The sequence below is a fragment of the Sorangium sp. So ce367 genome (genome assembly GCF_051520455.1).
Classification (GTDB): Bacteria; Myxococcota_A; Polyangia; order Polyangiales; family Polyangiaceae; genus Sorangium; species Sorangium cellulosum_B.
Map to the genome: position 1 here is coordinate 288,358 of NZ_CP150334.1, position 115,343 is coordinate 403,700.

The window sequence follows — 115,343 nt, forward strand, 5'->3', positions numbered from 1 at the left end:
ACCAGGATGACGACGTGGCCGGGCTTGTCGGGCGAGGGGACGATTCCCGTGATGAGCGGCATGCGCGAGGGACGATGGCGCACCTGGCGCGGGCCGCAAGCTCCCGCTCACCCCGCCTGCTTCCGGCCGCGGCGGGGCGCCCGCGGGCTCACCTCACGGATCGAGCACGAGCACGCCAAACGCCTCCGGGACATGGAAGTTCGGCTTGCTCGTGCGGGGCGGGCTCCACGCGAGGTAATGCCGTGGGTCCTTGCCCTCCATCCGGTACAGGTTCATGGGCAGCCGCGCGCTCGGGGCGAGCGCGCCCACGATCCCCGGCGCCGCCAGCAGCGCCTCGATGACGGCCGTGCGCGCCTGCGCGTCCTGGCTCGTCGCGATCGTCGCGCCGCTCGACCACGCCGTGTCTTCCAGGCGCGCGTCGCGGTCGATCGCGATATCGAAGAAATGGCCGAACGGCCCGATCTCCACCTCGAAATACCGCCTCGGCGAGCCCGGGGCCGGCGTCAGGAAGAGCTCGATGCAATCCTCTTTGTAAAGCCCCTTTCGCTCCGTGCCGACGGGCTTCGAGCGATCCGTGTTGAGCCCCGCGTTCGAGAGCTCGAAGAGCGCGTGGAGCCCTTGCTTCGACCAGAGGAAGCGCGCCCGCGTGGGGAACCCGGCGGGCTTGCCGGCATAGTCGGTGTCCCACTGCACGGCCTTCGCGCGGCCCCACGCCGCGTCGTCGGCCTTCCCGTCGAGCACGATCTTCTCTCCGGGCGGCAGCGGCGACGCGTGCGCCTCCGGCTTCGCGGGGCCTCCGCCCGGCCCTTCGCCCTGCTTCCCGTCGGGCGCCTTCTGCGAGGCCGGCGGCGCGGGATCGAGCCCCTTCGCGGGCCCGCCGGGCAAGGGCGCCTGTCCGGGCTCCCAGTCGAGCCGGAAGGGCGCCATCGCCTTGTAATGCACGGGCCTCGGGCTCTTCAGGAGATCTGCCCCGTCTCCCGTGATCGCCGTCGCCTTGAGATCCAGCCCGAAGCGCTTCGCCGCGGCGTCGATGAGCGGCGAGGTCCGGTGGCCGCCGAGCTCGCGCGCGAGCGCGGGGCTGTTCCACACGCCGAGGAGCTCCGCCGCCACGCGGTCGACCCGCACCGGGTTCGTGCCGCCGATGGCCACCATCTCCGCCGTGGGGTGCAGCACCTGGAAGCCGTCTCCGCCCATCGCCGGCGCGCCGTCGCCGAGCACCGCGTCCGGCGCGGATATCTCGAGCACGTCGACCATGCGCTCGGCGAAGACGCGGAGCGACGATAAGTAAAGAGCTCTATCCTCCTGGCCGGCGGACTTCGTGTCCAGGTACGCCTTGAGCTCCCTGTGCATCCTCCACTTCTGCTTGTAGGCAGGCGCGCTGTCCGACAGCATGACCGTGCCCTGCATGCCCTTGATACCGACGGAGATGACCGAGTACCGGTGCATCTTGAGCCGGGGGAGCGACAGGAAGAGCCCGTGGTCGAGGTGCTCGGCCAGCACCTTCGGCATGAGCAGCGTCGGGACGTGGGTCGCCTGGATGCCGCGGATGGCGAGGGGCTTTCCCGGCCTGTCGCCGGCGACGTCGTAGACCCCGTCGTCGTCCATCGCGACGAGCGCGGCGCCCTCCTCGGCGGCCATCGCCTCATAGCCGGTGCGCTGCGCGATGTCCTTCCAGAACTTGTGCGAGTGGCCGCAGCCCTCGGCGATCGTGATCTTCGTGTGTCCGCGCGCCTTGAGGCACTGGACGACGCCTCGAACGAACTCCGGCTGGGTGATCCGGCCGGTCACGCCGTCGTCGCCCTTCGACTTCGCCGGGTCCTTCACGCTGTCGAACCCGCAGATGTTGGGCTTGAGGAGCACGGGAGTCGCCGCGGGGCGCCTCGGCACCACCGCCTCGCAGATGCGCTTGCCGAGCTCCAGGGGACCCTGGCCGCGGAGCACGGTGACGGGCGAGTCGTCGGCCTTGATGCGCTCGACGTGCCGCTTCCTGAGGGCGGCGCCGTCGATGCTGTCCGACGCGATCACCGAGGGGCCGGACTCGTACCGCTGCGACGCCCCCGCGACCACGTCGCTCGACGCGCTCGGGACGGCGGTCGGGACGGCCGGGTGCGCGGACGCGGCGGCGAAGGAGGAGGCGGTCGGCGCCGGCGAGGGCGCCGACGAGGACGCCGCCGCGTCGGGCGGCGGCTGCGGGGCGGCGGGGCCGCCGTCGCCGGGACCGCCGCCCGGCTGGGGTTGCCGGTCCCCGCAGCCCGAGAGGACGGCGAGCAGCGCCGGGAGCGCCGCGATCGCGCGGGGAGCCCGCCGCGCCAGGCCGCCGTGGATCGTTCGTGCCCTGTTCATCCCGCGAGCACGATGGCCCGAAACGGCGGCGAGGAGAAGGCGCCACGAGACATCGTCGAAGCCAGGGCCTGCGCGGGTGCCGGGTGGTGAGGGCGACGCGGCCCCCACCTCGCCCCCGCCGTCGGCGCCCGAATGGGCGCCTCGATGCGCGCTCGTCGAGGCGGCTCACGCCTTGCAGTGCGGGCGCGGAATGAGCGTTTGGCTTGTTCCTGTCAAAGTGAAAATTGCTGTCCGTGCTGAGGTTCTCAGGGCTGCGGGGATGTTGTTCGCAGCGGCTCTTGTCGCCTGTGGCGGGGGTTCGAGCGGCGGGGGAGCTGGAGAGGGCGGGGGCGTCGAAGGGTACTCGGAGGCTCGGTCGACAGCCGTGTGCGAGGCCGCGTGCGACGTGTTCAGCGCGGGCTGCGCGCCGGAGAGCTGCTCGATCGCGTGCTTCGTGGCGGTGGATCAGTACCCGACGGAGGCGTGTTTTGCCGAGTTCGACGCCTACCACGCCTGCCTGGCGGCCCAGGAGCCCGCGCAGCTCGCCTGCGGAGCAGACGAGAACTTCTTCGCTCCGTGGGCGCCGGCGTGCAGGCCCGAGTGGACGGCGTATTCGCAGTGCCGGAGGACCGGAGGCGCGGACTGCGCGGTGGTGGCCAAGGACGTCGAGTCCTGCACCTACTTCGGCGACCCTCCGGACTGGGCGACGTGCAAGATAGGAAAAGAGCCGCCCCCCGGGTGCGTACCGCTGACGAGCCTCGACTACTGTTGCCCGGAAGGCACGCTGCCGTGACAGCGTGATCAGGGGCTCCGCTTCCCCGCAAGCCATGACGCCTGCCGTGCCGTGCACGGTACTGTCGTGGAGGGGTCTGTCTCGTTGCCATGGAGGATGCGATGAAATGGGTTTCTCGTGCGCGCTCGGCCGTAATCATGACGTCCCTGCTGGCGCTGTCCGCGTGCGGCGGCAGCGTCGACGACGAGCGAAACAGCAAGGAAGAAGGCCCCTCCTGCGGGCTGGTCGCGGCGTGCGGCGGCGATCCGACAGGAACGTGGACGATGGATGAGGCGTGCCTGGATCCCTCGATGTTCGAGGACCTCGACGAGGGGTGTGACGCGGAGATCGACATCAGCGGCCTGGTGGTGAGCGGACGCGCCGAATTCCGGGCCGATCACACCTATGCCACGACCATCACGCAGCAAGGGCCGATCAAGGTGGTGTACCCTGCGGCGTGCCTGGCGGCCGAGGACATGCCGATCTCGTGCGCGCAGCTCAGCGTGGAAATGCAGCGGGCCGCCTCTGGGAAGGAGTCGCCCTTCACCTCGGCGGAGTGCGCTCAGGCGGGCGCCGACTGCGCGTGTACGTTTGTCCTGGGGCGGCTCACGACGCCGTCGATGGGCACCTGGTCGGTCTCCGGATCCATCTTGACCATCGAGCCCGAGCGCCGGGAGCCCGAGGAGAGCCCGTTCTGCGCGCAGGGATCCTCGCTCACGAGAGGCTTCCCGGTACCGGCGGGAGCGGGCGCCTCGGGGCCCATCAAGCACTACATGAGGTTCACGAAGGAGTGAGCCGCGGCGAGCCCGGTCGTCGGGGCGCCGCTCAGCGCCGGTCGAGCCCCACGATGCGGTCGAGCAGCGCCCGGTCGAGGCTCGCCTCCACCGCATTCGCGAGCCGGTCGTACTCCTCGTGCCGGCTCGGTATCGCCGGCTCGCCCGAGGCCCTGGGGAGCCCCCGTCGCTCGCGCAGCGCCGCGAGGAGCGACCGCCTGAGCCCGTCGTTGTCGAGGATCCCGTGGATCATCGTGCCCACCACGGCGCCGTCCGCCGACACGGCCCCGTCGAGCGCCGGCTCGGCCTTGCCGCCCCGCGACCCGATCGCGAACGCCGCGGCCGCGCCGCCCACCCGCTCCACGCGGCCCATGTGGATCTCGTAGCCGGTCAGCTCTCCCGCGCCCTCGCTCTCGGCCTCTCCAGCGCCCGCCGCCCCCAGGAACGAGCGGCCCGCGAGCCGCGCCCGCACCTGCGCCACCGTCTTGGTCCGCTCGAACCGCGTCCACACATCGAGCAGCCCGAGGCCCCGCGCCGCCGGCTCGGCCGACTCGACGCCTTCCGGATCCTCGATCGCCCCGCCGAGCATCTGGCAGCCGCCGCAGATCCCGAGCGTCCAGCCGCCCTGCCGGGCGCGCGCCGCGACCGCCTCCGCGAGGCCGCTCGCGCGCAGCCAAGCGAGATCGGCCATCGTGCTCTTCGTCCCGGGGAGCAGCACGAGGTCTGCATTGCCGATCTCGTCCGGCCGCTCGATGAACCGCACCACCACGCCGGGCTCGTGCTCCAGCGGCTCCACGTCGTCGTAATTCGATATCCGCGGCAGCCGGACCACCGCGATGTCGAGCTGCCCCGGGCCCGCCGGCGGCCGGCGCCGACGGCCCTCCAGCGACACCGAGTCCTCGTCCGCGATGCGCAGCTGCTTCAGGTAAGGCACCACGCCGAGCACCGGGACGCCCGTCCGCGCCGTCAGCATGTCGAGCCCCGGCTCCAGCAGCTTGAGGTCGCCGCGGAACTTGTTGATCACGAACGCGGCCACGCGCGCGCGCTCGTCGGGCTCGAGCAGCGCCATCGTCCCGACCAGCGCCGCGAACACGCCGCCTCGGTCGATGTCGCCGGCGAGCAGCACCGGCGCGTCGGCGACGCGCGCGACGTGCATGTTCACGATGTCGCGGTCCTTCAGGTTGATCTCCGCGGGGCTGCCCGCCCCCTCGATCACCACGACGTCGTGCGCCTCGCGCAGCCGCCCGAGCGCGCGGGCGATGATGTCCTTCAGCTCTCCCCGGTACGCGAAGTAGTCGCGCGCGTGCAGGCTGCCGATCGGCTTGCCGAGCACGATCACCTGGGAGCGGGAGTCGCCCTCGGGCTTGAGCAGCACCGGGTTCATGTCGACCGTCGGCGCGACGCGCGCCGCCTCGGCCTGCACCGCCTGCGCCCTCCCGATCTCGCCGCCGTCCAGGGTCGCGAACGAGTTCAGCGCCATGTTCTGCGACTTGAACGGCGCGACGCGGAGGCCCCGCCGCTGGAAGATGCGGCAGAGCGCCGCGCAGAGCAGGCTCTTGCCGACCGAGGACGCCGTGCCCTGGACCATCACCGTGAGCGCCGTCATCGGAAGAGCTCCTGTCCAAAGGAAGCCGCCGCCAGGAGGGCCGCCGCGAGCCCGGCGAAGAGCAGCGCCGCGAGCTGCACGATCCGGCAGGCCTCGTCGATGAGCCCCCGCCGGAGCGGCTCCACGGGGTCGCCGAGGCGGTAGTGGCCGCGCTTCTCGAGCTCGACCCGGAGCAGCCCGGCCATCGCCGCCATGGGCCGGCCGGCGTTCGGGCTCTCGGTGAGGCCGCCGTCGCGCAGGAGCACGGCGAGGCCGCGGCGCGCGTCGGCGCCGCGGAGCCAGCCGGCGGCGAGCAGGAGGAGCGCGGTGAGCCGCGCCGGCACGAAGTTCAGCGCGTCGTCGAGCCGCGCCGACGCCTTGCCGAGGTACTCGTAGCGGCCGTGGTAGCCGATCATCGCGTCGAGCGTGTTCACCGCGCGGTAGAAGAGCGCGCCCGGGAGCCCGAAGAGGGCGAAATAGAAGAGCGGCGCGACGAAGCTGTCCGACGCGTTCTCCGCGACCGACTCGACCGACGCGGCGACCAGCGCGGGCTCGTCGAGCTCCGACGGGTCGCGGCTGCAGAGGCTCCGCAGCGCGCCGCGGGCCCCGGTGACGTCGCCCGCCGCGAGGGCGTCGCGCACGCCGAAGGCCGCGTCGCGGAGCGCGCGGAGCGCGAAGGTAGGCTTCAGCAAGAGACCTGACAAAGCGAGCGCGAGCACGGGGTGCGGGGCGAGCAGCGCCGCGACGCCGGCGCCGAGCGCGGCGAAGAGGCAGGGGACGGCGAGGGCCATGAGCGCGCCGAAGAGGAGCTCCGCAACGCGGCCGCCCGTGGGCGCGGCGCGCTTCAGGGCCTGGATCGCCGAGCCCATCCACACGACGGGGTGGACGGCGGAAGGGGGCTCGCCGCAGGCGAGGTCGAACGCGACCGCGACGAGCAGCGCGGCGGCGGCCGTCATCGCGCGTCCTCGCCGCCGCCGACGAGCGCGACCGGGCCGGGGCGCAGGCGCAGGATCGCGCCCATCACGGCCACGTAGAGCTCGCTGGCCGAGCGGCCGAGCCGCTGGTGCGCGCGCCCCGCGAGGTCGCGGAACGCCCGGCCGAGCCGGCTCTCCGGGACCACGCCCATGCCGACCTCGTTCGAGACGAGGACGACGTGGGGCGCCGCCGACTCGACCGCGGCGGCGAGCGCCTCGATGCGCTCCTCGATGGGCCCGAGCGCGCGGCCCTCGGTCTCGTCGCGGAGCAGCAGGTTCGAGAGCCAGAGCGTGAGGCAGTCGACGACGACGACGTCGACGCCGGAGAGCGAGGCGATGCGCTCGGGGAGCGCGATCGGCTCCTCGACGGTGAGGAACGCGCCGCCTCGCTCGCGGACGTGCGCGTCGATGCGCGCCCTCATCTCGTCGTCGAACGGCTCGGCGGTCGCGATGAAGGCGCGGCGCTCGCCGAGCGAGCGCGCGAGGGAGAGCGCGAACGCGCTCTTGCCGGAGCGCACGCCGCCGCCGATGAGCGCGACCCGGCGCGGCGCGGTGCCCGGGCCGCTCATCGCGCGCGCTCCTTCCGGTGCGCGGCGGCGCTCGCGACGAGCCCCTCGGGGACGAGCGGGTTCGAGGCCCAGTGCGCGTGCACGTACGAGGCGAGGACGCTCGCTGTCCGGTACCCCTCGCGGCTGACCTGCCCGCCGCGCCGGCGCCGCACGGAGTAGGCGTGCTCGATCGGCAAGGGCGCCTGTGCGGACGGCGACGGCGGCTGCTCGGCCGGCGCTGGCGCTGCGGACGGCTCGACCTGCACAGCGCGCTGCGACGGGCGGAGCTCGGAGTAGCGGAACTGGTGCCCGCGGAAGCGGAGCCCCGCGCCGCCCAGGATCGTGCGCGCCTGCGTCTCGACCTCCACGTACCCGAGCGCCTGCAGCTTCTCGCACATCGCGGCCTCGGCGGGCACGAGCCCGACCATGGGGTGCGCGCGCCCGTCCAGCGTGCGGATCGCCTCGGTCAGGTACATGAGCCCGCCGCACTCGGCGTAGATCGGGCCCCCACGGCCGGCGAACGCGCGGATCTCGCCGCGGAGCGCGGCGTTCGCGGCCAGGCGCTCCGCGTGCACCTCGGGGTAGCCGCCCCCGAGGTAGAGCGCGTCGACGTCGGGCAAGCGCGCGTCGCCGATCGGCGAGAACCGCACGAGCTCGGCCCCGGCGGCCTCGAGGCGGCGCAGGTTGTCCGCGTAGTAGAAGTGGAAGGCCTCGTCGAACGCCAGGCCGATCCGCGCCCGGCCGCGCTGCGCGCCGGCGGTTGCAGCGCCGGGCGTCGCGGCCGCGCCGGCCGCCGGCAAGGGCGGCGCGGCGCGCGCGATCTCGAGCAGCGCGTCGAGCCCGATCCACGCCTCGGCCTGCGCGCCCCAGTGGTCGAGGCGCTCCTCGGGGAGCGCGGCCTCGTCGGCCGTGCGCAGGCCGAGGTGGCGCTCCGGGAAGCGCTGCGCCTCGTCCCGCGGCAGGCCGCCGAGGACCGGCAGCGACCGGTTCACCTGCGCCTGCGCCTGTCGAAGGATGTCGAGGTGGCCGCGGCTGCCGACCTGGTTGCACACGACCGCGGCGATGCGCAGCGCCGGATCGAAGCCCGCGAAGCCCTGGACGAGCGCCGCGACGCTGCGGGCCATCCCGGACGCGTCGATCACGAGCGCGACCGGCGCCTCGAGCCATTTCGCGATCTCGGCGGTCGAGCCCTCCTCCCCGGTCGGGCTCGCCCCGTCGAACAGCCCCATCACCCCCTCGATCAGCGCGACGTCGGCGCTGGCGGTCTCCGCCGCGAACGTCGACAGGACCGCTTCCCGGCCCATCATCCAGCCGTCGAGGTTGTGCGATGTGCCGGCCACGGCGCGGGCGTGGTACGTCGGATCCAGGTAGTCGGGGCCGCACTTGAACAGCGCGACCTGGAGGCCGCGGGCGCGGAGCGCGCGCGCGATCGCCACCGTGGCGGTCGTCTTGCCGACGCCGCTCGCCGTGCCGGCGACGACGAGCCGGGGGATGGCCCGGGACATCAGAAATCGACTCCGATCTGGGCCTTTTGCCCCTGCTCGAACGGGTGCTTCACCGACTTCATCTCCGTCACCAGATCGGCGAGCGCGAGGAGCGCGTCGGGCGCGTTCCTGCCGGTGATCACGACGTGCACGTGCGCGGGCCTCGCGCGCAGCGCCGCGAGCAGCTCGTCCTCGGCGATGAAGCCGTAATGGAGCGCATACGTGATCTCGTCGAGCACCACGATGTCCTGCTCGCCGCCCGCGATGAGCGCCGCGGCCTCCTGGAAGGCCGCGCGCGCCGCCGCCTTGTCGCGCGAGAGATCGTCGCTCTCCCAGGTGAAGCCGCGCCCCATGACGAGGAACGTCAGGTTGGGGAGCGTCTCGGCGAACAGCCGCTCTCCCGTCATCCACTTCCCCTTGATGAACTGCACGACAGCGACGCGCATGCCCCGGCCGAGCGCGCGGAACACCATGCCGAGCGCGGCCGTCGTCTTGCCCTTGCCGTGGCCCGTATAGACGATGACGAGCCCCTTTCGACCTGCGGCCGCCGCGCCCGTGCCGGCGCTCTCCTCCGCGCTCACGAGCCCTCCTCGGTCTTGCCAGGGACGAGGAGCTTTTTCTCGGCCTTGCGGAAGCGGTGGCTGAAATCCGGATCATAGAGCCGCGAGTCGGCGAAATCCGTGGACGTGAGCACCCGGCCGACCAGGATCATCGACTGGCTCTTGATGCCCTCGGCCCGCACCTTGTCCCGGATGTCGGCGAGCGTGCCTCTCACGATCTTCTGATCGGGGCAGCTCGCCTTGTGCACCACCGCGACCGGGCAATCCGCGCCGTAGGCCGGGATGAGCGCCGCGGTCACGTCCTTGAGCAGGGTGATGCTCAGGAACAGGCACAGGGTCGCCTGGTGGCGGGCGAGCTCCTCGAGCCGCTCGGCGGGCGGCACCGGCGTGCGCCCCTCGGCGCGCGTCAGGATGACGGTCTGCGAGAGCTCGGGCAGCGTGAGCTCGCGCCCGAGCGCCGCGGCGGCCGCGGTGAAGGACGAGACGCCGGGGATGATCTCGTACGGGATCCCGAGCGCATCCATCCGGCGCATCTGCTCGGCCGTCGACCCGAAGAGGACGGGATCGCCCGTGTGGACGCGCGCCACGTCGTGCCCTGCGTCCCTGGCCTCGACGAAGACCTCCACGATCTGGTCGAGGGTCATGCCGGAGGAGTCGATGACCCGGGCGTCCGGCCGCGCGGACGCCACGATCTCCCGGGGGACGAGCGAGCCCGTGTACATGACGACAGGGCAGCGAGCGACGAGCTCGGCGCCGCGCACCGTGATGAGCCCGGGGTCGCCCGGGCCCGCGCCGATGATGTAGACGCGCATGGTGTTATTCCTCGGTTCGTGCGCCGGCGATCCCGGAGCGGACCGGCGGCGCGCGAAGCTAGAGCGGTCGCGGAACAAACGCCAGCGTTCATGGCGGACGCCTCGGGGCGGAGATGCCCGAGGAGACGGACGCTGCGGCGTCGAGGGAGAGAGCGCGCCTGTCGCTCTGCTCAGGCGAGCCGCGTCCCGAGGAAGACCGCCATCGTGGCTACCCGAGGCGGGAGCGGTGGGCGTCGTGCTCCGCCGCGCGGTCTGTCAAGCGGCAGAGCCGACGCCACCCTGCTCCGTGGGGGCGGCGCCATCGCGGTGGCTGCGGGCGTCTCGCCGCTCCCCCGGGAATTCACCGCTCACCAAGCGATGACGTCGTACCCAGTTGCCACGAATTCGTTCTGGACGGCTGTTTCTAGCGCAGCAGTCCCGACGCCGGCGGCGTTGGTGACGTACGTCGCTTCGGTAAGCCCTTGATTGTAGTTGAGGGTCACGCCCCAGGTAGGATTGAGCCCATTGATCGAATCGAGCGCAGCCTGCGCAGTGAGCTGGCCAGGGCCCGTCCCAGGTTTGGTGCCGTATACTTTGCAGCTTGGCATGGTATTTCCTCAGTGTTTTCGGTGAGTTGAAGGATGCCGTGGGCATCTGCCCAACCTCGAACGGACGGCTGGCCAGCCACTAGAACCCACAGCTCTCACCCCGTCAAGCGCTCGCGCCGGGCGGAATCGTGTCCGGCATCCCTGATCACCGGAGGAAGCGCTTCGCGCGGAACCCCACCTCGCGCGGAACCCCGGCTGGCTGCATGGTGATTCTTCTGCTGAACCGGGGCGACCTCTCGCAGCAGTGCCGAAGAGCGCCCCGCAAAGCCACCACCGCGATCCGATCGAGCGGGCAAGGCAACGGATGGCTGGATGGCTGAATGGCTGGATGGCTGGATGGCTGGATGGCTGGATGGCTGGATGGCTGGATGGCTGGATGGCAATCGCCGCCGCGACCCTTGGCGGCGGCGCGGCGCCTACCTTGCATGACACCCGGCTCCCCTGGAATCCGCTGACCTTGCTCAGGCCATGCGCTTGTGATGCGATGGGAGATCGCTCCCCTTCACGAGGAAAGGCAATGGACCAGAAGAACACCGGGTCTCAGCCCGCGGCGCCCATCCTGTCCGCGGCAGCCCTCTTCGAGCCGACGCTCCCGGCCGCGTGGGGACCCACGCTCGATCTGCTCGCCGACATCGAGGAGCTGCAAGACGCGGCGAAGGGCAGCCGCGAGGAGCGGGAGGCGAGGGGGCGAGATCTTCGCGAGCGGCTGATGCGCGGCATCGACGCCCTGAGCGAGCCGACCCCGGACGAGTTCCACGCGGCGAGCGCGTCGTTCCGGGCCTGGTTCACCGAGGCGGTGCTGCTCTGGCTCCGGTTCGCCGGCAGCAGCTCCGCGCCGCTCATCGATACGGTCGCGTCGCGCCCGCTCCTCGATTTCCCGCTCGATCTGCCGGCGGGCAGCGAGGGGATCCCGCGCGTCCGGCGGGCGCTGCGAGAGGCGCTCGGGTGGGACGAGGCGGAGCTCGCGCAGGTCGAGGCCGCGATGGATCATATGACCTCCAACCTCGCGGTGAAGCACGCGATCACGAAGGCGATCGCCTCGCAGCTCGCCGCGAAGGGGGGCGCGTCGCCCGCCGCGTGCGCCGAGCTCATGAGCGCGATCTACGGCCCGTTGCCGTGGCGCCCGGGCGACGTGGATCTGCTCATGACGTCGACCGCGATCTTCCTGTGCATCCGCGCGTCGGCGCCGGCGACCGGCTCGCCCGGGGCGGCGGGCTCGGGCGAGGCGCCGCGGCTCGAGGTGCCTGGCTGGGACGAGCGCCCCGAGGACGAGCGGCGCGCCATCTCCGCCTTCATCGCCCGATGCGACGACACGAACACCGCGGCGACGGCGCGGTTTCCCGCGTTCGGCTACTTCGACCGCGCGGCCATCGATCCGGCGCTCGCGCGCTCCCTCGCGGACGCGGCCTCGGTCCCGACGGAGGTCGTCACACAGACCCTCGCCACCATGGTGATGGTCCTCCGGACGCCGGAGGTCGAGGACTACGTGGTTCATGACGCCTGGGGCCATGCGTGGCAGGAGGCGCTGGCCGAGTTCGAGTGGGAGTACGCCGTGCTGCCGCGGATCGAGGAGCCCCTCGCGCTCGACACCGTGTTTCCCGGCGCGGTCGGCCCCGGCATCGCCTCGGCCTTCATCGAGCGCGGGGGCCGCACCGAGCTCGACGAGGCGGCGCTGCTCCGCTTCGCCGAGGCCGACATCAGGGCGCGACTCCAGGTGGCCGCGAGCAACGGTATCGCCGAGATGCTCGCCGATTTCATGGAGAGCAAGTACGCGTGGCACAGGCCCTCCCTGAAGCTGCCGGATGCGTCGCTCCTCCCCATCACGGGGCTCAAGCTCGATCTGACGGTGGGTGACGTTCGCCGCCAGGTCGCCCGCTGGTCGAAGCCGTACCGCGCGCTGGCCGAGGACGAGGGGGCGCGCGCCCGCCTCGTCGACGCGCTCTCGCCGCGCGTTCCGGCTGCGGGGCTCAAGGAGGCGGTGGATCAGGCGGGCGCGCTGCTGTGGCGCGAGTTCGCGACGGCGTTCGACGACACGCTGCGGCCGGTGGCTGCCAGGGGCGGAGGGATCCGCGCGAGCGCGTGCCGCCGGATGGTGCTCCAGCTCGCGCAGGTCGCCGCGGTGCTCGAGCGGACGCTCGCCGCGTCGTGCGCGGGCGGGCCACGGAGCGGGTCGCGGAGCGGGCCGCGGACGGAGCTCGCCTGGCGCGACCCGGCGCTGTGCGTCGACCTGCTCCTGGTGACGATCGCCCGGTTCTACGAGCACGAGCGGCAGAGGAACTTCTGGCACCTCGACCAGATCCTCGCGACCGGGTTCGTCGAGGCCTGCGGCCGGCTCCGGGCCGCCATGGCGAACGCCGAGTCGCCCTGAGTCTGTCCTCCGGAGATGGCGTATACTTCCGCCGATGTCCGGCGCCCAGCGCGACGTATTTCGGCTCTGCGGGACCACGATCGACGGCAAATACCGTGTCCTCTCCGCCGTCGGCGCAGGCGGGTTCGGCGTCGTCTATCGCGGCGTGCACGAGGGGTTCGACGCGCCCGTCGCGATCAAGTGCCTCAAGCTGCCCGACGAGCTCTCGCCCGAGGCGCAGCAGGATTTCGTTCGACGGCTGCGCGACGAGGGGCGGCTTTTGCTCCAGCTCTCGCGCCTCTCGCCCGGCATCGTCCAGGCGCTCGACATCGGCGCCTTCACGACCCAGGAGGGCGCTCGCGTGCCCTATCTCGTGCTCGAGTGGCTCGACGGCGAGACGCTCGCCAGCCACCTCGAGCGCCTGCGCGCCGGAGGCGGCGGCGCCCTGTCCCGCCGCGAGGCGATCCTCCTGCTCGACCCCGCGGTGCGCGCCCTCGCGGTGGCGCACGAGCAGAACATCGCCCACCGCGACGTCAAGCCGGAGAACCTCTTCCTCGCCGAGGCGGGGGGCGCGAGGACGCTCAAGGTCCTCGATTTCGGCATCGCCAAGATCATCGGCGATCAGCGCTCGCGCACCGCGGCGCTCGCGAGCACCGCGCAGGGGCCGTCGGTGTTCACGCCCCGCTACGGCGCTCCGGAGCAGTTCGACAAGCAGCGGGGCGCGACGGGGCCATGGACCGATGTCTTCGCGCTCGCGCTCGTCTTCGTGGAGCTCGTGACGGGCGCTCGGGCGCTGGAGGGGGAGGGGATCGTCGAGCTGTATTCGGTGGTCGTCGATCCCGCGCTGCGCCCCACGCTGCGGGCGCGCGGCGTCTCGGCGCCGGACGCGGTCGAGCGCGTGCTCTCGCGGGCGCTCAGCGTCGCTCCGCGTGACCGGTACGCCGACGCCGGCGCGTTCTGGCGCGCGCTGATCGCCGCCGAGGGGCTCGAGGCCGAGCTGCCGAGCCTCCCGCCGCGCTCGCCGCCCGCGGCGCGAGAGGCCGAGACGCGGGTCGAGAGCGGGAACGCGCGGGGCGGCCCTGCGCCAGGCGCCGAGCACGCGGGCACGCCCGCGGGGATCGGCTTCGAGCCGACCGTGCCGTACCGGACCGACCCGGCGTCGCCGCGCCCCGATGGCGCGCCGTCCGCGGCAGCCGGTGCGGAGCCTGCGCCGCGGCCGGACCATGGGGCTGGGGCCGCGTCGGGCGAGGCCGTCGTTGTGCGGACCGCACGCGACGAGCGCGCGCGGCCGGGCCGGCGCGGGCTCGTCGCGCTCGCGCTCGCGGCCTCGGCGGTCGCCGGCGCCACGGTCGCGGTGCTCCGGCGTCCCCCGGAGCCGCCGCCCCGGCCGAGCGGCGCGGCAGTCGCCGCCCCGGAGCCGCCGCGCCCCGCCTCGAGCAACCCGGAGGCCGCGGCGCTCTACCAGGAGGCGCTGCAGGCCTACCGTGACGGCGCGCCGGACGTGGCCGCGCGCACGATGGAGCGCGCTGTGGCGCTGGATCGTGGCCTCGGCGCCGGCCACCTGCGCGTGGCGATCTGGACGTTTCGACAGAGGCCGGCCGTGGCGCGCGAGCACTTCCAGCTGGCGCTCCGGCACCGGGCCGCCCTCGGCGAGCGCGACATGGCGCTGCTCGACGCGGCCGAGCCGTACGTGCGCCAGCCCTCCGACGCCGTCGCATGGGAGCGGCGGCTCGAGGCCGCGGTCGCGAGGTTCCCGGCCGATCCGGAGCTCCTCGTGTACCTCGGCGCGGCGAGGTTCGCTCAGCTCCGGTTCGACGCCGCCATCGAGGCCTACGATCGGGCGCTCGCCCTGGACCGGGGCCACGTGCTCGCGTGGGGGTCCAAGGGAGAGTCGCTCGGGATGAAGGGGGATGTCGCGGCGGAGCTCGCCGCCTACCAGGCGTGCGCCGAGACGGCTCCCGGCGCGACGCTCTGCCTCGCGAACCGGGTTCGCCTCCTCCATCGCCAGGGCGATTGCCAGCAAGTCGAGGAGCACGCGCGCCGCTGGCTCTCGATCGATCCGAAGGCGGCGCCGGCGCACCGGCACCTGGCGCTGGCGCTCCACGCGCGGGGCGCGCCGCGCGAGAGCGTGCTCGTGGCGCTGGAGCAGGGGTGGGCGGCGGTCCCCGAGGGCGAGCGGAGGGCGAAGGAGCTGCTCGATCGGATCTCGCTCGCGGTCCTGGACGGCGATTTCGAGCTGGCGGTGGAGCATGCCCGCGCGTGGCAGCGGGAAGTCGCCGGCAGGAACGATCAGGACGCGCACGCGAGCCCGGCCCTCAGGCTGGCGGAGCTCTACCGTGAGATGGGTTTGCCGCGGGAGGCCGGGCGTGTGGCGGACGATTTCCTCCGCCGGATGAGCGCCTGGTCCGAGCCGGCGACCACGGCCGACTGGACCATCGCGTTCTTGCCGTACAGCCGCCGGGCAGCGTCGATGACGCAGGAGGCGTACGACGCGGCGCGCTCGGCGTGGCTGGAGCGGGTCCAGGCGAAGTGGCGCGCCGCGGCGCAGGAGATCAAGCCGGAGCACCGCTGGCTGCTCTGGACCGAGGCGTACGCCGCCGGCGTGGAGACCGCGGCCGACGCGGCGGCGGCCTTCAAGACGATGCCGCTCGACCAGCCGCTCCCGTTGGAGAGCGGCCGGTGGCTCCTGCTCGATCTGCACATCGGCAAGGTGTACGCGCTCGTGGGGCAGGGGCAGGAGGCGATCGGGCCGCTGACGCGCGTGGCGCGCTCGTGCGCGGCACTGGCCGACCCGTTCTCGACAACGGAGGCGCGGCTCTACCTCGGCATGGCCCTGGAGGCGACAGGCGATCTGCGCGGCGCCGCTGCGGCGTACGAGGCTGTCCTCGAGCGCTGGGGCAAGGCGCGCCCGCGATCCATCTCCGCAGAGCAGGCGCGAGCGCGGCTCGGCGCGCTGCGGGCGCGGCGTTAGCTAGGGAGGGAGATCTCTCGCGCAACGCGCGCTGGTCCAGGGGCCGCGCACCGTCGGAGGGTCGGTGCCACGGTGCGCGTTGCTCACCGTGTATTCATCCGAGGCGTAGTAGCCGCCTCGACGGGTGCGTTGATTGTCGCCGGCCACGTCCGAGAGCTGGGCCTGGTCGTTCCAGGGAACGGTGTAGTTGACGGCCCAGTCCAGCGCCCATTCCGAGACGTTGCCGCTGAGATCGAACTGGCCCCACCGTCCCCGCCCCTGCGGCAGCGAGCCGACCTCAAGGAGGCTGCTCAAGGCGCACGGCATCGTGCAGGCGTACGCCGCGTGGTCATGGGTGATCACGTCGCCCCAGGGGAACTTCCGCTGCATGTTCCCTCCGACAGCTGCGTAGTTCCATTCGGCATCGGTGGGCAGCCGCCCGCGGTCCCAGATGCAGAACGCGAACGCCTCGTACCAGGTGATGCAGTTGATCGGCAGCGCCTCGTTATGCTCAGCCGTTGGGGTCCACGTCGCGGTCATGCTGGTGCAGCGCAGCGCTGCCGAGAGCGAGGTGGCGTCCGGGCGGAGCGCCTCGTTCCATGCGGACTGCCATCCGCTCCCCGGGATCTTCGGGTGCTCTCCCGCTGCGGCGGCGGGCGGCGAGGTCCGCACGCCGTGTCCGCTCTCCATGAAGGCTCTGAATCGCCCCACGGTGATCTCGAACGTATCCAGATGGAAGCTGCTGACCGACGCGGCGAATGCAGGGTTGTTGTTCCGGTTGAACGTGCCGCCCGGGACCTCGCGGCTATCACAGCAGCTGATGCCGGGAGGAGGCCCGCAGAGGGGGCCTGTCTCAGGCGGGCTGGTCGCACAGCTCGGGGCGGTCACGCCGCCTCCAGAGCCGCCGCTGCCGTCGCTGCCGCCGGCGCCACCGCCGGAGCTGGTGCTGGTGCTATTGCCACCGCCGGAGCTGCTGCTGGTGCTATTGCCACCGCCGGAGCCGCTGCTGCTGATGCTGGTGCTGGTGCTATTGCCACCGCCGGAGCCGCCGCTGCCGCCGGCGCCACCGCCGGAGATGCTGCTGCTGGTGCCACCGCCGGATCCGCCTGTGCCGTCGTCACCGGCTGTGCCGCTTCCGCCGCTGCTGGCGCCGCTGCCGCCGCCACCGGACGCGTCGCCTCCGGCCACTCCTCCGCCGCCCCCCTGCTCGGGGCCGCCACTCTGGCCACCGTGGCCAGATGCGGAGCCGCCGCCCGTGCCACCTCCCCCGTGCGCTCCGGGAGGCGTGTAGCTATCCCAGTCCACGCCCAGGATCTGGGCACAGCCAGCAGCGAGCACCGCCGCGAGCCACCCCGCGGTCCACCGTGCTGCGCCGCGCGCCTGAGGCATCGACACCAAACTCCGATCTTCGCCCGGCATTTGTCAAGTCACCTTCCGAACCGGGCGGATGACCCGGTTCGGGGTAGTGCGCCTTGCGCCCGCATTGGACAATCGACCCGCCACTCCGGATCGCGCCGATCTCGTTTACCACCCTCGTCAGACATCGTTGATCGTGATGCGCGCGCCCGAGGCGACGTCGTTGCGTGTCACCACCGAGCCGTCGGGGAACGTCACGCGGATATCGACCGACGCCGCGGCCCCCATCCCGATGACCAGCGGGAGCTGGCTCTGCTGCCGGTTGCCCCACTGGCCGGCGCCCACCAGGTAGGTCGCCACGCGATCGGCCCCTGTATAGCCGCCCGCGCGGAAGTCGCCGTCTCCGTCGAGGTCCACGTCGACGCGCGCGCCGATCGCGTCGCGGTCTTCCCTCACGTTCGCGTCGGTCGCATTGCCGTCGCGATCGGTGAGCACGCGGACGACCGCGTAGCCGGGCGCGCGGCAAGGCATTCCGGTCACGTCGCGGCGGTAGAGCGCCGTTTCTCCGAAGCTCGTGGTGAGCAGGTCGAGGTCGCCGTCGCCGTCGACGTCCGCGAACGAGCCGACCTGCCGCGCGGTGATCCCGAGCGAGGCGCCGGCGGCCGCGAACGTGCCCGCGTCGTTGCGGTAGAGCGTGCCGCCTGCGTACGCGTCGAGGTCGCCGTCCTGGTCCCAGTCGGCCCATACGCTCGCGCTCATGAACGCTCCGTCTCCGAGCCCCACGCTCGCCGCCATGGCGCCGGAGAACGGCGCGCCCGCGCCGGCATTGTAATAGAGCAGATCGTCCGCGTCCCCGTCGCGCACCGAGAGGAGATCGAGGTCGCCGTCGGCGTCGATATCGATCCAGGTCGCGCCGCCCCAGCGGGAGCTGGCCGCCGGCGTGTCCTCGAGCCCCGCCGATGTCGCGACGTCCGTCCAGCTCGGCGATGTAAATCGGAAGAAGCGGTTACCGTCTCCGGTCGAGCCGGTGGCCATGTAGAGGTCGAGATCGCCGTCGCCGTCGGGATCGGCCCACGCCGCGCTGTCGCCCTGGAGAAAGGTGCTGAAGCGCGCCCTGTCATCCGCGAACGGCAGCGCACCGTCGTTCCGGAACATGCCGGACGCGCCGAACTCCGAGCCGAAGAACAGATCGAGGTCGTTGTCGCGATCGTGATCGACCCACACCGCCGGGCCGGGCGTCGTCGCCGTGAGCTCGAGGTTGGCCGAGAGCGCGACGTTCATGAACGTGCCGCTGCCGTCGTTGCGATAGAGCCGGTTCGGGATCGTGCCGTAGCGGGTGTCGTTGGCGACGAAGATATCCATGTCGCCGTCGTTGTCGAAGTCGGCGGCGATCACCGGGTAATGCTCGGAGGTGGTGCCAAGGTCCCTGATGCCGCGCGCGGCGGCCCCCTCCGTGAACACGCCCGCGCCGTTGTTGATGTACAGGCCGCTGCCGCGCAGGAACACGTCGAGGTCGCCGTCGTTCTCGACGTCGAGCCACGCGACGACCGAGCTGCCTGTCGTCGCCGGCAGGCCCGAGGCGGCGGTCACGTCGGCGAAGCGGAGGCCGCAGGTGACCGCGGGCCCATCGGCGCACACCCCCATCGCGCAGCCGCCGCACGCCCCGCTCGGGCACCCCGTGCACGCCGTGCCCTCCGGCGCCCGGTTTGCGACGCACTCGCCCGCGCCGTCGCACGTGTCGGCCGCGTCGCACTCGCCGGCCGCGGCCGCGCACTCGGTCCCCGCTCGCCGCGGCTGGGCGAAGCACTCGCCCTCGATGCACACGCCGCGCATGCAGCCGCCGTCGAGGTGGCTGCAGTCCACGCCGACGCACAGCGGCCCGCCGCCGTCGTTCCCGCCGCCGCCGTCGCTCCCGCCGCCGGTGCCCGCGCCGCCGCCGCCGTCGTTTCTGCCCCCGCCGTCGTTCCCGCCCGCGCCCTGGGGCTCTTCGCCGGAGAACGTCCTCGACTTCGCCGAGCAGCCCACCGCGAGCAACGCCGCCGCGAGGGCGAGGAAAGACCGTTTCACGTTCGACCTCCGATCGTCAGGCCCGCGGTCGCCGCGGGAAAAGCGATCCGGTCGAGACTACAGGCAGCGCAGGACGTTGTCGCGCACGAGCTGGCAGCCTCACTCGACGGGGAGCGCGACATCACGGCAGCGGCAAGCCGAACATCGCCTCGCAGACGGCGACGTGCGCGCCGCAATTACCGGCGGCTCCGTGGTCGCCGTCCTTGAGCGCGAGCCGGTGCGACCCGCCGTACGGCGGCGCCGCGCCCGGGACGTCCACCTCGACGAGCTCGCCGGGCAGGCCGATGAGGTCGAATGCTTCGAGGTGATCCGGGTGCTGCTCATCGCGCTCGCCGGTCAATCCGAACATGCGATCCACGGGCGTCGCCGACGGCTCCGAGAGCCAGGTGGCGCTCACCGGGTTCGTGTCGCGCGGCCCGGCCAGCGACACCACCCGATCGAGCCTGACGACCTTGCCGATGCGGGCGGCCGAGCTCGCGCCGTGCGAGTGGCCGCTGAAGATGATGACCGACCAGCGCGGGCTCCCGTCGTCTTCGAGGAAGTAGCCCCAGTCGCCTCGCGGGTGGACCTCTTTCAGGTGCGCGAGCGCCTTCGCCAGCCGCGCTTCGATGCTGTCGGCCCTTGTCACCTCGATGAGCGCGGTGTGGTCCTGACCGTCGAACGCCTCAAGCCGCGCGTCGCCGAACGTGTCCGGATCATTCTGAACGATGTTGTAGTCGTTCTTGTAGGCGACCGCGAACGCGTGAAAGCCGCGCGCGGCGACGAAGCGGGTGAGGTCGAGCGGGCCAGGAGGCTGGCTGCTCCCCGACAGCGTGACGACGAGCTTGCCCGCGAACCGCGCGACCCGGGTGTCGAGGAGGGCCACCTGCTCCAGGTCGCGGTCGGAGACCTCTGGATCGAGCTCGCTGGGCTTGAACCGGATCTCGCTGAGCTCGGGTGAGCTCGTGTCCACGTGCAGCTCGCGCGGCGCGCCGGCCGCGCCGCCCGCGCCGTTCGCGCCGCCTGCGCCGCCCGCGCCGTTCGCGCCGCCTGCGCCGTTCGCGCCGTTCGCAGAGCTACCGACTCCGGAGGTCGCGGCGGCGCCGCCGGTCCCGGTCGTCGCGGTGCCCGTGGCTGCTCCGCCGCCAGCGCCCGGGGGGCCGCCGTCGCTCGACGAGCCGCCGCACGCCACGCACCCGAGCGTCCACCAGGCGCAACCGATCCACGCCGCGATCCGCATGCTCGAAACGTTACCAGATCACCTCCGGCGCCCCGCGGTGGACGAGCCGGATCACCCGATTTTCTCGGTCACGCAGCGCGGCGCGGGCGCGCACGGCGGCGCTTCACCGGCCTCGCCGTGGCGTGGCGCCGATCCGTGGCGGCGGCTCCGTGACGGGGCCTCTCCGCGCCAGCGCCGCCACGCGCGCGTGAAGGAGGCCTGCTCGGCGAACCCCAGACGGGCGGCGATCTCGCCGAGCGTCAGCGCCCCTTCGTCCAGCAGCTGCTCCGCGCGATCGCGGCGCACCTCGTCCAGCACCTCCACGAACGAGGTGCGGCTCAGCGAGAGCTTGCGCTGCAGCGAGCGCACGCTGAGCCCCAGCGCCGAGGCCACCTCGCCGAGGGTCGGCGTGCCGGGGAGGCGCTGCAGCGCAAGGGCGCGCACGGCCACGAGCAGCGCGTCGCTGGTGCGCTGCTCGGCCCCCACCGTGGCCTCGAGGGTCGCCAGCAGCCGCGGGTCGGCGCTGCGCAGCGGCGTCGTCCAGTCGCCCGAGGAGAAGCGCAGCGCGGTGCGCCGCGCGCCGAACCGCAAACGGGCCACGCCGAGCAGCTCGATCCACCGCGCGCGCGGCTCGGGGCTGGGTTCGGCCAGCTCGAGCGACGGCATCTCGAGCGACCGGCTCGCCAGCGCCCGCATCCGCGCCAGCACGATGCCGAGCACCAGCAGGTCGCTCTCGAGCTCCCCCGGGAAGGGCGGCTGGTTGACGATGACCACGCGCCGCACGCCGCTCCGCAGCCGCTCGATGAGCAACTGGACGCCGGGCGCGACGAGCGGGAAGAGCCGCTGGGCCACCGTGAGCGCCGCCCCCACCGTCGCCGAGGACGCCGCGAGGTAGTCCACCACGCCCATCGTGCCCAGCGGCATCGTCAGCCCCACCTCGAGCGGGAGGGTCCGCCGGCCCGTGCGCGCGATCGCCCGGGCCCACAACGTCGCGAGCGCCAGGTCGTCGTGGATGGGGCCAATCTTCAGCCGCGGAACATCGACCCCGAAGCGACCCAGCGCCTCGGAGATGGCCTGTGCGGTCGCGGCGACGACGGGCATGCCGCGACGGTACCACGTGGCGCGCGAAGACAAGCAACTGGCGCACGCGGACAAACGCCTGAATGCATGGTGGGCGCATGACTGCTGCGCAGATACTGGCCAGGGCGTTTCACGAAGATCCCTTCATCTCCTGGGCGGAGCCCGACCCCGCCCGGCGACAGCAAACGATGACCACGGTGTTCGGAGCGATGCTGGCGCACGCGGAGCGGCACGGCGGGCGGCTGTTCGAGCCCGGGGTCGGCTCGGTGGACTGGAAGCCTCCCGCGCACGCGGGCATGGGCCTCGGAGACGTCGTCCGCAGCGGCCTGTGGCAGGTGATGCTCGTCGCCCCACCGGCGGTGTGGTGGCGGCTTTCGGCGCACGAGGACGCCGCGATGGCCCGCGTTCGCCTCTTTCTCGGGCAAGGCAGCGTCTACCTCGGCACGCTGGGCGTCGAGCCGTCGCTGGCCGGGCGCGGACACGGGGGCCGGCTGCTCCAGCGCACCCTCGCGGTGCTCTCGGAGCGGTGGACGACCTGCGTCCTGCGTACCGAGCAGCCGCGCAACGCCGCGTTCTACCGCAAGCACGGCTTCACGCTGGTGGACGAGAGCGTGGTGCCGGTGAGCGGGCTGCCGGTGCTCATCTTCTCACGCCCGCTCGAGAAAACGAGGTGACGCCTGCAGGAGCTGGCGTCTTCCGGCTCCAGCACCGACGCCGAGCAGCAGCGCCGGCGCTGCCACGGCCTCCGAGGCAAGAAGGGGCTCGCGTCCCGCCCGGACGCACTGCGTCCGCGGGAGACGCGAGCCTGTTCGTTCCACCTGGACCCGCCCCCGTTCTCCTGCTCTTCTGCTCCCCACCGTGACCGCGTCCCGTGACGAGAGCTTCATCTCCCTCGTCCCCCGCCTGGTGTCGGCCACGTACTTCGACGAGGCTGCCACGGCGGTCCTCCAGGCCATGTTCACCTGCGTCGAGGAGGCGCTCGCCGGCAGCCCGTTCGCCAGCCGCGCCCGGATCCTGCGTGGCGTCGTCCACCTCCGTCCCGAGGACAGCTACCAGCGCCTCTTCGGCATCGACCGCCCGAGCGGCGCGCGCATCGAAGGCACCGGCTATCTCACCTCCGGCAGCGTCTGGAGCTGGATCGAGAAGCACCGCTGTTCCGTTTCGATCGACGTCCAGCGCGCTTCGCTCCGCTCGTGGATGCCGGACGGGGCCATCGCGCTCCGCCACGCGCCAGAGGCGGCCGGTATGCCCGGCGACGCGACGCGCGAGCGGATGCTCGGTCGCGACGCGACCCACGTCCATGTCGTCCCGCTGCGCGCGCCGGGCGGCAGCGTCGACGGCATGATCGCGATCGAGGTGAGCTGCAGGGGGGCCGCCGGACTCGAGCTCCCCTGGGCGGAGTGCCACGAGGAGCTGGCGATCCTCGCCAGCATCGCCGGAGCCTTCATCGCCGCCCGCGCGCTGCCCGTTCGCTCGGACGAGCCGGCGAGCCCGGACGAGTTCTTGCCGGTCGTCGGTCAGAGCACCGCGCACCTCGTCGAGCTGCTCCGCGCCTTCGCCCCGCGGGACGACACCATCCTGATCACCGGCCCGACCGGCGCCGGAAAATCCAGGCTGGCGCGCTGGTGCCACGAGCACTCGCAGCGCCGGGGCCAGCCCTTCGAATCGCTGGATCTCCTCGGCGTGCCCGAGGACCTGCAGATGGCCGAGCTGTTCGGCTGGAAGCGGGGCGCCTTCACCGGAGCGGTCAAGGACAACCCGGGCGCGGTCGCCCGCGCCGCGAAGGGCACGCTGTTCCTCGACGAGATCGACAAGCTCTCGCTCAAGGCCCAGGCGGGCCTCCTGCGCTTCATCGAGGAGCGCGCTTACCGGATGCTGGGCGATGACGGGGCGGGGGAGCGCCGCGCCGACGCGCGCCTCCTCGTCGGCACCAACGCCGATCTGCGGGCCGCCGTGCGCGCCGGCCGCTTCCGCGAGGACCTGTACTACCGCATCAACGTGCTGCCGGTGCGGCTGCTCCCGCTCGCCGAGCGGCTCGACGAGCTCCCGCGCTGGGCCGACTACATGCTGAACCGGCGCCATCAGGAGGCCGACGGCAAGGGGGCGGCGCGCTTCGAGCCCGACGCCATGAAGCTCCTCGTGTCCGCGCCCTGGCCGGGCAACCTGCGGCAGCTCGACAACATCGTCCGGCGCGCTTACGCGCTCCATCTCGCGGGGCAGAGCGGCCTCGGCGGCGATCTGGTGATCCAGCGGCGCCACGTCGAGCGCGCGCTCACCTTCGACGGCGACGCCGAGCCGAGCGCGCTGACCAAGCTGCTCTGGCGGGCGGCCCTCAGCTTCGTGAACGAGGCCGAGCGACGCCGCGGCGGCGGCGCCCCGCTCCCGCTCGAGCTGACCGACGCATTCCGGGGCATGGTCCTCGGCGCGGCGGTGCAGCGGACGGGCAACCGTGACGACGCCTTCACGCTGCTCGGCCAGGAGATGCTGCTCAAGAACCGCAACCATCATCGGACGCTGCGGCGCGAGCTCTCGCGGGTGCGCGAGGTCCTGGACCTGCTGGGAGGTGAGGTCGACCCGGAGCTCCTGGCGGTGCTCGACGCCGACAAGGAGCCCTGAGGGCGCGGTGCCAGCGCTCTCCGAGCGCCTCCAGCGACCACGAGATCGAGCATGCAGTGCTATGCCGCAGACGGTGCCGCGCTCGCGCCAGGCGCCACGTTCGACGGGCGTTACGAGATCCTCGCCAAGCTCGGCGAGGGCGGCTTCGGCGTGGTGCACAAGGCCCGCCAGCTCACCACCGGGCAGCCGATCGCCCTGAAGATCCTGCGCCTCGCCGAGCAGGGAGGCGCCGCGCAGGCCGACCGGCGGACCGCGCGCTTCCTGCGCGAGACGCGGCTCTGCGCCCAGCTCCACCACCCCAACATCGTCCAGCTCGTCGACGCGGGGCAGGCAGGAGACGGGACCCTCTACGCCGCGTTCGCCTTCGCGCCTGGCGACAACCTCGCCGCCCTGCTCCAGCGAGAGGGCGCGCTCGCGCCGTCCGAGGCGCGGCACCTGATGCTCCAGGCGCTCGACGCCCTCGCCTGCGCCCACGCAGCGGGCGTCGTCCACCGCGACCTCAAGCCGAGCAACATCATGGTGATCCCCACGGGCGCCCGCCGCAACGCGCTGGTGCTCGACTTCGGGATCGGCGCCACGCTCGACGACGGGCGATCCACGCGCCTGACCGGCAGCCACGACGCGCTGGGCACGCCCGGCTACGGCGCGCCGGAGCAGTGGCGCGGCGCCGAGGCCTCGCCGCGCGCGGATCTGTTCTCGTGGGGCCTCGTCTTCCTCGAGTGCCTCACGGGCAAGCCGGCGTACGGCGGCACGGAGGCCGAGATCTTCTACCGGCTGCTCGGCCCCGATCCCGTCCCGATCCCCGCCGCGCTCGAGCACCACCCCCTGGGCGACCTGCTCGCCCGTGCTCTCCGCAAGGACGAAGGCGCGCGCGACGTCACCGCCCGCGGGCTCTTCGAGGCGCTCGAGGCCTGCAACCTGCGCGGGCTCTCGCGCGAGGCGATGCTCGCCGCCAGCGGCCGCCCGGCCGGCGGGGACACGCGGTCTCTGTCCTCGATCGCGAGTGTCGCCACATCGCTCGACCGGCGGAGGGAGCCCGCTCCGCCCGCGCTCGACGGCGAGCGCCGGCAGCTGACGGCCCTCTGCTGTCACGTGAGGGCGCGCGCGGCCGTCGCGCAGGCCCTCGACGCCGTCGATGTCGAGCGGCTGGACGACCCCCTGCGCGCGGCGCTCGCCCGCTGCGCGGACCTCGGGCGCCGCCACGGCGGGTACGTGGCCGCGGCGTTCGGCGACGATCTGCTCGTCTACTTCGGCTACCCCAGCGCGGCGGAGGACGACGCCAGGCGCGCTGCCCGCGCGGCGCTGGCGATGGCAGGCGCCGAGGACGCCGAGGACCCGCGCAGCGCCGCGCCGGGCGCGCGGATCGACGTGAGCGTCGGCCTCCACACCGGCCTCGTCGTCGACGGGAACCTGGGGGACCTCGACGGCGCGTGCCTCGTCACCGGCGCCACCCCGCGGCTCGCCGCGCGGCTCGCCGCGCTGGCGCCGCCGGGATCCGTGGCGGTCAGCGCCGCGTCGCAAGCGTTGCTGCGCGCCTCGTTCGACCTCGAGAGCGAAGGGGGCCGCGCCATCGAGGGGATCGCGGCGCCGGTGGAGACCTACCGCCTCCGGCAGGAGCACGGCGCCGCGGCGAGCTGGCCGACCCCCGACGGCTCGAAGGCGCCGCTCTCCGGCCGAGATCAGGAGACCGGGCTCCTCGCGGAGCGGTGGCGCCGCGCGTGCGAGGGGGCGGGCCAGTCGATCCTCATCACGGGCGAGCCCGGCATCGGCAAGAGCCGGCTGGCGCGCGCGCTGCGCGATCGGCTGGCGCGCGAGGCCCACACCTTTCTCGAGGCGCGGTGCTCGCCCGACACGCAAACCAGCCCCCTCCGTCCGGTGGTCGATCTGCTCGAGCGCACGCTCGGGCTCGATCAGGAGCCCGACGCGGGCGGCAAGATCGCGCGGATCGAGCGGGAGCTCGCCGGTCACGGCTTCACGCTGGCCGAGGCCATGCCGCTCTTCGTGCCGCTCTTCTCCCTGCCCCTCGGCGAACCGTACGCCCCGCTCGACGTCTCGCCGCAGCGGCACAAGGCGCTGACGCTCCAGGCCGTGGCGTCGCTGCTCCTCGCGATCGCCGACGAGCGGCCCGTCCTCCTGGTGGCCGAAGACTTGCACTGGGCCGACCCCACCACGATGGAGTTCCTCGCCCAGCTCGTTCGCGAGGCGCCCGCGGTCCCCCTGTGCGTCATCATGACGGCTCGCCCGGAGTTCTCACCGTCGTTCTCGACGGCCGACATGCTGCTGCTCCCGCTGAGCCGCCTGGAGCGCCCGCACATGGAGGAGATGCTCACCGGGCTCTCGGGCCACAAGGCGCTGCCTCCCGCCGTGATAGAGCAGGTCGCAGACCGCGCGGACGGGGTGCCGCTCTTCGCCGAGGAGCTGCTCCGGATGATGATCGATGCGCGGCTCCTGGTGGAGCGGGAGGATCGCTACGAGCTGACCCGGCCGCTCTCGGGCGCGGCGATCCCGGGGACGCTGCGGGCGCTGCTCACGGCGCGGCTGGATCGTCTTTCGCGCGCCAAGCAGACGGCCCAGCTCGCGGCGGCGATGGGCCGGGAGTTCAGCGTCAAGGTGCTCTCGGCCGCGAGCCCGCTCGGCCCGGCGGCGGTGGCAGAGGATCTGGAGCGCCTGATGAGCGCGGGGATCGTGCTGCGCAGGCGGCGCGGCAAGGACGCGGTGGGGAGCTTCAAGCACGCGCTGGTGCGGGACGCGGCGTACGAGTCGCTGTCCACCGGCGCGCGGCAGCGGAGCCACGCGCGCATCGCGAAGACGCTGGAGGAGGGGTTTCCGGAGGTGGTCCGAACGCGGCCGGATCTGCTCGCGCACCACCACGCGGCGGCGGAGCAGATGCGGGAGGCCGTGGGCTACGCGCAGAAGGCGGCGCAAGCGGCGCTGGCTCGGTCGGCGTACGTGGAGGCGATCACCGGGGCCAAGCAGGCCATCGCGTGGCTGCCGGCCATAGCGCAGGAGCACGAGCGAGCCGAGATGGAGCTCGGGCTGAACGGTATCATCATGCCGGCGCTGATCACGACCAAGGGCTGGTCGGCGCCCGAGGTCAAGAGCATTTACGATCGAGCCATCGAGCTCGCCACGCAGACCGGCGAGCGGGAGCGGGGGAGCCAGGCGCTGCACGGCATGGCCATGTTCACGCTGTTCCGCGGCGATCTCACGGCGGCCCGGGACATCGCGACCCAGTGCGCGAAGCTGGCGGAGGACACGAATGACGTCGTCGCCCTGACGCAGGCGTCGCTCATCCTGGCGAACGTGACCACGTGGCTGGGGGACCACACCGAGGGCGAGCATCACCACCGGCGTGTCATCGAACTCTACCAGCCGGCAGAGCTGCCCGCCTACATGGCGCGTTATGGCTGGAATCCGAATATCGTCGTGCGCGTGACCCACGCCATGAGCGCGTGTATTTGCGGCGAGCCGGATGGCGCGGTGCGGATCTACGAGGATGCGATCGCCGCGGCGGAAGCGACGGAGCACCCCTTCACCATCGCCATTGCCTATCAGATCGGCGCGTGGATCCACCACCTCAGGCGCGAGGTGGCCGACACGCAGAGGTACGCCGACGCGCTTGGGAAGGTCGCCGCCGACCATGGATTCCCCGCGTTCATGGTGCTCGCCGATGCGCTGGGGGGTTGGGCCATGGTCCATTCGGGACAGGCGGAGCAGGGACTGGAGCGCGTCCGAGGCGCCATCGCGCGCTGGCGGCGAATGGGCTCGGGCATGGTCACCACCTTCTACGCCACGCATCTCGCCGACGCCTGCCTGGCCGCCGGCGCCGTCGAGGGCGCCCGCGAGGCGATCGACGAGGCGCTCGGCGAGACGTTCACGACACAGGAGCGCTGCTACCATCCGGAGCTCCACCGGCTGCTCGGGGAGGTGTGGCGGGCCAGAGGAGACCCAGGGCAGGCGGCGGCCGCGTTCGCGAGCGCGAGGGACATGGCCGAGGCGCAGAGGGCCCGGCTCTTCGCGCTGCGCGCGCAGGTGGCTCTCGTTCGCCTGCGCAGGGCTGAAGGGCGCGTGGAGCTCGACGATGTCGAGCGGCTCCGCCGGCTCCGGTCGGGCATCACCGACATTCCGGATGCTCGCGAGGCCGACTCGCTGCTGTTTGCGGGCGCCGGCCAGCCGAGCACGGGCGAGAGCTCGAGGGGTTCAGGACAGTAACCAACGTGACAAAGGAGGAGACGATGAAGGATGAGAATGCAACCAGCGCGGCACAGAAGGGGACGACGGACGACAGGAGCACGACCGGCGCGGCAAAGGAGGACACGAGGGGTGATAAAGAGGCGCCGGATGACCAATGCTGGGGTTTTACGATGATCCTGGCCGTGCCGAACAAAGAGGGTACCGAGACCCTGTACTACGAGGTGCCCTCGGACGTGTTGACGAAGAAGCGCTATCGCAGGCCAGCAGATTCAGTACAATCGTGGTGCAACGATCTGGTGGATATGGGCGCGCAGATAGGACATGTGGCGGACGAGCCGGATCCCCAGCAGCTGGTGGACATGGACGCGCGGGCAGGACACGAGAAAGCACCGAAAGTACCGGTGAGCTCGGATTTCTGCGGCACCTACCTGGTCAACCTCACCAGCTTCAGGCGCCGGTAGCCGAGGGCGCCTGAGCCCGCGCCGCTCGCTGCGAGATCCTGACGACATGACCCCGCCCTCCACGCACAAGACCTTTCTCCGAGGCACGCACCGCCTGGTCAGCCCGGCGGAGACCGTCGAGCGGGTGCTCCCGATGACGCGCGCCATGGGGATCACCCGGGTCGCCGACGTCACCGGGCTGGACGTCGTCGGGATCCCGGTGGTGATGGTGTGCCGACCCAACTCCCGATCCGTGTCGGTCTCGCAGGGAAAAGGGCTCGATATCGACGCCGCGCGCGCGTCCGGGCTGATGGAGGCCATCGAGCAGTGGCACGCCGAGCACATCCTGCAGCCGCTCCTCTTCTGCACCGCTGCGGAGCTCTCGGCGCGGCACCGCCTCGTCGATCTCGCCGGGCTGCCGCGGCTCTCGATCGGCTCCTTCCACCCTCATCATAAGATGCTCTGGATCGAGGGTGAAGACGTCATGAGCGGCGGTCCGCTGTGGGTGCCGCTCGAGGTGGTCCACTCCGACTACACCGTGCCGCTGCCGCCCGGCAGCGGGTGCTTCTTGACCACGTCGACGGGGCTCGCATCGGGCAACCACCGGCTCGAGGCCGTGCTCCACGGGCTCTACGAGGTCGTCGAGCGCGACGCCGTGGCGCTTTGGCGCGCGGCCGGGCCGGCGGGCCGCGCGCGGACGCGCCTGGATCTCGATACGGTGGATGATCCGACCTGCCGCGACGTGCTGGCCCGCTTCGATCGGGCCGAACTCGCGGTGGGCGTGTGGGACGCGAGCAGCGAGCTCGGGCTGCCGGTCTTCGTGGCGGAGATCGTCGACCGCGTGCCTCACCCGGGCCGCGTCCTTTACGTGAGCGGCGGTCAGGGGTGCCACCGCTCCCGCGCCGTCGCCCTGGCGCGCGCCCTGACCGAGGCCGCCCAGAGCCGTCTGACCGCCATCGCGGGGGCGCGCGACGACGTCGACCGGGCCTCGTACGAGCTGTTTCGGTCGCCGCCGCGGATCGCCGCGGCGCGCTCGGAGATCGAGCGGTTCGAGGGGCGGCGGCGCTCCTTCGGCGCCGCGAGCGACGGGTTCAGCGAGCGCTTCGACGAGGATCTCGCCGCCGTGCTCGCTGCGCTGCGCAGCGCAGGGCTCCGCCAGGTCGCGGTCGTGGATCTCACGCGGCCAGAGCTCGGACTGCCCGTCGTCCGCGTCGTCGTGCCCGGGCTGGAAAGCATGTGGGATGCCCCTGGGTACACGCCTGGACCGCGCGCGCAGGCGGTGTCGTCGTGATCGTCCTGTTCACCGGGCCCAGCCTTCCGCCCGCGGAGGTGCCCGGGCTCCCGGAGCTGCGGGTCTTGCCGCCCGTCGCCCAAGGAGACGTCTACCGGGCCGCGCGCGAGCGACCGTGGGGGATTGGCATCGTGGACGGCTTCTTCGAGCGCGTCCCGGCGGTCTGGCACAAGGAGATCCTCTGGGCGATGTCCCAGGGCGTCCATGTGTTCGGGGCGTCGAGCATGGGCGCGCTCCGAGCCGCCGAGCTGGCCGACTTCGGCATGGTCGGCGTGGGCCGGATCTTCGAGCATTATCGTTCGGGCGCGCTCGGCGCCGACGACGAAGTCGCGGTCGCGCACGCATCCGCCGAGCACGGCTATCGGTGCACGTCGGAGGCCCTCGTCAATATCCGTGCGACGCTCGGCGCCGCCGTCGAGGCGAATATCTGCGATCCGGCGCTCGCCGAGCGACTCGTCGCCATCTCCAGAGCCCTGTTCTACCCCGATCGCACCTGGCCAGCGGTGCTCCAGGCGGCCCGAGCCGCGCAGGAGGCCCCGCACATGCTCGACGCGCTGAAGCGGTGGCTCCCCGCCGGGCGCGTGGACCAGAAGCGCCTCGACGCGCTCGCCATGATCGAGGCCATGCAGGCCGCGTGCGCCATGCATCGAGGACCGCTGGAGCCCGGCTTCATCTTCCAACGTACCGACGTCTGGGAGCGGGCCCTCGATCGCATGCGCGCGACTCGGCTCGACCTTGACCCCAGCGCGGACGTCGAAGCCCTGCTCGACGAGCTGCGCCTGCTCGGGGACGAGCCGCTCTACACCCTCGCGATCCGGGGCGCGCTGCTGCGCGGCCTCGCCGAAGAGGCGGCGGAGCGCAACGGGGTGAAGGTCGGCCCTGGACACCTCGAACGCACGGCGATGGAGTTCCGGCGTGAGCGAGGGCTGTACACCGGGCCCTCGACCCGCGCGTGGCTCGGCGAGCAGGGGCTCGACGCCAAGTCCTTCGCCGACTTGATGGCACGAGAAGCGAAGCTCCGCTGGACGGCCGCCGTGTGCGAGCCGGAGGTCCGCCGTCACCTCGTCGACCAGCTACGCGCCATGGGCTGCTACGGGCGTCTCGAGAAGCAGGCTCGCGCCAAGCAGGCCGTGATGGCGGGTGAGCGGCTGGACGCTCTGGATCTGGCGGGCAGCGGCGTGAGCGACACGGACGCGTTGTGGCGGTGGTATTTCAACGAGCGGCTCGGCAAGCCGGTTCCCGAGGATCTGGAGACCTACGCCGCGCTCTTCGGCTTTGCGAGCGCAGGAGCGCTGCTCCGATCGGTGCTGATCGACCGCTGGTGCACGAGGCTCCGTCGAACACCTGACATGCGCTCTTCCGATGCCGATGCCGACAACGAGCCTTGAGGGCGGCGGCGGGGGCAGCGCCGCTCCCTTTACCCACCTGCGCGCCGCCTATCTGCGAGCCATCGCTTCGTCGAGTCGGGCTGCGGGTGGTTGCCCTACTGGCTCTGGCGCCTCGACGAGATCGAGTATATGCAGCTGAGCAACGAGGTCAGCGGTCGCGTGAACCAGCGCCCATTAAGCTACTCCGCGCACACTTCATCGCGAACGACGGTCAAGCAAAGAGGGGCTCATGAGCACGAACCAATTGACGGAGTTTCGCTCGACGTACCTGCGCGCGATCGCAGAGGCATGGGCCGATCCGGACGGTTTTGGCAAGGAGTTGACCGGGGGCAACCCCGCTTCCGCGCTCAAGGATCGATTTGGCTATATCTGGCCATGGCCAAGGACGTGCGAGCTTCAGATCGCACGAGCGGACGAGGACTTCAGGTGGATCCACGATGAGTGGGTCTGGCCCAGCGACCTGCTCGACTGCTTGACGCTGCGCCTGCCGCTCGCGCCCAAGCGTTCCGCAGCTCGTCCAGGGTACGATGATCTGCGGGAAGACCTCCGTCCGGAGGACTACGCGAGGGCGCTCGGGGATTATTACAAGCAGCGCCCGTCGCTGTTCAGCGATCAATCGAGCCGGGAGCACGATCCGCACGGGGTTCATGCGCGCCCTCAGGACAGAGGGGGCGGGCTCAACATGCGGGCGGACCACGGGGTGCAGCTCGTCCGTCGCCCCGAACGAGGGCGGGAGCACGCGGGGTGCTGTCATGAGGGCGAAGAGGCGGGTCAAGAGCGTGTCGGCCTCCACAGCGGCCCTCCTGCGGGGGGCTTCGTTCCCGACGACAGCTTGTTCGCCGAGTTCAACGTCGTGCTGCTCGCGGCGATGGCCAAAGCCTGGAGCGACCAGGAATTTCGACGAGCGCTCACGATCGACCTTGCCTCGGCGCTGCGAACCATCCGAGGTTACAGGCTACCCTGGACGATGAGCCTGCGCGTCGAGGAGGACGGCGCAGCCCGGTGGCATCCGCCGGGATCTCCGCTCGACAAGGACCATCCGTCGTACTGGGGTTCGCTCCAGCCTCATACGCTCAAGCTCTATCTGCCCACGAAGCCGAGCAACGTGGACTCCGAGCCCATCGCGCTCGCCGTATACAACGCGAGGGGAGCAGCGTACCCGTTCACTTGCTGCTGCTGATCGGGGGACGAGACCAGGACCGACGATGGATCCGCTGGAGCTGGGCCGGGCGCTGAGAGCCGTTCGCGCCCTTCAGGCCGCCCGAGTCGCTGGCCAGGCGGATGAACCGCCTGGGCGAGCACGCGCTCCTGCCCACGCCCCGATGGTCGACGAGGTGATGGCGTTGCGGGGCGCGCTCGGGGATGATGCGCTGCGGGCGATCCTCTGGGAGAGCCCTTGCGGCCTCATGGGGATGTAGTGGAACGCCCGCGTGCGACGCCGCTCGGCCAGGATTCTGGCGGGTCTTGGGAGCGAGGCGATCCCCGGCCATCCAGCGGTCGCTCTCCTCGAGCGCGCCACTTGCACTTGCTCATCGGCGGGTGAAACCAGGAACGACGATGGATCCTCTGGAGCTGAGCCAGGTTCTGGCGTTCAAGCCCACGCTGCGCGTCGAGCGCATGGATGCGGGCGTGGTCTTCCTGATCGGCGAGCGCGAGCGCTTCGTCGTCTCCGGCGCCTGCGCCGCCGAGGTGGCCGCGCTCGTCAACGGCCGGCGCACGGTCGACGAGATCCTGCGCGCCGCGCGCGATCGGTTCTCCGAGCCTGAGACCCTGTATGCCCTGAGCCGGCTCGCGGCGCGTGGCTACCTGGTCCCCGCAACGCCGGAGCTGCCCTCCGAGCACGCGGCGTTCTGGCATGGGGTGGGTCTCGACGGCAAGGCGGCCGCCGAGGCCCTGAGCCGGACTCCGGTGTCGGTCCTGGCCGTCGGCGAAGCCGCTCCCGCCGGGTGGATGACCGAGGCGCTCGAACAGGCAGGCGTGCGGATCGACGGCGATGCGGCGGTGCAGGTGGTCGTGGCCGACGACTACTTGCAGCCCGAGCTGGCCTCGATCAACCGCCGCGCGCTGCGCGAAGGAGCGCGCTGGTTCCTGATCAAGCCTGCCGGCGTCCAGCCGCTCATCGGGCCCGTCTTCGAGCCCGGCGCCGGCCCCTGCTGGGGTTGCCTGGCGTTCTGGATGCGCCAGAACCGCCCGGTCGAGGAGCTCGTTCGCCGGCGCCGGGGGCACGAAGGCCACGTCCCTCCCCCGAGGGCGGCCACCGAGGCGAGCGTACGGACCGCTTGCGGGCTCGGCGCCTCGGCCATCGCCCGCGCGCTCGCCAGGGAGGACACCAGCGCTCCCCAGGCGCTCGGTTCCCGGGTGCTCGCCCTTGACCTGGCCACGTTCGAGATCACCGCGCATGCGGTCGTCCGGAGGCCGCAGTGCCCGGCGTGCGGCGATCCGGCGCGGATGGCGGCCGTCGGCGAGCGCCCGGTCGAATTGCAGCCGGTGGAGAAGGCGCATTACGAGGACGGTGGATATCGCCGGCAGACCCCGCGGCGGACCTACGAGCGCTATCAGCACCTCGTCAGCCCGATCACCGGAGCCGTGACATACCTCGTGCCGATGCCGGGGCGGGACACCGAGCTCCGCGCCGTGTACGCGTCCGGCTACCTGGCCTGCCCTCGGGAGGACGTCCCGCGCACCAACGTCTTCGACAAGAGCTGCGCCGGCAAGGGGCGCAGCGCGGACCAGGCCAGGGTGAGCGCGCTCTGCGAGGCGCTCGAGCGCTACAGCGGCGTCTACCAGGGGGACGAGGCGCGCGTCCGCGCAAGCGAGGCCGAGCTCGGCCCGGCGGCGCTCTCGCTCGGCGATCTGCTGAACTTCAGCGAGGCGCAGTACCGCGAGCGCGCTCACCTCAACGCGCGGGCAGCGGATCGTCGCCAGTGGATACCCGAGCCGCTCGATGCCGGCACCAGGATCGACTGGACCCCGGCCTGGTCGCTGAGCAAGCGCGAGCGGCGCTATGTGCCGCTGGCCTACTGCTACGCCGAGGCCCCGGCCGAGAGCGGCACCGCGTTCTGCGGCCCCTGCAGCAACGGCGTGGCGGCCGGCACTTGCCTCGAAGAGGCCGTGCTGCAGGGCCTGCTCGAGCTCGTGGAGCGCGATGCCGCCGCGGTCTGGTGGTACAACCGGGTCGCGCGCCCGGCCATCGCGCTCGACAGCTTCCGGGACCCGTACTTCGAAGCCCTCCAGGCGGACTATGATCGCCTCGGCTGGGCCGTCTGGGTGCTCGATCTGACGCACGATCTCGGTATCCCCACCTGCGTCGCGCTCGCCCACGACGCCCGTGAGGATCGATTCAGCATCGGGTTCGGCTGCCACCTCGACCCGCGCCTCGCTGTGCAGCGATCGCTCACCGAGCTGAACCAGCTCTTCGATCCCGGCGGCACGCGCCGGGCGCCGTGGGACCTCGAGCGGCTGCCTGACCGAGCGCATCTCTTCCCCCACCCGGAATTCCCGCGGATCGCGGCGGGGAGCTTGTCCCGGATCTGCGGCCCCGATCTGCGCGCTGACATCGAGGAATGCATGAGGCGCCTCGACGAGGCGGGCCTGGAGCTCATCGCTGTGGACAAGACCCGCCCCGACATCGGCTTGCCCGTGGCCCAGGTGATCGTCCCAGGGCTACGCCATTTCTGGCCCCGGTTCGGCCCGGGGAGGCTCTATCAGGTGCCCTGCGCGCTGGGGTGGCGCGATCGCCCGCTCTCCGAGGGCGAGCTGAACCCGGTCCCGCTGTTCGTCTAGCCGCGATAACCGCCTCGGCGTTCAGCGGAGCCGCCGGGCCTGCGTCCGTGGGACGCGCTGTGTCCTGCCGAGACGCGAGCGCCCAGTGCCTGAGGGGCTCAGTTCTCGCCAGCTGAGCCGGCGTCCGGGGGGGACGCGCCGTGTCCTGCCCAGACGCAGGCCCCCGGGCGGTACGGTGCCCATTGAACGGATTCGGGCGCTTGCCCGCGCTGCCTCGGCCGACGCCGCCCAGCCCGCCCGGCGGCACGGGCGTTGCAATCTGCAATGCACGAGCGTCGCGGCGCGACCGCTCACCATGGGCTCGCCGCGCACGAGATGGAGCGCATCCCCTGGTCTGGCTCAGGCTGAGGGACCTGGCGACGCTCACCTGTCCTGATCGTGAGAGAATGAGGTAAGAACATGTCCATACTCGTAAATGCCCCGTCGTTCGATAAGCTGGGCCTGCAAGCGACCCCCCCGCCCATCGGGTATGCCGTACCCGTCGAGATTCCTGTGTCCGTGTGGCCCACGGACGGCAGCACGAGCATCAGCAAGCTCAAGCTGACCGTGGCAGGGAAGACCACGGGCCTCGTGCAGCTCAATGGTTGGAGGATGGCCTTCGCTAAAAACAAGGATATGACGGATGCGACGCTCGACTCCATCACCATCACATTCGATACGTTCAGCAATACCACCACGCAGAGCGTGTGGGTCCAGCTGGTTCAGGGCTCCTCCAGGACACAAGGTAGTTATACCCTGACGGTGACTCCCGCGTCCTATACGGCATCGACGGAAGATGAGTACAACGTCGGGATCCCCGGTACGGGTCAAGTTACCAATTGAACCCATGAGCCTCGGCGAGTGCCGACGCCTGGTGTATCAGGTAGCACTCGCCGAGCGGGTGGTTTGCTGAAGGCCACCCGGCGGGCCTCGGTTCCCCCATGGCCCAGCCAGCGCGCGTCGCGCTCGGCCGGCGCCTTGGCGTCGTGGAGCGGGTCATCGGGGTCGTGGCTGTCGACGAGCCGCCCCAGCCGCTCGCTCATGAGCCGGCTCGCATGGGGGAGCACGCCGCCTCAGCGTATCTTCTTTACTTCCTTCACGGGATTCAAGCTGGGCGGCTTGCCGCGCAAGCAACTCCAGATAGCGAGCACCCCGATGAGGCGCATCTCCGGCTCAACGGCGTAATACACATAGTACTGCGTCCGCGAGAGCAAGACACGGCGCACTCCATCCTTCGCCTTGGGGCCGTAGGGGGCTCCCATCTCCGGCGTACGTAGAAGCGTGCGGAGCGCTGCGGCGAGTTCATCGGCGAACAGCGACGGCGCTGCGGGACGGTTTTCGCGCCACCATGCATCCGCCGCGCGCGCCTGCTCGGCCGATCTCCCCAGGAATCGGACCTTCACCCGCGCGCCTGCAGCTCGGCGAGCAGCACGTCGGCCTCGACACCTGCCCCTGTTCGCATCTCGGCGAGCCCCTCTTCGAGGGCCGCGTGCAGCTCTGCGCGCTCCTCGTCGTCGAGCTCGTCGCCCGGATCGGCGATGACGAGATCGAGCACCATGCCCTCCGGCAGATCCGTGGGCTCGTCCACGACGATGCGGCCGTTCTGGACGCGGGCCTTGAGCGCTTGCACGTCGCGAAGCGTAGCGCCGTCATCACCTTGTTGCACCAAGGAGCAGCGGCATCCCGCCGTCGTGGCCACGGTGCGCCATGGAACAGCGGCATCCTCGACGTCACAGGAGCCCGGGCGTGGGACGCACATCTTCCCGGGTATCTCCGCGCGGCCAGCGTGCGGGTCGCCCTGAGCACCCCGACGTCCGGGCGAGCGGCCGGAGCGTCCTCCCCGTGCCCGATCGCACTACAGGCAGCGCAGCACGTTGTCGCGCACGAGCTGCCAGATCGGCTCGGGGATGTCGCCCAGCCAGCGCGCGTCCCGCTCGACAGGCGCCTCGGCGTCGTCGAGCGGGTCGTCGTGGCTGTAGACGAGCCGCCACAGCCGCTCGCTCACCGAGCCATTCCGGTCGATCACGAAGCGATGGACGAGCTTCTTCGCGAGCTCCTCGCCCTCGACGTCGAGCAGCAGCACCGGCGGCGCCACCTTCACCTCGCGCAGCGGCTTGAGCCGGACATAAGCCCCCTTCACGAGATCGACCTCGTCCGGGGGCTCGAACCCCGCCGCGCGGAAGTCGCACGGCGCCTTGGTGTTGCCGATGAGGTAATACGCCCCCTGGGTCTCGGCGAGGATCGCGCCGCCCAGCCTCCCTACGCGTGCCATCTAGACCTCCTCCGCAGTGCCGCTCTCGTCCGAGAGCACGAGCGAGCGCCCCGGCGTCTGGCCGGGGAGCGCGGCTCCATCCCATGTGTACTTGTTGGTATACCCGCGCGGGGTGACCATGTACCCCTCGAACATGAAGGTGTTGGTCGACCCGACGAGCACCGTGGTCAGCATCCCGATCTCGTACTCGAGGAAATGGTCGAGATCGGTGAGCACCGCGCTCTCCAGCTTGCGGTAGGCGCTCTTCACCAGCGCGACCGGCGTCGTGCCCGCGCGGTGCTGGCGGATGATCTCCTGCGCCCGCACGATCTGGCGCGTGCGCCGCCCGCTCGCCGGATTGTAAAGGCCGATGACGAAGTCGGCCCCGGCGGCGGCCTCGAGCCGCCGCTCGATCGCGGGCCATGGGGTCAAGAGGTCGGACAGGGAGATGGCGCAGAAGTCGTGTCCGAGCGGCGCGCCGACGAGCGACGCGCACGCGTTGAGCGCGGTCATGCCGGGCACGATGCGGAGCTCCGGCGACTCGCCCCGCTTCCAGCCGATCTCCTCCAGCACCTGGAAGACGAGCCCGGCCATGCCGTAAACGCCCGCGTCGCCCGACGAGATGATCGCCACGCGCGCCCCGTCCCGCGCCCGCTCCACCGCGGCGCGCGCCCGGCCGATCTCCTCGGTCATGCCGGTCTTGATGATCTCCTTGCCCTCGATCAGGTGCTTCACCAGCCGGATGTAGGTCGTGTACCCGACGATGAGGTCCGAGGCCGCGATCGCCTCGAGGGCGGCGCGGGACGCGTGCTCCTCGGCGCCAGGGCCGATCCCGACGATCGACAGGACTCCTTTGCTGTCACCCATGGCTCTCCTCCACGTTGCGCTTCGAGAAGGGGACGCGCGCCACGGCGAGCGTCATGGACCGCCCCACGCCCTCCTCGGTGTACGCCCGCTTCGGCACGAGCAGCTTGGCGGCCCCCGCCGCCCGCAGCGCGGCCGGCTCGGCGACGCCCCGGGCGCCGACGTGCTTCTTCACCGTCTCCGACGGGTTCTCGATGCCCTCGGTCGCGTCGAGCTCCTCGGGCGTGAACGTGACGAGCGGCCACCCCCGCCGCGCCGACAGCGCGAGCAGCGCCTCCTCGTCGGCCTTCTTGTCGATCGTCGCCAGCGCCTTCACCGATCTCGCCGATAGCCCGTGCTCCTCGAGCAGCCGGTCGACGCCGCGCTCCACCATGTCGAGCGGCGCGCCGCGATCGCAGCCGACGCCGAGGACCAGGCTCTTCGGCCGGTAGACGACGGCGCGCTCGACGATCTCGGGGTGCGAGCGGGAGAGATCGCGGTCGCTCGCGACGAGCAGGATCTCCCACGCGCCGGGGTCCACGCCGTCGAGCGACGTCGCGTAACGCACGCCGGGCGGCAGGGGCGTCGCCTCGGGCCAGAACGAGGGCTCGCCGGTCTCCTGGACGAACAGCACCGGCGCGGCGTTCACGACGGCGGCGCAGCCGCGCGTCACGTTGCGATCGGGATCGTCAAGGGTCCATCCGAGGTCCCGGCCGAGGATGTCGACAGTCAGCGTCCCGAGCGCGTCGGACGCCGTGGTCACCACCGGCTGCGCGCCGAGTAGCCCTGCCACCTTCTCGGTGAACGCGTTGCCCCGCCCGACGTGCCCGGAGAGCACGCAGATCGAGAAGCGCGCCGTGTCGTCGACGCACACGACCGCAGGATCGACCTTCTTGTTCTTGAGCAGCGGCGCGATCATGCGCACGACCGCGCCGACGCTGATAACGAAGACGTGGCAGTCGTAGGCCGTGAACGCCTCGGTCAAGAGCGGCCCCATCGGCAGCGGCAGCGGCTTCGCACCCGCCGGCGCCCCGTCGAACAGCTTCTGCGACACGTAGAGATCCGCGCCCGGCAGCCCCTCGATGAGCTTGCGCGCGATGGAGATCCCGTGCCGGGTGATCGCGTAGATGGCGTAGGGCTTGCGCTCGGCGATCATGGGGCCTCCGGTTCGGTAACAGCCTTGTCGAAGCCGCCCGGCGGCGAGGCCGGGGCCTCGCCGACGAGCAGCCCGCTCCGCTCGCCGCGCGTGACAACGACCATGGCGAAGCAGTCGCCCCGCTCGCCCTGGGCGGCGCGGAGGTCCCGGACGATCCGCTGCTCGGGCATCGTCGCCTTGGACACGAACACGGCCCGATCGAGGAGGCCAGCGCGCGTGAGCGCCTCGGTCACCTTCGGCATCTCCGAGCCTATCTTCATGAGGACCACGGTGTCGAAGCGCTGGAGGACGTCGGTCAGGTCGTCGACGCCGTACGTGGCGGGCAGGATGGCGATGCGCTCCTGCCCGTCGGCGAGCGCGAGCCCGCTCACGGCAGGGACCGCCGTGACCGAGGTGACGCCGGGGACGACCTCGACCTCGAGCCCGGGGAAGCGGCGGAGCGCCTCGCGGCGCACATAGACGAAGGTGCTGAAGAGCGACGGATCCCCCTCGGTGGCGAACGCCACGGTGAGGCCGCGCGAGAGCCGGTCGCCGATCTGCTCGACGGCCGCGTCCACGTAGGGGCGGACGCGATCCGGATCCTTGCTCATGGGGAAGGTGAGGAGCAGCCGCTCCTTGTCCCGCTGCTTGCCGACGACGGGCTCGAGGATCCGGTAGGCCATCGAGGCGCCGAAGTCCGAGCTGCGGGGGAGCGCGAGCACGTCGGCCTCCTGCAGCACGCGCACGGCGCGCAGCGTGAGCAGGTCCGGCGCGCCGGGGCCGACGCCGACGCCGTAGAGCTTGCCGAGGCCGCTCATGACGCCTCCGAGGTGGACCGCCGCGCGCCGCCGGCCGCAGGCTGGGTCGGCGCTGCGCCCTCCACGGCCTCCTCGGCGTTCGCCGGCTTGGTCGCGGCGAAGATGTGGATCGGGTTCAGCGCCTCGTACCGCACGTAGCGCGCGAGCGGGACGCCGCGCGAGACCGAGAGCAGCGTGACCTCGGGGTCGAGCCCCCGCGCCCGCAGCGCGCGGTACGTCTCGGCGACGTTCTCCATCGTGATGGCGTTGACCACGAGCCGGCCGCCTGGCCGCAGCCGATCGAGCGCCACCGTGACGATCTCCTCCATGCTCCCCTTGCTCCCTCCGACGAACACCGCGTCCGGGTCCTCGAGCGCCGCGAGCGCCTCGGGCGCGCGGCCCGCGACGACGCGCACGTTGTCGACCCCGTGCGTGCGGACGTTGTCGCGGCAGATCTCCACGCCCTCCGGGTCGACCTCGATCGCATAGACCCGCCCGAGGGGGCAGAGCATCGCCGCCTCGATCGAGACCGACCCCGAGCCGGCGCCGACGTCCCAGACGACCGCGTCGGGGCGGATCGCCATCGAGGCGATCGAGAGCATGCGCACCTCGCGCTTCGTGATCAGCCCGTTCTTCGGCATGCGCTTCGCGAACGCGTCCTCGTGCAGGTAGGGGACGGCCGGCGGCGGGCGCCACGCGGGATCGCTCCGCAGGAGCAGGAGCACGTTCAGCGGGCCGATGTCCTCGCAGGCGGCGAGCGCGGCGAGATCGAACGCGCGCACGCGCTCGCCGGCGCCCGCGAGGCTCTCGCAGACCCACGCCTTCCAGCCGGCGTCGCCGTGCTCGAGGAGCCGCGCCGCGAGGCGGGCCGGGCTGTTCTCCCCGTCGGTCAGCACCGCGACCTTCGTGAGGCGGCGGAGGCGCGTCGCGAACCCCTCGGGGGAGCGCCCGTGGACCGAGACGAACGCGGCGTCGTCCCAGGCGATGCCGGTGCGCGCGAACGCCCACTGGACCGAGCTCAGGCTCGGGATGATCTCGACGTGCTCGCCGCCGAGCTTCCGGACGACGAGCGCGCCGACGCCGAAGAACAGCGGGTCGCCCGAGGCGAGGATGCACACGTTCTGCTCGGCGGACAGGGCGTCCACGCGGTCGAGCGCCGCGGACAGGCCGCCCTTCAGGGCGATCTTCTCCCCGCGGAACTGGGGGAAGAACTCGAGGTGCCGCTCGCCCCCCACGAGCACCTCGGCGCGGGCGACCGCGGACGCGGCGCGGCTCGAGAGGCTGGCGCACCCGTCGTCGCCGATGCCGACGACGGTGACGGCGCGGCGCGCGCTCATCGCGCCACCTTGGCCGTTCCGGAGGAGCCCGCGGATGCTGTCGATCCCGGCGATTCCGCCGAGTCCGCCGACAGGAGCAGCAGCGCGTGGACGATCGCGACGGCGATGGGGCTTCCGCCCTTGCGGCCGCGCGCCACGATGAAGGGGAGCCCGGACTCGAGGAGGGCCTCCTTGGACTCCGCCGCCGACACGAAGCCGACCGGCACGCCGATCACGAGCGCCGGCCGCGCCCCCTCCTCCCGGGCGAGGCGCACGACCTCGAGCAGCGCCGTGGGCGCGTTGCCGATGGCGACGATCGCGCCGTCGAGGAGCCCGAGCCGGTGCGCCTTGCGCATCGACTCGATCGCGCGGGTCGAGCCGGCCGCGGAGGCGGCCTGGATGACGTCGTCGTCCGAGATGAAGCAGTGGATCGCGCAGCCGTAGGACGCGAGCCGCTGCTCGTTCAGGCCGACGCCGATCATCTTCACGTCGACGAGGACCGGCGCGCCGCCCCGGAGCGCCGCGATGCCCCGCGCGATCGCCTCGGGGTGGAGCCGCATGAGCGACGAGAACTCGAAGTCCGCTGTCGCGTGGATCACGCGGCGGACGACCTGCCACTCGGCCTCCGGGAAGCCGTGCGCGCCGGCCTCCTCGTCGATGATCGCGAAGCTCTTGTCCTCGATGCGCCGCCCGAGCGCGGTCATCTGCCGCATGTCGTTCACCGCGCGCGCCTCATCACTGCTCATGGCTCCTCCGCTCTCTCCGCACCGATGGCACCGGCGGTCCCGGCCGGATATCGGCCGAGCAGCGCCCCGTTGAAATCGACGAGGCAGGCGTGCACCTCGAGGGCGCCGCCCGCGTGACGCGAGGTGTGCTCGACGACGCGCCGGCAGATCCCCCCGGGCACGCCGGTGAGCCCCTCGCGCTGGCACAGCTCGAGCACGTGCCGCGCGGTGTTCGCCTGCCGGATCTCGGCGGCGATCTCCGGCCGCGCGCCGAGCTCCTCGGCGATCTGCGCGAGCAGCTCCATGCTCACCTCCGAGCCTGCGGCGTGCGTCATCATCTTGCCGTCGGCCATCTTCGAGAGCTTGCCGATCATGCCGACGATGATCGCGCGGGCGATCCGCCGCCGCGCCGCGTGGCGGACCCCGGTGCCGATGAAGTCGCCCACCTGGATGAACGCCTCCTCCGGGAGCTCCGGGTAGAGCTTCATCGCGTACGCCTCGGATTTGCCGCCGGTCGTCAGCGCGAGCGCCGCGATGCCGCGCTCCGCGGCGACGTCGATCGCCTGCACGACGCTCGCGCGGAAGGCGGCGGTCGAGTACGGCTTCACGATCCCGCTCGTCCCGAGGATGGAGATGCCTCCGATGAGCCCGAGCCGCGCGTTGATGGTCTGCTTCGCCATCTCCTCGCCCTGGGGGACGCTGAGGGTCACCGTGGCCCCGGCGAAGCCCGATCCCTCGAGCTCCTCGAGGACCATCTCGGTGATGTTCCGGCGCGGCACGGGGTTCACGGCCGGCGCGCCGACGGGCAGCCCGAGCCCCGGCTTGGTCACGACGGCGACGCCCGCGCCGCCGCGGATCTCCACGCCGGGCTCGTGGCGGAGCTCGACCTCGGCGACGAGCTCGGCGCCGTGGGTGCAGTCGGGATCGTCGCCGGCGTCCTTGATGACGCTGCACGTGGCGCGCGGCCCGTCGCGATCGCAGCGCCTCAGCGGGAAGGTGACCTTCTGCCCGTTCGGCAGGGTGGTCTCGATGGCGTCGACCGCCGCGCCGCGCGCCAGCACGCGCGCCGCCGCCTTGGCCGCGGCGGCCGCGCACGCGCCCGTCGTGAACCCCTCGCGCTGCCCCTTCGGGTCTCTTGGCCGGAGCTCTGCCATCGCAGGTGCCGGAACGACTACAACGATTTTCGCGCGGCGTTGTGGGAGAAGCTTTCGAGGCGCGCGCCGCCCTCGGGCGGCGTGACGATTTCCCGCCCTCCTGGTCGGTCGGGGCGAAACTCCAGGAGAGACCCTCAGCCCACGAAGGCCCGCGCGCTCTCGAAGAGGCGCAGCCAGGGGCCGCGTTCCGACCACCCGGGGGGAGCCCAGCTGTGCTGCACGGCGCGGAAGACGCGCTCGGGGTGCGGCATGAGGATCGTCACACGGCCGTCGTCGGTGGTGAGGCCGGTGATGCCGTCGGGCGAGCCGTTGGGGTTGGCGGGGTAGCGCGTGGCGACCTGACCGCGGCCGTCCACCCAGCGGGCCGCCACACGCGCCGCGCGGCGATCGGCGTCGCTGGCGAAGTGGGCATAGCCCTCGCCGTGGGCCACGGCCACGGGCAGGCGCGCGCCCACCAGGCCGCGCAGCAGCACCGAGGGGCTCTCCAGGATTTCGACCTGCGCGAGACGGGCCTCGAACTGTTCGGAACGGTTCTTGACGAAGCGCGGCCAGCGCTGGGCACCGGGGATGATGTTCTTGAGGCCGGCCATCATCTGGCAGCCGTTGCAGATGCCGAGGGCGAAGGTGTTCGGTCGCCTGAAGAAGGCCGACAGCGCCTCGCGCGTCTCGCTGTGAAAGAGCGCCGAGCGGGCCCAACCCATGCCGGCGCCGAGCACGTCGCCGTAGGAAAAACCGCCGCAGGCGGCCAGGCCGCGGAAGCCCTCGAGCGACACGGCGCCGCTCATCAGATCGCTCATGTGCACGTCGTGGGCGGCGAAGCCGGCGCGGTGGAAGGCGGCGGCCATCTCGATCTGACCGTTGACGCCCTGCTCGCGCAGAATGGCCACCTTGGGCCGTTCGCTGGCGGCTTCGATCAGCGGGCGAGCCAGCGATCGTTCGACGTCGAAGGGCAGATGCGGCGAGATGCCCGGATCCCCGGCGTCGAGCAGCGCGTCGAACTCCTCGCGGGCCTTCTCGGGGTTGTCGCGCAGCGCTCGCATGCGGTAGCTGGTCTCGGACCAGGCGCGGCGCAAGTCCACGCGCGGCTCGTCGAGCACGGCCTGGCCGCCCGCGGTCACCACCAGTCGATCGTCGCTGCGGAGCTTGCCGACGACGTGCGCCGCTCCCTCGAGACCGGCGCGGGCGAAGGCCGAGATGACCTCGGGCGCGTCCTGGGCGCGCACCTGCAGGAGCGCGCCCAGCTCTTCCGAGAACAAGGCTGCAGCCTGAGCGGCCGGAAGCGAGATGTTCGCCGCCAGCGCATCGAGCGACAGCTCCGCGCCGACGCGGCCGGCGAAGCTCATCTCGGCCCAGGTGACGAACAGGCCGCCGTCCGAACGATCGTGGTAGGCGAGCACCAGCCCCCGCTGCCGCAGGCCCTGCACGGTCTCGAAGAAGGCGCGCAGATCGGCCGGCGAGTCGACGTCCGGCACGCTGTCGCCCACTTGCTCGCTGACGGTGGCGAACGCCGAGAGGCCCAGGCGATTCTTGCCGCGCCCCAGGTCGACGGCCACGAGCACGGTGTCCCCGACGTCGGTGCGGAGCTGGGGCGTGAGCGCGCCGCGCACGTCCGGCACACGGGCGAAGGCCGAGACGATGAGCGAGATGGGAGAGACGACGCTCTTCTGGCCGCCGTCCCAGACCGTGCGCATCGACATGCTGTCCTTGCCGACGGGGATGGCGAGACCGAGCGCCGGGCACAGCTCGAGGCCCACCGCCTTCACGGCTTCATAGAGCCTGGCGTCCTCACCGGGGGCACCGGCCGCTGCCATCCAGTTCGCCGACAATTTCACGCGCTCGAGGCTCTCGATCGGAGCCGACGCCAGGTTGGTGAGCGCCTCGCCCACGGCCATGCGCGCCGAGGCCGCAGCGTCGAGCACGGCGAGCGGGGCGCGCTCGCCCATGGCCATGGCCTCGCCGCCGTAACCCGTGTAGTCGGTCAGCGTCACCGCTGCGTCGGCCACGGCCACCTGCCAGGGCCCGACCATCTGATCGCGGTGCACGAGGCCGGTGATGGTGCGGTCGCCGATGGTGATGAGGAAGGACTTGTCGGCGACCGTGGGCAGCCGCAGCAGGCGATAGACCGCCTCGCGCAGCGGCAGCTTGGCGGCGTCGAGCGCCTGCCTGGGCGAGGGCAGGCGGCGGACGTCGCGCGTCATCTTGGGCGGCTTGCCGAGCAAGACCGACAGCGGCATGTCGATCGGCTGGTCGTGGAGCTCGGCGTCGTCGAGCACCAGATCGTTCTGCGCCGTCGAGTGACCGACCACGGCGTAGGGGCAGCGCTCGCGCCGGCAGATCTCCTCGAAGATCGCAAGGCGCGAGGCGTCCAGAGCCAGCACGTAGCGCTCCTGCGCCTCGTTGCACCAGATCTCGAGCGGCGACATGCCGGGCTCGACCGAGGGCACCCGGCGCAGCTCGAAGCGACCTCCCACGCCCGCGTCGTGCACCAGCTCGGGCAAGGCGTTCGACAGGCCGCCCGCGCCCACGTCGTGGATGCTGAGGATGGGCGAACCGGCGCCCAGGGCGTTGCAGCGATCGATGACCTCCTGGCAGCGCCGCTGCATCTCCGGGTTGTCCCGCTGCACCGAGGCGAAATCCAGATCGGCGGACGAAGAGCCCGAGGCCATCGACGACGCCGCGCCGCCGCCCAGGCCGATCAACATGGCCGGCCCGCCGAGCACGACGATGGGCGCCCCGGCCGGGAAGGTCTTCTTCAGCGCAAGCTCGGGCCGCACATTGCCGAGCCCGCCCGCCAGCATGATGGGCTTGTGATAGCCGCGCACGCTGGAGGCCGAGCTGCCGTCGCCCGGCACCTTCTGCTCGAAGGTCCGGAAGTAGCCGGCCAGGGCAGGACGCCCGAACTCGTTGTTGAAGGCGGCGCCGCCGAGCGGCCCGTCGATCATGATGTCGAGCGCCGAGACGATGCGATCGGGCTTGCCGATCGGCTCGGCTTCCCACGGCTGCTCGAAGCCGGGAATGCGCAGGTTCGACACCGAAAAACCGGTGAGCCCGGCCTTGGGCTTCGCGCCTCGCCCCGTGGCGCCCTCGTCACGGATCTCGCCGCCGCTGCCCGTCGAAGCGCCGGGATGCGGCGAAATGGCCGTGGGATGGTTGTGGGTCTCCACCTTCATCAGCACGTGCGCCGGCTCACGCCGCGTCTCGTACAGCGCGCCGGCCCCCGGCTGTGGAAAGAAGCGCTCGGCGTCGAGCCCCTCCATGACCGCCGCGTTGTCGCTGTACGCCGACAGGACATGGTGCGGCGTCACCGCGAAGGTGTTCTGGATCATCTTGAACAGCGAGAGCCCCTGCGCCTCGCCGTCGATCACCCAGTCGGCCTTGAAGATCTTGTGCCGGCAGTGCTCGCTGTTGGCCTGCGCGAACATCATCAGCTCGACGTCGCTCGGATCCCGCCTCAGCTCCGTGAACGCGGCCAGCAGGTAGTCGATCTCGTCCTCGGCCAGGGCCAAGCCGAGCTCCTTGTTGGCGCGCGTCAGCGAGAGCCGCCCCTCGCGCGACAGCGGCACGCGAGCGAGGGGCCGCGGCTTTTCCTCGCGAAAGAGCGCCTGCCCGGCCGCCAGATCGAAGGCCACCGACTCGGTCATCCGATCGTGCAGCGCCCCCGCCGCGCGCGTCAGCTCCTCGCCGGTCAGCGGCCGCGACGCCCGCACGTAGTAGGCGATGCCCCGCTCGATCCGCTGCACCGCCGCGAGCCCCGCCACCCAGGCGATGTCGGTCGCCTTCGAGCTCCAGGGCGAGAGAGTGCCGAAGCGCGGCACCACCAGCACGAGCTGACCTTCGTCCTCGCCCGTCCCGCCCCCGCCGTGCGCCAGCGCGTCGTCGTCGAGGAGACGCGACAGCACGTGCTCGCCGCGCTCGTCGAGCGAGGCCCGCGAGTGCACGAAGTAGATCCAGCGGCTCCCCAGCCCGACCACCTCGGGCACCCGCTGCTTCAGCTCGGTCAGGCGCTTGTCGGTACGAAATGGAGAGAGAGCGCGCGCGCCGCGGACGTGTCGGAAGGCAGCCATGGCGGGCATTTGGTCCATGGGGGCGGCCGATTCAACCGAAACGGGCAGCCACGGGGCTGGGGCCCGGTGTCCCCGCCACCCGCGCCGGTGCGGGGGGCCTTCCCCGGGCTCGGACCGTCGACAGCGCCCGAGGCCGCACGGAGGGCCACGCCCCTTCCGGGGTCCGGGCGGGCGCGGGGGGACCCCTCGCCGGCTGGAACCCCTGGCTGGCCTCGATCCGCGATGCTGGTCCCAGGATCGAGCCGCCCGGGAGCGGCTTCGGGAGCCGTTGCGGGGGCCATCCTCATCTCCCCCGCTCGGGTTCGTCACTCGCAGATCAGCGCGCTCGGGCTCGCCTCGATGGGATCGCACTCGAGCGCGGGGATGTCCCCCCGCAGGCGCGCGATGACCTCAGCCATCAGGTACCGGGTCGCGAAGCACGACCCGACGTCGCCCTCGCTGCACAGGTTGGCGGTGCGCTTGCCGTCCGAGGTCGGCATGCACAGCACGTTCTTGTTGTTCATGGCGACCATGGTAGGCACGAAGTAGCCGTCCTCCTTGACCGAGGAGAGCTGGCAATTCGTGCCGCGTGTCCGCTCGGCGTCGGCGATCGTTCGCTCGATGGCGGCCATCTCCGCGTGGACGTCGATGAGGTTGCTCCGGCGCTCGTCCGCAGGTAGGCCCGTCAGCCGCGCTGCAAACGTGAGCGCCTCGATCGCCAGCGCCGCATCGTGAGGGCGGCAGGGGCGATAGCTGCCTGGGGAGGGATTGCCGTCTCCTTGGAAGTAGCCTTGTTGGATTCCCCAGCCGATGAAGGAAGCCGGCCAATCCGTGACGCGCAGCGCGCCGCTCTGGGCCTCGGTGCAGAGCTCCCAATTCGGGCATGTCCCGGCTTCGGCGCACCCGGACACCTCGGCGCGCCTCGCGTCGTTCAGCAGGGCCTTCGCGCCAGTCGCCAGCGACTCGGCACGCGACAGCCGGCACCTCCCGCACATGACGTATTTCCCGGGGTGGGACGACGTATCCGAGGGACAGAGCCGCTCGCCCGTGGCGGCGTCGATCTTCTCAGGGCAGCTCTCGAAGTAACCCTCGAGCACGCCGGCACAATTCAGCTTGTCCGACGCGTCGGCGCCCTTGGCAGCGCCGAGCACCTGGTCGGAGCTGTTGGTGTCGGGGAATCCTGCGCAGGAGCTGGGGCCCGCGCTGCCCGTACCTGCCGGTTGGCAAGCATCGTTTTCGGGGACCTGGTCGTAGGAGGCGATGCTGAAGTCCTTGATCTCGGTCGGGCTCAACCTACGCTCGCTGACCGTGCGCTCCCAGGGGAGTTGACCGAGCGGCTGGTTGAACTCATCCCCGACATTCGCCTCGACGACTCGGTAAAGCAGCGGTCCTTTCGTCGAGCTATGCAGGATCTCGGTGACCAGCACCGCGTGGCTCGAGCCCTTGTAGCCTCCGGTGCCCGCGCGATGCTGCTCGGGCTGCAGAGCAGCGAGATCGGCCTCTCGGTAGCTGTACGTGCGAATTTCGGCGCCCACGGACCGAGCGGCCTCGATCGCGGTTCGTTCTTGCCATTCGCGGCACTGCGCCCGGAAGGCGAGCGCCTCGAGCAGCGTTGCGTCGCTCGCCGTCAAGCGTGCTGGATCGACGCCGCCTCGATTCGGATCGAACGCCCCCTCCTCGACGCGCCGCACGATGTGCTCGGCCAGCGCGTCGGCATCGCTCGAATTTTTGTAGGTGGCCGCGACCGCGGCGCGGGCCTTGGCGACCGCCACGTCGCGCCCTTCAGGGGATGCGTTTACGGCGGCCTGCGATGCGCTCAACAGCGAACTGCCATCGCCGTGATCGAGGTCGGTCTCCCAGCGCCCGGCCCCGAAAGCAGCACGCGTCGTGGAGATGGGCGAGTCCTGCTGGATCTGAGCCGTCGCAGACGCGGCGATCGCCCGGCGGACGTCGGTGTTCCCCTTGTCGACGCAGAGGTCGCCGACCTCGTCGGCGGGCACGCCGTCGCCCCTGCACGCGTCGATTTGGCTGGGAGGCGCTTCATCGCACGTGCAGAAGGTGCGTGGGCCCATGGTGTCCCCTGTGCAGGTTGCGAGGAACGCGTCAAGGACGACGTCGTTACCGACGATGAGGTCGAAGCACCATCGATGGCCGCCCGCCCTCAGGCCCTCGGGAACGTCGTTGCAGGTCTGGTAGTTGTAGAGCGAGAAGCGGTTCGTTTCGGTCGACACGACCGGTCCGTCGAACGTCGTCGGCGTCGCCTCGATGTTGTTGCGGTAGATCGCGCCGCCTCGCCGGCCACCGGTCGGCATGGTGATCGTCGCCGGGCCGCACAGTTCCTGATGGGGGGTGGCGAGGATGGAGTCACCGGCCACGATCGGAGGGGCGCCCTCGTCGCGAACTCGACCGATCGTCACGGTCTGCCCGGCATCACATGCTGCGCGCTGGTCTAGGAGCACGGCATATCCGTCGCCGAGGTCGATCCGGGTCCCCTCTGGCAGGTCGGCGAGCCTGGCCACGATCGGCTGGTTGACGAGGCGCCCCGGGAGGCGCGCCCCCTCGGGCAGCACGAGATGGTGGGTGTGCACTCGTGCGTGGACCGCCACGTGGTGTCGGCACGGAAGCCCCTGGGGGTGGTTCCCATCGTCGTGGTCGCCATGATGGTCGCGGTCACCATCGTGGTCGCGGTCGCCATCGTGGTCGTGGTCGCGGTCGCCATCGTGGTCGTGGTGGCCATCGCCATTGTGATGGCCATCGTGGTCGTGGTGGCCATCGCCATTGTGATGGCCATCGTGGTCGTGGTGGCCATCGCCATTGTGATGGCCATCGTGGTCGTGGTGGCCGTCGCCATTGTGATGGCCATCGTGGTCGTGGTGGCCATCCTCGTCGTCACGATCCCAGCCCGGGTGCCAGCTTCGGCAACCTTCCGAGTCATCATCGTCACGGTCCGAAGCCGCGTGCTCGCACACGATCGCGTCCGGATCCAGATCGATCTGGACCGCCAGGCCGGTCTCGGCCGACGGGATCACCAGAGCGCTGGTGGTGATTTCCAGCCGCTCCCAGGACGGGTGGCCCGTGGCGGAGCCCGATCGCCAGACCCCACCTCGTGCTGACAGGAAGAGTACAATGGCTCTATAGGTACCGGCCGGCACGTTCTCGAACACATGGTGCTGGGGCCTGGTCAGATCGATGGACACCTCACCAGCGTCGATCATTGTATCCGGCGTCGTCCCTTCCCCTTTCAGAAGAACGCGGCGGTACGGGATCGTGGCTTCGTCTGAATCTAGTTTCGCTGCACTTCTTGCGCCGTCGATGTGGAGGATCAACCTCCCTGTCGCATGTGCTCCGCCGACATCGGGTGGACGAGGGCCGTTGGGATTGCACCCTGCCAGATCCACGCTGAAGGTGAGCGCAAGGCAGAGCATAGACGCTCCGATTGTGCGCATTGATCGAGGAGCTGGCGAGCTGATCGCTGAAGGCTTGACGTGCGGGCTCGATCCGATGAACGACGATGGAGGAATATCGTTGGACCTCATGCTGCTGGCCTCCTGGCTTGCGAAGCAGGTTGGTCTTGAGGCGGATGAATCCGAGAGGGCTTCGCCGAACGCCGTTCTACGAATGCTGTGAGCATCGTGTAAGGCGACCGCGTGGGGAGAATATCGTGCTCTCTGAACGAGGGGCGAACAAATGCAGCGGAGCGCTGAGCGCACTTTGGAGCGCACCGATATCGCACTTTGAATCTCTCTGTCGGAGATGCATGAAGGATGCGAAGCGGACGGATCCCAAGACCTCGGCCCTTTACCGCCGCCCAGCGCTGAGCTGGCGTGCCGGCGGGCGTCCCCCCACGCGGCGCTACATGCCGGTGGGCGTCCCCCCCACGCGGCGCTGCATGCCGGCGGGCGTCCCCCCACGCATCAGCGCACGCCGCCGAGGGGTCCGCCACCGAGGGCTATCCCTCCAACCCCTCGGCCGGAGCTCCGCCCTCGCAAGATCCCGAACGATTACAAAGACTTCTTCATCGGGTTGTTGAAGAAGCTCTCGAGGAGCACACTGCCCTCGGGCGCGCCGAGCGAGACCAGGTGGTCGCGGAGCGGGTAGAGGACCGCGCCGTCGCCCGCGCAGAGCACGGCGTCGTACGGCCCTGCCGCGAGCTCGCGCTCCACGAGGGCGCACGCGCGCGCCGGCCGCTCGGGGTGGCCGATCGGGGGGAGATCGCGGGCGACCGCGAGGCGGACGGCGGCGGGGAGGCGCTCGCGGACGAACGGCTCGGAGGCGAAGGTCTCGCCCGGCTCGACGAGCCAGAGCAGGTCGAGCTGCGCCGCGCCGGCGGCGGCCGCGCTCCGGGCGATCCCGAGGGCGGCGGTGATGCCGGTGTCGGTGGCGATCACGAGCGCGCGGCCGGAGAAGCCCGGCGCGAGCCGCAGCTTGCCCCAGGGTCCGCTGAACTCGAGCTCGGCGCCGACGGCGATGTCGTTGAGCACGTTCGAGCCCGGCCCGGCCCCGACGCGCTTCACCGCGATCTCGACCGCGCGCTGCTCGGCGTCGCTGGAGAGCATCGAGTAGGCGCGCTTCGCGAGCCTGCCGCCGGGCAGGGTGACGCCGGTGTTGATGATCACGTACTGCCCGCCGGCGAAGCCGATCTCCGCGCCATCGACGCGCTCGAGCCGGAGCAGCCGGGCGGCGTCGCCGAGCGGCGTTGCGTGGGCGATCCTGATCTTCGGGTTGCCTTGTGTTGCCATGACGTCACTCCTGCGTTCGCGCGGTCGCGATCACGCGCTCCATGGTCTTTCCGGTGAGCGGGGCGTGAGCGGCGCGCGCTTCACTCGGCCGGGTAGATCTCGTGCACGAAGTCGTGCATCTCTTCGAGCTCCCGGTAGAGCCGGCCGAGCCCGTCGACCTGCGCGCGCAGATCGAGCTCGACCTGCTTCGTGAGGATGAGGAGCGAGCGCAGGTAAGGCAGCTTCGGGTCGCCGGCGGGGGTCTTCGCGACCTTCTCCTGGAGCTCCACGAGCGACCCCTCGAAGAGGCGCGAGAGGTTCTTCAGGTCCCCGGCGCGCAGCATCGCCGAGACCGGCCCCGGCTCGGCGGCCGCGGCGCCGAGCTCGGCGAGCTCGTGCGTGCGCTCGGCGGGATCATCGATGCCCAGGATGTTCATGAGCCCAAGGCGGAGCGCGGCGATCTCGTGACAGGCCATATCGGTTCCCTTCTATCGGGCCCTCGTACCAGCTAGGAGAGAGGGCGGAAAGACGAAGGCGGGGAGAAGAGACGCGCGCGCCGCCGCGTGAGCGTGAGAGCGAGAGAGGCGCGCCCGACCCCCGCGGCGCACGCCGGGCTCAGAGCGCGTCGGTGCGCTCGAGGAGCACGCCCGAGGCGGCGATGGAGATCGCGGCGAGCGGGATGGCGATCGCCAGCGCGACCGGGCCGAGCCAGGCCGATGTCGCGTCGCTCCAGAGCAGCGACGCGAGCACCGCCGCCTCCCTGAGCCCCGCGTGCGCCTCGAACGCGTCGGGCCGGTAGATGAACGCCGCCGTGGGCATCAGCGGCGCGATCCACGCGCCCGACGCGACCAGGAGCGCGTGGAAGCCGTCCCGCATCCGCACCAGGAGCGGCAGGAGCGCCGAGAGCAGCGCGATCGAGAGCGCGACGAGGAAGAGGCCGGCCCCGAGCGCGCCCGCCGCGCTGATCATGTCGCTCGCGCCGATGTGCGGCGCGACGGCGAGCGCTGTAGAGGCCGCGACCACCACGCCCGCCCCGGCCCCGGCGAGCAGCGAGGGCGCCGTGCGCGCGGCGAGGAAGACGCGGGCGCGGATCGGCTTGGCGAGCAGGAGCTCGAGGCGATGCTCCTCTCGCGCCGTGACCGTCGCGTCGACGAGGCCCGCCAGGGCGACGAAGTACGCGACGAAATAGGCGGCGAGGAGATCGTTGATGAGGAGCACGGCGGCCATCCCCTCGATCGCGAAGGCCTGCTCGAGGAAGCGGATGACCTGCGCCGGCAGGCGCACGATCAGCGCGTGGCTGCCGAGCACCACGAGCACGCCGGCGGCCGCCGCGACGAGCGAGGTGCGGCGCGGGGCGCGCCGCGCCTCGAGCGCGAAGTAGCCGCGGAGCGAGGCCGCGGCGGGGGCGGTCGTCGAGGTCATGCTTCCATCCTCCGGACGCCCGCGGCGCCGATCGCGATGGTGAGGGCGCTGAGCGCGGCGAGCGCGAGCATCGGGGGGCCGAGCACGGCGGGGCCGAGGTGGTCGAGGCTCCCGAGGCCGAGCGCGCCGAGGGCGATCGGGTTCGCGAGAGAGAGGCTCCGCCAGGCGGGCTGATAGAAGCCGAGGAGCGAGAGGCCCACGAGGCCCCCGAGCGTGGCGAACCCGATCAGCGCCGAGGCGCCGCGGTGCCTCACCCACGCGGCGATCGCGGCGCAGAGCGCGGTCGCGAAGAGCGCCGCGAAGGCGTGGAGCGACATCGCGCCGAGGAAGGGGCCGGGGCGGAAGCCGGGGACGCGCGCCGTGAAGTAGGCGGCGCCGGCGAGCTGGGTCGCGACGTGCAGGGTCACCATCACCGCGCACGCGCTGAGCGCGCGGAGCACGAAGTAGCGGGGGATCGAGAGCGGCTTGCTGGCGAGGAGCGGCAGCACGCCGGTGTCGCGCTCGCGGAGCACGACGCCGCTGGCGAGCACGACGGGGATGAACGCGATCACCTTGTTCATCGTCAGGTCGATCCACACGTACATGAAGACCTGGAACGGCGCGGCGTCGCCGAACCACGCGGCGATCGCGGCGCGCACGTGATCGGGCGGTCGCGCGAGAACGACGGGGATCGCGACCAGCGCGTAGACGAGCATCGCGACGCAGAGCCAGGTCTTCCGCTCGCGGAGCGTCGTGAGGTAGTCGAGCCAGAGGAGGCGGATCACGCGGCCTCCCTGCGCACGAGCGCGAGGTAGAGATCGTCCATGGTGCGCGCCCCGTGCGCGTCCTTGAGGCGCTCGACCTCGTCGCAGGCGACGAGGCGCGAGCGGTGCATCACCGCGACGCGCCGGCAGAGGGCCTCGACGTCGGAGAGGATGTGCGACGAGAACACGATGGTGACGCCGCGCTCGCGCGCGAGCGCGCGGAGCACCTCGAGCAGCTCGTGGCGGCCGAGGGGATCGAGCCCAGAGGTCGGCTCGTCGAGCAGGAGCACCGCGGGCTCGTTGATCAGCGCCTGGGCGATGCCGACCTTCTGGGCCATGCCGGTGGAGAAGCCGCGCAGGGGGCGGTCCGCCTCGCGCTCGAGCCCGAAGCGGCGCAGGAGGGCGCCGGCGCGCGCGGCCGCGACGTCGCTGGGCAGCGCGAACATCGCGGCGATGTAGTGGAGGAAGCCGCGCGCCGTCATGTCGGGGGGCAGCGAGTACGACGCGGGCAGGTAACCCGCGTTCCGCCGGACCTCGAGCGTCTCGTGGACGACGTCGCGCCCGAGCACGCGCGCGGTGCCCGCGGTGGGCCGGGTCAGGCCGAGGAGCATGCGCAGCGTCGTGGTCTTGCCGGCGCCGTTGTGCCCCATGAAGCCGAATATCTCGCCGGCCGCGACGCTGAAGCTCACGCCGTCGACGGCCGTGACCTTCGCGAAGCGCTTGCCGAGCGCGTTCACCTCGATCGCCTGGTTCATCGCTTGCTCCTTGCGCGCGACGCGGTCGCGCGCTGCTCCGTGGGGATCGCCGTCGTGGAGGTCGTCTCCGTGGGGGTCGCTGCAGGACGCGCGGCCAGGCCGGCGCGAAAGATGTCGGCGATCGCGTCGAGCGTGCGCTCGCCGGCGAAGGCGCAGAACGACGTGATCAGCCCGAGGTGCTGGGGCGCGAAGCGCAGCACGCCGAGGACGAAGGGGATCGCGTCGCGATCGACGTCAGGCCGGATCTCGCCGCGCGCGATGCCCTCGTCGACCCAGCCGTTGATCTGGGCGATCTGCGCCTTCGCGGCGGCGGCGCTCGCGGCGTCGTCGAGCGGGCGGAGCGCGCGGAGGTCGGGATCCTCGCGGAGGAGCTTGCCGAAGAGCGGCTCGGCCGCCTGCTGTCGGTAAGCGAAGCGGAGGGTCGCGACGAGGCGATCGAGCGGGGATTCCAGGCCGAGCACCTCGGCGGCGAAGCGCGCGCGGATCGTGGCGAACGCTTGCTCTACCACCTCGCGCAGGAGGGACTCCTTGTCGGCGAACTCGAGGTAGAGGGCGCCCTTTGCGCAGCCGGCCTCGGCGGCGACGGCGTCGAGGTTGGTGCCCTTGAAGCCGCGCTCGACGAAGTGGCGCTTCGCGGCGTCGAGGATCCTGGTGCGCCGCGCAGGGTCACGGGGTCTGTCGGGGCGGCGGACGGGCACAGAACTCATATGACTGAATTGGGCATATGAGTCAACTCGGGTGGCCCTGGCGCGGGACGTGGGCAGGGACCACGACGGTCGAGGTGGCGAGCGGGCTGCGGGGGAGGCTCCGCGCGTCGGCGATCCACGCTCGAGGCGGCGCCCGGCGCCGCGCCTCACTGCATGATGTCGTCGACGAGCCGGGCCACCAGCCGGTCGCCGAGCAGGTGCTCCTCGACGAGGTCCTTCGCGTCCTCCTCGCGGACGCCGCGGTACCAGACCCCGTCGGGGTAGACGGCGACCGTCGGCCCCTCGCCGCAGCGCCCCATGCACGACGTCCTCGTCACGCGGATCTGCTGCTGCTGGCCGGCCTGCTTCACGAGCCGGCGCACCGACTCGAGGAGCGCCAGGCTGCCGCGGTCCACGCAGTCGGCGTTGCCGCAGACGAGCACGTGCTTGCGCAGCGATCGGTGCGCGTGCGGGTGGTTCGACGCCTGCGTGTGCGTGAGCGTGTGGCGCACGCTGTAGAGCATCGCCTTGAGCCCGCCGACCTCGCGGGCGAGCCCCGGCAGCGCGGTGCGGTACATGCACGTGTCGCAGGGGAGCGGCGCCTCGCCGGCGAGCGCCTGGCGCGCGCGCTCGTCGATCAGGCCCTCGAGCGCGCTCGACCGGCCGAGGTGCGGCGCGAGCGACGCCCGGATCCACGGGTACGTCGATGAAAAGCGTTCGACCTGCTCGGCGAGCTTCGTCATGAGCCGCCCGGCGAAGAGGAAGTAGGGGACCACCACGACGCGCTCCGGCCGGTGCCGCGCGACCCGCTCCAGCGTCTCCTCGACCGAGGGCCGGGTGACGCCGATGAAGGTCGGCTCGACGAGCTGGAGCCCGCGGCCCTCGCCGATGAGGCGCGCCGTCTTGCAGAAATCGCCGTTCGCGTCGGGGTCGCTCGACCCGCGCCCCACGACGACGAGCGCCGACCGGGCCCGCGCGGCCGGGTCGGCCGGCAGCGCGGTCGCGGCGCGCTCGAACGCGATCTCCGCGAGCGCCGGGTGCACGCCGAGCGGCCGCGCCGCCGAGAAGCGCACGCCCGGGTGCGCGGCCCGCGCCCGCTCGAGCGCGATCGGGATGTCGTTCTTCACGTGCCCCGCCGCGAACAGGAAGAGCGGCACGACCGCCACGCGGGACACCCGCGCCGCGAGCGCCGCGAGCGCGTCGGCGAGGTGAGGCGTCGCGAGCTCGATGTAGCCGTGCTGCACGGCGATCTCGGGCCGCGCCGCGGCGTAATCGGCCACGATCGCCTCGAACTCGGCGTTCGACGCGGCGTCGCGGCTGCCGTGGCCGATCAGCAGGAGACCGTCGTCATGCACGCGAGCGCCTCCTCCAGGGTGAGCGGGAGGCCCGCGCCGCCCCGCGGCGGCACAGGGCTCATCCGGGTCCAGAGCTCGGCGACCCACGGCCGCCGCATCCGCGCCCGCGCGAGGAGCTCCCCCCGCGCGAACACCTCCCGCGGCGGCCCGTCCGCGAGGACCTGGCCGTCGCCCAGCAAGACCGCGCGCGAGGCGAAGAGCGGCACGAGATCCACCGCGTGGGTCGCGGTGACCAGCGTGGTCCCCTGCTGCTCGGAGAGCGCGCGCAGCGTCTGGCACAGGGCGAGCTCGCCTTCCGGGTCGAGCCCCGCGGTCGGCTCGTCGAGCAGCAGCACCCGCGGGCGCATCGCCAGCATCCCGGCGATGCACGCGCGCTTGCGCTCGCCGAAGCTCAGCGCCTCGATGGCCCGATCGGCGAGGTGGGCGATCTGCACGGCGGCGAGCGCCGCCTCGGCGCGGCGGCGCGCCTCGGGCGCGGGCAGGCCGAGGTTTCGCGGGCCGAACAGGACGTCGTCGAGGAGCGTCGCGCCGAGCAGCTGGTCGTCCGGGTCCTGGAGCACGAGCGCGGCGCCCGCGGCGACGGCGTCCGAGGGCGAGCCCACGCGGCGGCCCGCGATCTCGACGCCGCCGCCGGGCGCCGGGAGGAGCCCAACGAGCGTCCGGAGCAGCGCGGTCTTGCCGGCGCCGTTGCCGCCGAGCACCGCCACGGACTCGCCCTCGCCGACGTCGAGGCGCACGTCGCGCAGCACGGGCTCGCCGAGCCGGTAGCCGAGCCGGGGGGCGCGCAGCGCGATCATCCGGCCTCTCCCGCGGCGACGCTGAGCCCGAGGGCCGCGAGGGCGGCGGCGGCGAACGCGACGTTCGCGGCGGGCGCGCTCGTCCTTCGGTCGGCGACGGGGAGCTTCCCCTGGTAGCCGCGGAGCTGCATCGCGAGCGCGGCGCTCTCGGAGCGCTCGAGCGTCCGGAGCGCCACGACGCCCGCGACGGCGCCGGCCGAGCGCGCTGCGGCCCCGGGGCGGGTGAACCCGCCGCGGAGCGCGGCGGCGCTCCACGCGCTGTCGGCCGCGCGCTGGAGCACGCCGGCGAAGCGCCGGGTCAGCGCGAGCAGCTCGACGAGGGCCGCGGGGACGCCGAGCCCGGCGAGCGCCGCCTCGATCTCGGCGGGCGCGGCGGCGCCGGCGAGCCACCGGAGCACCGCGGCCGCCGCGAGGACGCGCGCGCCGATGGCCATGGCGCGGTGGGCCCCCTCGGCCGTGATCGCGTCGACGGGGAACGGCGCGCCGGGGAGGAGCGGCGCCCCCGGCGTGAGCGCGAGCGCGAGCGCCGCCGCGACCGCTCCGATCCACGCGGCGGGCGCGGCGGCGCGGAGGACGGCGCGCGCCGGCGTGCCCTGGAGGTGGAGGGCCGCGCACGCGAGGAGGAGCAGCGCGGCCGGCGTGGCGGGCGAGCGCGCGCCCGCGGCGACGCAGCACGCCGCCACGGCGGCCCCGAGGCGGAGCCGGGCGTCCACGTCGCGGAGCCGCGGGGGCGGGTCAGTCCGCACGGAGGCCTTCGCCGCCGGCCTTGACCGCGGGCGCGCCCGCGCGCTCGACGAAGAGCACGCGCGAGAAATAGCCGAGGGCGAAGCCGGCGAGGAGCCCGGCCCAGAGGAACGCGAAGAGCAGGAGGTCGCCCTCGAGGCCCGCGAACAGCGGCCCCGTGTCGTGGCGCCCTGCGTCCTCGGCGACGCGGCGCACCACGGCCTCGTCGACGCCGTCCCAGGACGCGTTGCCGCAGGCGGCGAGCCAGAGGGAAGCGGCGAGCCGGAGCGCCACCGCGCACGCGCGCCGCGCGAGCGGCGCTGGCAGCGGGCGCTGTCCGAGCCGCCGCGTCACGACGCCCCCGGGGCGAGCCGGACGACCTGGAGCCGGTCCAGGATGTCGGGCCGCCGGGCGCGCAGGAAGGCGAGCGCCCCCGCGGTCATGACGCCCTCGAGCAGGCCGAGCGGCAGCTGGGTGGGGACGAAGGCCAGGGCGACGCCCGTGAACATGGACGTCACCGACCCCTCGCCCGAGAGCCCGAGCGCGAGCGCGAGCGCCGTGGTGGCGTAGGTTGCCCAGTCCGACGTCACGCCCGCCAGGAACCCCGCGACCCAGAGGTTCGCGCCGCAGCGCCGCGCGAGGTGGAAGGCGAAATATCCGGTGAAGGCGCCCGCGATGCCCATCGACGCGACGTCGGCGCCGAGCGTGGTGATGCCGCCGTGCGCCAGGAAGAGGGCCTGGATAAGGAGCGCCACCACGGTGACGAGGACGGTCATCCAGGGGCCGATGAGCACCGCCGCGAGCCCTGTGCCGCACGGGTGGGAGCAGGTCCCGGCGGTCGGCACCGGCACGGGCATGCACGAGATCGCGAAGACGGCGGCCGCGATGAGCCCGACGAACGGCTTGTAGAAGGCGTCCTGCTCGGTGCGGCGCCGGAGCAGGTGGAGGGCGATCGCGACGAAGGGCAGGGCGAGCGCGTTCCAGAAGGCGCACCAGCCGAGCGGCAGGACGCCTTCCGCGAGGTGCATCGCGGCCGCGGGCCGGGGCGCGAGGAGCGTCCCCAGGGACACGGCGGCGATCGACAATGCGCGGCCGTGAAGACCGATTTCGGCGCTCCGGGTGAAGTCCGCACCCGAACGCCACGAAGACGTGCGCAAGCTGCACCTCGTGGGAGGCTCGGGTAGGTCTCCCGGCTCATGGGTTCAGGGAGCTGATCGAGCTCCCAGCGCTGCGTCCACCTTCCCAGGCCTCTTCTAATGGGGCCCAGTGGTCTTCGGAGGCAGCTCCCCACTCACGGTGGCGGGACCGCGCCGGTTTTGCACCGGCTTCCCTGTTATGCCCCGGAGGGCACCCGAGGAATGGATTGTCAGGCCGGTGCTCGGTAATCCCGTTTTGTGCCCGGCGTCAAGGACGTCGCGCCCCGATCGCGGAGGAGGCGCTCGGCGGGCGCTGCCTGTGGCATGGCGTGTCGGACGAGCTCCCCGTCGAGCGCGGGTCAGCTCCACCTCGCGCGCGGTGCCCCGCGCGTCGGCCCGTGTATCCAGGCGGCGCGATCGCGCGAGCCGGGCGCGTACCGGGGTGCGGACCCCGGGCGCGCGGACCGGGCGAACCCGGGTGGGTCGACCGGGGGCGCGAGCTTCCGCCTTGCGCGGTCCGGCCCGCCGCGAGCGCCCTCGTCCGCGGCGTCGGTGCGGCGGTGATGCCTGCCGCTTGTGGACGCCTCGCCCTCGCGGGCACTGCCGAGGCGCACGAAGCCATCACTGCCGAGGCGCGCCGCGCGCCCGTCGGCGCCCCCATCGAGCAGACATGGGCGCGCCGACGAGCGATCGAGGCCCTGTGATGCGATGGCCGAGGCCGAGAAATTGACCCAGACGCATCACGCGAAGAATCGTCGAGCACACGTCTTGGATTATGTCCCTCTTAGAGAAAATCTGTTTACTTTATCGCCGCGCGGGTGCAGCGCCTGTCGCGGGCTGCGCCTGAGCGAGGTCTCTCGTGCGCTTGAATACAAGGCGCAGGCGCGTTCTTTCCGCAGTGTGCTTTGTTCGTCCTGGCTCTTTACTCGGGAGCAGGCGTCCGGTGTACGGCCCGCTGCCTCGTGGCATCTCTTATTGAAGAGATGAGGGATTTCGTGTTCGCTCGTCTCGGAATGCACGGCGAACGCTGCGCTGAGCGCTGTCTCCGGTGGAGGGGTATGCCCGGCTCGAACGTGAATTCCCGCAGCGCTGGTGTGTGTGGGTCGCGCGCCCGCCTGGCCGCCTTCGTGTCTGGAGCGCTCTGCTCGCTCGGCGTGCAGTCATTGCACTTTGTTATCGACAACGCGCATGCGGATGCCACAATCTGACTACCGCATGCGCACCGGCGCGGACCCCCCAGCCCGGAGCGCATGCGGTCTTTTTTCTTCGCACCGTGGCGGACGTTCAAGGCTCCGGCGCGGTGTCCCTGCCGCGGTCATTCTGGGCCCCCCTCCAGCGTGATGCGCGGTATTTTTTTTGCCGTCGAGCGCGCGGTTCGCGCCTCCCGAGCCTTCACTTGCCCGTGAATGTGGCCTGCGATTTCGCCAGGAACGCTTTCATTCCGAGCTGTTGATCTTCGCTGCCGAAGAGCGCGGCGAATGCCTGGGCTTCCAGCTCGTTGGCGGCGGCGAGGTCGAGGCTCTCGCCGCGCAGGAGGACGCGTTTGGCGGCGGCGACGGCGAGCGGCCCGCGCGAGGCGATCTTGAGGGCGGTCTCGCGGGCGCGCGCGAGGAGCTCGGTCGCCGGGAAGACGGCGTTGACGAGCCCGATCGACAGCGCCTGCTGGGCGGTGATCATGTCTCCTGAATAGACGAGCTCGCGCGCGCGTCCTGGCCCGACCCGTCGCAGCAGCCGCTGGGTCCCGCCGAACCCCGGGATGACGCCCAGGTTCACCTCGGGCTGGCCGAGCTTGGCGCCTTCGGCGGCGTAGATGAAGTCGCATGCGAGGGCGAGCTCGCAGCCGCCGCCCAGCGCGAAGCCGTTGACGGCGGCGATCACGGGGAAGGGGGCAGTCTCGATGAGCTCGGCGAGCCGGTGGCCTGCGTCGGCGAACCGTTTCGCGGCGATGCTGTTCATGGTCGCCATCTCCGCGATGTCGGCGCCGGCGACGAACGCCTTGCCGGCACCGGTCAGCACCGCCGCGCGGACCTCGTTGCCGTCGGCGGGCGCGAGGAGGTCGCGGAAGGCCGTGGTGAGCTCGCCGAGGACGGCGGGGTTCAGGGCGTTGAGTTTGTCGGGCCGCTGGATGGTCACGATGGCGACGTGATCCGCGCGCTCGACGGCGACGAACTGGAGCGTACCGCGAGCAGGGGCCCCCGGCTGCTGTTCTTGAGCGGTCATGGAGCGTGGTTAGCAGCGCCCCGCGCCGGGGGGAAGCGCCTGCCGTGGGCCGGGGAGGGCGTCATTCCGTGTCCTCTCGGGCCTGCTATGCTGAGCCCGTGGCCGAGCCGACGACCGAGCGATTTCCAGAGGACGTCACGCGCCTGTTCTGGGACACGGACCCGGACGCCATCGATCTGGAGCGGCACCGCGACTACGTCATGGAGCGGGTGATGAGCCGGGGCGGATGGGCGGCGATGCGCTGGCTGAGGCAGGCGTACTCGGCGGAGGCGCTCGCTGACTTCTTGCGCCGGAAGGGGCACCGGCTTGCTCCGCGGGAGCTTGCGTACTGGGCGGTCATCGCAGGCATCGATCTGCCGATCCCCCGTGGAGGAGCGCGGCCGACGTGGGCGGGGCGATGACCGAGGTTCTCTCCAGCGCGCAGCGCACGGCGCTGGAGGTGCTGGCACGGGCCGTCGAGCCCTCGACCTACCTGGCCGGCGGCGTCGCCGTGGCGCTTCGGCTGCATCACCGGCAATCGCGCGATCTCGATCTGTTCACTGCCGAATCGGATCCGGCCGCGTTGGTGTCGGCGCTCGTCGATCCGACGATCCGGGTCCTGACGCGCGCGGAGGGGACGTTGTACCTGGAGGTTGGGGGGGTTCCGGCGAGCATCCTGCGGTATTGCTATCCGCTGCTGGGACCGCCCGAGTGTCTATCCGGGATCCCTCTCCCGGTCGCCTCGCTCGATGATCTGGAGTGCATGAAGCTGTCGGCGATCGCGGGGCGCGGGGCGCGCCGGGACTTCTGGGACCTTCACGCGCTGCTCACGTCACGAGGGCGCAGCGTGGGGGAGGCGCTCGATGCGTATGCGAGGAAATATGCAGCCGAGGATGTTGGCCACGTGGTGCGCAGCCTCGCGTATTTCGCCGACGCCGAGGCGGAACCGATGCCGGCAGGGATGACGGAGGAGCGGTGGACGCAGATCCGATCCGATCTCGTAGCGTGGGTGCGCGCGACATGACGGTCCTGTCGCGAGCCCGCGTGCGATCGTGGTGAGTCGAGCAGACCGCCCGTCCTCCGACCCGCACACCCGTGTTCGCCTCGCGCGTATCCCGCCGCCGCTCCCCCGTCATCATCCCCCCCTGGAGAGAGCCAGGGAGGGAGGGGGTGCCGCGCGGGGGGCCGGCGGGGTAGGGCCCCACGAATCCGAGCGCCGGCCCGCTCCGTGCGACGTCCTCTCGGATCGGCCCCGCCGTTCAGCCGGCCACGGCCCCCCAAAAGGCGCGAGTTCGTGGGAGGGGCCCCCGCCGGCCCCCCGCGCGGCGCCCCCTCCCTCCCTGGCTCCGCAGCAGCCGCCTACACCGCCCGCCCGCTCTTCTGCCCCTTCTCGTCGTACACGTAGAACCCCCGCCCGCTCTTCTTCCCGTACCACCCCGCCGCCACCAGGTTCCGGAGCAACGTGGCCGCCCGGTACTTCGAGTCCCCGAACTCCCGGTGCAGCACCTCCGCGATCGACAGCACCGTATCGAGCCCGATCAGGTCGGCGAGCTCGAGCGGCCCCATCGGGTGGTTCAGCCCGAGCCGCGCCCCCGCGTCGATGTCCTCCGGCGTGGACAGCCCCTCCTGGAGCGCGAAGCACGCCTCGTTGAGGAACGGGATCAGCATCCGGTTCACGATGAACCCGGGCTGGTCCTTCGAGGTGATCACCGTCTTGCCGAGCCCCACCGAGAGCGCCCGGACGGCCTCGTACGTCGCGTCCGACGTCTGGACCCCACGGACGAGCTCGACGAGCTTCATCAGCGGCACCGGGTTCATGAAGTGCATCCCGATGACCAGCTCAGGCCGGCCGGTCACCGCCGCCAGCCGCGTGATCGAGATCGACGACGTGTTCGACGCCAGGATCGCCCCCTTCGGCAGCGCCGCGTCGGCGAGCTTGAAGATCCCGCTCTTCACGTCGAAGCTCTCGGTCACCGCCTCCACGGCCAGGTCGACCCCGGCCAGGCCCGCCATCCCGTCGGCCACCGCGACGCGGCCGAGGAGCGCCTCCCGCGCCTCCGCGGCCAGCTTGCCCTTCTCCACCTGCTTCGCGAGAATGGCGGCGATCTGGGCCTTGCCCGACTCCGCCAGCGCCCTCGAGACGTCGCACAGGACCACCTCGAGGCCCGCGGCCGCGGCGACCTGGGCGATGCCTCGCCCCATCTGGCCCGCGCCGATCACCCCGAAGCGCTTGATCGTCGTAGCTTCCATGCCCGCTGTTGATAGCCGAAGCCGCGAGCGCGGTGAACCGCCCTCGCCGCGGCCAGGCGGCCCGGCGGCCCGCCCGCTCGGACGTCCACGCGCCACAGGAGCAGAAGCGCGCGAAAGCTCCGGCCGACCTTCCAGGCCCGCGGGGGCGAGGAACCTTGAAACCGTGTCGTCCGCCCGGCTATCTTCGCCCGGCCCGTGAACGGACCGGACCGAATTCGCGAGGTCCGCGGAGAGACGATGAGCGTTGAGACGATTCGGATGGCCCTTGGGCGTCTGCAGGATGAGCCCGAAAACGAGGCAGCCTGGAACGAGCTCGCGGAGGCCGTGACTGCTCCGAACAACGGCGCGGGCCCCGGGGACGTCGAGCGCCTGCTCGGCGCGGCGCGCGGGCGGCACGAGCAGCGGAAGGAATGGCAGGCCGTGGCCCGCCTCCTCGAGCTGGAGATCGCCCTCGCCGCAGGCAGCGCGGTCGAGCCCGCGATGCAGGCCGAGCTCGCCCGCGTCTACCACGAGGAGCTCATCGACGTCGACCGCGCGGCGGCCGCGTACAAGCGGCTGCTCGAGCTGCGCCCCGACGACGACGCCGCGGCCGAGGCGCTCGAGACCGACGCCTCGAAGCGCGAGCGGTGGCGCGACCTCGTGGACCGGTACGTGGCCGAGGCCGAGGGCGCGACCGACGGCGCCTTCAAGAGCGCGCTCTACACGAGCGCGGCCGACATCGGCTACCGCTACGGCCGCGCCGAGCTCGGCGCCAGGGTGGCCGAGCTCATCGAGCTCGCCCTCATGCTCGACCCGAAGAACCTCCGCGCGGCCAACCTCGCCGAGATCGCCTTCTCCTCCGCGGGGGACTGGGACGCCGTCGTCCGCGTCCAGTCGCTCGTCAAGGCCGAGGCCCAGCTCAAGGAGGACCGCATCGCGGCGGCCCTCCGCGCCGCGCGCACCACGAAGGCCCGCTTGAACGATCCGGCCCGCGCGGTCGGGGCGTACGAGGAGCTGCTCGACCTCTCGCCCGGCCAGCCCGAGGCGCTCTCGTTCCTGACCGAGGCCTACTCCGCCGCCGGCGACTGGGATCGCCTCGTCGCCCTCTACGAGGACCAGCTCCGCAGCGGCGGCGTGAAGCCCGGCGAGGAGCTCGGCATGCTCGTGCAGATCGCCATGGTCCACTGGCGCATGCGCGGCCAGCCCCAGGCGGCCGAGCCTTATTTCGACCGCGTGCGCCGCGCCGACCCCGCGCACGCCGGGATGCTCAACTTCTACCGCGAGGTCCTCGAGCAGCGCGGCGACAAGCCGCGGCTCACGACGATCCTCACGGACGCGCAGCGCGCCGTGCCCGACGGCGCCGAGAAGCGCGCCATCGCCACGGAGCTCGCGCGGCTCGCCGAGTCGCAGGAGAACGCCGCCAAGGCGATCGAGCAGTACAAGTCCGTGCTCCGGACCGACCCGGAGAACCGCCAGGCGCGCGACGCGCTGAAGCGCCTCTACCTGCAGACCGAGGGGTACAACGCCCTCGTCGAGCTCCACCGGCAGGACCTGGAGCGCACGCCCGCCGACGACGTCGCCGGCAGGGTCGCGGTGCTCCGCGACATCGCCGGGATCTACCGCGATCGCGCCAAGAACGACGCGGCCCTCGTCACGGTCCTCACCCAGATCGTCCAGCTCGACGACAAGGACGTCGACGCCGTGCGGGAGCTGACCCGCATCTACGAGTCGCTCGGGCGCTGGCGCGACCTGCTCTCGTACCAGCAGCGCCTCGCCGAGCTGACCGAGAGCCCCGCCGAGAAGGCGGGGCTCTACCGCGCGGTCGCGCGGCGCTGGTTCGACCAGTTCTCCAACGTCCAGAACGCCATCGCGGCGTACGAGGCGCTGCTCACGGTCGAGCCGATCGACGAGGAGGCGCAGCAGAAGCTCCGCGAGCTCTACCTGAAGCGGCGCGCCTGGCCGCAGCTCTACTCGCTCTACGAGCGCAAGCTCGAGGGCGCCGAGGGCGCCGCGAAGATCGAGCTCCTCGGCGAGATGGCCAAGCTCGCCGCCGAGCGGCTCGACCGCGGCGCGGACGCGATCGCGCTGCAGAAGCGGATCCTCGAGCTCGACCCGAGCGCCCCCGGGGTGCTCGACGCGCTGGAGAAGCAGGCCGAGCGCGAGAAGGACTTCGGCACGGTCGCCGAGGTGCTCGAGCGCCGCGTCGACCTCGCGCCCGACGACGCGGCGCGGCTCGTCTCGCTGCAGAAGCTCGGGGCCGTCTACGCCGAGCGCCTCAAGGATCCGGCCCAGGCGGCGCGGACGTGGCGGCGCGTGCTCACGCTCTCGCCGGGGCACGCGCGCGCGCTCCGTGTGCTGCGCGACGCGTACTTCGTCGCGGGCGACTGGGACGGGCTCGAGGAGCTCTACGCCTCGCAGAACGACTGGGAGGGGCTCGTCGACTTCCTCTCGGGCGCGGCGGACAAGGCGACCGACCCGGCCACGAAGCTCGACATCTCCTTCCGCGCGGCCCGGATCTTCGAGGAGCAGCTCAAGGCGCCCGAGCGCGCGGCGCGCTCGTACGAGCGCGTGCTCAGCGTCTCGCCGAAGGACGCGCGCGCCGCGGCGGCGCTCGTGCCGATCTACGAGGAGGAGGAGAAGTGGGCCCGGCTGCCGGCGCTCTACGAGATCCTCCTCGACGCGACCGACGACGCCGAGGCGCAGGTCGGCATGCTGCGCAAGCTCGCGGCGGTGACGGGCGGGCCGCTCTCGGACAAGCCGAGCGCGCTCGGCTACGCGCGCCGCGCCTACGAGCTGAAGCCGGACGACGACGGGCTCGATCTGCTCGAGGCCTGGTCGCGGGCGGCGGGCTCGTGGGGGCCGTTCGTCGAGGCGGTCGAGGGCCGGCTCCGGACGGCGGAGGACCTCGAGACCGACGTGCAGCGCACGCTGCGCCTGAAGCTCGCCGAGGTGTACGCGCGCGAGATGGGCAAGCTCGACGAGGCGGTCACCGTCTACCGCGGCCTCGTCGAGGACGATCCGTCCGACGACGCCACGGTGCGGGCGCTCGACGCGCTCCTCCGGGCGAACGAGCGGCAGGCCGATCTGCGGTGGCTGTTCGAGCTCAGGGCGAGCCAGGTCGGGGGCGAGGACCGCGCCGAGATCCTCGAGGAGTGGGCGACGCTCGAGGAGGAGGTCTTCGGCGACCCCGCGAAGGCGATCGAGCTCCTGCGCAAGGTCATCGCGCTGACGCCCGGGCGCATCAACGCGCTGCGGGTGCTCTCGCGCCTCCTGAACGCCGCGGGCGAGTACGAGGCGGCGTCCGTGATCGTGGCCACGCACCGCGACGTCAGCGAGGGCGACGAGCGGGCGCGCCGCGAGATCGAGCTCGCGACGCTCTACCTGGACCGGCTGGATCGGCCGGCGGACGCGTTCGAGGCGGCGGTGCGCGCGCTCGATCTCGCGGCGCACGATCCGGACGCGATCACCGTCCTCTCGCGGCTCGTCGAGCGCCCGGAGACGCGCGTGCGCGCGGCCAAGGTGCTCGCCGTCGAGTACGCCGAGACGGGCAACCACCGGCGCGAGGCCATGGCGCTCCGGGTCATCCTCGAGTCGGAGCGGGATCCGGCGCGGCGGCGGGAGCTCTACCTCACGCTCGCGAGCGTCGAGGAGACGAAGCTGCACGCGGCCGGGACGGCGTTCGACGCGCTCCTCCGGGCGCTGCACGAGTTCTCGGACGACATCGAGCTCTGGGATCGCGCCGCCGAGCTGTCGCGGCGCGCCGGCCGCCCGACCGACCTCGCCGAGGCGTACCGCGTGCACCTCGTCGCGGGCCGCACCGAGGGCGACAAGGTGCTCGGCAGCTCCGTGGAGGTCGAGCTCTGCGAGCGCGCGGCGAGCCTCCACGACGAGCAGCTCGGCGACCCGGAGGGCGCGAAGCCCTACCTGGAGCGGGTGCTGAGCCTCGACCCGAACAACCACCGCGCGTTCGAGCGGCTGAAGCAGATCCTGACGGCGGCCGAGCGGTGGGGCGAGCTCGAGGAGCTCTACGACCGCGCCGCGAAGGGCACGACGGACCAGAGCGAGCGCATCGAGCTGCTCAACGAGGTGGCGCTCATCGCCGAGGAGATCATCGGCGATGCCGCCAAGGCGATCGGCTACTACGAGCGCATCCTCGAGCTCGATCCGTTCTACACGGCGGCGCTCGACTCGCTGGAGAAGCTCTACGAGCGCGAGGGCCGCTTCCGCGACCTCGCCGCGCTCCTCGAGCAGCGCCTGAAGACGGCGACCGAGGCCGAGAGCGTCGAGATCAAGCTGTCGCTCGGCAGCATCTACCTCGACCGGCTGCACGAGCCCGAGGGGTCGCTCGGGCACCTCGAGGACGTGCTGCGGATCCGCCAGAACGACCCGAAGGCGCGCGAGCTCGTCGAGCGGCTGCTCGACATCGGGGCGCTCCGGCTCCGCGCGGCGCGCGTGCTCGAGGCGGTGTACGAGGCGCGGGACGAGATCCGGCAGCTCGTGCGGGTCCTCGAGATCCGGCGCCAGGGCGCCGAGACCGAGTCGGAGCGGCGCGAGCTGCTCCGCCGGGTCAGCGTGCTCCAGGACGAGCGGCTCAGGGACGACGCGGGCGCGTTCGCCAGCCTGTCGGAGCTCCTGCCGCTCGAGCCGGAGGACCTCGCGGCGCGCGAGCGGCTCATCGAGATCGGCCGGCGCCTCGGCGAGCACGAGCAGGTCGCCGAGGTGCTCACGGCGGCCGCGGACGCGTGCGGGACGGCGACCATCCGCGGCGAAATCCTGATGGAAGTCGCGAGGATCTGCGAGGACCTCCTCGGCGACGCCGACCGGGCCGAGAAGGTCTACCGGCGCGTGCTCGCCATCGATCCGACCGATCCGACGCTGGTGATCCCGGCGGCGCAGGCGCTCGGCCGCATCTACGCGGCGAAGGAGCAGCACCAGGCGCTCGCGGGCGTGCTCGCGATCGAGGTGCGCCTCGAGGAGAACGTCGAGACGCGGCGGTCGCTCTACGAGCGCATCGGGACCCTGCACGAGACGGTGCTGGACGATCCGGCCAAGGCGATCGAGGCCTGGCAGGCGCGGCTCGGCGACGACGGCGCCGACGTGGCGGCGCTCGCGGCGCTCGAGCGGCTCTACGAGCGGACGTCGCAGTGGCGGGAGCTCGTCTCCGTGCTCCGGGCGCGCGAGCAGTCGACGACGGAGCCGGAGGAGCGGCGGCGCGCGATGACCAAGGCGGCCGAGACGCTCGCGCAGAAGCTCGCCGACGTCCCCGAGGCGATCAACGCGTGGCGCGCGGTGCTCGACGAGTTCGGCCCCGAGCGCCCGACGCTCGCGGCCCTCGAGGAGCTCTACGAGCTCGACGAGCGCTGGGTCGACCTCGCCGAGACGCTGGAGGTGGACCTGTCCCTCGCGGTGGAGACGTCCGCCCGGCTCGATCTGCTGGCGCGGCTCGGCGACGTGCGGCGGCTGCACCAGGCCGACGCGACGGGGGCGCTCGAGGCGTACCGCCAGGCGCTCTCGCTCGATCCGTCGAACGCCCGCTGCCGCGCGGCGCTCGAGGCGATGCTCGAGCGCGAGGACGCGCGGCGGGACGCGGCCGAGACGCTCGAGCCGCTCTACGAGGCGGACGGCGACGCCGAGCGCCTCCTCCGGGTCCTGGAGATCAAGGTCGAGACCTCGGATCTCCCGAGCGAGCGGCTCGCCACCCTGCAGAAGTCGCTCCGCACCGCGGAGGGGCCGCTCGGCGACACGTCGCGGGCGTTCGGCTACGCGCTCCGCGGCGTGCGGGAGGCGGCGGGTGAGCCCGAGGTGACGACCTGGATCGCCACGGTCGAGCGGCTCGGCGAGGCCACGGGGCGCTGGTCCGAGGTGTGCGAGCTGTTCCAGCGCATCGCGCCGGACATCCTCGACGGCGACGTGCAGCAGAACGTGCGGCTGCGGGTCGGCGAGCTCGCGCGGCACAAGCTCGACGACCGCGAGCTCGCGGTCGAGCAGTACAAGAAGGCGCTCGAGGCCCGCGGGGACGACCGGCGGGCGATGATCGCGCTGGAGGAGCTCTACGGCGAGGCGCGCGACGCCGGGCGGCTGCTCGAGATCCTGAAGCTCCGGGTCGAGAACGCCGAGACCGACGAGGAGAAGACGGGGCTGCTCTTCCGGATCGCCGAGCTCGAGCGGGGCCCGCTCGGGGACCAGGCCAGCGCGATCGCGACCTACGAGACGATCCTCGACATCGCGCTCCACCCGGACGCGATCGCGGCGCTGGACGGCCTGTACCGCGAGGCGGGGCGCTTCCAGGACCTCATCCGGCTCTACGAGCGGCAGCTCGACGTGCGCGCGGGCGATCTCGCCGAGCTGCACGTCAAGATCGCGCTCGTCGCGCACCGGTACACCGAGGACCTTCAGCGCGCGTTCGACGAGCTCTCCGAGGCGCTGCTCATCGATCCGGCGCACGAGGGCGCGGTCTCGCTGCTCGAGGTGATCCTCGAGGGCTCGGCCGAGGCGGAGCACAGGGCGCGCGCCGGCGAGATGCTCGAGCCGGTGTACCTGCGCCGGGCGGACTGGAACCGGGTGAAGATCGCGCTCGACGCGCGGCTCGCCGCGAGCCAGGACCCTGTCGAGCGCCGCGATCTGCTGCAGCGGCTCGCGACGCTGCACGAGGAGCAGCTCGAGGACTACCGCGCGGCGCTCGAGACGGTGGCGAAGCTCCTCCACGAGGACCTCACCGACGAGGGGGTCTGGGCGGAGCTCGAGCGGCTCGCGAAGGTGGCGAGCGCGGAGCGGCGGCTCGCGGAGATCTACGCGGCGGAGCTCGGGGAGCTCACCTCGGACGACGCGTCGAGCGCGAAGCTCAGCCGGCGCACCGGCGAGCTCTACGCCCAGCTCGGCGACGTGGCCGACGCGCTGCGGTGGTACCGGCGCGCGCACGAGTTCGAGCCGGACTCGCGCGAGCTGTTCGACGCGATCGACGGGCTGCTCGTCAAGGAAGGGCGCCACGCGGAGCGCATCCAGCTCTACCGCGCGGCGCTCGACTACCGGAAGGACGAGGACCGGCTCGACGCGCTCCACACGATCGCGCGCCTGGAGCGGACGGAGCTCCGCGAGCCCGCGCTCGCGATCGAGACGTACCGCGCGGCGCTCGACGTCGACGAGAACGACGCCCGGGCGCTCGACGCGCTGACGGAGCTCTACCGCGAGCTCGACCGGCCGCGGGACCTCGCCGACCTCTACCTGCGCCGGGCCGAGGCGGCCCCGAACGGCGAGCGGGCGGCGCCCTACCGGCTCGCGCTCGCTGCGCTCTTGCGCACGCGGCTCGAGGACACCTCGGGCGCGATCGATCAGCTCGAGGCGATCGTCGGCGAGGTGCCCTCGCACGCCGAGGCGATCCGGGCGCTCGAGGCGCTCATCCAGGACCCGCAGCACAAGGCGCGGGTCGTCGAGATCCTCGGCCCGCTCTACGAGGGGGCGGACGACTGGCGGCAGCTCGTCCGGCTCAACGACGAGCGCTTCGGCCTCGCCTCGGACGCGCGCGAGAAGGTCGCGGTGCTCCGGGAGACGGCGAAGCTCTGGGAGACGCGCGGCAACGACGAGCTGCGCGCCTTCGACGCGACCCGGACGGCGTTCGGGCTCGATCCGGACGACGGCGAGACGCGCGGCGAGCTCGAGCGGCTCGCCGAGCAGCTCGGCGCCTGGGAGGAGCTCGCGGACAGCCTCGAGGCGGGGGTGACCACCACGTCGGACGAGCTCACGAAGCGCGAGCTGCTCTCGTCGCTGGCCAAGGTCTACGACACGCGCATCGACGACCCGCGCCGGGCGCTCCGCGCCTACGCGCGGCTGTCGGCGCTCGACCCGAGCGATCCCGAGCCGCTCGAGCAGATGGACACCCTGGCCGTGCTGCTCAGCGACTGGGACACGCTGATCTCCGTCCTCGAGAAGAAGAGCGAGATGGCGTCGGACGAGGAGAACGCCTCGATCTGCCGGCGCATCGCCGAGACCAAGCTCGAGATGCTCGAGGACACGGAGGGCGCCATCCAGGCGTACGAGCGGGCGCTCGAGCTCGATCCGGAGAGCGCGATGACGATCGACGCCCTCATCGAGCTGCACGAGCCGCGCGGCGCCGCGAGCCGCCTCGTCGAGCTCTACGGCCGGCGCGTCGAGCTCGCGGGCCCCGATGAGGAGGAGCTGCGCTACGACCTCAACGTGCGCGCCGCCGAGCGCTACGAGCGGGATCTCTCGAGCCCGCGCGACGCGATCGCGGCGCTCAACGCGGCGCTCGAGGCGAAGCAGGGCGATCCGGCGGTGCTGTCCTCGCTGGAGCGGCTCTACCGGGCCGAGCGGATGTGGGACGAGCTCCTGTCGAACCTGATGCTCCAGGCGAGCGCGGCCGCGGACAGGGGCGCGCGCATCAAGCTGCGGACGGCGATCGGCGACCTCTACGCGGGGGAGCTGGAGAGCCCGAGCGACGCGATCGAGCAGTACCGGCTCGTCCTCGACGAGGACGCGGTGAACGACCACGCGATCCAGGCGGTCCGCGCCATCGGCGAGGGCCGGGAGGAGCTGCGGCTCGACGCCGCCGAGGTGCTCGAGCCCGTCCTCCGCGCGGCCGGCCGCCACGAGGAGCTCGCGGCCGCGCTCGAGCTGCGCCTGCGCGCGCAGACCGAGCCGACCGATCGGGCGGCGACCCTCCGGGCGATCGCCCTCGTGCAGGACGTGCAGCTCGGCCGCCCGCTCGAGGCGGAGCAGGCGCTGCTCCGGGCGCTGGAGGACGCGCCGGACGACGCGTCGCTGCACGGCGAGATCGAGCGGCTCGCGGAGCGCACGGACGGCTTCGGCCGCTACTGCGACGCGCTCGCGCAGCGCGCAGCGGCGACGTTCGACGCGACGATCGCGAAGGACCTGTTCCTGCGGATCGGCCGCATCGCCGAGGAGAAGCTCGGCGACGACCGGCGCAGCGCCCAGGCCTACGCGAAGGCCGTCGAGCACGCCGGCGACACGCCCGAGCTCCTCGAGGCGCTGGACCGGCTCTACGGCCGCCTCGCCGACGAGCGGTCGCTCGCGGACGTGCTCGAGCGCCGCGTCGCGGTCACGCCCGGCGATCGCGACCAGGCGGATCTCTTCTACCGGCTCGCGGTGATCCAGATCGGGTCGTTCGGCGACAAGCCCCAGGGCCTGAACACCCTGCGGCAGGCGCTCGATCGCGCGGTCGATCACGAGCGGGCGAGCGGCGCGATCGAGGCGCTCACCGAGGACCCGGCGCTCTTCGACGAGGCGGCCGAGGCGCTCGAGGGCGTCTACCGGACGCGGGGCGACAACGCCGCGCTGGCGCGCCTCTACGAGAAGCGCATCCGCTTCGCGCCGGGCGGCGCGGAGCGGATCCGCATGCGCCTCGACCTGGCGAAGGTGCTCGAGGTGCGCTCGAACGACCCGAGGGCGGCGCTGGAGACCCTCGAGAAGGCGCTCGCCGACGACCCGTCGGACCCGGACGTGCTCGGCGAGATCGAGCGCCTGGCCCCGCTGACGGGCGGCTGGGCGAGCGCCGCCTCCGCCCTGGAGCGGGCGGTGCGGGCCGGGACCGAGCTCGACGGCGACACGGCGCGCGACCTCTGGATGCGCATCGCCGAGTGGCAGAAGAACAAGGTGGGCGACGCCAAGGCCGCCGAGGCGGCGTACGAGGCGGCGCTCACGCACGATGCCACGAGCGAGCACATCCTGCGGTCGATCGAGGAGCTGCAGCGGGCGCCGGGGCGCGAGCGCGACCTCATCGGCACGCTGCGCCGGATCGCCGCCCTCGACGGCATGGAAGGGAGCGCGGGCGAGCTGCGCCGCGAGGCGAAGGAGCTCGCGGAGCGCGCGCTGGGCGACCGGGAGCTCGTCGAGGCGATCCTGCGCGAGATGATCGCCGCGGACGAGGGCGACACCTGGGCGCTCGCCGAGCTCACGAAGGTGCGGGAGGAGGCGGGCGACCACAAGGAGGTCTTCCGGCTGCTCGTGCGCCAGTCCGAGCTCTACGCCGAGGCCGAGCGCATCCGCGACGCGCGGCACGCCGCCGCGGCGGTCGCGCGCGAGCGGCTCGGCGACGACGCGGCGGCGATCGAGCTCTACGAGACGCTCTTCGAGGCGGATCCGGGCGACGCGCGCGCCGCGACGGCGCTGCGCGAGCTCTACGCGAAGGCCGGCAAGCACAAGGAGCTGCTCGCGCTGCTCGAGCGGCTCACCGACCTGGCGGAGTCGCCCGAGGCCCGCTCGGCGCTGCGCCTCGAGAGCGCGGAGATCTGCCTCTCGCGGCTCGACGCGGTGAGCGAGGCGACCGAGCACCTGCGCGCGGTCCTCGACGAGCAGCCCGACAACGAGAAGGCGACGGTCCTGCTCGCCCAGCTGCTCGAGAAGACCGGCCGCGATCAGGAGCTGTCGGACCTGTTCGTCACGCAGATCGAGCGCGCGAAGGACCGCGGCGACGTCGCGGCGGAGCTCTCGTACAGCGTCCGCCTCGGCGAGGTCTACGAGGCGCGGCTGAACGACACGGCGCGGGCGATCGAGACCTACCGCGCGGTCCTCGAGCGAGAGCCGCGCCACCACGGCGCGCTCCTCGCGCTGGCGCGCCTGCACGAGCAGCGCGGGGAGAAGGCCGAGGCGGCGCAGCGGCTCGAGGTGATCCTCGAGGACGCCCGCGCCGCGGAGGCGGTGGCCACGGCGCTCCGGCTCGCGGATCTGCACCGGTCCCTCGGCGACGAGGGCGCGGTCCGGCGCGTGCTCGAGCGGGGGCTCGCGGCGGACGGGTCGGCGCAGGAGATCAGGAAGCAGCTCCTCGCCCTCTACGAGAAGCAGCAGGCCTTCACCGAGCTCGCGGATCTCATCACCGGCGACGCCGAGGCGGCCGCGCAGCCGGCCGAGAAGGTGGCGCTCTACCGCAAGGCGGCCGGCATCCACCTGGCGAAGCGGAACGATCCCGGCCGCGCGGCGGATCTCCTGGTCAAGGCCACCGAGCTCGTGCCGGGCGACCGCGAGCTCCTGCTCGCGCTGTGCGACGCGTACAGCGCCTCGGGCCGCGGCCAGAAGGCCGCCGAGGCGCTCCAGCAGATCGTCGAGTCCTACGGCGGCCGCCGCTCGAAGGATCTCGCCGCGATCCACCACCGCCTCGCCAAGGCCTACCTGGCCGAGGGGCAGCGGGAGCGGGCGCTCGCCGAGCTCGACATCGCCTTCAAGATCGACCCGGGCTCGATCGCCATCCTCCGCGACCTCGGCGTGCTGGCGCTCGATCTGTCGGAGTCGGGCGACGACGCGGCGAAGGCGGCGCACATCGATCGCGCGCAGAAGACCTTCCGCGCCCTGCTCCTCCAGAAGCTCGACGAGGGCGCGCCGATCAGCAAGGGCGAGGTCTTCTATTACCTCGGCGTGATCAGCCACCGTCAGAACGACGACAAGAAGGCGATCCAGATGCTGGAGCGCGCGCTCGACAACGAGCGGGACTTCGCCCCGGCGAAGGAGCTCCTGGCGCAGCTCAAGAAGTGACGTAATCTCGCCGCGTGACGCGGCTAGTCAGCATCGATGGTGTCATCCACCGGCCGGAGGAGGCCAGGGTCTCGGTCTACGACCGCGGCTTCCTCTATGGCGATAGCGTCTTCGAGACCATCCGCACCTACGGCGGCGAGCCGTTCGCTCTGGAAGAGCACCTCGCCCGCCTCGAGCGCTCGGCCGAGCGGATCGCGCTCGCCCTGCCGATCCCGCGCGACGAGCTCGGCCGCGAGGTCGTCGCGCTGCTCCGGGCAGCGACGACGGCCGGGAGCGCCGGGGGCACGGCGGGCTCGGCGGGCGCTCAGGGCTCCGCGTCCGCCGCGGGCTCGGCCGCGCCGCTCGAGAGCACCCTCCGGGTGATGCTGACGCGCGGCAGCGGCCCGCTCGGGCTCGATCCCTCGCACGCGGGCGCGCCCCTCCGCGTCATCCTCGTCGAGCCGCTGAAGCCGCTGCCGGGCGGGCTCTACCGCGAGGGGATCTCGGTCATCACGATCTGCACCCAGCGGGCCGGCGACGCGGCGCCCGGCGCCAAGGTCTCGAACTACCTCGAGAGCCTGCTCGCCCTGCGCCAGGCGCGGGCCGCGGGGGCGCACGAGGCGCTGATCCTCGACCCGTCAGGTCATGTCGTCGAGGGCACGACGTCCAACGTCTTCCTTGTCGAGCGGAGGCCCACGGCGCTCGAGGGCGCGGAGGACCCGGGGCACCTGCTGATCACGCCGCCCAAGGAGGCAGGGATCCTCGTCGGCATCACCCGGGCTCACGTGATGCACGTCGCTGGCGAGCTCGGCATGCCGGTGTGCTGCGAGCCGGTCACGATGGCCCGGCTCCTCGCCGCGGAGGAGGTGTTCATCACCTCGAGCCTCCGGGAGATCGTCTCGGTCGTTCGCGTGGACGCCCACACGATCGGCGCGGGTGTCCCCGGCCCGAAGACCCGGGCGCTGCACGCGGCTTTCCGCAGGAGGGTGGGGGCTGGTGCGATGCCCCTCCCGTGGGAGACGCCCTGAGCCCGCTGCGGCCGTCTCGACAGCGTCGAAATCTTGCGATCCATGACGTGCCGCTCGGAGCGCGCGTCCAAGGAACTGGCCGGCATGTTCCCTGCGCGGGTCGGATGGGGCTCGCACGTCGCCCGCCGTACAATCTGCCCGAGAGGAATCCATGATGAATCGCTCGCTTCGAATCGCCTGCTTCCTGGTGTGCTCCGTGTCCGCTGCAGCGACGGCCGGGTGTGCCCTGAGCATCGACGACAACTCCATCACCGCTGAGACCCTCGTACGTTACGAGGGCACCGAGGAGCGCGCTCGGGTCGAGTACCTACCGACCCAGAGCGTCCGCATCGTGAGCGAGAACGGGGACGTCGAGGTCGTCACCGGGGACGTGAGCGCGGTCGAGGTCACCTTCTCCCCGTTCACGATGCGCAAGAAGGACGAGAACCAGGTCGCGGTGGAGGAGATCGAGAACGACCTCAAGCTCGCCGCGATCACCGACGGCGACGTCGTGATCTCGACGCGGCGCGTGTCGGGCGGGTGGGGAGGGCTGGGCGCCGACATCCAGGTCGTCCTGCCCGCCGCGTTCGACGGCGGGCTCCGTGTCGAGCAGGACAACGGCGGCGTCGAGATCAACCTGGATGGCGCCCCGTCCCGGGGCACCACCGTGGTGAGCGACAACGGCAGCATCGACGTGGTCGGCGCGCGCGGCGCGATCGACGTGACCACCGACAACGGCCATGTCTTCGTCGACCTCGACGCGTGGAGCGCCTCCGACGGCGCGATCAGCTCCGGCAACGGCGCGATCGAGCTCTCGGTGCCGGCCGGGGTGGACGGGACGATGACCGCGCAGACGCTCAACGGCGACGTCGTGGAGCAGGGCATCCCCTCGACGTGGGCCACCGCCGGCGAGGGCAGCGCGACGTCGTACACGATGGGTGACGGCGACGGCGGCCTGCTCGAGCTCTTCACCGAGAACGGCGACATCACCATCGCGGTGAAGTAGCTCCGCCAGGACAAAAGCCGAGAGGCGAGCGCCGGGTCGCCCCGGGCTCGCCTCCTGGCCTTTGGGTCACCGGCTTCGCGTCGCCGGCGCGCCGGCGAGGCCGGCGCTCCCGATCAGCCGCCGGTCGACGGCTGGGCCTCGGGGCCGGAGCCCTCGGCGGGCTCCTCGCTGCCCGCCGCGGCGTCCCTCGCGGGCGGGACGGCGCCGGCCGGGACCGGGATCCGCAGCTGCCCGCCGCCCTGCTGGGCGAGCACGCCGAGCGCCTTCTGGAAGAAGGCCGCCAGGAAGGGGATCTCCCGCGGCGGCGAGGTGATCAGCCCGGCGTCCTTGATGGCGCGCGCGACGGCGAGGGCGGTGGTGGCCGCCGCGTCGCCCTTGCGCGCCCGCAGCGACACGGCGCTGCTTCGAATCCGCGTCGCGAGCTGCCCGCGCACCTCGGGCGAGAAGAAGCGGTCGGTCGCGAGGTCGATCTCCTCCCGCAGGGCCGTGTTCACCAGCCCGGGATCGCGCATCCCGGCGGCCCCGAGCCGCTGGCCGACCTTCTGCAGGAGCTCGTCGAGCGCCGGCCGCGAGGGCAGCCAGTGCCGGAACTCGGGCTCCTCGTGCAGCGCGGCGGAGCCGGCGATCTGCGCCGTCACCAGCTCGTCCGTCAGGCTCTCTTCGAGATCCGCCACCGGGTGCCTCGGCTCGGCGTCCGGCGCGGGCTCGATGAGATCGCGACATCCCTCGAACCCGAGCGGCACGACCTGCCCCGACACCGCGTTCTGCCGCTTCGCGGCCGCGATCCGGTGGCGCGCCCACTCCAGGGAGACCGGCACGGGCGCCGTGCCCAGGTTCTCGTACGCGCGCGCGCGGCCCTCCTTGATCTGCGAGCCGCTGAGCCACCCCGCTCCGGCGTGCAGCACGCCGACCGAGTCGCGCACGATCACCTCGGCGATCCGGTAGCGGCCGCTGGTGTCGCGGCTCGTGATCGCGATGGCCTCGGTCCCGCTCGAGTCGGGCGGGATGAGCGTGGCCTCGACCACCTCGGCGCGCTCCTCCGCGAGCCGCACCACGCGCGGGCGCGTCGGGATCGTCGCCCCGCGCGACTTGAGCACGTTGAGCGCGCGCCGCGCCGCCTTCCGCGCCGCGCCGGAGGCGTCCTCCGACTCGGCGGCCGCCGCGATAGCCTCCGCGTTGGACGCGCCGAGCCAGGCGTCGACGAGCGCCGGCGCGGCGTCGCCCGCCGACTTCAGCGCCTCGAGCGCCCGATCCCAGCCCGCCGCGAGCACCTCGGCGTCGAAGTCGACCTTCGCCGCCCCGGCGCTCGGGCTGCCTTCCGGGCGGGCGCCGCTCTCGGCCTTGCTCTTCGCGGTGGCCGCGGCCTGCTGGGCCTTCGCGGTGCGCGCGCCGAGCGCCTCGCGCGCCGTGAGCGCCGGCTTGTCCGCGGTCGCGACCGGCTTCGCCTTGGCGGCCGGGAGCGCGAAGAGGAGGTGCGCCGGCTTGGCCGGGCCCTGCGGCTGCCGGGCGCTCTTGCCCGTCACGACCGTCGCGGTCGCGCCCTGGCCGACCACGGTCACCATCCGGTCGCTCTGCTGCTGCTTCGCCGCGGCGGGCGCTCGTCCTTCGGCGCCCCCGGGGCCCTGCGGCCGACCGCCTTCTCCTGCCGGCCGCGCCGAGAAGCCGCGGTCGGGCCTGGGCCCGCGCTCGGGGCGCGGCCCGCGGTCGGGGCGCGGCCCGCGGTCAGGCCTGGGCCCACGGTCGGGCCTGGGCCCGCGGTCGGACCAGGGGCGGTCGGGGCGCGGCCCGCGGTCGGGCCTCGCGCCCTGCTCTGCGCCTGCTACCTGCGCCGCTCCAGGGCCCTGCTCGGGCCTGGGTCCACGGTCGGGGCGCGGCCCGCGGTCGGGGCGCGGCCCGCGGTCGGGCCTGGGTCCACGGTCGGGGCGCGGGCCGCGATCGGGCCTGGGCCCGCGGTCGGGCCTCGGCCCGCCGGAGGCCACGGCGGGCCGCTCGGGCCTGGGCGCGCGGTAGTCGCGCACCACCCGCGGCGCGGCGGCCGGAGGCGGCGCGGCGTCCTCGGTCGTCGGCGGCGGCGGCGCGTCTGCGAGCGCCGGCCGCTTGCGGGGCGCGATGAGATCCAACAGCGAGCCCTGCGGTTCCTTTGCGGCGGCCTTCGACGAGGGGCGCGGCGCCTCGCCTGCGGGCTGCGCCGACGCGCCCTCGGAGGGCTCGTCGGTCCGCTTCACGCCGCCCGCGCCGCTCGCGCCGACGGACGTGCTCGCCGACCGGACGACCCGCCGCGCGCGCGGCTTGTCTCCGCTCTCTGCATCGGGGGCGCCTTCGCGCGCAGATTCGGGAACTGCGCTGGCGGTCCGCTCCGTGCTCTCGCTCTCGTTCTTTGTGCTCATGTCGAGGCTCCCGGGGACATAGTGGAGATGGGGACCGCGGCCGCGGCTCCCCGATTATCGCGAAAGATGGGCAACAGCTTCGATCTCGACGGCGGCGCCCTTGGGCAGCGCCGCCACCTGCACCGTCGCCCGTGCGGGCAGCACGCCGCCGACGGCTGCTCCGTACACCTGGTTGACGATGGCGAAATCCGCGAGGTCCGTCAGGTAGATCGTGGTCTTCACCACGTCGCTCCAGCTCGCGCCGGCCGCGGACAGCACCTCGGTCAGGTTCTTGATCACCCGGGCCGTCTGCTCCTCGATCCCCCCGGCGACGAGCTCGCCCGTCGCGGGATCGATCGGGATCTGGCCGCTGCAGAACACGAGATCTCCGGCCTTGACGGCCTGCGAGTAGGGGCCGATGGCGCGCGGGGCCCGATCGGATGTGATGGCGATTTTGGACATTTCGACCTCTGAAATTCGTGGGCGCTTCGGCGTGAAGAACGCCCGCCCGCCCCGCCCCTCGCTTTCGTTGGCTGGGGCCGATTCTCGCGTTTCCTGCTAGCCGAAGCTCTTCCGGCCTTCGATGGCTCGCCCCAGCGTCACCTGGTCGGCGAACTCCAGATCTCCCCCGTGCGGCACGCCGCTGGCGATCCGCGTGACCTGGATCCCCATCGCGCCGAGCTCCCGCGCGAGCAGGAGCGCGGTCGCCTCTCCGTCGACGGAAGGCGGGGTGGCGACCAGCACCTCTCTCACCGGCTGCTCGGGATCGCGCACGCGCGCCCGGAGCGCCTCGAGCGGCAGCTCCTCGGCGCCGACCCCCTCGAGCGGCGAGAGGAGCCGGCCGAGCACGAAGTACCGCCCGCGCATCGCCCCGCTCCGCTCGATCGCCAGGAGGTCCTGGACGCGCGCGACAACGCACAGGAGCGCGCCGTCGCGCCGCGTATCCAGGCAGATGGCGCAGAGCGCCCGGCCGTCGTCGTCGAGCTCGGCGATGTGGCCGCACCGGATGCACGGCCTGATGTGATCGCAGAGCTCGACGAGCTCGCCCCCCAGGTCGCGCGCGGTGTCCTCGCCGGCGGTCACGAGGAAGAGGGCGAAGCGCTGCGCCGTCTTCTCGCCGACGCCCGGCAGGCGGGCGAGCAGCTGGGCGACCCGCGACAGCCGGCCGGGCAGGCCGCCGGGCGCGCTCCGGAAGCCGGCCGCGGGCGCGCCCCGGTCGCCGTTCGGGACCTTCGAGGAGCCGGGGAGCGACGACGGGGAGCGCAACGCCGTCAAGTGTGCATGCCGGGGAGCTTGACGCCGCCGGTCACCTTGGTGATCTCGGTCTCGACGAGCTTGTCGGCCGCCTCGAGCGCCGAGTTCGATGCGGCCACGACGGCGTCGAGCGCCATCTCCAAGCCCTCGCTCGCGAGGAAGGCGGGGTCGACCTCGATCCGGCGCACCTTGCCCTCGCAGGAGACCACGACGGTGACCTTGTCGCCGGCGGCGGTCGCGCTCACCTCGCGGTCCTTCAGCTCGCCCTTCACCTGGTCGATCTTGCGCTGCACGCGCGCCGCCTGGCGAACCAGCTCGTTCATTCCGCCGCGAAATTGCATATTCAGATCGGCGTCTATGCCGTGAACCGCGCCGCGCCGCAACCGTGAAGGGGAGGGGGACGGGGGAGGGATGGGGACGAGGAGGGGCGCTGGACGCGCGGCCCGCCGACGCAGCGCGCGGCCGTTCGACGCAGCGCGCGGCACCACGGGCGTCTCCCTCCGGGGCCGCCCGCCGCGAGCGGGCTCCTCCGTCTCTTCAGGGGGCTCGCTGGCGCGCTCTCCAGGGGCTCCTTGGCGCGTGCGGCGGCGCGGTTCCGGCGGATTCCGGCCGGTTCCGGCCCCGGCGCGGGCGGGGTGCATTTTGTGCGGCAATTCTGGCAAACTCTCCGGAATGCAGGGCGACTTCCGTACCGGCCACAGCCGCGGCGACGCGCCCGCGAGAAGGTGCTAGTCGAGCAGCGTATGAGCTACGTCGTCCTCGCGCGGAAATGGCGCCCGCAGTCCTTCGAGGATCTCGTCGGACAGGAGCACGTCTCCACGACGCTCGCCAACGCCATCGCGCGGGATCGCGTCGCCCACGCGTTCCTCTTCACGGGCGTCCGCGGGGTCGGCAAGACGACGAGCGCCCGCATCCTCGCGAAGGCGCTGAACTGCGTCCACGGGCCGACGGCGACGCCCTGCCAGACGTGCGCGCCGTGCGCCGAGATCACGGTCGGCGCGGACGTCGACGTCCAGGAGATCGACGGCGCGAGCTACAACGGCGTCGACGAGGTGCGCAAGCTCCAGGAGAGCCTGCCGTACCGGCCGGCGCGCGACCGGTTCAAGATCTTCATCGTGGACGAGGTCCACATGCTCTCGAACGCGGCGTGGAACGCGTTCTTGAAGACGCTCGAGGAGCCGCCGCCGCACGTGAAGTTCATCTTCGCGACGACGGAGGTGCACAAGGTCCCGGTCACGATCCTGAGCCGGTGCCAGCGCTACGACTTCAAGCTCATCGGGGCGCAGGCGATCGCGGCGCGGCTCCGCTGGGTGCTCGATCAGGAGAAGATCCCCGCCGACGACCCGGCGCTCAGCGCGCTCGCGCGGGAGGCGGCGGGGAGCATGCGCGACGCGATGAGCCTGCTCGACCAGGTGATCGCGTGGGTGGGGACGAGCGGCGATCGCATCACGGCCGAGGGGGTGGCGAAGGTGCTCGGCGTCGCCGACCGCGTCGTGCTGCACCGGCTCGCGGGCGCGCTCGTGGACGGCGACCCTGCGGCGTGCGTGCGCATCGTCGGCGAGCTCGCGCAGGAGGGGTACGATCTGCCCCACGTGGCCCGCGATTTCCTCGCGCACCTGCGCGATCTCGTGGTGGCCAAGGTCTGCGAGGACCCGGCGCCGCTCCTGGATCTCGCGGACGAGGAGGTCGCCGACACGCGCGCGCTCGCGGCGCGGGCGGACGCGGACGATCTCACGCGGCTGCACCAGGGCTTCTCGCGCGCGTTCGACGACATCGCCCGGAGCGGCCAGCCCCGCGCCTCGTTCGAGATGGCGCTCGTCCGGCTCGCCCGGAGGCCGCCGCTCCTGCCGATCGACGAGCTGCTGCGCCGCCTCGGCGATCTCGAGCGGCGCCTGAACGGCGGAGGCGGCGGCGGGGGTGGCGGCGGCGGCGCGCCGGAGCGCGGGCCGCAGCGGCCCGGCGCGCCGTCCGGCGGAGCGGCTGCGCCCCGGCGCGGGGCGGCATCGGCCGAGGCTGCGCCCGAGGACGCGCACGCCTCCGGCGCGGCGGGGTTGAATGGCGCGGCGGCGGCGAGCGGCGTGGCGCGAGCGAACGGCGCGGCGGCCGCCGGCGCACCGGCGAACGGCGTCGCCTTCGCGAGCGGCGCGGCGGGCGCGGGCGGGGCTGGGAGACCGACTGGCGCGGCGAACGGCGTGGCGGCGAACGGCGTGGCAGCGGCGAACGGCGTGGCGCGAGCGAACGGCGCGGCGGCCGTCTATGGCGCGCCGAGCGGGAGCGGGGTGGCGAGAGCGCACGGCGGCATGGCGGCGAACGGCGGTGTCGCGGCGAGCGGCACGTCGGCTGCCAACGTCGTCCCCTTCGTGAACGGCGCGCCGGGCGTGCACGGCGCCGCGACCAGCTTCGCGAGCGGCGGCGCGGCGCCGGCCTTCGCGAAGGCGCCGCCGTACGCGAGCGGCGCGGTCGCGCCCGCGTACCGCGCCGACAGCGCTCCGCCACCGTCGCCGCGCGGCGCGCTGTACTCCGTTCCGCAGAGCGCGCCGCAGTTCGTGGCGCCCGGCTCGGCGCCGAGGTCGAGCGCGCCGCCCTCGGCGCAGGGCCCGGTGCCAGCGTCGAGCGCGCCGCCCTCGGCGCCGAGCCCGGCGCCAGCGTCGAGCGCGCCGCCGCCGCCAGCGATGAGCGCCGAGGACCTCGCCACCTGGCGCGCGGTGATCGCCGCGGTCAGGGTGCAGCGGCCAGCGCTCGCCTCCGTCCTCGAGCACGCGGCGGTGCTGGAGCTCACGCCGACCCGCGTCGCGCTCGGCTACGAGGCGAACTCGTTCCTGTCCGGCCAGGCCACCGAGCCGGCGTCCCGCGACCTGCTCGCCCGCGTCCTCGGCGCCCACTTCGGCGCCCCCGCCGAGCTGGTCTTCGAGACGATCACCCGCGGCAGCGCCGGCCCGTCGCTCGCCCAGGTCGAGACCGCCGAGCGGAAGGCCCGCGTCGAGGCCGCCAAGCGCGCCGTGGCCGACCACCCGCTCGTCACGGCCGCGATCGAGCTGCTCGGCGCGGAGCTGAAGGACGTGCGGCTCGCTCAGGACTTCGCGGAGGGGTGAGGGCCCCGCGCCGCCGCGCCATGCGCCCTGGCGCGCCGAGTCAGGCGCGATGCGCGGTACCGGTCAGCCGCGCGCGGCTCGCCAGGAGCTCCGCCCGCTCCTCCACCGTGCCGGGGCCGACGTCGATCACCTCGAAGCCCGCCTCGCGGTAGAGCGCGCCGAGCCGCTGGTTGATCCGCTCCGCCTCGGCGGCGCGCGCCTCTCTGCTCTTGCCCCAGCGCGGCTCCTGGAGCTCCGGCATCACGGCGAACAGGAACACCAGCGCATAGTGCTCGAAGGCGGGCTCGCCTTCCCGCCAAGGGTACTCCGCCTCTCCGCTCGTGCGCAGGTAGTACTCGACCGGATCGAGGTACCCGCGCTCCAGCCAGTCTCCCTCCCGCGCGTCCGCCTCGATGGTCTTCTGGGTCTCCAGCACGAGCGCGGCGAACTCCCGCTTTCGGCACATGGGACAGAGGTGCTCCGGCGTGTCGATCGGGCGAAACGGCGCGTCCGGCGCGTGGCCGTGGGTGCGCGCGCCGAGCTCGTCGAGCACGCGCCGGTGCGCCTCGCCGTGTACGCGGTAGCCCCGCGTGGACGCGAGGTGACGGAGCGTCGTGGTCTTGCCGCACGAATAGGCCCCTGTCGCCACGAAGAGAGGTTTGCCCATCACCATCCCACCTATCGCCGCGCCCACCACACCGAGCCAGCGCCGCGCTCGATCGCCCGCCCGGTGCGGGACATGAAGTGAGCGACGGCCTCCATGACGCCCGCGTGATCCTCGTTGTGGTCATGGCCGGCCAGGACGCCGCCCGGCTTGAGCCTTGGCCACCAGGCCTCGAGATCGGCGAGCACGGCCGCGCGGTCGTGCGAGCCGTCGAGGAACACGAGATCCAGGCTGGCGTCGGCGAAGCGCGCCGCCGCGTCCGTGGACGCCATCCGGAGCACGTCTGGCTGGATCCCGAGCGCCGCCATGTTCGCCCTGAACGCGCCGGGCACGTCCTCCGCGGCGAGCAGGGCGCGATACCTGTCGGCGTACTTGTCGCTCGAGCCTGCCCAGGTGTCGACGCAATGGAGCGCGACCCCGTTCCTCGCGGCGAGCCGCCCGACGTACGCCGTGGAGAGCCCTTTCCACGAGCCCACCTCGACCATCGCGCCGCCCCGGAGGGGGCGCACAAGCGCCCGGTAGGCGAGGCCGTCCTCCTCGGAGAACCAGCCCTGGATGGGCGCGACCCGGGTCACCGGGAACAGCGCGAGCAGCGCCGCTCGCTTCTGCGCCGGATCGCGGTACTCGTACTGCCTGTCGCACAGCTTGACGAAGCAGCGGGCGTCGTGCGCGATGAACAGCGGCCGCTCGATCACGGCGAATTTCTTGAGCGACGTGGACCGCTCGGGCTCCCGTTCCCCTCTCCGGATCTCGTCTTCGGTCGTCGCGAAGATCACGTCTTCGTGCCGGATCGCCCGCCCCTGATCCGGGCCGTCGGTCCACGCCCTCTCTCCAGGGTATCCTGCGCGGTCGGTGCCGTGCTCGAGGAGGCGAGCCAGCTTGTCCGCCTCGCTCGCGCGGAACAGGAGAGGGGGAGGCGCGCCGCGCTCTTCGAGCTCGTCCAGGACCTCCTCGAGGAAGAGCAGATTCCGGCCGATATAAGGAAGGGGAAGGATGAACGGTGTCATGACGTGGCCAGCGAGGCGCGCATCGAAGGGGGAGGGCCGAGGACGCCGTCCCAGGGTTGCCAGGTCGAGGCGAGCCTCGCATTGGGGTGGAAGATGAGCTCGTGGACGATGCCCGGGCCCGAGCGCTTCGTCTCCTCAAGCTGGGCGAGGTCGGCCTCCTCGAAGACGACATCCATGTCCTCGAAGCGGAACACCTCGACATAGTAATAATAACCCACGATCTGCCGCTCGAACGAGAACCGCGCGTCGGCGCTCAGCGCGTCGAGGAGCGGCTCGAGCCGGACGCGCGCGCGATCGCTGTACTTGACGACGTGGTTCTCGACCACCGCGGTCGGGTCGGTCTTCATCAGCTGCCGGAAGATCACGTTGTCCACGCCGAGCGACCGGGCGAAGCGCAGGTAATCGACGATGGGCTCGACGGCGTCGATCTGCCCGTCGAGGAGCACACAGGAGAGGCGCACCCGGGTGCCGCCCGCCGTCGCCGCCGCCACGACGCTGCGCAGCTCGTCGGCGCGGAGGCCGTCCTTCATCACCATCAGCCGTGCGTTCCTGTCGTGATCGGGGTGGGCGCGGCTGATGTTGAGGTGCTGGATACCGGTGTCGACGATCCAGTCGATCACCCGCTTTCCTTCCCGCTGCTGGAGCAGCCCCGATCCGTTCGTCGTGAGCGTCCGCTTGCGGCCCCGGTGGGCCTGCCCGAGCGCTAGGATGCGGGGCAACCGCGGATCGTGGCTCGGCTCCCCGCCGGTCACCGAGACCGTCGGATCGAGCGGCCGGAGGGCTTCCAGGGACGCCGCCATGGCATCGAAATAGCGCTCGTCGTCGTCCTCGACGGTCTTCTGCACCGACAGGCTGCGCCCGCGCGACGCGGGCCTGAGCTCCTCGACGCAGAAATGGCATTTCGCGTTGCAGGGTTGACGGCTGTAGATGGAGAAGTTCGCGTTGCGATAGACCTCGATCGGCCGGCCCCACAGGTCGAAGCGCACCGTGTCGCCGGCGGTGCTGTTGCCCTTGAGATCGAAGGCGCGGCTCTTCAGGCGGCGCCATTCCTCGCGGAAGGGACGGGCGTTCACGGCAGCCTCCTCATCGCGTCGGAGCGCGCCACGAGGTCGGGGCCAAAGGCGCTGCCGTCTGGGTTGAGCATCGTGAAATGGGTCCCCACGAGGAAAGGCTCGTCCCAGTCCTCCCGCTTCTGCGCGAAGCCATAGCGCTGCAGGTGGAACACGTTGGCGAGCGCGAGGAGCCCCGCGTCGCGCACCGCCTCGACGATCCATGCATCGCCGTCGGGCTCGGTCTTGCGCAGCCGGACGTTCAGGACGAGCTGGCGATCGCCGCCGAGCGCGGAGAGCCGCTCGCGCAGGGCGCACGCGAGGGCGAGCAGGCCGCCGTCGTGCTCGAGGAGGTGGTGGTTCACCGAGAGCTTGATCGTGGCGGGCTCGCCGAGCCTCTGGAGCCACGCGTCGAGCCCGGCCGGTTCGCGCGGGATCTCGACGCCGTTGGTCACGACGACGACGCGCGCGCAGCGGGGCTCGGCGCGGGCGAGGCGGACCATCTCGTCGAAGTGCGGGTGGATCGTGGGCTCGCCGCCCTCGAGCTGCACCTCGAAGGGGCCCTCGGCCGGGAAGCTCGCGAGGTAGCGATCGAGGGCGAGGAAGGTCTGCCCCCGGGGCGATGAGCAGGTGCAGCACCACGGACAGGAGCGGTTGCAGTGGTTCGAGGTGGCCACGTAGAGCCGGTGCGGCCGCTCCGCCGTGGGGCGGTCGAGCGGCAGGGTGCCCGTGAGCGTGGCGTTCTGGGGGCGCGTCGCGGTCGGCATGGAGCCTCCTGCGAGGAGGATACGGCGGCGGGAGGAGGGGATGAAGGAGATCCGCGGCGGGGGATCACGGCGCCGGGGCGAGCGTGCCGAGGCCGAAGGGGGAGGCGTAGCCGAGGGCGATGGGGCCGCGGACGGGCTCGGCGAAGGTGAGGCGCAGGCCGAGGCTCGTGGCGATGGGAGGGCGATGATCGAGGCTGAGTAAGCGTGTGCCGCGGAAGTGGCGCTCGGAATATGCTTAGAGAGCCTAACAAAAGCCTGTCGGGATATGGTTGAGGCAGATCAGGCATACGGCGAGCAGGAGGAACGCTCGGTGAATGTCGGCACGGCGCTCATACCGCACGGTCAAGCGGCGGAAGCGCCGGACCCAAGCGATCGTCCGTTCGACGACCCAGCGGTGACGGCCGAGTTTCTCCGACGACTCGATGCCCTTGCGAGCGATGCGGGGCACGATGTGGCGCAGATGACAAGCCAACCGCAGGGCCGGGTCGTCGTAGGCCTTATCGGCATGCAGTTTCTTGGGGCGGCGCCGCGGTCGGCCGCAAGGACGCGCGATCGGCGGCACCGCGTCCACCATAGGAGTGAACATCCTCGAGTCATGGACGTTCGCCGGCGTCATCTCGACGGCGAGCGGGATACCATTCTGATCGACCAGAAGGTGATACTTCGTGCCCGGCCGGCCACGATCCGTGGGGTTCGGGCCAGTTTTTCACGCCCCTTTTTGCTGGAACCAGCGAGGCATCCAGCTCAGCACGCCCGCGTTGGTGGCCCGCGCGGTTCTGCTTTTCGTGATCCGGCCGGCTCGTCCCGGCCTCCTCGCCTCGTTGGCGTCCACACGCCCAAGGGCTACTGCTTCGTAATCGTTCACGGATCGACTCAATCAATGCAACAATTCGCGTGCCTGCAAGACTGAGCGAGCATATGAAGACAACCGTTGCTGGTACTCGCAAGCGCCCGAGGTTGGTCAGGAATGCGATCCAGCCCGTGAACGGTTACACTGCTTCTTCCTGACCAACGCGCCCCGCAAGACGCACGGCCCGCATCAGGTAGGCGATCTCTCATGCGTCCGCTGGGAGAGCGAAGCTGCAGTTCTCGATGCCGGGCACCGGATGGGCGACCGTCGTCGCGCCGTGAGATTGCCATAGGCTGCCCGATCGTCGATTCCGACTGCCGTCGTTTCAGTTGACAAAACCGTAGCTTTCGGCGTTACCATCCTCCGGCATGAAGCCGCTCACATCTTGGCCGGTCCTGGCCGGGCTCGTCGTCATCGCTCTCGGCTGTAGCGGCGGCGGCGCGGGCGGCGTCGGCGCGGGCGCCGGCGGAGCGGGCGAAGCGGGCGCCGGTGGCGGCGCAGGCGGAACGAGCGACGGCGGCGGCACGGACGGCGCTGCCGCGGGCACCGGCGGAACGACCTCTGCGGCCGGTACCGGTGGATCGCTCGCGGGAACGGGCGGTGGCGGGGATGGCGGCGGTGCGGCGGCCGGCGGCAGCGGCGGCGATTCGGGCGCGCAGGGTGGCGCCGGTGGCGGCGCGGGCTCGACCTATCGGCCCTGCCCGACCGACGGTACGGCGTGCAAGATCATGCCGTTCGGCGACTCTATCACCGACGGATACAACGGGGACACGCCGGGCGGCTATCGCGTCGAGCTGTTCCGGCTCGCGCACGCGGCGGGCAAGAACATCACGTTCGTCGGTTCGGGATCGAACGGACCGAACACCGTTGGCGGCGTGGCGTTCCCGCACAACCACGAGGGCCACAGCGGCTGGACGATCGCCCCCGCAGGCGGAAGGAGCGGCATCTCGACGCTGGTGTCGACCGTCATGCCGCAATACAAGCCCGACATCGTGCTCTTGATGATTGGAACAAACGACGCAATCGACAATTACGACATGCCCAACGCCCCCAAACGTCTGGGCGCGTTGATTGACAGCATCTACGAGCAGCTCCCCAGTGTTCTCATCGTGGTGGCCGCGCCCGTCCCGTCGCGCGGCGATGCGAGCAAGGGCGACGACACCGCGCTCAGCGCGCGCATCAAGACCTACGACGACGCCATTCCGGCGGTGGTGAAGGCCCGCGCGGACGCAGGCCGACACATCATCTCCGTCGACATGTACACGCCCTTCAATCCGAACAAGACCACGTTACTCGAAGATCAGTGGCACCCCAACCTCCAGGGCTACGTGCTGCTGGGCGAGCAGTGGTACGCGGCGTTGCAGCCTCTGCTCTGACGGCGCGGTCGCTCAAGGGAGGCGCGCGGAGCCCGACGCCCGGCGCGGCGTGTGCAGGCTCGACCAGGGGGTAGGTAATCTCAGCCTTGATTTCGCGCCCACGGGGCACGAATGAGCCGACGGCGACGCGCGCCCCGGCCCCCGCGCGTCTACTGCGTCCAGCACCAGGAGAGCGATCTCGCCTTCATCGCCAGGCTCTGCGCGGAGGACAACGTCTTCTTCTGGTTCGAGCCGCCCGAGGGCGGCGACCCGGCGGCGCCCGAGGTGATCGTCTTCGCCGATTCCCCCGGGGCCTATGCGCAGATCGCCGGCGATCCCACGCTCGCCTACCGCCAGGCGACCGGCGCCGCCGCGCTCGCTCCCGAGGAGCGGCACGTGACGCGGTTCGTGCGGAGGCAGGCCAAGGCGCCGCGCGGCGCGCGGGTGAAGGGCTTCGACTTCGCGCGACCGGCGCTCGATCTCGGCGGGTCCCGAGGGGAGGCGATCCGGGGGCGCACGACGTACGAGCACCACGATCACGACGAGCGGATCGACGCCGGCGCCGAGCGGGCGCAGATCGTGCTGGAGCAGGCCCGGGCGCGCGCGGATCTCGGCGAGGGCGCCTCGTGGTGCCGGCGGCTCGCGCCGGGGCACAGGTTCTCGCTGGAGGGCCACGACGTCGCCGCGCTCAACGGGCGCTATGTGCTGACCCGGGTCGAGCACGAGGGCCACAACGCGCACCTCTCGGGCAGCGACGGGCCGAGCTACGAGGCGCGCTTCCGCTGCGCGCCCGAGGCCGTGCCGGTGAGGCCGCCCGCGCCCCGCGCGTCGGTGCGGCAGGCGCTCGAGACCGCGACCGTCGTCGGCCCGCCCGGCGAGGAGATCCACACCGACGCGCTCGGCCGCGTGAAGGTGCAGTTCCACTGGGACCTCGACGGCGCGCGCGACGACAGGAGCTCGTGCTGGCTCCGCGTCGCGACGCCGTGGGCGGGCGCGGGCTGGGGCTTCCAGTTCGTGCCTCGCGTGGGGATGGAGGTCCTCGTCGGCTTCCTCGGCGGCGATCTCGACCGCCCCGTCGTCGTGGGCGCGCTCCACAACGGCCTCCACGCGCCGACGCACCGGCTGCCGCGCTCGCGCTCGCGGAGCGGCATCCGCACGCAGTCGACGCCGGGCGGCGGCGGATACAACGAGATCGCCTTCGAGGATCGGGCCGGCGGCGAGCAGGTGGTGATCCGCGCCCAGCGCGATCTCGACGCCTCGATCGAGAACGACGCCACGGAGACCGTCGGCCGCGACAAGACCCTCAACGTCGCATCGACATCACGATTCCATCGCTGTTCCGTGACGGCGAGGACACGAGGAGCGCGAGCGAGCATGACGCCGAGCCCATCGCGACCGACGATGACCACGCCGAAGAGCTCAGGATGAGCATGATCGACGACGAACCGAGGACACCGGGTGAGGTGGAGCTCGCATGAGATCGGTGGTAGCGTCTCTGCTTACCGGATTGATGTTCGTGTTCGGCTGCGCTGAAACGCCGCCGCCCCGACCGCTTCAGTCCGCGCCACCCCCGGTGGCACGCCCCACGGCGGCGGCAGCGACGGCGAGCGCTCCGCCAGCAGGCCCGAAAGACTGCGCGAAGAGCGCCACGATCGAGGAGTGCACGTGGGCGTGCAATCACGGCGCGCTCGCGAGCTGCGTCCGCGTCGGGGAGATCCGGATGCAGGCCGATCCCAAAGAGGCGGCGACCGTGCTCGAGAAGGCGTGCAACGGCGGTGAGCAAAGCGGCTGTGAGCGCCTCGCGCAGCTCTACCTTGGCGGCGCGCTGGAGAGGGATTATCCGCGCGCAGCGGCGCTCTATACCAAAGCCTGCGACGCCGGATATCAACCCGCCTGCGGTCGCCTGGCCGACCTCCGTTTCCGGAGCGAGCCGGGCATCGAGGCGCAGACCGACGAGGAGTTCGCCGCCGCGATCAAGCTCCTGGAGCGCGCCTGCAACGCCGATGATGCGAAGTCCTGTGGTACGCTGGGGGCGATCCATTTCACGGCGATCCATGTGCCGGAAGATCAGGCCAAGGGATGCGCGCTCCTCGCAAGAGGATGCTCCATGGGCAACGAATGGAGCTGCGGCCATGCAGCCGAGATGTGGGCCCGCGCGGACCTCCCCGCCCTCGGCGACATCAAGGAGCATGAGAGATGGGCGCGGGTCAACGAGTTCGCCAGACGTCAGGTGGCGCTACGCAAGGCCGCCTGCGAGGACACGGGCCGATTCTGCAACCTGGTCGCCAAAGAGGATATCACCAGCGCGAGGAGCCTGCTCGGCGAGCTCTGCCGAACCCGCAACAACATCGCCGCATGTAACGATCTCGGGCTGATGTACGGCGAAGGAGAGCAAGGCGACAGAGACTACGTGGCCGCAGCAGCGCTGTTCGAGATCGCGTGCCGAGGCGGCGCTGAGCCCTCCTGCTTCGAGCTCGCCAGGTTTTACAAATTCGGCTACGGCGTGGCGAAGGATCCGCGCAAGACGTTCGTGTTCACCGAGCGGAGCTGCGCGCTCGGCTATACGCCTGCCTGCGACATCCTCGGCACACTTTATCTCAACGGGGAGGGGACGGGGCGCGATATCCACAAATCGCTCGATTTTCGGCGAAGGGCCTGCGGCTGGCACGACAGCAATGCATGCCGTACCCTCGGTGTCTGGCTCATCTCCCACGACGGCGAGGAGGTACGGGAGGGAGAAGGGATGCGCGAAGGCGCCGAGCGTTTTCGCGAGGCATGCAATGGCGATAGCCGTCCGAGCTGCCTCGATTACGCCCTGCTCCACGACAAGGGCTGGGGCGTGCCAAGGGACCCGAAGAAGGCGCGCGAGACCGCGCAGCTCGCGTGCGATCGAGGCGATCGCGAGGCGTGCGGGTGGCTGAAGAACCCCGCGCTCCACACCCCGAAATGGGTGAAGGAGCGCGAGCAGCGGCTGGCGAAGCGCAAGGCGCGCGGCGCCGCGACCAAGGAGCCGAGATGAGCGCGGCAGAGCGAGGGCGGCAGGCAGGGCGCGCGCACCAGCGCGAACCGCGGATCGAGGGGCTCACGATCGAGCGCTACGCGGAGGTGATGGCCTATCGTCGCCACTTCCCCGCGGCGCGCTCGACCGAGGTGCTGCTCCGGCTCGGCATCCAGCCGGCGCGCTGGGACGCGGCGACGCGCGGCTGGGGCACGGCGATGAGCAGCGCGCTCGCCCGCGACGAGCCGGAGATCCTGACGCGCTTTGCGAAGGCGCTCGCCACCCAGGAGCGGCGACTTCGCGAGTTCCCGCCGCGCATCGAGTCGCTCGGCGAGCCCGTGGCCCAGCAGGGGGACATCGACGGCGCGCGCGCGTTCGAGGGCGGGCGTGCGGCGGAGCGGCCGTCGTACCTGCGCGACGAGGCCGCGAGCGCGCCCCGGGAGGCCGCGAGCGCGCCGTGGCCCGCTCTGCCCGCGGAACCGGCGCCCGGCGCGCTGCGGAACCTCCACGGGACCACCGAGATGAGCCGGTTCGTCCCCCGGCCCGCGCTGCCCTTCCAGGAGCTCGATCCGGCGCGCGAGCCCAGCAAGAAGCGCTGATCCCGAGATGGGTTCTCTTCTTGGCGCCCTCGGTGCGCTTGGCGGCTGATCTGCCCTCGACGCGGAGCCAGGCACCGCCACCGGGCCGACGAAGGGAATCGGACAGGGGATACGCAACACCCTGTGTCGCCTCGGCCAGGAGTACAACCATCGCTGCTCGGTCCAGATGCGCTCGGACAGGTCAGCGCGGCTGCAGGTCACCTCGCCCAGAGGACCGAGAGATCGAGCTCGATGGCGTGGAAGGGCTCGGCGCGGACGCGGGCGGCGTCGCGGTGGACGACGGCGGGCCCCCGTGCAGGGTGCCGCTGACGAGCTCTGCCACCTGGTGCGACGGAACGGCTTCGAGGTCGGCGTACGTGGCGCGGCGCTGTTTCTCGGCGGCTTGGCCCATAGGGGCCACGTCTGCCCGGGGGCACACAGCGTAGCAAGGCGGTAAGGCGCAGGGTCGGGTCGGCGCGCCGGCCGGCTCGCTCATTCCGCCACGAGGTCTCCTGTCGAGCGCGGCGCGACCTCGTAGGTCACCTCGTATTGCGCGGCGAGGCCGGTCACCGTGATGTCCTGATCGACCTTGAGCGACGTGGTGTCGATGACAGGTTGGCCGTTCACGATATGCACGAAGACCTGGATCTCGCCCGAGCCGTCGTCGATGTACACCTTGAAGCCGTAGGGCTGGTCGTCCTCCACGGCCTTGGTCACGCGGCCGTCCACGCGCACGAGCAGGCCCTCGACGGGCTCGCCGACCTCTCCGGTCGTGACGTCCTTCGGTCCGACGGAGCGGGCCTCGCCGAGCGTCGTGACCGAGGCTGCCTTGGCGTTGAGCACCGTCTGCTGGGCCGTCTGCCCGAGCGTCCCCGTGACACGCACCCGGGTGTCGAGGTTGAGATCGAGCGCGTCGGGCAGGCTCACGTAGATGCCCCCGGTGTCGTCCTGCAGCGCGAAGCCCTGCTCGCCGGTCGCCGAATTGAATGTGCCAGGCGCGACGGTCACGACACCGTCGACCGTCGCCGTGGAGCCCTCGGCCAGGCCGCGGGCTTCGGAGATGGCGACGGCGACCTCCTCGTCCGGAGCAGGCGACTCTTCGTCAGAGCTGCAGGCCGTCGTCGCGAGGACGCAGGTGGTGATGGCGATCGAGACGATGCTGCGAGTCGAAACGGTTTTGCGCATTCCCCGTCCCTAGCCGTGCTGTCCCCCAGGGACAAGACATGGCCCCGGAGCGCTCGCCCCTTGGCACCCGCCGTCGATTTCGTGACGATCCCGAGAATCCCCCGCAATTCTAAGCATGAGCCCTCTCTCTCCCCTCCCGCCTCCTCCCGCCGACCTCGTCCAGCACAGCACCTGGACATCGATGCACGCGACCGCTGTTCACGTGCTCCCGGGGATGCTCCGCTACCTCGGCGTGGCCGAGGACGACATCGACGACCTCTCCCAGGAGGTCCTCCTGGGCGCCTACACGAGCCTCCCCCGGTACAACCCCGCCTATCCCGCCGCAGCACCCGGCTCTGCCTCACTGCCGCCGGTCGCCTCGCCGTTTCTCGAGGACTTCGTGTTGGCCGTGCCCGCTGCCGCCGAGGACACCGCCCAGGAGCAGCGGGAGCAGGACGACCCGGCGTCGCTCCCGCTGCCGGCGCCGCGCAATCCCCCTCGGCCATCGCGCCCGCACGGCCTCGGCCCGCGCTGGCGAGCCGAGTCCAGCTGGCTCTTCGGGATCGCCTGGCGCAAGGTCCGGCGCCATCTGGAGCGCAACTACCGGCGCCTCGAGGTGCCGGTGGGCCTCGCGGATGAGGCGTACTTCGAGCGCGCCGACGTCGCGCCGAGCAGCGAGCAGCGCATTGCCACGAACCAGCGGATCGCGATCGCGACCCGCCTGCTGGCGACGATCGCGCCCGAACGGCGCGCCATCCTGATCATGGCCGACATGGTCGAGATCCCGCTGCGCGAGATCGCGCGCTCTCTCGAGCTCAACGAGAACACCGCTTCAAGTCGGCTGCGCCTCGCGCGCGAAGACTTCCGCGCCGCCGTGAAGCGCCTGCGTCCCGAGGAGCAGCGCGCGCTCCGGTCCGTCCTGCTCATGCTCCCGCTCTTCTCCCTCGCCTCCTCGCGCTCCGCCGCCGCGTCGCCGGCCGTCCACGCCGGCGCAGCCGCCATCGTCGAGACGAGCGCGCCTGCAACCCGTTCCGAGCCGCCGAGCGATCTCGGACGCCAGGACCTCGCAGATCGACCCGGGCATGCCGCTCGCTTCGCGCGCCTGCTCGCCCGGTTCATCCTCCCGGCGCTGGTGTGGGCGACGGCAGGCGTCAGCGGCGCCGCGCTGTTCGCCGCGCTCGCGCCGGCGCCGGCCCTCTGGGCCCACCGTCTGGGCCCGATCGCGACACCGATCCTCCTCTCGCGTGCCGTCGGCCTCGATGCGCGGCCGGAGACGGGGCCCGGTGGAAGGCCGCGATCCGAGGCGCCGCGATCCGATGCGATCTCGGACAAGGAAGCTTCACCCTCTCGCGCGCCCACGCCGGCACGTGTCTTCCGCCAGCGCAAACCCGCCGCGCCGGAGCAGCACGCTCCCTCCGACCAGGATCGAGAGCCGCTCGCCGACGAGCTGCAGCTGCTCGACGCCGCCAGGCAGGCGCTGCTGCAAGGCGATAGAGCGCTCGCGCTGGAGCGCATCGCCGCCCACGAGCGGCGGTTCCCCGAGGGGCGGCTCAAACTGACGCGCGAGCGGCTGCGATCGAAGGCCGCGGGGGCGCAGACAGCGCCGGCCGGCAGCGCGGCGGGGCAGACGCTTCCATGACCGCGCGGACGAGGCCGATGCGCGGGAGATCGCACGACGAGGGCGCGCGCAGGAAGCGGGCAGCACGCGCAGCGCTCGCCTCGACGGCCGCGGCCGCGATCTCGGCCGCCGGGGTCGCACCGGTCCGGGCCGAGCCCACGGCCACGCCGCTCCGGGTGCGGCTCGAGTTCATCCGTGGGCCAGGCGCCGAGGAGTGCCCGGACGAGCAGCTCCTGCGCGCGGAGACGGTCCGGGCGATGGGTGGGGTCGACCCCTATGACGCCGAGGCTGCGTTCACGATGACGGCGTCCATCGAGCGCCGGCGCGGCAAGCTCGCCGCCTCGATGTTCCTCCGCGACGGCGACGGTCACGGACGCTGGTTCGACGGGTTCAGCGCCTACGATGACTGCAAGGTGCTCGTCACCGCCATGGCCCTGTCCATCGCCGTGCTGCTCGACGACGCCGCCGAGCTCGCCGCACCACCTGGGGTACCAGCGAAGCCCGCTTCGCCGCCCGCACCACCCGACGGGCCCTGTTCGCCGGATCGGCCCTGCCCGCCGAAGCCGTCCCCTGCGCCGCCATCATCCCCGCGCACAGCGTCACCCGTGCGCGCGCCGCCCCGGAGCAGCGCGTCGCCGGTTGCGGCGGAGCGCTTCCGCTGGGTAGCCGGCCTCGGCGCCGTGACAGGCCTCGGGATGGCGCCGGGCGTCGCCATCGGCCCGGCGTTGTCAATCGGAGGACGCTGGCCAGCGTGGTCGGTCGCGCTGGAAGTCCGCGGGCTCGCCTCGCTGTCGCAAGAGATCGACGAGGTGCCCATGGCAGCGTCGCTTTTCATGACGAACGCCGCGGTGTGCCTGCATCGCCACGTTCTTTTCGCCTGTGGAGCCGTGGAGCTCGGCATGCTTCGTGTTACACCCGAGGTTCCGCTCGGCGCGGCATCGTCTCTGCGCCTCGGTCTTGGGCTCGGTGGCCGGATCGGCGTCGACTGGCCATTCTCGAAGAGCCTCTCTGCGCGGGGATACTTGGGCGTGGCTCCCACCCTGGTCGGCGCAGCGATCGGCCGTCGTACGAACGATCAGATGTCCGATAGTTCGCTCTGGGCCTCACGCGACATCGCCGGCACGCTCGGGTTCGGCCTCCAGGCGAGCTTGTGAGCGCGCCGGTGGCGGAAGGGGTGGGACGAAGCGACACGCGCTCGAGTAGTATGAGAAATTATCCCTCAAATTTGTAATGGTTGCCCATGAAGCTATTTGTCGAATCTTTGCGTTGCGCCGAAGATGCGCGCCTGAGTAGGCTCTCTGCGATGCGCACTCCCCGCCTTCTCCTTCCGTGGTTGCTGCTGGTGGTTGCCTGCAATCAAGAACCAATCATCATCACCGGCCCTTGTACGCCCGGAGAAATTGAGCATCAGCTGCACGGCTGCGGACAGCAGCCCGACGCCGGAGCGGCCGGTGCAGACGGCGCGGGGGGCGATGGTGGTGCGGGCGGCGCCGGCGGCGAGGCCAGCGTCAGCGGCCAGGGCGGCTCCGGCGGCGACATGCACAGCTCGCTGTGCTCTGGCCAGTGCACCCCGCCCGCGCCGCTCGGCTGGTTCGGCCCTGCGCTGCTCTGGTTCGGCCCACCCGAAGCTGTCCCCGACTGCCCCGCCGACGCGCCCACGCTTGGCTACGAAGGCTTCGCCGATCTCCAGCAGCCGCCGATGGACTGCGCGATCTGCGCGTGCGATCCGCCCGAGGCCTCCTGCGCGCTCCCCACCGGCTGGGCCGCATCCTCGTCCGCCTCGTGCCCCGGCGACGAGCCGGGCACCGTGATGACCTCCTTCGCCGCGCCCGACGGCTGGGACGGCGCGTGCACCGCGGCGAACCCGATCCCCGAAGATCAGCTCTGCGACGGCGAGCCCTGCGTGCAGTCGCTCACAATCGCGGCTCCCTCGGTGACGACCGGCGCGTGCACGCCGCGCATCGACGCCCCGCCGCCTGTCCCCAGGCTGGCTCCGTGGGCGACGCGGGCCAGAGCGTGCCTCGCCGGCGCGTACACCGCGTGCGAGGACGCAACGACATGTGTGCCAGCCGCGCCGTCGGGCTTCCTGACCTGCGTCTACCACGAGGGCGACGACGCCAGCTGTCCGGAGGGGTATGCCGTCAAGCACGTCTTCTTCGAGGACATGATTGACGGCCGCGAGTGCACCCCCTGCGGCTGCGGCGATCCGACCGGCGCCTCGTGCACCCTCATGGCGTCCGTGTACCGCGACGCCGCCTGCACCGACCTGCTCGCGTCGAACATCGTCAGCTCCAGCGTCCCGTTCTGCGTCGTGACGCCTCCCGGCGCAGGCCTGGGGAGCAAGTCGGCCGTGATCGCGGATGTCGAGCCGGGCGCATGCCCGCCGCACGGTGGCGAGCCCGTGGGCGAACTCTTGGCGAGCGCGCCCTCCACCTTCTGCTGCATGTCATGACTGGCTTCCTCCTGGAAGCCCTCTCGCAAGAGCGCACTGCACCGCCGCCCTCGCCGCCTCCTCAGCGCCTCGCCCCCGCCGCCCACTGCGGCAGCCGCGCCGTGAACGTCGTCCCTCGCTCCGCATTGAAAGGCCATGAATTACAACTTCGGACACCACTGCAAGTGTGGCTCTGTTGAGCATGGCGAACATCGTTGAACTTGGCGGGGCTACTCATGTCGCTCTCGATGGGCTCACCACCGAGCGGCTGTTGCAGGTTGGTGCGACCCATGTCGTGTGCGCGTCCGACCGTCTTGTCATCGGTCCGAGCCGTGGAGACGCTCTGGAACATGCGCGGGCGCGTCGTGCGTGGTGGAATTCGACCGAAGAATGGGACAAGCTCTATTCGTCGGATGTCCACTGGGAGCCCCCCATCGCCTTGTGGGTATCGGCGAGCCTTCACGAGCGGGTGAACCTCTGGCGGATTTGTAGCTGGTTGCGTCATCTCGGGTTCGCACATCACGATATCTTCATTCTCGATTTCGATCCCCATTCCACCGTCGAGAGCAGCAAGCCGTGAGGTGTCGGCTCGTCCGTTTACCTGCTCCGAGTCCGTGTCCGATCATGCGGACGAGGTCCTCCTGAACCGTCTTGGTAAGGCGAGCCCCTGGCCGCCCGAACGCTACGATCGCGCTGTTCGCCTCTGGGACAGCTACGTCGACGAGAATCCCTTGTCGTTCGCAGAGAGCTGCAGGGCTGGCGTCGAAGGCTTTCCGGAGCTTGCTCCCCTGTGGGCGTTCCTCTCCTGCTTCTTTCCAAGAAGGACCGCGGAGGGAGACCTGCGCTTGAGTCGATTCGACGAGATCACTCTCTCTCGGCTGTCGACTGAGTGGCAGACTCCGGCGGGCGTGGCCGCACAGAAGTCGGAGACGCTGGTAGACATGTGGCATCTCCTCTTCTGTACAGGCGATCTGTTCCTGCCGCGCCGGCTGGAGCACTGGGCAGACCACGAGTCGAGCGCGGCCGTGGATCGCGCGCCTGGTCCAAAGCCGCCCAATGCTGGCTACCCCATGCTCTCGGAGGTGTATCGCCTCACCGAACGTGGGATGCGGCTACGGGACAAGGGACTCGACGAGCTCACGGATGCGCCAAGCCTGCCCATCGCCGGGACCGAGGCGTACTCGGCTGCCGCCCCCTGGGTGCTGCTCGACGACGGACGGCTCGCTCGGCTGTAAGAGCAAACGTAATCCGTTCGGCGGCATCGCTGTGGTCGCCTCACGCCACGCCATCCTATGCGTGCCTCGCCCCCACCCCTCAGCCCCTCGCCGCCCCCCTCCGCGGCAGCCGCGCCGTGAACGTCGTCCCCCGCTCCGCCTGGCTCGCCACCTCGATCGCCCCGCCGTGCGCCCGCGCGATCTGGTGCGCGATGAACAGCCCGAGCCCGAGCCCCCGCCCCGCGCTCGCTCGCCCCTCCGCGGGCGACGCCTGCTGCCAGGGCTCGAACAGCGTCGCCAGCCGCTCCGGCGCGATCTCCGGGCCCTTGTTGTGCACCTCGATCAGCACGTCGCCCCCGCGCGGCCGGAGCGCCACCCGCACGGCGCTCCCGGGCTCGGCGTGGTCGACCGCGTTCTGCACGAGGTTCGTCACCATCTGGGCGACCCGCTCGGGATCCCACAGCCCCGCGCCGCTCCCCCGCAGATCGAGCCGGATCGGCACCCCCGCGTGCGTCGCCCGGAGCTCGTCGATCGCCCCCTTGCAGAGGACATGGAGGTTCCCCGGCCTCCGCGCGATCGGGATGCTGTCGCCGAAGCAGCTCCGGGTCAGGTCGAGCAGGTCGTCGATCGTCCGCGCCATGCGGCGCGCGCTCGCCGCGATCCCCTCGACGCTCGTCGCCTGGCGCGGCGTCAGGTTGCCGTGGCGCACCAGCGTGCTCGACGCCAGCGTGACCGCCGTGAGCGGCGTGCGCAGGTAATGACTGAGCGCGGCCAGGAATCGATCGCGAAACGCGAGATCGTCCAGCCGCGCAGCTTCCGCCCGCTTGCGATCGGAGATGTCGATCGCCGTGCCGATCATCCGGACGCTGCGCCCGGTCGCGTCGAAGAAGGTGCGCCCCTGCACGCAGACCCAGCGCTCGATCCCGTCGCGGATCCCCACGAGGCGGTACTCGATGCTGTACTCGCCGCCGCTCTCCGGGGCCTGCGAGCGCAGCACGGCCTCCTGCACGCGCGCGCGATCGTCCGGGTGGATCGCCGAGAGGAAGAGCTCGTAATCGACGTCCGACGCCGGCTCCAGCCCGCACACCTCCCGGCAGCGGTCGTCCCAGCGCAGCTTGCCGGTCACCGTGTCGTAATCCCAGACGCCGACGCCGCCGGCCTGCGTCGCGAGCCGCAGGCGCGCGCCGCTGTCCTCGAGCGCGGCGCGCGTCGCCCGCTCGATCTCGAGCGCGCTCGTCCACATGCTCGCGTCCACCACCGCGTGGAGGACCTGCGCTTCTCCCACCCCGAGCGCGATGCCCTGGGCGACGCACTCCTCGATCAGCGCAGCCCGGAGGTGCGATAGCTCCCGCAGCGCCGCCTCGATGCAGCGGCCCCGCGTGACGCAGCGGCGCGCGTGGTCCTCGACCCGCTCGTAAGCGCCGCGGAGCGCCGCGTCCTCGCCGGTGAGCCGGCTCGCCGCGAGCGCCTCGATGAGGTGCTCGAGCAGCGCCGGCGCCGCGTCGACGAGCACCGGGCGCTCGCCCCGCCGCGGCGCCGGCGCCCTGGGATCGTCGAGCACCCGGCGCGTCCAGCGATCGAGCACGTCGCGCTTGCAGCTGCGAAGCCGGGAGGCAGCGGAGATCTTTGCTAGCGGGCCGGCGTCATCCATCGATACAAAGCGAGCGCCCGCCGGCGCGGATGTCACGTGAGGACACCCCCTGATTGGCGCGTAAGTGACCGTCACCGGGGCCGACGTCTCCGCCCTCGGCCACCGGGCCCGATGCCTCCGCCCTCGGCCCGCTGGCTCTTCAGTCCCCGGCCGATCGGCGTCTGCCGCGCCCCGGCGCTAGAACGCGCCCAGCACCCCGACCCCGCCGCCCTCCGGGCCGATGAGCGGCACGATGCGCGCGTGCACCCGCGCTGGCGAGCCCTGCCGTGCCCCCGCGGCGCTCGCGCCCTCCGCCCTCGATGGGCCCGAGGTCAGCACGAGGACCGCCCCCGCGGCGAGCGCGGCGACGCCCACGCCGACGCCGATCGTGGACACGAGCGCCTTGGTCTCCGCCGCGTTGATCTCTTTGCGACCTTCCGGCGTACACAGCTTCTCCGGACAGAGCGCTTCGTCCTTTTCCGCGTCGCTCGCTTGCCCCGCGGCGAGGATGCCGAACACGGCGCCGACGCCGAGCACCGCCGCGCCGGCGCCCCCGATCACGAAGCCCGCGGTCTGCAGGCCGCGTCCGCCGCTGCGGCCGCCGACGTCACCGCCGGCCGGCGGCGCCTCGGGCCCGGCAGGCTTGCTCGTGGGTGCCACCGGCAGGAGCTTCGGGATGGCGATCGCCTTCAGATCGGCGCTCTCGCCGACCTGGACGGTCGTCGACCAGACCGTGTAGCCGCTCGCCGTCGCCTCGACCTCGTGCGCCCCGGGATCGATCGGGATCGGCGTGCCGAGCGCTGCCGCGGGGATGTCGCCGCCGTTGACGCGGACCAGCAGGCCAGGCGTGTTCTCCGCGTTGAGCTGGATCTTCGAGAGCCTCGGCTCCAGGGCGTCGATGTGCTCCTGCGCGAACGCCTCCCGCGCGGCGTTGCCCTCCTTCTTCGAGGCGAAGAGCGCCTCCTTGAACTGCCCCCACGCCGTCGCCGTCTTGCCGAGCCCCTCGTTGCACAGGGCCAGGTTGAGCAGCGTCCCTGTGCCGGGCCGCAGGCGCTGGCTCTCGGCCAGCTTGGGGCACGCCTGCGCGTACGACTTCGCCTCCATCAGGCGGCGCCCCTCCTCGAACAACGTCTGGGCGAGCGTCGGATCGCCGCCCGCGCCCTGCGCGGCGGCGCCCGAGGGCGCGAGCAGGGCGGCCGAGCCGAGCACGACCGCGGCGAGGGCGAGGCGGGCGCGACGGAGCGCGCGGGGGGCATGGACTGTCGAGGGGATCATGGCTGTGGGCTCAGTGCGGGTCGTTCAGGTCGATGCCCTTCGGAGGGCGCTGCGTCGTCGTGGCTTGCGACGGGCGGGCGGCCGGCGTGGTGCGACCCGCAGGCGAGCCGCCCCGGGCGGCGGTGGGCGCCGTCCTCGGCGACGCCGCGGGGGAGCTCGCGGCCGCCGCGGCGTTCGGCGCGGGGGCGCTCGCGGCCGCGGTGGCGCTCGCCGCCGCTGTGTCCGCCGTGGTCGCTGCGTCGGCTGCCGCGCCTGTCGGTCGGATCGTCGGCCCGTCCGGCGTCGTCGTCCCGGCGGAAGGCGCGGGCTGCTCGGGCGTCGGCGCCGGCGCCGGCGCGGCGGTCTCCGTCGCGCTCACGGCGACCGTCGGCGCCGCCGCCGTGCTCTCCGTCCCGTCGGCGCCGCCCCGGCGGAGCATGTAGACGCTGCCGACGATGAGCCCCAGGAGGAGGGTCGCGGAGATCAGCGCGATCGCGAGGATCGCGGAAGGGGAGACCGATAGCCCAGGGATCCGGCGCCCGTCCGACGAGATCCCGAGGTGGGTCGACGACGCGAAGGTCGCGGCGGCGCGCGAGCTCATCGGCGCGTTGTACGGACCGGGGACGATGTGCTGCTGCGGCGTGGGCGCCGGGAAGCCGTTCGGCGGGACCGGGCTCGGCCTGCCGTCCTCGCCAGGGCGAGGCCCGAAGGCGCCGTTGCCGGACGACGGAGGCTGGGAAAACGGCGACGATGGATGCGGGTAAGGCGTCGAGGCATGGGCGACGGGCGACGGCGCCTGCGGGAACGGCGTCCCGTGAGGGAGCGGCGTCGGCGGGCGCGGCTGCCCGGTGTCGCGCTGCCCGGCCGGATGCGAGGCGAGCCCCGGCCACGACGGCTCGCGAGCGGCCGGCCCAGGGGGCCTCGAGTCGATGGTGGAGAACGACGGCTGTGACGCGCGCTGGCCGCCGGGGATCGCGGCGTGGAGCGACAGGCCGCCCATGCGCGCGATCCGGGCCAGGGTCGTGTACGTGCGCGCGGGCGCGAACGGCGCGAGCGACACGATGAGCTCGGCGACCGACGCGTGCCGGTGCTCGCGCTCGCGGGCGTACGCCTTCTCCAGCACGGCCGCGAGCGCGGCGGGCACGTCGGGGCGGATCTCTCGCAGCGGCGTCGGTGTGCCCGTCAGCACCTCCGCGCAGAGCTGCGGCAGCGTCTCCGCGTAGTACGGCTGCCTGCCGGCGAGCAGCTCGTAGAGCGAGACGCCGAGCGCATAGATGTCCGTCCGGTGATCCACCGAGCGCGTCTGCCGCATCTGCTCCGGCGACATGTACAGGGCCGAGCCCAGCGCCGCGTCCGTGCCCGTCAGGATGTCGACCGCGCCGGTCGCCATCTTGGAGATGCCGAAGTCGAGCACCTTGACGAGCGGCGAGCCGTCGACGCGCGTCGTCAGGAACAGGTTCGCCGGCTTGAGATCGCGGTGGACGATGCCGAGCCCGTGGGCCTCGACGATCGCCTCGCTGCCCTGCGCGATGTAATCGATCGCGTCCTCGATGCCGAGCACGCCTTGATCGCGGAGCAGGCGCGCCAGGTCGCTCCCGATCAGGAACTCCATGACCATGTAGGGAGCGCCGTTCTCGAGCGTGCCGACGTCCGAAACACGGGCGACGTGCTCGCTCTTGATCTTCATGCCGGCCTTCGCCTCGCGGAGGAAGCGGGCCGAGCCCTCCGGGTGCTGGGTGAACTCCGGGAGCAGGAACTTCAGGGCGACCCGCTCGTCGAGCACGACGTGGCGGGCCTCGACGACCACACCCATGCCGCCCTGGCCGATGACCCGCTCCACGCGGTACTTGCCGGCGAGCACCGTCCCCGGCTCGACCGGGGGCAGCGAGGGCTGTTTCGTCTCCGAACCCGACACAGCGGGCGATGATCACCGCTTCGCCCTCGGACGGCAAGCGCGGGCGGCGCCGGTATCGGGGCGCGGCGTGGCGAGGCGGACAGAACGGCGCCAAAGGCGCAGCAGCACGCGGTTTTTGTGCCGCCGCACGGTCGCTTCGGCTCGCGGCTCGCGCCGTCGCGAGGCCGCGTTGGCGTGCGATCGCTCCGTCAGACGCTCGCGTCGCTGCGCGGTCGCTCCGTCAGACGCTCGCGCCGCTGTGCGGTCGCGTTGCGCCACGCCGCCGTCAGACGCTCGTGGTATCGCGTCCGCGCGCTGCGGTGCGCTCGCGTTCACGCACCGTCACGCGCTCGCGCCGCGACCCGCTCGCCCGCCGCATGCCCGCGCGCTCGCCCGCCGCACGCTCGCGCCCACGCGCCGCCACGCCGTCGATCCCTGGCCGAATCGTCCTCGAAACGATCGCGCAGCGCGCCTCACGCGCGTCACGGAAGGCGAGACGGAAGGGGGCACTTCTGGTTGGATAGGGCCACCCCCGGAGACAAACCACCGTGCGCCTGCTCATCCAGCACCGGACCCGTTACAATTATCCCCGCCCCGCCTCGCTCGGCCCGCAGCTCATCCGGCTGCGGCCCGCGACGCACGCGAAGGCGAAGATCGAGTCGTACAGCCTGAAGATCGACCCGCCGATCGCGGCGCGCTGGCAGCAGGACCCGTATGGCAACCACGTCGCGCGGGTGCTCTTGCCCGCGGGCGAGCGCGTCCCTCACTTCGACGTCCTTGTCGAGCTCGCGGTCAGCGTGCGCCCCGTGAACCCGTTCGACTTCTTCCTCGACGAGCGCGCGAAGGAGGTCCCGTTCGGGTATCCGGCCGAGCTCAAGCAGGACCTGGCCCCCTTCCTCGACAGCACCGACCCCTCGTTCGCCCGCGGCCCGCTGCTCGACGAGTTCCTCACCGGGCTGCCCTCGAAGGGCGACACCGTGTCGCTCCTCGTCGCGCTGAACACCGCCGTGAACCGGCGTATCAAGTACGTCATCCGCGAGGAGGCCGGCATCTGGACGCCGGAGGAGACGCTCGCGCAAGGGCGCGGCAGCTGCCGCGACTCGGCGGTGCTGCTCATCGCGGCGCTCCGGTCGCGCGGGCTCGCCGCGCGCTTCGTGAGCGGCTACCTCGTGCAGCTCACGGACGAGGGGATGATCCCCGACCAGCCGCGCGGCGTGAGCCGCGACGTCGTCGACCTGCACGCGTGGGCCGAGGTCTACCTCCCCGGCGGAGGCTGGATCGGCCTCGACGCGACGAGCGGCCTGCTCTGCGGCGAAGGCCACATCCCGCTCGCCTGCACCGCCTCGCCCGCGCTCGCGGCGCCGGTCGAGGGCACGAGCGACACGCGCGCGACCGACGTGACCTTCGAGATGAAGGTCGGGCGGCTCGGCCACGAGCCGAGGCCCACCACGCCCTACGAGGAGCCCGTGTGGCAGGAGCTCCTGTCCGTGGCCGATCGCGCGGACGAGCGGCTCGCCGCCGCGGGCTTCTCCCTGACGATGGGCGGCGAGCCGACGTTCAACTCGCGCGAGTACCCGGACGCGCCCGAGTGGTGCGAGGGCGCGCTCGGCCCGACGAAGTGGTCGCAAGGGCTCCGGCTCGCGCACGAGCTCCGGCGCCGGATCACGCCGGGCGGCGTCCTGCTGCTCCGCGCCGGCAAGCACTACCCCGGCGAGAGCCTGCCCCGCTGGGCGCTCGAGATCATCGGCCGGCGCGACGGCGTTCCGATCTGGACCGAGATGTCCCAGGCGCGCCACGCCGATCCGGCGACAAGCGCGTCGCGCGGGCGCGGCGTCGAGCTCTCGCGGAAGTTCGCCGACGCGCTCGCGGCCCGGCTCGGGCTTACCGACTTCCTGATGCCGGCCCTCGAGGACCCCTGGCGCCACCTCCAGGACGAGGCGAGCCTGCCCACCGACGTCGACCCGCTCAAGGCGAACCTCGACGACGCGGAGGAGCGGCGGCGCCTCGCGCGGGTCCTCGATCGCGGGCTCGGGCGCGAGGTCGGCTTCGTCCTGCCCCTCGCGCGCCAGTGGGGGTCGTGGATCAGCGAGCGCTGGGGCTTCCGGCGCGGGCACCTCTTCCTGATCCCGGGCGACAGCTCCATCGGCCTGCGCCTCCCGCTCCGCTCGCTCGTCGCGGTGGCCCCGCCGCCGCCGATCGAGGAGCTCGTGTCGCCGCAGGACCCGCGGCGCGGCGAGCCCGAGGCCGACGAGGAGGAAGAAAGACAGCGCCGCGTCCAGCTCCTCGAGGGCGACGGCGACCCGGAGCACGCCGAGACGGCGCGCGCGCGCGCGGCCCAGCGGCACGCCCCCGAGGACAAGCACGCCCAGCGCGCCGCCCCCGCCGCGGGACGATCGGGCTACGGCGTGCGCACGGCGCTCTGCGTCGAGACGCGCGACGGCCTCGTCCATGTCTTCCTGCCGCCGCTCCTCTCGCCGGCCGACTTCTTCGACCTCATCGCCGCGATCGACGCGACCCGGCAGGAGACGGGCATCGACGTGCTGCTCGAGGGGTACCCGCCCCCGTCCGGCGCGAACGTGCTCCGCTTCTCGGTGACGCCGGACCCGGGCGTGCTCGAGGTGAACCTGCCGCCCTCCGACGGGGTGCGCGCGTACGCGTCGCTCCTCGAGACGGTGTTCGACGCGTCGCTCCACAGCGGCCTGCACTGCGAGAAATACCTGATCGACGGGCGCATGGCGGGGAGCGGGGGCGGCCATCACCTCACGTTCGGCGGCCCGACGCCGCTCTCGAGCCCCTTCCTGCGCCGGCCGGATCTCCTGGCCAGCCTGCTCACGTTCAACCAGCACCACCCGTCGCTCTCGTACATGTTCGCGGGCCTCTTCGTCGGCCCGACGTCGCAGGCACCGCGCGTGGACGAGGCGCGCCACGAGAACCTCTACGAGCTGGAGATCGCGCTCGCGCGCGCGTTCGAGCGCCGGCAGAACGAGCCGGCGTGGCTCTCGGACCTCCTGTTCCGCCATCTGCTCGTGGACATGACGGGCAACACGCACCGCGCCGAGGTGAGCATCGACAAGCTGTTCGATCCGCAGACGGCGCACGGCCGGCAGGGGCTCATCGAGCTGCGCGCCTTCGAGATGCCGCCGCACTTCCGGATGGCGGTCGCCCAGGCGCTCCTCGTCCGCACGCTGCTCGCCTCGTTCGCCGAGGAGCCGTATTCGGGCCGGCTCGTGCGCTGGGGCCAGGCGCTGCACGACCGCTTCCTCCTGCCGTACTACCTGTGGCGCGACTTCGAGGACGTGCTCGATCACCTGAAGCAGCGCGGGCTCGCCCTGCCCGCGGACGCGTACCGGCCGTTCATCGAGCTGCGCTGCCCGGTGGTGGGCACGCTGCACGCCGGCGACGTGGTGCTGGAGGTGCGCAACGCGATCGAGCCGTGGCACGTGCTCGGCGAGGAGCTGACGACGACGGGCACGTCGCGCTACGTGGACTCGTCGATGGAGCGTATCGAGGTGCGCGCGCAGGGGCTCACGCCGGAGCGCCACACGGTGCTCGTGAACGGCCACGTGCTGCCGCTCCGGCCGACGGGGACGGCGGGCGAGCACGTGGGCGGCGTGCGGTTCCGCGCCTGGGCGCCGCCGCACAGCCTGCACGCGCACATCGGCATTCACCACCCGGTCCACATCGACATCCTGGACACGTGGGGCAAGCGCTCGATCGGCGCGTGCGCCTACCACGTGTGGCACCCCGAGGGCCGCGCCTTCGATGCCGCGCCGCTCACGCGGTTCGAGGCGTCGGCGCGGCGCGCGCAGCGGTTCACGATCGAGGGGCCGACCCCCTGGCCGGTGACCGCGAAGCAGGCGATCGCCCACGGGGACGCGCCCTACACGCTGGATCTGCGGCGCTACGCCGTGGACCGGCCGCCGCCCAAGCCGCAGAAGCCCGAGGACGAGGCGTGAGCTGCCGGGCCGCGCTGCGGTGAGACCCAGCGCGGCCGGAGGCTCACCTGGACGGAGGTCCGTCGCCCACGGTCGAGCCGGCTGTGACACTTTGACCCAGCGCGCACGCCCGGCGCGCCGCGCGGAAAAGCCCGGCGCTGAGGGCGCCGCGCGCCGCCATGGCCTCCTCCGCTGTGGCGATTTGCCTTCTCGCGGGAACCCTCACGTCCGCCGGCCGGGGCGCTCGGGTGACCCGGAGCTCCGGCGCCGAGCTCGCTTTGCGCGGCATAACGGCTCTCCGGGCCTGCGATCCAACGGTTGAGTCGCGTCAGAACAGCGATTGGTACGCCCCCTGCTTGAGTGTTCGATGTCCCCTGCATCGCATGCGGACAGTACACCACGAAGGAGGACAACCCATGTTGCGTAAGGTGCTTGCAGTGCTCTTGGTCTCCACGATTCCCCTGGCCGCCGGCTGTTTCGTCGACACGGACGACGACAAGGACGAAGGCGAGGACGACTGCATCACGGCGTGTTCGACGGATCGAGACGATTGCATCGCGGCGTGCGATGACGACGGCGATTGCGTCACGGCGTGCGAAGAAGATCACGACTGCGACTCGCTCTGCATCTGAGCGCGCCGCGCCGTCGCTGGTTCAGTGATGTCGCCCGGCCAGGCGCCGCGAGAGCCTGGCCGCGAGCGACGGGCGCGTCCGGATCATGTGCCGCATCGGCCGGATCCCGGAGGGGAAGGCGGCCTCGGCGAGCGAGGGCATGAGCGCCTCGTCCACGTTCTTGAGGGCGACCACGCGCTCTTCCCTGCGCTCGATCCAGATGAGCTCGCCGTCGCCGGCGCGCCCGAGCCGCGGCTCGTCGCCGGCGATCGGCGAGCCGTCGTAGAGCTGCCACAGCGCGGCCTCGACGCCCGCCGCGGCGCCGGCGTCGTCCCACGCCGACGCCCACGCCGTGCCGATCGCGTCCGTCTTCCGATCGCGCACGAACAGGGCGCGATCTCCGTCCCAGGCCGCGGCCAGCGCGCGCATGTCGCCGAGATCGGCCGTGCCCTCGAGCGGGCGCAGGAGCAGGTAGGTGAGCCACTCACCGAGGGTGTCCCAGTCGAGCCGCTCGAGCCGGTCGTCGAGCGTGGACGGGATCTCGTCCAGGCCGACGCCGACCTCGGGGTCCTGGGCGTCGAGGGTGAGGATCTGCTGGGTGCTCGTGGGCGCCCGCGTCGAGAAGAGCGCGTCCTCGCTCGACCAGTCGAACGGCGGGAGTCTGTCGATGACGGGCGTCGCCGCGCTCGCGCCGGTCAGGTTGTGGGCGCAGTACTCGAGCCCGAAGCTGTAGGCGAACGATGGATACGCCATGAACAAGAGGGGGAGCCCGCTTCCAGCGAGGAGCTCCTCCCGCTGCGCATGCACCGACGACAGGAGCCGGCCCCAGTCCACGAGGTGCAGATCGGCGTCGAGGTGCTCCTGCATGATGAAGCGCCCCTCCGCGAGCGTTGCGTCGCCCTCGGTGACCGCCCGCTGCGCGAGAAACGCGTCGCTCGTCAGCGCGTCGTCCTGGTCCGGCGCCAGGTCGAAATGCTGATCCTGGAGCCCGTGCACGTACTCGTGGATGAGGACCGAGTCGTCCACCTCGCCGATGAGCACGATGCCGTTGCTCCCGGGAGAGTACCAGGCAGCGGCCCAGTCCCCCGAGCGAGCCAGCGTCTCCCGGAGGTCGGCGTCGACGGCGAAGTAGCCGAGCCGGCCGTAGGTCGCGGCCATCTCCTCGAGATCGGCCTCCTCGGCGGCGTCGGCCGCCGCCTCCTGGTCCGCCTCGAACTCGTCCCGCGTGATCGTGACGACCGGCACGGCGTGGCGGAACGACAGCTCGCGCACCTGCTCGGCGCGCTTCGCGAGCCGGGCGAAGCGGCGCTCCTCCTCGGATGGCTCGTCGCTGCAGCCGGCGATCGTCGGGATGACGGACAGCCCCACGAGAAGCGCGATGCCATCGAAGAATCGGTTCATGGTGGGCGGGCGCCTAGCACCGCATGTGCCGGGCTCTTCTTCGCGGTGTTCCCGGCCGATCCAGGCGATCCGAAGGCGCCCTCGCCGGCGCGTGGCGCGCGCGGCGGGGCGGCGCAGCGCGCGCCGTTGTGCGCTTGCGCAAACGGTCGCGCGATTGCGCAATGGGCCGTCCGCTCGACGCGCTGCCGCCCCCGGGATGCCGGCGCGCAGCCCGCCGCTGCGGTCCATCCCGGCGGGCGACACATGGCCGGAAGGGGAGGGGGATCAGGCCGCCGAGACGTAGTGGCGCGCGAGGAGGTCGTTCTGGAGCCAGAGCAGCTTGTTGAACGCGCGGAGGGTGCGCACCTCGGTGTCGCGGTCGAGGCCCAGCGACAGGATGGTCTGGAGCAGGGCGTCCGACACGAAGCCCATGAGCGCGTTCATCTGCACGAGCGGGACGACGACCTCGGGATTGCCGGCCTTCGCGGTGTGGATCTTCCCCACCATATCGAGGTAGGCGACCATCTTCGGATCGTACGGATGGGTCACGAGCCGGACGAGGTAGGCTGCGAGGTGCTGCTTGCGGAACTTGATCTGCTCGTGGTCCATCGTGAGCGACGCGAGGTCGACCGGGGGCGCCCCCTCGTAGCCGTGCTGCTTCGGCACGAAGTGGCGCTTCGTGGCGTCGTAGAGGAACAGCTTCTCGTACACCGCGTTGACGAGCGCCTCGACCCGCGGGGCGAGGTGCGGCGCGGCGCCGTGGATCGCCGCGATGTCTGCCTCGCCGAAGCCGACGAACTCGATGAGATAACCGAACCGATACTCGAGATCTGACTCCAGACGGCTCTCGTCGACGTGTTTCATCACCACGGTTCTCCTCCGCGTCTTCGCCGGCGGCGTGCCGCGAGACAACGCAGGGTGAAGACACCGGACCAGCTGTCGCCTGTCAAGCCTTGACGTGACAGGTCGTGGCGGTGCCGCGCGACAGGGGCGCGCGCCGTCTGCTCGATCACGTCGATCCACGTCGAGCCACGTCGATCACCGAGAGATGTCTGCCGCCGTGTCCGCTCGGGAGCGCCCGGCGAGGGGCCGACGGCGCGCGCCGCTCGCTGGTCGCTGCGCCGGTGTAGGGGCGGCTCCGATCTGGAGAGCAGGCGGCCACCGATGGCCGGGCTGTGCCGCCGCCCTTATGGCCAGGGTTCGGTGGGAGCGCGTTCGGCCTCTCACGACAGCGCAGCGTCAGGAGGAGGTTATGCAGAACACTGGACCGGCAGCGGATCCGAAAGGCGCGGGCCCGAAGCCGCCTTTCGAGGGCAAGACACAGGAGCGTCCCGGAATCGAAGCCAAGATGGATCCGAGGCCCGATTACGGCGAGTCGTCGTACAAGGGGCTCGGCCGGCTGAAGGACCGCATCGCGCTGATCACCGGAGGGGACAGCGGGATCGGCCGAGCCGTCGCGCTCGCGTTCGCCCGCGAGGGGGCCCACGTGGCGATCTCCTACCTGAGCGAGCACGAGGACGCGAAGGAGACGGCGCGGGTCATCAAGGAGGCGGGGCGCGAGGCGCTCACGCTACCCGGCGACCTGGCCGACGAGGCCCATTGCCGGAAGGTGGTCGAGGAGGTGGCGCGTAAATTCGGGCGCATCGATGTCCTTGTGAACAACGCGGCGGAGCAGGGCAAGGCCGTCGAGCGGTTCGAGGACATCGACGCTGCGCGCCTCGAGCGCACCTTCCGCGTCAACATCCTGGCCATGTTCCACATGATCCGGTACGCGCTGCCGCACATGAAGGAAGGCGGCTCGATCATCAACGTCGCCTCGATCCAGGCGTACCAGCCGAGCCCGGCGATCCTCGATTACGCGTCCACGAAGGGGGCGATCGTCACCTTCAGCAAGGGCCTGGCGCAGGACCTCATCGAGCGTGGCATCCGCGTCAACGTCGTGGCGCCCGGCCCCGTGTGGACGCCGCTCATCCAGCAATCGTTCGACAAGGAGAAGGTGGCCACCTTCGGCAAGAATCATCCAATGGAGCGCCCGGCGCAGCCGGTCGAGCTCGCCCCCGCATTCGTGTTCCTCGCCTCGAACGAGGCGATCTACGTCAACGGCGAGGTCCTCGGTGTAACCGGCGGCAAACCGCTTTCCTAGAGCGGGGCTCGTCAGGGATCGGTGAGCTGCTTCAGGTCGACGCTGACGCCGAGGTGGTGGAGCGCGTCCTCGGGGCGGGTGAAAATGCCCATCGGTTTTTCATAGCCCTTCGAAAGCCGGCCGACCTGGAGCACCCCGGTCGCGCTCTTCAGGAGGACCGCGGTCTTCTTGAAACCTTGCGTCAGCCGCGTGTGACAGTGCGCGAACGCATTCTCGAATCCGGCGTCGTTGCGCAGCGGTGCGTCGCGGGCGTCGACGAGCAGGAGCGTGTGCCGCCTGGCGATCGCCTCGAGCGACCGATCGATGCGCTCGAAGCTCAGCTCGATCGCCGCGATGCTCGGATAGTTCAGCGAATATCGCTTGATGAGCACGAGCTGCTGAGCGGGGTCGTGATGGACGACCGCGTACGGGTCCCGCTCAATCTCGCGCAATCCGAGGAAGGCCACGACGGAATGCTATGCCTGTTCGCCCAGGGCGTCGACCCCCGCGGCGCCGCGCGGCATGGCGGCCCGCGGCGGCTCACCGGTCACTCGCAATCCGCCCCGCACCGCGCCTCTTCGCATGCGAAGACGGCCCCGGCAGCCTGCACGCCGTCCGGGTACATCGCCGAGCATGCCTCCAGGCAGCCATCTCTGTCCGCACGGCACGCATCCACGCACGCGAGCATTGCCCTGCACGACGGCTCGGCGACGCACGCGTTCATCTCAGCTGCGCACCCTGTCAACCGGCAGGACGCGCAAGGGGACAGCGCGTCTCGCGATGGGCATTGCGCGCTGCACAGCGCGGACGCGCAGCCGCCCTCGAGGAAGATGCCCGAGATGCCCGCCCGGTGCGCCGTCAGGCACGCCTGCTCGCAAGCCACGTCCGCCGCCGCGCAGCCGAGGAGGCAGTTGCCCAGCGCGGCGCACTCCGCGCTCCGCTGGCACGCGCAATAGCTCTCCTGGCAGCGCAGGGCGAGGCAGGTCGTGCACGGATCGCCGAGCGACGCGCAATCGTAGACCGCCTCTCCCCCCGCGCCGCCGCCGGCCGTCGTGGAGCTCGCCCCCACGCCAGCGCCTGCGCCGCCGGAGCCGCCTGCTCCGCCCGCGCCCCCGCCGGAGCCGCCCATGCCAGCGCCGCCTGCGCCGCCCGTGCCCCCGCCTGCGCCGCCCGTGCCGGCTCCGCCGGCGCCGCCTGTCCCGGGGCTGCCGTCCGTCGAGCTGCAGGCCGCCGCCAGGAGCGCCGCTGCGGCGCACGTCTTCCAGGAAGAGAAGGCCATGGTCGACGCTACCGCGAAGGCCGCCGGCGGCTCAAGGTGAGGTGAGGAGGGAGCGCGCACCGATGCTACGGTGCGCGGCCGAGGAGCCTCGCCATGATCGCTATCGTCAATCCAGAGCTGGATCGCTACGTTCACGACCACTCCGAGCCGCCGCCCGCGCTCCTCGATGAGCTGCGCGAGTTCACCCTGGCCCACGAGCCGAGGGCGGTCATGCAGGTCGGGCGGGTCGAAGGCTCCCTGCTCAGGATGCTGGTCGCGCTCATGCAGGCGCGCCGGGTGCTCGAGATCGGGACGTTCACCGGCTACTCGGCGCTCAGCATGGCCGAGGCGCTCCCGCCGGACGGCGAGCTCATCACGTGCGATCGCGACCCCGAGGTGGTCCGCATCGCCCGATCGTTCTTCGACCGCAGCGAGCACGGCGGGAAGATCCGGATCGCGCTCGGCGACGCGCTCGCCACCCTCCGCGCCATGCCGGCGAGCCCTGCCTTCGATCTCGTGTTCATCGACGCCGACAAGGAGCGGTATCCGGCCTACTACGAGGAGGCCCTCCCGCGCCTCCGCAGCGGCGGGCTGATCGTCGCAGACAACACCCTCTGGAGCGGCGAGGTCCTCGCCCCCGAGAGCGTGGACGGCCGCGCCATCGCCGCCTTCAACGATCTCGTCTTCCGCGATCCCCGGGTCGAGAAGGTCATGCTCACCGTGCGCGACGGGGTGACGCTCGCGCGCAAGCGCTGAAGGCCGGGCGCGGCGGACGTGCGGCAGCGCGCCGCGCGCGCCGGCAGCGCGTCCGAAATCCTGGCCGGATCCCGGGCGCGCGGCGCTAGAGTCGGGCCAGCATGCTGCTCGCCATCGACGTCGGGAACACCAACATCAGCTTCGGGGTGCTGGAGGGCGAGGTGCTCCAGCACCACCTCCGCTGCGAGAGCGCGCGCTCCCGCACCTCGGACGAGTACGCCGTGCTCGTCCGGCAGATGCTCGACCTCCGCCGCGTCGACCTCGCCCGCATCGACAGCGCGATCGTCGCGAGCGTCGTGCCGACGCTGACCGACACGATGGTGGGGCTCGTCGAGCGGGCGTTCGGGATCGAGCCGCTCGTCGTGGGGCCCGGCATCAAGACCGGCATGGCCATCCTCTACGAGAACCCGCGCGAGGTCGGCGCCGACCGGATCGTCAACGCGGTCGCGGCGCACGAGTGGGTGCGGCGGCAGCCCGAGGCCGCGCCCCGCGC

The 115,343-nt window shown here is 72.1% G+C and carries 84 protein-coding genes, 3 pseudogenes and 1 riboswitch (2 of these 88 only partly in view); of the genes and pseudogenes, 34 read left to right on the forward strand and 53 right to left on the reverse strand.

All coding sequences use genetic code 11. The features are described from left to right. Together WME97_RS01135 and WME97_RS01140 are read right to left on the reverse strand one after the other, a co-directional pair. A protein-coding gene (locus WME97_RS01135) for a regulatory protein RecX (RefSeq protein WP_437548774.1) crosses the window boundary here: on the reverse strand, positions 1-62 show its 5' end (the start). 577 nt of this gene lie to the left of the window's left edge; only the first 62 of its 639 coding nucleotides appear in the window; its start codon is at positions 60-62; its stop codon lies beyond the left edge, outside the window. 91 nt (positions 63-153) lie between these two features. After that, positions 154-2,343 carry a DUF362 domain-containing protein gene (locus tag WME97_RS01140; protein WP_437548776.1) on the reverse strand — a complete coding sequence of 730 codons (2,190 nt, stop codon included), beginning with the start codon at positions 2,341-2,343 and terminating at the stop codon, positions 154-156. Positions 2,344-2,707: 364 nt separating this feature from the next. Between WME97_RS01140 and WME97_RS01145 the strand changes: the two genes are divergently transcribed. Together WME97_RS01145 and WME97_RS01150 are read left to right on the forward strand one after the other, a co-directional pair. Beyond that, positions 2,708-3,115 carry a hypothetical protein gene (locus WME97_RS01145; RefSeq protein WP_437548777.1) on the forward strand — a complete coding sequence of 136 codons (408 nt, stop codon included), beginning with the start codon at positions 2,708-2,710 and terminating at the stop codon, positions 3,113-3,115. 137 nt (positions 3,116-3,252) lie between these two features. Continuing rightward, positions 3,253-3,888, forward strand: a complete 636-nt coding sequence (locus tag WME97_RS01150; RefSeq protein ID WP_437548779.1) for a hypothetical protein — start codon at positions 3,253-3,255, stop codon at positions 3,886-3,888. A gap of 31 nt (positions 3,889-3,919) precedes the next feature. Here the strand turns inward: WME97_RS01150 and WME97_RS01155 are convergent, their stop codons facing one another. The 7 genes from WME97_RS01155 to WME97_RS01185 all read right to left on the reverse strand — a co-directional run bounded on the left by WME97_RS01155 (position 3,920) and on the right by WME97_RS01185 (position 10,417). After that, positions 3,920-5,473, reverse strand: a complete 1,554-nt coding sequence (locus WME97_RS01155; RefSeq protein ID WP_437548780.1) for a cobyric acid synthase — start codon at positions 5,471-5,473, stop codon at positions 3,920-3,922. Further along, positions 5,470-6,408: an adenosylcobinamide-phosphate synthase CbiB gene (gene cbiB, locus WME97_RS01160; protein ID WP_437548782.1), complete on the reverse strand. Its 939-nt coding sequence runs from the start codon at positions 6,406-6,408 to the stop codon at positions 5,470-5,472. Before cbiB ends, WME97_RS01155 begins: the two co-directional genes overlap by 4 nt. Beyond that, on the reverse strand, positions 6,405-6,995 hold the full coding sequence (cobU, locus tag WME97_RS01165; protein WP_437548783.1) for a bifunctional adenosylcobinamide kinase/adenosylcobinamide-phosphate guanylyltransferase: 591 nt from the start codon (positions 6,993-6,995) through the stop codon (positions 6,405-6,407). Before cobU ends, cbiB begins: the two co-directional genes overlap by 4 nt. Further along, entirely contained in the window at positions 6,992-8,479 is a 1,488-nt protein-coding gene (locus WME97_RS01170; protein WP_437548784.1) for a cobyrinate a,c-diamide synthase, read from the reverse strand. Before WME97_RS01170 ends, cobU begins: the two co-directional genes overlap by 4 nt. Continuing rightward, a complete protein-coding gene (cobO, locus tag WME97_RS01175) occupies positions 8,479-9,039 on the reverse strand; it encodes a cob(I)yrinic acid a,c-diamide adenosyltransferase (RefSeq protein ID WP_437548786.1) in 561 nt (186 codons plus the stop codon). The genes WME97_RS01170 and cobO overlap by 1 nt, the downstream gene beginning before the upstream one ends. Further along, a complete protein-coding gene (cobM, locus tag WME97_RS01180) occupies positions 9,036-9,830 on the reverse strand; it encodes a precorrin-4 C(11)-methyltransferase (protein WP_437548788.1) in 795 nt (264 codons plus the stop codon). The genes cobO and cobM overlap by 4 nt, the downstream gene beginning before the upstream one ends. 347 nt (positions 9,831-10,177) lie before the next feature. Then, positions 10,178-10,417, reverse strand: a complete 240-nt coding sequence (locus tag WME97_RS01185; protein WP_437548790.1) for a hypothetical protein — start codon at positions 10,415-10,417, stop codon at positions 10,178-10,180. A gap of 517 nt (positions 10,418-10,934) precedes the next feature. Here WME97_RS01185 and WME97_RS01190 point away from each other — a divergent pair. Both WME97_RS01190 and WME97_RS01195 read left to right on the forward strand, forming a co-directional pair. Continuing rightward, complete coding sequence (locus tag WME97_RS01190) at positions 10,935-12,785, forward strand: hypothetical protein (protein WP_437548791.1); 1,851 nt, start codon at positions 10,935-10,937, stop codon at positions 12,783-12,785. A 34-nt stretch (positions 12,786-12,819) separates the two neighbouring features. After that, a complete protein-coding gene (locus tag WME97_RS01195) occupies positions 12,820-15,735 on the forward strand; it encodes a protein kinase domain-containing protein (RefSeq protein ID WP_437548793.1) in 2,916 nt (971 codons plus the stop codon). Here the strand turns inward: WME97_RS01195 and WME97_RS01200 are convergent, their stop codons facing one another. From WME97_RS01200 to WME97_RS01215, 4 genes are all read right to left on the reverse strand, one after another. Beyond that, complete coding sequence (locus tag WME97_RS01200; protein WP_437548795.1) at positions 15,736-17,103, reverse strand: formylglycine-generating enzyme family protein; 1,368 nt, start codon at positions 17,101-17,103, stop codon at positions 15,736-15,738. Between the two features lie 147 nt (positions 17,104-17,250). After that, positions 17,251-19,137, reverse strand: a complete 1,887-nt coding sequence (locus tag WME97_RS01205) for an FG-GAP repeat domain-containing protein (protein ID WP_437548797.1) — start codon at positions 19,135-19,137, stop codon at positions 17,251-17,253. 121 nt (positions 19,138-19,258) lie between these two features. Further along, positions 19,259-20,356, reverse strand: a complete 1,098-nt coding sequence (locus WME97_RS01210) for a BPSS1187 family protein (RefSeq protein ID WP_437548799.1) — start codon at positions 20,354-20,356, stop codon at positions 19,259-19,261. Between the two features lie 51 nt (positions 20,357-20,407). After that, a complete protein-coding gene (locus WME97_RS01215; protein WP_437548800.1) occupies positions 20,408-21,436 on the reverse strand; it encodes an AraC family transcriptional regulator ligand-binding domain-containing protein in 1,029 nt (342 codons plus the stop codon). Positions 21,437-21,513: 77 nt separating this feature from the next. On the opposite strand from WME97_RS01215, the gene WME97_RS01220 reads away from it, so the two are divergent. From WME97_RS01220 to WME97_RS01265, 10 genes and pseudogenes are all read left to right on the forward strand, one after another. After that, the gene (locus WME97_RS01220) at positions 21,514-22,089 is read left to right on the forward strand and encodes a GNAT family N-acetyltransferase (RefSeq protein ID WP_437548802.1); all 576 of its coding nucleotides are present in this window, start codon (positions 21,514-21,516) and stop codon (positions 22,087-22,089) included. 184 nt (positions 22,090-22,273) lie between these two features. After that, the gene (locus WME97_RS01225; RefSeq protein WP_437548804.1) at positions 22,274-24,031 is read left to right on the forward strand and encodes a sigma 54-interacting transcriptional regulator; all 1,758 of its coding nucleotides are present in this window, start codon (positions 22,274-22,276) and stop codon (positions 24,029-24,031) included. A gap of 51 nt (positions 24,032-24,082) precedes the next feature. Continuing rightward, positions 24,083-28,243, forward strand: coding sequence for a TOMM system kinase/cyclase fusion protein (locus tag WME97_RS01230; protein ID WP_437548806.1), 4,161 nt, complete (start codon positions 24,083-24,085; stop codon positions 28,241-28,243). Between the two features lie 23 nt (positions 28,244-28,266). Next, entirely contained in the window at positions 28,267-28,686 is a 420-nt protein-coding gene (locus tag WME97_RS01235) for a hypothetical protein (RefSeq protein WP_437548807.1), read from the forward strand. Positions 28,687-28,732: 46 nt separating this feature from the next. Further along, positions 28,733-29,956: a YcaO-like family protein gene (locus WME97_RS01240; RefSeq protein ID WP_437548808.1), complete on the forward strand. Its 1,224-nt coding sequence runs from the start codon at positions 28,733-28,735 to the stop codon at positions 29,954-29,956. Further along, positions 29,953-31,344, forward strand: a complete 1,392-nt coding sequence (locus WME97_RS01245) for a TfuA-like protein (protein WP_437548810.1) — start codon at positions 29,953-29,955, stop codon at positions 31,342-31,344. Before WME97_RS01240 ends, WME97_RS01245 begins: the two co-directional genes overlap by 4 nt. A gap of 66 nt (positions 31,345-31,410) precedes the next feature. Further along, positions 31,411-31,527: pseudogene (locus tag WME97_RS01250) on the forward strand (amidohydrolase family protein); the annotation flags it as partial. Between the two features lie 46 nt (positions 31,528-31,573). Then, complete coding sequence (locus WME97_RS01255; protein ID WP_437548812.1) at positions 31,574-32,524, forward strand: BMA_0021/BMA_0022 family TOMM bacteriocin; 951 nt, start codon at positions 31,574-31,576, stop codon at positions 32,522-32,524. Positions 32,525-32,901: 377 nt separating this feature from the next. After that, positions 32,902-35,127, forward strand: a complete 2,226-nt coding sequence (locus WME97_RS01260; protein ID WP_437548814.1) for a TOMM precursor leader peptide-binding protein — start codon at positions 32,902-32,904, stop codon at positions 35,125-35,127. Positions 35,128-35,526: 399 nt separating this feature from the next. Then, positions 35,527-35,949: a hypothetical protein gene (locus WME97_RS01265; protein ID WP_437548816.1), complete on the forward strand. Its 423-nt coding sequence runs from the start codon at positions 35,527-35,529 to the stop codon at positions 35,947-35,949. A 230-nt stretch (positions 35,950-36,179) separates the two neighbouring features. Here WME97_RS01265 and WME97_RS01270 read toward each other — a convergent pair whose 3' ends face one another. The 22 genes and pseudogenes from WME97_RS01270 to WME97_RS01375 form a co-directional block, all read right to left on the reverse strand. Then, the gene (locus WME97_RS01270; protein WP_437548818.1) at positions 36,180-36,509 is read right to left on the reverse strand and encodes a type II toxin-antitoxin system RelE/ParE family toxin; all 330 of its coding nucleotides are present in this window, start codon (positions 36,507-36,509) and stop codon (positions 36,180-36,182) included. After that, positions 36,506-36,736, reverse strand: coding sequence for a hypothetical protein (locus tag WME97_RS01275; RefSeq protein WP_437548819.1), 231 nt, complete (start codon positions 36,734-36,736; stop codon positions 36,506-36,508). The genes WME97_RS01270 and WME97_RS01275 overlap by 4 nt, the downstream gene beginning before the upstream one ends. 225 nt (positions 36,737-36,961) lie before the next feature. Continuing rightward, positions 36,962-38,224, reverse strand: a pseudogene (cobJ, locus tag WME97_RS01280) (precorrin-3B C(17)-methyltransferase). Then, on the reverse strand, positions 38,217-39,356 hold the full coding sequence (locus WME97_RS01285) for a cobalt-precorrin 5A hydrolase (protein WP_437548821.1): 1,140 nt from the start codon (positions 39,354-39,356) through the stop codon (positions 38,217-38,219). Before WME97_RS01285 ends, cobJ begins: the two are co-directional and overlap by 8 nt. Beyond that, positions 39,353-40,153: a precorrin-2 C(20)-methyltransferase gene (cobI, locus tag WME97_RS01290; RefSeq protein ID WP_437548823.1), complete on the reverse strand. Its 801-nt coding sequence runs from the start codon at positions 40,151-40,153 to the stop codon at positions 39,353-39,355. Before cobI ends, WME97_RS01285 begins: the two co-directional genes overlap by 4 nt. After that, positions 40,150-41,469, reverse strand: a complete 1,320-nt coding sequence (gene cbiE / locus WME97_RS01295) for a precorrin-6y C5,15-methyltransferase (decarboxylating) subunit CbiE (RefSeq protein ID WP_437548824.1) — start codon at positions 41,467-41,469, stop codon at positions 40,150-40,152. The genes cobI and cbiE overlap by 4 nt, the downstream gene beginning before the upstream one ends. Continuing rightward, positions 41,466-42,194 carry a precorrin-8X methylmutase gene (locus WME97_RS01300; RefSeq protein ID WP_437548826.1) on the reverse strand — a complete coding sequence of 243 codons (729 nt, stop codon included), beginning with the start codon at positions 42,192-42,194 and terminating at the stop codon, positions 41,466-41,468. The genes cbiE and WME97_RS01300 overlap by 4 nt, the downstream gene beginning before the upstream one ends. Continuing rightward, on the reverse strand, positions 42,191-43,327 hold the full coding sequence (locus WME97_RS01305; protein ID WP_437548827.1) for a cobalt-precorrin-5B (C(1))-methyltransferase: 1,137 nt from the start codon (positions 43,325-43,327) through the stop codon (positions 42,191-42,193). Before WME97_RS01305 ends, WME97_RS01300 begins: the two co-directional genes overlap by 4 nt. 134 nt (positions 43,328-43,461) lie before the next feature. After that, positions 43,462-47,391 (reverse strand): phosphoribosylformylglycinamidine synthase, encoded by a 3,930-nt coding sequence (gene purL / locus WME97_RS01310; RefSeq protein WP_437548829.1) that lies wholly within the window; start codon positions 47,389-47,391, stop codon positions 43,462-43,464. Between the two features lie 305 nt (positions 47,392-47,696). Further along, positions 47,697-50,696 carry a hypothetical protein gene (locus tag WME97_RS01315; RefSeq protein ID WP_437548830.1) on the reverse strand — a complete coding sequence of 1,000 codons (3,000 nt, stop codon included), beginning with the start codon at positions 50,694-50,696 and terminating at the stop codon, positions 47,697-47,699. A gap of 675 nt (positions 50,697-51,371) precedes the next feature. Beyond that, positions 51,372-52,109 carry an FAD-dependent oxidoreductase gene (locus WME97_RS01320; RefSeq protein WP_437548832.1) on the reverse strand — a complete coding sequence of 246 codons (738 nt, stop codon included), beginning with the start codon at positions 52,107-52,109 and terminating at the stop codon, positions 51,372-51,374. An 80-nt stretch (positions 52,110-52,189) separates the two neighbouring features. Continuing rightward, positions 52,190-52,564, reverse strand: a complete 375-nt coding sequence (locus WME97_RS01325) for a DUF3209 family protein (RefSeq protein WP_012232878.1) — start codon at positions 52,562-52,564, stop codon at positions 52,190-52,192. A 139-nt stretch (positions 52,565-52,703) separates the two neighbouring features. Continuing rightward, the gene (locus WME97_RS01330; RefSeq protein ID WP_437548834.1) at positions 52,704-53,510 is read right to left on the reverse strand and encodes a hypothetical protein; all 807 of its coding nucleotides are present in this window, start codon (positions 53,508-53,510) and stop codon (positions 52,704-52,706) included. Continuing rightward, positions 53,507-54,274, reverse strand: a complete 768-nt coding sequence (locus WME97_RS01335) for a hypothetical protein (protein WP_437548836.1) — start codon at positions 54,272-54,274, stop codon at positions 53,507-53,509. Before WME97_RS01335 ends, WME97_RS01330 begins: the two co-directional genes overlap by 4 nt. Further along, complete coding sequence (locus WME97_RS01340) at positions 54,271-55,008, reverse strand: ABC transporter ATP-binding protein (protein ID WP_437548838.1); 738 nt, start codon at positions 55,006-55,008, stop codon at positions 54,271-54,273. Before WME97_RS01340 ends, WME97_RS01335 begins: the two co-directional genes overlap by 4 nt. Continuing rightward, the gene (locus WME97_RS01345; protein ID WP_437548839.1) at positions 55,005-55,715 is read right to left on the reverse strand and encodes a TetR/AcrR family transcriptional regulator; all 711 of its coding nucleotides are present in this window, start codon (positions 55,713-55,715) and stop codon (positions 55,005-55,007) included. The genes WME97_RS01340 and WME97_RS01345 overlap by 4 nt, the downstream gene beginning before the upstream one ends. A gap of 146 nt (positions 55,716-55,861) precedes the next feature. Further along, positions 55,862-57,049: a CbiX/SirB N-terminal domain-containing protein gene (locus WME97_RS01350; RefSeq protein WP_437548841.1), complete on the reverse strand. Its 1,188-nt coding sequence runs from the start codon at positions 57,047-57,049 to the stop codon at positions 55,862-55,864. Continuing rightward, positions 57,025-57,846, reverse strand: a complete 822-nt coding sequence (locus tag WME97_RS01355; RefSeq protein ID WP_437548843.1) for an energy-coupling factor ABC transporter ATP-binding protein — start codon at positions 57,844-57,846, stop codon at positions 57,025-57,027. Before WME97_RS01355 ends, WME97_RS01350 begins: the two co-directional genes overlap by 25 nt. Beyond that, on the reverse strand, positions 57,843-58,592 hold the full coding sequence (locus tag WME97_RS01360) for a CbiQ family ECF transporter T component (protein ID WP_437548844.1): 750 nt from the start codon (positions 58,590-58,592) through the stop codon (positions 57,843-57,845). The genes WME97_RS01355 and WME97_RS01360 overlap by 4 nt, the downstream gene beginning before the upstream one ends. Continuing rightward, positions 58,582-58,923 carry a hypothetical protein gene (locus tag WME97_RS01365; protein ID WP_437548846.1) on the reverse strand — a complete coding sequence of 114 codons (342 nt, stop codon included), beginning with the start codon at positions 58,921-58,923 and terminating at the stop codon, positions 58,582-58,584. The genes WME97_RS01360 and WME97_RS01365 overlap by 11 nt, the downstream gene beginning before the upstream one ends. Further along, positions 58,920-59,633: an energy-coupling factor ABC transporter permease gene (locus WME97_RS01370; RefSeq protein ID WP_437555682.1), complete on the reverse strand. Its 714-nt coding sequence runs from the start codon at positions 59,631-59,633 to the stop codon at positions 58,920-58,922. Before WME97_RS01370 ends, WME97_RS01365 begins: the two co-directional genes overlap by 4 nt. A gap of 98 nt (positions 59,634-59,731) precedes the next feature. Further along, a riboswitch (cobalamin riboswitch) is annotated at positions 59,732-59,939 on the reverse strand. Positions 59,940-61,097: 1,158 nt separating this feature from the next. Then, positions 61,098-61,925 carry an enoyl-CoA hydratase/isomerase family protein gene (locus WME97_RS01375; RefSeq protein WP_437548848.1) on the reverse strand — a complete coding sequence of 276 codons (828 nt, stop codon included), beginning with the start codon at positions 61,923-61,925 and terminating at the stop codon, positions 61,098-61,100. Positions 61,926-62,023: 98 nt separating this feature from the next. On the opposite strand from WME97_RS01375, the gene WME97_RS01380 reads away from it, so the two are divergent. Then, positions 62,024-62,326 (forward strand): DUF6922 domain-containing protein, encoded by a 303-nt coding sequence (locus WME97_RS01380; RefSeq protein ID WP_437548849.1) that lies wholly within the window; start codon positions 62,024-62,026, stop codon positions 62,324-62,326. Then, positions 62,323-62,928 (forward strand): nucleotidyl transferase AbiEii/AbiGii toxin family protein, encoded by a 606-nt coding sequence (locus WME97_RS01385; RefSeq protein ID WP_437548851.1) that lies wholly within the window; start codon positions 62,323-62,325, stop codon positions 62,926-62,928. The genes WME97_RS01380 and WME97_RS01385 overlap by 4 nt, the downstream gene beginning before the upstream one ends. 335 nt (positions 62,929-63,263) lie before the next feature. Here WME97_RS01385 and WME97_RS01390 read toward each other — a convergent pair whose 3' ends face one another. Continuing rightward, positions 63,264-64,154 (reverse strand): 3-hydroxyacyl-CoA dehydrogenase family protein, encoded by an 891-nt coding sequence (locus tag WME97_RS01390; protein WP_437548853.1) that lies wholly within the window; start codon positions 64,152-64,154, stop codon positions 63,264-63,266. Positions 64,155-64,478: 324 nt separating this feature from the next. On the opposite strand from WME97_RS01390, the gene WME97_RS01395 reads away from it, so the two are divergent. From WME97_RS01395 to WME97_RS01405, 3 genes are all read left to right on the forward strand, one after another. Continuing rightward, entirely contained in the window at positions 64,479-75,632 is an 11,154-nt protein-coding gene (locus tag WME97_RS01395) for a tetratricopeptide repeat protein (RefSeq protein WP_437548854.1), read from the forward strand. Positions 75,633-75,646: 14 nt separating this feature from the next. Next, positions 75,647-76,639 (forward strand): aminotransferase class IV, encoded by a 993-nt coding sequence (locus tag WME97_RS01400; RefSeq protein ID WP_437548856.1) that lies wholly within the window; start codon positions 75,647-75,649, stop codon positions 76,637-76,639. 151 nt (positions 76,640-76,790) lie between these two features. Further along, positions 76,791-77,624 carry a hypothetical protein gene (locus WME97_RS01405; RefSeq protein ID WP_437548858.1) on the forward strand — a complete coding sequence of 278 codons (834 nt, stop codon included), beginning with the start codon at positions 76,791-76,793 and terminating at the stop codon, positions 77,622-77,624. A gap of 113 nt (positions 77,625-77,737) precedes the next feature. Here WME97_RS01405 and WME97_RS01410 read toward each other — a convergent pair whose 3' ends face one another. The 4 genes from WME97_RS01410 to WME97_RS01425 form a co-directional block, all read right to left on the reverse strand. Continuing rightward, positions 77,738-80,011, reverse strand: a complete 2,274-nt coding sequence (locus WME97_RS01410) for a hypothetical protein (protein ID WP_437548859.1) — start codon at positions 80,009-80,011, stop codon at positions 77,738-77,740. Between the two features lie 54 nt (positions 80,012-80,065). Continuing rightward, positions 80,066-80,452: a RidA family protein gene (locus WME97_RS01415; RefSeq protein ID WP_437279214.1), complete on the reverse strand. Its 387-nt coding sequence runs from the start codon at positions 80,450-80,452 to the stop codon at positions 80,066-80,068. A gap of 96 nt (positions 80,453-80,548) precedes the next feature. After that, on the reverse strand, positions 80,549-81,163 hold the full coding sequence (gene recR, locus WME97_RS01420; RefSeq protein ID WP_437331070.1) for a recombination mediator RecR: 615 nt from the start codon (positions 81,161-81,163) through the stop codon (positions 80,549-80,551). A gap of 98 nt (positions 81,164-81,261) precedes the next feature. Further along, on the reverse strand, positions 81,262-81,585 hold the full coding sequence (locus tag WME97_RS01425; RefSeq protein ID WP_437548861.1) for a YbaB/EbfC family nucleoid-associated protein: 324 nt from the start codon (positions 81,583-81,585) through the stop codon (positions 81,262-81,264). 402 nt (positions 81,586-81,987) lie between these two features. Between WME97_RS01425 and dnaX the strand changes: the two genes are divergently transcribed. Beyond that, positions 81,988-84,336 (forward strand): DNA polymerase III subunit gamma/tau, encoded by a 2,349-nt coding sequence (gene dnaX, locus WME97_RS01430; protein WP_437548863.1) that lies wholly within the window; start codon positions 81,988-81,990, stop codon positions 84,334-84,336. Between the two features lie 40 nt (positions 84,337-84,376). Here the strand turns inward: dnaX and WME97_RS01435 are convergent, their stop codons facing one another. From WME97_RS01435 to WME97_RS01455, 5 genes and pseudogenes are all read right to left on the reverse strand, one after another. After that, the gene (locus WME97_RS01435) at positions 84,377-84,982 is read right to left on the reverse strand and encodes an AAA family ATPase (RefSeq protein WP_437548865.1); all 606 of its coding nucleotides are present in this window, start codon (positions 84,980-84,982) and stop codon (positions 84,377-84,379) included. Between the two features lie 11 nt (positions 84,983-84,993). Continuing rightward, entirely contained in the window at positions 84,994-85,986 is a 993-nt protein-coding gene (locus WME97_RS01440; protein ID WP_437548867.1) for a class I SAM-dependent methyltransferase, read from the reverse strand. Then, a complete protein-coding gene (locus WME97_RS01445; protein WP_437548869.1) occupies positions 85,983-87,059 on the reverse strand; it encodes a radical SAM protein in 1,077 nt (358 codons plus the stop codon). Before WME97_RS01445 ends, WME97_RS01440 begins: the two co-directional genes overlap by 4 nt. Then, positions 87,056-87,802 (reverse strand): radical SAM protein, encoded by a 747-nt coding sequence (locus WME97_RS01450; RefSeq protein WP_437548871.1) that lies wholly within the window; start codon positions 87,800-87,802, stop codon positions 87,056-87,058. The genes WME97_RS01445 and WME97_RS01450 overlap by 4 nt, the downstream gene beginning before the upstream one ends. A gap of 244 nt (positions 87,803-88,046) precedes the next feature. Then, positions 88,047-88,554, reverse strand: a pseudogene (locus WME97_RS01455) (IS5 family transposase); the annotation flags it as partial. A gap of 466 nt (positions 88,555-89,020) precedes the next feature. Here WME97_RS01455 and WME97_RS01460 point away from each other — a divergent pair. The 4 genes from WME97_RS01460 (at position 89,021) to WME97_RS01475 (ending at position 93,604) form a co-directional block, all read left to right on the forward strand. After that, positions 89,021-90,028: an SGNH/GDSL hydrolase family protein gene (locus WME97_RS01460; RefSeq protein WP_437548873.1), complete on the forward strand. Its 1,008-nt coding sequence runs from the start codon at positions 89,021-89,023 to the stop codon at positions 90,026-90,028. A gap of 111 nt (positions 90,029-90,139) precedes the next feature. Continuing rightward, on the forward strand, positions 90,140-91,435 hold the full coding sequence (gene tssI, locus WME97_RS01465; protein WP_437548875.1) for a type VI secretion system tip protein TssI/VgrG: 1,296 nt from the start codon (positions 90,140-90,142) through the stop codon (positions 91,433-91,435). A 145-nt stretch (positions 91,436-91,580) separates the two neighbouring features. Then, the gene (locus WME97_RS01470; protein ID WP_437548876.1) at positions 91,581-93,026 is read left to right on the forward strand and encodes a hypothetical protein; all 1,446 of its coding nucleotides are present in this window, start codon (positions 91,581-91,583) and stop codon (positions 93,024-93,026) included. Next, entirely contained in the window at positions 93,023-93,604 is a 582-nt protein-coding gene (locus tag WME97_RS01475; protein ID WP_437548877.1) for a hypothetical protein, read from the forward strand. Before WME97_RS01470 ends, WME97_RS01475 begins: the two co-directional genes overlap by 4 nt. A gap of 471 nt (positions 93,605-94,075) precedes the next feature. Here WME97_RS01475 and WME97_RS01480 read toward each other — a convergent pair whose 3' ends face one another. Beyond that, positions 94,076-94,768: a DNA-binding protein gene (locus tag WME97_RS01480; RefSeq protein ID WP_437548879.1), complete on the reverse strand. Its 693-nt coding sequence runs from the start codon at positions 94,766-94,768 to the stop codon at positions 94,076-94,078. Between the two features lie 115 nt (positions 94,769-94,883). Here WME97_RS01480 and WME97_RS01485 point away from each other — a divergent pair, with 115 nt between their 5' ends. From WME97_RS01485 to WME97_RS01505, 5 genes are all read left to right on the forward strand, one after another. Beyond that, positions 94,884-96,386, forward strand: a complete 1,503-nt coding sequence (locus WME97_RS01485) for an RNA polymerase sigma factor (RefSeq protein ID WP_437548881.1) — start codon at positions 94,884-94,886, stop codon at positions 96,384-96,386. A gap of 17 nt (positions 96,387-96,403) precedes the next feature. Beyond that, positions 96,404-97,519, forward strand: coding sequence for a hypothetical protein (locus tag WME97_RS01490; RefSeq protein ID WP_437548883.1), 1,116 nt, complete (start codon positions 96,404-96,406; stop codon positions 97,517-97,519). A 149-nt stretch (positions 97,520-97,668) separates the two neighbouring features. Further along, entirely contained in the window at positions 97,669-98,817 is a 1,149-nt protein-coding gene (locus WME97_RS01495) for a hypothetical protein (protein WP_437548884.1), read from the forward strand. A gap of 181 nt (positions 98,818-98,998) precedes the next feature. After that, positions 98,999-99,376 carry a DUF1835 domain-containing protein gene (locus WME97_RS01500; protein ID WP_437548886.1) on the forward strand — a complete coding sequence of 126 codons (378 nt, stop codon included), beginning with the start codon at positions 98,999-99,001 and terminating at the stop codon, positions 99,374-99,376. A gap of 34 nt (positions 99,377-99,410) precedes the next feature. After that, positions 99,411-100,031 (forward strand): hypothetical protein, encoded by a 621-nt coding sequence (locus WME97_RS01505; RefSeq protein ID WP_437548888.1) that lies wholly within the window; start codon positions 99,411-99,413, stop codon positions 100,029-100,031. Between the two features lie 79 nt (positions 100,032-100,110). Here the strand turns inward: WME97_RS01505 and WME97_RS01510 are convergent, their stop codons facing one another. The 3 genes from WME97_RS01510 to WME97_RS01520 form a co-directional block, all read right to left on the reverse strand. Then, the gene (locus tag WME97_RS01510) at positions 100,111-101,595 is read right to left on the reverse strand and encodes an ATP-binding protein (RefSeq protein WP_437548889.1); all 1,485 of its coding nucleotides are present in this window, start codon (positions 101,593-101,595) and stop codon (positions 100,111-100,113) included. A 243-nt stretch (positions 101,596-101,838) separates the two neighbouring features. Continuing rightward, on the reverse strand, positions 101,839-102,915 hold the full coding sequence (locus WME97_RS01515) for a hypothetical protein (protein WP_437548891.1): 1,077 nt from the start codon (positions 102,913-102,915) through the stop codon (positions 101,839-101,841). A gap of 10 nt (positions 102,916-102,925) precedes the next feature. Then, on the reverse strand, positions 102,926-104,809 hold the full coding sequence (locus tag WME97_RS01520; RefSeq protein WP_437548893.1) for a serine/threonine protein kinase: 1,884 nt from the start codon (positions 104,807-104,809) through the stop codon (positions 102,926-102,928). A 527-nt stretch (positions 104,810-105,336) separates the two neighbouring features. Here WME97_RS01520 and WME97_RS01525 point away from each other — a divergent pair. Continuing rightward, positions 105,337-108,744 carry a DUF2126 domain-containing protein gene (locus WME97_RS01525; protein ID WP_437548895.1) on the forward strand — a complete coding sequence of 1,136 codons (3,408 nt, stop codon included), beginning with the start codon at positions 105,337-105,339 and terminating at the stop codon, positions 108,742-108,744. Between the two features lie 395 nt (positions 108,745-109,139). Beyond that, positions 109,140-109,355, forward strand: coding sequence for a hypothetical protein (locus tag WME97_RS01530; RefSeq protein ID WP_437548896.1), 216 nt, complete (start codon positions 109,140-109,142; stop codon positions 109,353-109,355). A 21-nt stretch (positions 109,356-109,376) separates the two neighbouring features. Here WME97_RS01530 and WME97_RS01535 read toward each other — a convergent pair whose 3' ends face one another. Together WME97_RS01535 and WME97_RS01540 are read right to left on the reverse strand one after the other, a co-directional pair. After that, positions 109,377-110,735, reverse strand: a complete 1,359-nt coding sequence (locus WME97_RS01535) for a hypothetical protein (protein WP_437548898.1) — start codon at positions 110,733-110,735, stop codon at positions 109,377-109,379. Between the two features lie 264 nt (positions 110,736-110,999). After that, positions 111,000-111,578 (reverse strand): protoglobin family protein, encoded by a 579-nt coding sequence (locus tag WME97_RS01540; RefSeq protein ID WP_437555290.1) that lies wholly within the window; start codon positions 111,576-111,578, stop codon positions 111,000-111,002. A gap of 388 nt (positions 111,579-111,966) precedes the next feature. On the opposite strand from WME97_RS01540, the gene WME97_RS01545 reads away from it, so the two are divergent. Next, positions 111,967-112,857: an SDR family oxidoreductase gene (locus tag WME97_RS01545; protein WP_437548900.1), complete on the forward strand. Its 891-nt coding sequence runs from the start codon at positions 111,967-111,969 to the stop codon at positions 112,855-112,857. 11 nt (positions 112,858-112,868) lie between these two features. Here the strand turns inward: WME97_RS01545 and WME97_RS01550 are convergent, their stop codons facing one another. Then, complete coding sequence (locus WME97_RS01550) at positions 112,869-113,303, reverse strand: hypothetical protein (RefSeq protein ID WP_437548902.1); 435 nt, start codon at positions 113,301-113,303, stop codon at positions 112,869-112,871. Positions 113,304-113,383: 80 nt separating this feature from the next. Continuing rightward, positions 113,384-114,115 carry a hypothetical protein gene (locus WME97_RS01555; RefSeq protein ID WP_437548904.1) on the reverse strand — a complete coding sequence of 244 codons (732 nt, stop codon included), beginning with the start codon at positions 114,113-114,115 and terminating at the stop codon, positions 113,384-113,386. 93 nt (positions 114,116-114,208) lie between these two features. Here WME97_RS01555 and WME97_RS01560 point away from each other — a divergent pair, with 93 nt between their 5' ends. Both WME97_RS01560 and WME97_RS01565 read left to right on the forward strand, forming a co-directional pair. Next, the gene (locus tag WME97_RS01560) at positions 114,209-114,850 is read left to right on the forward strand and encodes an O-methyltransferase (RefSeq protein WP_437548905.1); all 642 of its coding nucleotides are present in this window, start codon (positions 114,209-114,211) and stop codon (positions 114,848-114,850) included. A gap of 101 nt (positions 114,851-114,951) precedes the next feature. Further along, on the forward strand, positions 114,952-115,343 hold the 5' end (the start) of the coding sequence (locus WME97_RS01565) for a type III pantothenate kinase (protein WP_437548907.1). It continues 508 nt past the right edge of the window; 392 of the gene's 900 nt are visible here — the first part of the coding sequence; its start codon is at positions 114,952-114,954; its stop codon lies off the right edge, out of view.

Bases quoted from the DNA above. Each gene is read 5' to 3' on its own strand.
- WME97_RS01140 (WP_437548776.1), bottom strand. From the start codon at position 2,343: ATGAACAGGGCACGAACGATCCACGGCGGCCTGGCGCGGCGGGCTCCC.
- WME97_RS01150 (WP_437548779.1), top strand. From the start codon at position 3,253: ATGACGTCCCTGCTGGCGCTGTCCGCGTGCGGCGGCAGCGTCGACGAC.
- WME97_RS01155 (WP_437548780.1), bottom strand. From the start codon at position 5,473: ATGACGGCGCTCACGGTGATGGTCCAGGGCACGGCGTCCTCGGTCGGC.
- cbiB (WP_437548782.1), bottom strand. From the start codon at position 6,408: ATGACGGCCGCCGCCGCGCTGCTCGTCGCGGTCGCGTTCGACCTCGCC.
- cobU (WP_437548783.1), bottom strand. From the start codon at position 6,995: ATGAGCGGCCCGGGCACCGCGCCGCGCCGGGTCGCGCTCATCGGCGGC.
- WME97_RS01170 (WP_437548784.1), bottom strand. From the start codon at position 8,479: ATGTCCCGGGCCATCCCCCGGCTCGTCGTCGCCGGCACGGCGAGCGGC.
- cobM (WP_437548788.1), bottom strand. From the start codon at position 9,830: ATGCGCGTCTACATCATCGGCGCGGGCCCGGGCGACCCCGGGCTCATC.
- WME97_RS01185 (WP_437548790.1), bottom strand. From the start codon at position 10,417: ATGCCAAGCTGCAAAGTATACGGCACCAAACCTGGGACGGGCCCTGGC.
- WME97_RS01190 (WP_437548791.1), top strand. From the start codon at position 10,935: ATGGACCAGAAGAACACCGGGTCTCAGCCCGCGGCGCCCATCCTGTCC.
- WME97_RS01195 (WP_437548793.1), top strand. From the start codon at position 12,820: ATGTCCGGCGCCCAGCGCGACGTATTTCGGCTCTGCGGGACCACGATC.
- WME97_RS01200 (WP_437548795.1), bottom strand. From the start codon at position 17,103: ATGCCTCAGGCGCGCGGCGCAGCACGGTGGACCGCGGGGTGGCTCGCG.
- WME97_RS01210 (WP_437548799.1), bottom strand. From the start codon at position 20,356: ATGCGGATCGCGGCGTGGATCGGTTGCGCCTGGTGGACGCTCGGGTGC.
- WME97_RS01215 (WP_437548800.1), bottom strand. From the start codon at position 21,436: ATGCCCGTCGTCGCCGCGACCGCACAGGCCATCTCCGAGGCGCTGGGT.
- WME97_RS01220 (WP_437548802.1), top strand. From the start codon at position 21,514: ATGACTGCTGCGCAGATACTGGCCAGGGCGTTTCACGAAGATCCCTTC.
- WME97_RS01230 (WP_437548806.1), top strand. From the start codon at position 24,083: ATGCAGTGCTATGCCGCAGACGGTGCCGCGCTCGCGCCAGGCGCCACG.
- WME97_RS01235 (WP_437548807.1), top strand. From the start codon at position 28,267: ATGAAGGATGAGAATGCAACCAGCGCGGCACAGAAGGGGACGACGGAC.
- WME97_RS01240 (WP_437548808.1), top strand. From the start codon at position 28,733: ATGACCCCGCCCTCCACGCACAAGACCTTTCTCCGAGGCACGCACCGC.
- WME97_RS01255 (WP_437548812.1), top strand. From the start codon at position 31,574: ATGAGCACGAACCAATTGACGGAGTTTCGCTCGACGTACCTGCGCGCG.
- WME97_RS01260 (WP_437548814.1), top strand. From the start codon at position 32,902: ATGGATCCTCTGGAGCTGAGCCAGGTTCTGGCGTTCAAGCCCACGCTG.
- WME97_RS01265 (WP_437548816.1), top strand. From the start codon at position 35,527: ATGTCCATACTCGTAAATGCCCCGTCGTTCGATAAGCTGGGCCTGCAA.
- WME97_RS01285 (WP_437548821.1), bottom strand. From the start codon at position 39,356: ATGATCGCCGAGCGCAAGCCCTACGCCATCTACGCGATCACCCGGCAC.
- cobI (WP_437548823.1), bottom strand. From the start codon at position 40,153: ATGAGCGGCCTCGGCAAGCTCTACGGCGTCGGCGTCGGCCCCGGCGCG.
- cbiE (WP_437548824.1), bottom strand. From the start codon at position 41,469: ATGAGCGCGCGCCGCGCCGTCACCGTCGTCGGCATCGGCGACGACGGG.
- WME97_RS01300 (WP_437548826.1), bottom strand. From the start codon at position 42,194: ATGAGCAGTGATGAGGCGCGCGCGGTGAACGACATGCGGCAGATGACC.
- WME97_RS01305 (WP_437548827.1), bottom strand. From the start codon at position 43,327: ATGGCAGAGCTCCGGCCAAGAGACCCGAAGGGGCAGCGCGAGGGGTTC.
- purL (WP_437548829.1), bottom strand. From the start codon at position 47,391: ATGGCTGCCTTCCGACACGTCCGCGGCGCGCGCGCTCTCTCTCCATTT.
- WME97_RS01320 (WP_437548832.1), bottom strand. From the start codon at position 52,109: ATGGCAACACAAGGCAACCCGAAGATCAGGATCGCCCACGCAACGCCG.
- WME97_RS01325 (WP_012232878.1), bottom strand. From the start codon at position 52,564: ATGGCCTGTCACGAGATCGCCGCGCTCCGCCTTGGGCTCATGAACATC.
- WME97_RS01330 (WP_437548834.1), bottom strand. From the start codon at position 53,510: ATGACCTCGACGACCGCCCCCGCCGCGGCCTCGCTCCGCGGCTACTTC.
- WME97_RS01340 (WP_437548838.1), bottom strand. From the start codon at position 55,008: ATGAACCAGGCGATCGAGGTGAACGCGCTCGGCAAGCGCTTCGCGAAG.
- WME97_RS01345 (WP_437548839.1), bottom strand. From the start codon at position 55,715: ATGAGTTCTGTGCCCGTCCGCCGCCCCGACAGACCCCGTGACCCTGCG.
- WME97_RS01355 (WP_437548843.1), bottom strand. From the start codon at position 57,846: ATGATCGCGCTGCGCGCCCCCCGGCTCGGCTACCGGCTCGGCGAGCCC.
- WME97_RS01375 (WP_437548848.1), bottom strand. From the start codon at position 61,925: ATGACCGCTCAAGAACAGCAGCCGGGGGCCCCTGCTCGCGGTACGCTC.
- WME97_RS01385 (WP_437548851.1), top strand. From the start codon at position 62,323: ATGACCGAGGTTCTCTCCAGCGCGCAGCGCACGGCGCTGGAGGTGCTG.
- WME97_RS01390 (WP_437548853.1), bottom strand. From the start codon at position 64,154: ATGGAAGCTACGACGATCAAGCGCTTCGGGGTGATCGGCGCGGGCCAG.
- WME97_RS01405 (WP_437548858.1), top strand. From the start codon at position 76,791: ATGATGAATCGCTCGCTTCGAATCGCCTGCTTCCTGGTGTGCTCCGTG.
- WME97_RS01410 (WP_437548859.1), bottom strand. From the start codon at position 80,011: ATGAGCACAAAGAACGAGAGCGAGAGCACGGAGCGGACCGCCAGCGCA.
- WME97_RS01415 (WP_437279214.1), bottom strand. From the start codon at position 80,452: ATGTCCAAAATCGCCATCACATCCGATCGGGCCCCGCGCGCCATCGGC.
- WME97_RS01425 (WP_437548861.1), bottom strand. From the start codon at position 81,585: ATGCAATTTCGCGGCGGAATGAACGAGCTGGTTCGCCAGGCGGCGCGC.
- dnaX (WP_437548863.1), top strand. From the start codon at position 81,988: ATGAGCTACGTCGTCCTCGCGCGGAAATGGCGCCCGCAGTCCTTCGAG.
- WME97_RS01435 (WP_437548865.1), bottom strand. From the start codon at position 84,982: ATGGGCAAACCTCTCTTCGTGGCGACAGGGGCCTATTCGTGCGGCAAG.
- WME97_RS01440 (WP_437548867.1), bottom strand. From the start codon at position 85,986: ATGACACCGTTCATCCTTCCCCTTCCTTATATCGGCCGGAATCTGCTC.
- WME97_RS01450 (WP_437548871.1), bottom strand. From the start codon at position 87,802: ATGCCGACCGCGACGCGCCCCCAGAACGCCACGCTCACGGGCACCCTG.
- WME97_RS01460 (WP_437548873.1), top strand. From the start codon at position 89,021: ATGAAGCCGCTCACATCTTGGCCGGTCCTGGCCGGGCTCGTCGTCATC.
- tssI (WP_437548875.1), top strand. From the start codon at position 90,140: ATGAGCCGACGGCGACGCGCGCCCCGGCCCCCGCGCGTCTACTGCGTC.
- WME97_RS01475 (WP_437548877.1), top strand. From the start codon at position 93,023: ATGAGCGCGGCAGAGCGAGGGCGGCAGGCAGGGCGCGCGCACCAGCGC.
- WME97_RS01480 (WP_437548879.1), bottom strand. From the start codon at position 94,768: ATGCGCAAAACCGTTTCGACTCGCAGCATCGTCTCGATCGCCATCACC.
- WME97_RS01485 (WP_437548881.1), top strand. From the start codon at position 94,884: ATGAGCCCTCTCTCTCCCCTCCCGCCTCCTCCCGCCGACCTCGTCCAG.
- WME97_RS01490 (WP_437548883.1), top strand. From the start codon at position 96,404: ATGCGCGGGAGATCGCACGACGAGGGCGCGCGCAGGAAGCGGGCAGCA.
- WME97_RS01495 (WP_437548884.1), top strand. From the start codon at position 97,669: ATGCGCACTCCCCGCCTTCTCCTTCCGTGGTTGCTGCTGGTGGTTGCC.
- WME97_RS01500 (WP_437548886.1), top strand. From the start codon at position 98,999: ATGGCGAACATCGTTGAACTTGGCGGGGCTACTCATGTCGCTCTCGAT.
- WME97_RS01515 (WP_437548891.1), bottom strand. From the start codon at position 102,915: ATGATCCCCTCGACAGTCCATGCCCCCCGCGCGCTCCGTCGCGCCCGC.
- WME97_RS01530 (WP_437548896.1), top strand. From the start codon at position 109,140: ATGTTGCGTAAGGTGCTTGCAGTGCTCTTGGTCTCCACGATTCCCCTG.
- WME97_RS01535 (WP_437548898.1), bottom strand. From the start codon at position 110,735: ATGAACCGATTCTTCGATGGCATCGCGCTTCTCGTGGGGCTGTCCGTC.
- WME97_RS01540 (WP_437555290.1), bottom strand. From the start codon at position 111,578: ATGAAACACGTCGACGAGAGCCGTCTGGAGTCAGATCTCGAGTATCGG.
- WME97_RS01545 (WP_437548900.1), top strand. From the start codon at position 111,967: ATGCAGAACACTGGACCGGCAGCGGATCCGAAAGGCGCGGGCCCGAAG.
- WME97_RS01555 (WP_437548904.1), bottom strand. From the start codon at position 114,115: ATGGCCTTCTCTTCCTGGAAGACGTGCGCCGCAGCGGCGCTCCTGGCG.
- WME97_RS01560 (WP_437548905.1), top strand. From the start codon at position 114,209: ATGATCGCTATCGTCAATCCAGAGCTGGATCGCTACGTTCACGACCAC.